Origin of the sequence: Halalkalicoccus paucihalophilus, assembly GCF_001593955.1 — an archaeon.
GTDB lineage: Archaea > Halobacteriota > Halobacteria > Halobacteriales > Halalkalicoccaceae > Halalkalicoccus > Halalkalicoccus paucihalophilus.
The window spans coordinates 162,929-269,767 of record NZ_LTAZ01000005.1; the positions used below are offsets into that span (position 1 = coordinate 162,929).

Below are 106,839 nucleotides of genomic sequence, written 5' to 3' on the forward strand. Positions count from 1 at the left end.
TCTCCCTTCCGTCCGCGGTAGGCCGTCGGCCGTCCCATAAGAGCGGTGACAGCCGACGGCATCGTGCTGGGGATGGTCGTGGTGTGTCACGCCAACGCAGTTTGTCTATGGCCTCAAACCTGCGATCTCCCAGCATTCATATCAGGTCACTCCGGGGGAGTAAGTCTTGTGATATTTGATAGTTGGCGAACACCTATCGGAACCGGCCGAACGGACGGTAGTCCTCGTGGGGATCGTATTCGCGAAATGCGAAGCTGGTGGTCATCATCGAGACCGAGGAGACGGCCATCGCAAGCCCCGCGAGCGCGGGGTTGAGAAGCCCCAGCGAGGCGATCGGGATCGGCGTCGCGTTGTAGACGAGCGCCCGGAAGAGGGTCTGGTGGACTCTCTCGATTGGTGCCTCCGAGAGCCGGATCACCGGAAGTGTCCTCGATGATGTCCGAACAGGTCGCACACGACAGCTCCGAGATCCCTACCCGTGCCCTCACGGTGTCACCTTGCCCCTAGAAAGGGGTCCCAGATTCAGGGACGTGTTCTTGTGATTCGAATGTCGATCCCGCACTCAACCGTTGACTCCGAAGTCAATCGGCGTCGGAGGCGAGTTCCTCGTACTGTTCGACGTAGAGCTGCTCACAGGAGGGACAACAGAACTGTTTCAGGTCGCCGTCGATCCGCCGCGAGACCCCGTCGGGGCCGACCTCGTTGTCGCACAGGACGCAAGACAACGAGAAGGCGGCCTCGCCGCCGATCCGGGCGGTCCAGTCCGTCCCCGTCAAGAGGTCTACTTCGATCTCCCGGACGGTCTCCGGATCGACGCGCTCGAACAGCCACGACTGGACGTCCGGCCTCGGCGCGTGGGCGTTGACCACCACTCGACCCCCTGCCGTGGCGAAGACGTGTTCGACGCCGTCGAACCCCGAGAGCGCGTCGCGAATCCCGTCGGTCGCGCCGGGCACGACCGAGAGCGTCACCAGTACGGGCGTCCCTTCGCGCAGTTGCGAACGGTCCAGATCCAGCGTGAACCGACGGATAATGCCGTGGTCCTGCAGTTTCGAGACGCGATCTGAGACCGCCGGTGGCGAGAGGTCGACGCGCTCGCCGATCTCGCTGTAGGGTCGCCGGGCGTCCTCCGTGAGGAGTCGAAGGATCCGCAGGTCGATTTCATCGAGCATATCATCCCTTCTCCCCTCGTTATCAAATCCGTTTCGTCGACGTACTTTCGATTCGGAGCCTATCAGCCCCGATCATTTTTCATTCGAACGAGTAACTCCGAAAAAGGAGCGGGGCCTACGATTCGATATGGTACGAACGCTGGCCGTGAACGACATGAATTGTACGGGCTGTGAGCAGAACGTCGTCGACGCGCTTTCGGGACTCGACGGAGTCGAGAACGCCAGTGCCGACCACGAGTCCGACACGGTCGCCGTCGAGGGCGACGCGGACGAGGACGACCTCCGGGAAGCCATCGAGGAGGCGGGCTACACCGTCGAGGCCTAGTGCGCTATCGAGTGGACCGCCTCGTTAGGATGCCCGTGGGCTGAGTGAGCAGTGTTCGAGACGAAGCCCGCTGTGGGAACGAAACGGCGTCCTACAGCCAGCCGCGCCGACTCAACACGACGAGAACGCTGTACCCGACCGCGCCGACGGCGAAGATCGCGACGGGGATGAGAAACGGCCCGAGCAGTTCGATGATCGATTCGAGAGCCATCGGGCTCACTTCGACGGCGAGGTCCCTAACGCTGCTGATCGTGCGGGGAGTGATAGAGTAATGTATTCGAGACGCCAACCACCGGTATGCACACGCCGGGTCACGTCGGCACCGCGTTGCTGGTGTACTCGCCGATCGGTCTCGCCCTCCTGCTTGGGGGTCTCGACGAACTCGCCGTCCTCGGCGGCGTCGGCATGGTCGCGCTCGCGACGCTACCGGACTGCGATCACCGATTGCCGCTGATCGCCCACCGGGGTCCGACCCACTCGCTTCTGTTCGCGCTGGCCCTCGGAACGGTCCTCGGGGCCGCCGGGTTCGTCTTCGGGGAGACCTTCGTGGGCGTTTCGGCACCGATCATGGCGGCGTTCGCGTTCGCCATCGGAATACTCGCGGTCCTCTCGCACCTCGCCGCCGATTCGATCACGCCGATGGGGATCAGCCCGCTGTGGCCCCTCTCGGGGTGGCACTACTCGGCGAACGTCGTTCGCGCGAAGAACCCGATCGCGAACTTCCTCTTACTCGCCGTCGGCGTCGCCGCCGCGACCGGCGCGCTGGCGCTCGCGACCATGCTCTAGAGGATCGAACCGATCTCGGCGATCGAATCCAGCACGTAGTCGGGGTCGATCTCGGAATCGGCGAGCGCCCGATCGTCGGTGACGCCCGTCCGCACCAGCGCGGTCGTCATCCCCGCGCGCTCGCCCATCGCGATGTCGGTGTCCAACCGATCCCCGACGACGAGACAGTCCTTCGGGGCGGCCCCGAGCGTCCGCTCGATCGCCTCGACCGCGCTCGGGGCGGGTTTCCCCATGATCGCGTCGGGCTCCCTGCCCGTGACTCCCGCGATCGCGTTGATGATCGCGCCCGACCCGGGGACCTCGCGGTCCTCGGTTGGGATCGTCCGATCGGGGTCGGTGCCGATGAAGAGGGTCCCATCGGCGAGCGCCCACAGCGCGTGTTTCAGGTCGTCATACGAGAACTCCCGGTCGATCGAGGCGACGAGGGCGTCCGCCCGGTCGTACTCGTCGGTCAGCGAGAGCCCCGCCTCCCCGAGTTGGGCTTCGAGGCCCTCCTCGCCGATCACGTACAACTCGTCGGTGGCGTGCTCGCGCGCGAGGTACTCGGCGGTGATCGTCCCCGCGGTGATCAGTTCCTCGGACGCGAGCGAGAAGCCGTGACGGACGAGGCGCTCGGCGTAGGCTTTTCGGGTCCGGATCGGGTTGTTCGAGACGAACGCGACCGGAAGCCCGCGCTCGCGTATCGTCTCGACGGCCCCGATCGCCCCTGCGATGGGCTCGCTGCCCCGGATCAGCGTCCCGTCGACGTCGAGGACGACTCCCTCAGGGGCCATTCACTCGGCGACCGGCGGCTCGTTCCACGGCGCGCTCTCGGGATCGATCAGGCGTTTTTCCTGCTCGAGCCCGTTGATCTTGGCCATGTCGCTCTCCGAGAGGTCGTCGACGATATCGAGCGCGCGGTAGTTTTCCTCGATGTGTGCGCCGCTCGCCTTCGGGGTCGGGTGGATCCCTCGGTTGATCAGCCAGGCCAGCGCGACCTGGGTGGCCGTGGCGTTGTGCTTGCCCGCGATGTCGTTGATCTCGGGGATCCCAGTCACCTCGCCGCGGGCGATCGGCGAGTACGCCACGAGGTGGTGGTCGTTGTCCTCGGCGAACCCCGCGAGGCGCTCCTGTGGGAGCAGGGGATGGCACTCGACTTGGTGAGCGAAGATCGGCGCCTCGAGGATCGCTTGGGCCTCCTCCAACTGGTCGACCCGGAAGTTGCTCAGTCCGATCCGGTCGATCGTGCCGTTCTGCACGAGGTCGTCGAACGCCCCTAAGGTGTCCTCGGCGTCGTACTCGCCGATCGGCCAGTGGACGTACAGCAGATCGATGGTGTCGACGCCGAGTTTCTCCCGACTCACCTCGACCGATTCGAGGACGTCCTCGTAGGCGAGGTTCTCGGTGTCGATCTTCGTCGCGAGGAAGATATCCTCCCGGGGAACGTCGCTTTCGGCGATCGCGTCGCCGACGTACTCCTCGTTCTCGTAGACCTGTGCGGTGTCGACGTGTCGATAGCCGGCGTCGAGTGCGCGTTTGACGTTCTCGACGCAGTCCTCGGGGTCTTCGAGCTTGTACGTCCCGAAACCGAGTGTGGGGAGCGATCGTGACATATCCCGAAGTCCACGCGCCACTCGTAAATTGGCTATGGTTGCGAGGGCCGGTGGAGCACGGAAGCAGTCAGTCCACGCGTGCGAGCACCCAGACCGAAAACAGGACCGCGCCGATCGTTTCGGGGATCGCGAGGCCCGGTCCCACCCGGAGGCCGGCGGCCCACGCGAGCCACTGGAGGAGGTGTAGGTTCGCGAGCCAGATCGCCGCGAGCCCGAACCGGGGCTCGCCGGCCAGCACGCCCGCAGTGCCGTCGAGCCACAGCGTGAGGGTGACGAGCAGGTAGAAGCCGGCGGCGACCGACAGGTGGTACGGATGGCCGGTCGGGAAGAGGCCGACGCCCGCGAGCAACACGAGCGCGCCGGCGAGCACACCGGCAACGAGCCAGTCGAGGCGGTGGCGGGCACTCGCGGCGAGGGCCGCCGCAAACGGGAGTCCGATGACGCCGGCGAGTATCAGTCCACCGTTGAAGGGCCACGCGGTCGGCGCGTCGGGCGCGCCGAGATCCGAGAGCGCGTCGCCGGCCCACGAGAACTCCGGGGCCAGCAGTATCGAACCGAAAATGGTGACGGCCGCGATCAGGGGGGCGAGGAACGCCGACAGTCGGCCGATTCCAACGAGCCGGTTCATGCGTCCTCGAACCGCGGGAGTGCCCGGTCGACCCGCCGTTGACGACGTTCGTGGGTGGCCTCGCGCGTTCGCTTCTGCAGTGCGGTCTGGAGCCGGTCGGCGACCGTCTCGCGCAGGTCCGTCGCGTCCTCCTCGTCGAGGTCGATCGCGTGGGCGTCGCCGCCGACGAGGCTACCGGTACCGGCGGTGTCGATCACTACGGAGGCCAGTCGCCAGCGTCGCTGGAGGATCGTCTGAGTGTGAATGGCGTTCTGGACGCGGTAGTAGGGGACCACTCGCGTGGTGCGGTTCCAAAAGCCCGTCCGGGTAACGACGTGGTCCTCGCCGACGAAATACCCGCGGGATTTCCACTTGTAGTGGGCGGCGACCGGAGCGAGGGGCACGCCGATCAGGAGGGCGTACCAGTACATCTCGAAGCCGAGCGCGAGGGTCCCGGCGTAGACCAGTCCCGCGAGAACCCCGAGCGCGAGCAGGTAGCGAAAGGCGTAGCGTCTGCGCGCGCGTTTTGGCGGGCGAACGATCTCGATCCCCTCGAACGGCTCGATCCGGCGGGCGATCGACCACGTGGTCTCCCGGTCGGCGATCGGGACGGCGGACTCGGAGCCGACGCTCCCGTCCTGTCCGGGGGCGTAGCCGGCGGTCTCGACGGCGAGGCTGGCATACCCCAGTAGACGCTTGAGGAGGTTCTCGCGGAGAGCGAGCAACTGGACCTTATCGAGCGGGATCGAGCCGTCGAAGCGCTGGACCAATCCGCGCTCGTAGCGCAGTTCATCCCCCGAGCGGGTGAGTCGAAAACCGTAGGTACTGAGAAACGCACTCGCGCCGCTCAGAAGCGCCGAGACGACCACCACGAGGACGATCACCGCCCCCACGACGAGAAACGGGCTGATCGGGAGGTCCGTCAGCAGTTCGAGCAACACAGGTGGCCCGGCAAACGAGAGCAACACCGAGAGAAACGAGGCCAGCCGAAGGTCGAAGGAGGCGACCGCCAGCACCGCGAGGTCCTCGGGCGTGATCGCATAGAGGAGTTCGTCCTTGTCGGCCGGGGATCCCTCACTGGTAGCTGTCGTGGATTCGGCGCGTTTCCGTCGTCTGAGTTCGTTCTGCAGGCGTTTGGCCTCCTCGTAGCCGACGTATCTGAGGATCGCTTCTGTCTCGCCGCCACCCGCGGTCTCGATCCGGAGTTCCGCGATCCCGAGCGCGCGCTGGACGACGTTGCGCGAGATGTCGACGTTCTGGACCCGCCGATACGGGATCTCCCGGTTGCGCCGGGAAACGACCCCCGAGTGGATATCGAACGTATCGGGGGTCGTCTCGTACTCGAATCGCTTGTAGTAGGCGAGCTGCCAGGCGACGGCCGCCACGAAACCGACGAGGATCGCGAGCGCGGCGAGGGCGATCCCGATCCCCCCGAACGCCGGCCCCGAGGCGATCGCGGCGAAAAAGACCAACGGGACGTAGCCGAGTACCGCCTGAGTGACCCGATAGGGGATCGAAAGCGGGTGCAGACGGGTCATACGGCGTCGTCACCCTCGGCGTCGATCGCGAGGGCCTTCAACCGACGCTGGAGGTCGTCGGCCCCCTCGGGGGTAAGACCCGGAACGGTGACGTCCGCACCCCGCGAGCCCGCCGTGTAGACGACGGTGCTCGCGAGTCCCGTCGCGCGTTCGAGCGGGCTGCGCCGGGAGTCGACGTGCTGGATCCGGACGAACGGAACGACCGTCTTTACCCGGGTGAAGACGCCACGTTCGAGGTACAGCGCGTCATCGCGGACCTCGTAGCGCCAGACCCGGTAGCGAAGCAGGCTGTGGGCACCGAACAGGACGAACAGGCCGGCGAAGACGGCGACGGGAAGCCAGAGCCCGAGGTCAAGGAAGAAGACTCCGACGGCGCCGACGATCGCCGCGAGAATCGCCGCCGAGAGAGCGGCCTGAAGCACCCAGACGACGCAGATGCGAGGGTGGAGCGAGCGCATTACCTGCCGTTCGGACCCGGGGGAAATGAAGGGTCTGGATTAGGCCTCGGGCGAGAGTATCTCGACGATCAGTCCCCGATCGCGGGCGTCCGCGGCGAACGCCTCAGCGTCCGCTTCGAGCGCCTCGAACGTGTCGTAGTGGACCGGCACCACCAGCTCCGCACCGATCCGCTCGGCGAGGTCCACGATCGCGTCGGGCGACATCGTGAAGGCGTCGTCGATGGGCGCGAGGAATACGTCGACAGTGAGTCCCCTATACTCGGGAATCACATCGCTGTCGCCGGGGTAGAAGACCGTCGTCCCGTCGAAGTCGAGTCGGTAGCCCACGCCCTCGCCCACCGGGTGGTAGGGCGTGCCGTCCTCGCGGGTGTGGCCGTCGGGCGTATTGTAGGCGCTGATCGCCTCAATCCCGATCCCATCGATCTCGAAGGTGTCGCCGATCCCGACGCGGCGGATCTCGTAGTCCAGCTCCGAGACGGGACGCGACTCTCGGTCGATCTCCTCGCTACGGATCCCCTCGAAGACGCCGACGACGGCATCGTCCGCCGCAACGCGCTCGATCCCGTCGGGGTCGTAGTGGTCGTCGTGGGTCACGAGCACCAGATCGCCGTCCCGGGCGTCGGAGTCGTCCAGAACGCCGTAGCGGCCCGGGTCGATGTAGACGACCCGTTCTCCGTCGGTGATCCGTGAGGTCGCATAGCCGAGCCAGTCGATTGTCAGATCGCCGTACGTAGTGGACACGGGTTCGACTACGTCGAGGAGGGGCAAAAAGCCACGAGAAGCGATTACTACGGCGATAAACGCTCGGCTGCGATACGAAATAGTGATTCGAGGCGAAAACGGCCCGGAACCGGTTCAGTTCTCGCCGGTGACGATTCCGGCGACGCGCTCGCGGTCGAACAACTGCTCCTCGGCGGGGATCTCCGGGTAGGGTTCGCCCTCGGCGTACTCGGGCCACTCGCCGAACTGGTCGGGATAGAGCTGTTTGGCGCCCATCTCCAGTTGGAAGAGGTTCATGATCGGACCCTGATAGCGCATCCCCGCGGGATACACGCGGTCGTTCTCGACCGCCGAGAGCTGGCCCCCGACCGGGTGGGACGCGAGGTCATCACGGACCTGTCCCATGTCGTAGTCCGGGCCGAGTCCCCAGAGGTGAAGGATCACGTCGGGGTCGGCTTCGAGCATCGCCTCGTAGCCGACGGTCCCCCACAGCGCCGACCAGTCCTCCTCGGCGAAGGCGTCGACCGCGCCCAGCGGCCGGGTATCGGCGAGCCAGTAGCCCGGCTTGTTGAGGTGATAGGTGAAAAACTCCTCGCCGCTTTGGGTGACGCGCACGGCCGTGGGGCGCTCCCCCTCGGGCGGAAGTCCCTCCTCGATGGTCGCGAGTAGGTCCTCGTGGACCGATGCGAGGGCCTCGTAACGCTCCTCTTCCCTGAATACCTGCGCGACCGTGCCGAACAGCTCCCAGAGCGTGTAGTACTGGTACTCGCCGTCGTACTCGCCCGTCGGTTCGGCGTGGGTACCGCTGTAGAAATTGCCGAAGAAGGGGGCGAGGCTGTCGCTGATCTCGTCGATGTCCGACTGCGACCAGTTCTCGAGGCTCGTAACGTACGTCGGGTCCACGAGATGGACGTCGCTGTCGAGTTCGTACAGTCGCTCCTTGGGGAGCCCGTTCTGCCAGGGGTTCGCGAGGCCCTCCCACTCGAAGGACACGCCCGAAAGGCGCTCGTAGTAGTGGTTCATGATCGTCCCGGCCATCTCCGTCGAGAACATCGAGTTGACAGCCTCCCCGTGGCCGAGCGCGACCGCCATGTCCGCGTACTGCGGGAAAACGGTGAAGACGCTCTCGGGGACGGCCTCGAACTCGACCTCACCGACCGGCGAGAGTTCGACGGTGACGGCCCCGTCCCCGTTCGAACCAGTCGAGTTCGGATCGCCCGAGTCGCCGCCCCCGCCGAGACAGCCCGCGATCCCTCCGGCGATGACGACCCCGCCGATTCCTTTCACGTAGTTCCGTCGCGTCGGCGTCCCGCTAACCCTGTCGTTCGCCATGTTTTTAGGCTAGCCTAATAACTGATAAGCCCTCCGAAGTAGCGACATGACCCTATCGAGTCAGGAGGCGTTGGAATTTTCGACAGTTCGGACGTCGTTCGCACCACACTCCGGACACGCGAGTTCGCCCTTCGTCTCCGTAACGGCCTCGCTTCGGGGAAACGTCGCGCCACAGGAGCCACATCGCGCGCTCTCGCGCTGGGTGAGCGTGGTGTGTTGTGCGGGGATTCCGCGGACGATCCCACAGCCACACGCCGGGCACGCGAGTTCGTTTTCTGTGTCGGTCGTCGCCTCCTCTCGCGGAAACGTCGCCCCGCAGGCCGTACAGCGGGCGTTGATCGGGTTCGGCATGATCATGATATCAAGTGGCATGATCATAGTTCGTCCGGTGGGTCGGGACATCGTTTTCCGCCTCGATAACGAGCGATGGACATGGAATTCGACGTGATTCAGGGCGATATCGCTCGACAGGAGGCCGATGCGCTGGTCAACGCAGCGGGGACGAGCCTGCGGATGGGCTCCGGCGTCGCCGGGGCGTTGCGCCGCGGCGCCGACGGGCCGATAAACGAGGCGGCGATGGAGAAGGGACCCGTCGATCTGGGCGGGGTCGCGGTAACCGACGCCTACGATCTGGACGCAGAATACGTGATCCACGCCGCGGCGATGCCCCATTACGGGGACGGCCGGGCCACCGCCGAAAGCATCCGCGAGGCGACTCGAAACACCCTCGAGCGGGCCGATGAACTGGGCTGTGCGTCGCTCGTGATCCCCGCGCTCGGCTGTGGGGCCGCCGGGTTCGACCTCCGGACGGGTGTACGGTTCGTCGCCGAGGCCATCGACGCCCACGAGCCCGATTCGATCGCGGATGTACGATTCATCGCCTACAGCGACGGGGAACACGAAGTGGTCCGGGAGGTCGCCGACGACGTGCGCTCGTGAGCGCTCAGCTGTGTCCCGACACGCGCACGGGTTCGTAGGGTTCTTCGAGGTACTCGATGTCGCTGTCGGAAAGCGAGATCTCCAGCGCCTCGACGGCCTGTTCTAGGTGTTCGACGCTCGTGGTGCCGACGATGGGGGCGTCGACCCAATCCTTGTGGAGCAGCCACGAGAGCGCGATCTGGGCCATCGTGACGCCGTTCTCCTCGGCGAGTTCCTCCACGCGGGCGTTGATCTCGCGGCCGCCGCCCTCGCGGTACGGGTGGGCGTACATGTGTTCTTCCGTCTCCCCGCGCGTGGTCGCGTCGATTTCCTCTGCGGGCCGCGTGAGATAGCCACGAGCGAGCGGGCTCCAGGGCATGACGCCGATCCCCTCTTTCGCACAGAGGGGCAGCATTTCTCGCTCTTCCTCGCGGTAGACGAGGTTGTAGTGGTTCTGCATGGTGACGAATCGGTCGAGGTTCAGGGAGTCGCTGGTGTGCATCGCCTCGGCGAACTGGTGGGCCCACATCGAGGATCCCCCGACGTACCGGACCTGGCCGCGGCGCACCGCGTCGTCGAGCGCGCACAGCGTCTCCTCGATGGGCGTCTCGTCGTCCCAGCGGTGGGTCTGATAGAGGTCGATCGTCTCCATGCCCAGCCTGCCAAGGCTGTTCTCCAGCTCCTGTTCGATCGCCTTTCGGGAGAGCCCGCGAGCGTTGGGATTTCCGTCGTCCATCGGGTTGTAGACCTTCGTGGCGACGACGGGCCAGTCCCGATCGTAGCCCGAAAGCGCGTTCCCGAGGATGCGCTCGCTTTCGCCGCGCGAGTACATGTTCGCGGTGTCGAAGAAGTTGATCCCCAGGTCGATCGCCCGCTCGATGATCTCTTGGCTCGCGTCCTCCTCGAGAACCCACTCGCGCCAGTCGGGATCCCCGAAACTCATACAGCCGAGACAGAGTCGACTGACGCGCATTCCGGTCGATCCTAACGTAGTGTACTCCATGTCGCGACTGTGCGGGGTGTGACCAAAAACGTAGGTGTTGCGGCCAAGGTTAAGGTGGGTCGCCGCCCAAGAGCGGCTATGGACACGCTTCGACTGCTCAAACTCGCGGGCTACGTCGTCGTGGCGATCGTCGCGCTGGCGGTCATCAGCGCGCTCGCGAGCCTCCTGTTGTCGTTGCTCGGTCTCGTCGTGGGGATCGCGATCGTCGCCGGACTCGCCTACCTCGCGTACAAACTCTACAGCATGACGGGCGGCGCGGACGACGAGTTCGAGGTCGACTCGACGGTGGCGGACATCGAACGGGAGCTCGAGCGCTGACGCGGCGGTCGACAGCGCCGAACGGGCGAGCGCTTAGGTGACTGGCGAGCGAACGGTCGGTATGGGATTCTCGAAACTGCTCGGAGCGATCGGCGTCCTCGGAATCGTGGTTCTCACGGTCGCGGCGTACGTCGGCTACAGACTGTATAGCGCGTTCGACCGACACGGCGAGTTCGAGTTCGGGTGGGCGGTCAGCGACCCCGAGCCCGATTCCTAGAACGGGATCGCCGTCGGCACCGAGAGCAGGCCGGCGTCGAGGAAGAGGAGCACGCCGACGAGCGAGGCCGCGAGGAAGTAGGGTCGGGCCTCGCGGGCGGGCTGTCGGACCTTTCGGTCCGCAAAGCCACCCACCAGTCGTTTCGAGCCGAGTTCCACCAGGAGCGCGAGCAGGAACCACAGCGCGAGCATCGTGAGCACGAGGTAGCCCGGCGCGCTCCCCGTCAGCGAATCGACCGTGTAGCGCGTCCCCGCGAGGTGACCGCCGCTTGCGAAGAGGGCGAGTGCACTGATCCGCGAGATCCACTGCAGTCGTGACGTAACGGTTTCGAGCGGGGCGGCGTCGAACGCGCCGTCGCGTGCGAGCGGGAGGACGGCGACAGTCAGGAAGACCACGCTGCCGACCCAGAGCCCGGCGAAGCCGAGGTGAATCGCGTTCATCGAGGCGTCGAGAAGCGACATAAGAGGCGGTTCGAAACCGCCGGAGACAGTCCTTGCGGTTTCAGGCCACTCCGACATGTACGGGTTCGGACGGATGGTCGTCCGTTCGCTTTCGCCAGGAGAGCCGAAACCGGAACACTGGTGGGAGGATGTGGGTTACGAGGACCGCTACTCGGACGACGGCGAGACCCGATCGGACGACTTCCAGTGCCGTTTAGTAAACATATATTTATCTATGCCGCTGGGATATACAGCCCGTATGCGTTCAATAGATCGGCGGACGGTTCTCGAAGGAGTCGGCCTCGCGGGCATCACCGGGCTCGCGGGTTGTATCACGAGCGATGATGGCGGCAACGGCGGAAATGGCGGTAACGGCGGCGGGGGCGGTGGCGGTACCCAGCTCACCTGGGACGCCGGTGGGCAGGGCGGAACGTACTACCCGTTGTCGAACCAGTTCAAGCAGATAGTCGACTCGAACACCGACTACTCGCTGCAGGTCCGTTCGACGGGCGCGAGCGTCGAGAACATCGGCAACCTCGCGAGCGGCAACTCGGATTTCGCGCTAGTCCAGAACGACACCGCCTTCTTCGCCTACGAGGGAACGGGCATCGAGGACTTCGAGGGGAACGCCGTGCCCTCGCTTCGCGGGGTCGCGACGTTGTATCCCGAGACGATCCACGTCGTCGCCCGGGCCGACAGCGGCATCTCCTCGATTCAGGACCTCTCGGGGGCGACGATCAACACCGGTGATCTCGGGAGTGGCACGCAGGTCGACGCCCTCCAGATCCTCGAAGCCGTCGGGATCACCGACTACACCGAGCAGAACACGGGCTTCTCGCAGGCGGCCGAACAGCTCCAGAACGGCGACATCGACGCCGCGTTCATCGTCGGCGGCTGGCCGGTCGGCGCGGTCGAGAACCTCGCGACGAGCACGGACATCACGATCGTCTCAATCGAAGGCGACGCCCGCCAGCAGGTCCTCGATTCGGGCGACTACTTCGCCGAGGACGAGATCCCGGCGGGAACCTACCAGGGGATCGACGAGGCCGTCCCGACCGTGGCCGTCCAGGCGATGATCGCCACCACCGAGGACCAGGACGAGGCGATCGTCGAGGACATCCTGACGACGATCTTCGACAACGTGAGCGAACTCAGCATCAAACAGGACTTCATCAGCCGCGACACCGCCCAGGACGGGATGTCCATTCCGCTGCACCCCGGCGCCGAGTCGTACTTCGGGTCGGGCGGCGAGGGCGGTAACGGGAACGCGAGCGGTGAAAACGCCAGTGACGAGAACGCTACCGGCGGCAACGACACCAACAGCTCGAACTGATCCGATGGCCGGCGTCCCTGATCCGAACCGCGGACCCGCGCGCGCGCCGCTCGGTCCGTCCGCAGGGTCGTCCCGGCGACCCGCCACGGGCGCGGGGACGCCATGAGGGGCCGAAAGCGCGTCCTCGCGATCGCCGCGGCCGTCTGCCTCGTGGTGACCCTCGCCGGCGCCGGCGCCGCGGTCACCCCCGCCGATAGGGTCCTCGTGGTCGAGGACGCCGCCACGGGCGAGCGCCTCATCGAGACGCCCGTCGAGAACGGCACCGTCGTCGCGATCGAGTACACCCACAGCGTCGAGAAGACGCGGGTGCTCGACGCCTTCACCGTCCGGGGCGACCGACTCGTCATGACGCGCATGGAGTTCGAGTCCTACGGCTGGGGGCTTCCCGCGAACGCCGAGGTCACCCGCGAGAACGGCACGTTCTCGTTCGATCCGGACTACGCGAGCGAGGAGCTGGTGGTCAAGCCCGGCCGGACCGCCGGCCACCAGCTCCATGTCGGATCCCGGACCTACGACCTCGTCGAGCGCTCGGACGCGAGAGCCGTCCGGATTTCAGTCGATCGCCGGTCGGTTCTGGACGCCGCACTCGACCGGAGCGCACGGTATATAGGGGCTGGGACGTGACCTACGTGCCATGAGCGTACAACCGGGTGAGAAACCGGAGGAAGCCGACGAACTCTCCGAGGAGGAACAACAGGAGCTGATCGACGAGCTCGAACGTCGACGGGACCCACGTGGAATCGCCGCGGTGCTCGTCGCCGTCATCGGGATCGCCTTCTCGGTGTTTCAGGTCTGGATCGCCGCCCACGGCTTCGAGTTCGGGCTTACCCTACCGGTCGTCGGCGAGGTCCAACTCGCCGCGCTTCAGTTGTTGCAGGTCAACGCCGTCCACGTCGTCTTCGCGCTGGTGTTGGCCTTCCTCCTGTATCCGCCGACGACCGGCGATGGCCCCCTCGCCCGCCGTCTCGCCCGGATCGTCCCGGCGGTTTCGGATCGCTTCGGCGCCGACAGCCCCGTGACCCGCGGGGCCCGCGGCGTTCGCGGTGCGATCCGTTGGGCGTTCGTCGACGCACGCCGAGAGCGGGTGACGCCCGCCGACGTCGTCTGTATCGTCGTCGCGGTGCTCGCGGCACTCTACATGCTGACTTCCTTCTCGGAAGTCCAGCGAATGCGCGTGTTCGGGCTCGGCGCGGGCCGTACCCTCGGCGAGTTCGTGCCCGCGCTCGAACCGTTCATCGGTGTGATCTCGGCGCTCGGAATCCCGCTGGATTCGACCTCGGTCGCCTTCCTGTTGGGTGTCGCGGGCGTGATCCTCGTCCTCGAGGCGACACGACGCTCGCTCGGGATCTACCTCACGCTGATCGTCGCCGCTTTCGTCGTCTACGCCCGCTATGGATACCTCATCCCGGCCGACGGGATCGTCTCGACACCCTTCGGGTTCGGGATCGGCCTGCCCTACATCGAGATCTTCTCGATCCCGCCGGGCGACTGGGCGACCATCATCCAGAACTTCTGGTACAACACCGAAAACGGCGTCTTCGGCATCCCCGTCACCGTATCTGTTCAGTTCATCTATATCTTCATCCTCTTCGGTGCGATCCTCGAGATGTCGGGCGCCGGCCAGTGGTTCATCGACCTAGCCTACGCGATCACCGGCCACCGCAAGGGCGGCCCGGCAAAGGCCAGCGTCCTCGCCTCGGGATTCATGGGGACGATCTCGGGCTCCTCGATCGCCAACACCGTCACGACGGGGGCCTTTACCATCCCGCTGATGAAGCGTTCGGGCTACCGCTCGGAGTTCGCGGGCGCGGTCGAGGCGTCTGCCTCCTCGGGCGGGCAGATCCTCCCGCCGGTGATGGGCGCCGCGGCGTTCCTGATCGTCGAGTACACCGCCACGCCCTACTCCGACGTCATCATTGCCGCCGCCGTGCCCGCGGTGGCCTTTTTCTTCGGCGTCTGGGTGATGGTTCATCTCGAAGCCTCGCGAGCGAACATACAGCGTATCGACAAGGCCGACACCATCTCGGTCACTCCCCACCTCCGGCGGGGATGGTTCTACCTCCTGCCGATCGCCCTGTTGTTGTACTACCTCGTTATCGCCCGGCTGTCGGTCGCCCGGTCGGCGTGGTTCTCGATTCTCGCCATTATCGCGACGATCGCGGTCGTCGCGGCCTATAACGAGCGCACACGGGTCCCGTTGTTCGGCGCGATCGCCGGCCTGTTCGCCCTCGAGACGTTCGCGTATCTGTTCACGGGCACCGGCCTGCTCGGAGTTCTGACCGGCGGCGGTACCGGGGGCTTGGGAGTCGAGGCCGCGCTCTCTGCGGCGGCCGGGAACCTCGTCTGGATCGTCCTCCTCACGAGCGTGGCGGTCATGCTCGCCCGTCCCGGCCTCGACGCGCCGTTTTTGGACTACGACTCCTCGGTCGACGAGGCCGCGGAAACCACTGCTGGCGCGCTGGGGCGGCCGTCGCTGACCCGCAGCGCCCCCTTCGGGTTCGGGGCGTTCGTGCTCCGTTCGATGGAGGCCGGCGCGCGGACGGCGACGCCGATCGTCGTCGCGGTCGCCGCGGTCGGTATCATCCCGGGTGTCCTGAGTGCGACCGGGCTCGCCCCGAACCTCACGACCTTTATCACGTCGCTGGCGGGCGGGTCGACCGCCCTGTTGTTGCTCATCACGGCGATCGCGGCGATCATCCTCGGGATGGGGGTGCCGACGACGGCGACCTACATCCTGCTGGCGTCGGTGCTCGCGCCGGCGATCGTCCAGAGCGGCGAGATCCCGGTGCTGGCCGCCCACCTGTTCATCCTGTATTTCGGCGTGATCGCCGACATCACGCCGCCGGTGGCCGTCGCCGCCTACGCCGCGGCCGGCGTCGCCAAATCCGACCCGTTCCCGACCGGCGTCGAGGCCTTTACGCTCTCGCTCAACAAGGCGATCGTCCCCTTCGCCTTCGCCTTTACCCCCGGAATCGTTCTGCTTCGCGCGACCGGCGACGGCACCGCCCGCGTCATCACCGCCGCTGACGTCCTCGACATCGGCTTTTTCGTCCCCGAGGTGGTCGTCCCGATCGCTGGGACGTTCCTCGGGGTGGTTGCGCTCGGTCCGACGATCATCGGCTACCTCTACACTACCGTCCCGCGGAGCGAACGGGCGCTGTTTGCGGTCTCGGCGGTGTTGCTGATGACGCCGCTGACACTGTTTACCACGACCGCCGACCTGATGGCACTGGTCAGCCCCTACACCTTGGCCGCGCCGCCACTGGTCGGCCCGGCGCTGCGCGGGCTCGGCGTGATCCTGTTCGGCGCGCTCGCGCTGAAAAACCGGCGTGCCGGGGAGAACAAGCCCGGAACGACCACCACCGCCGAACCGGCGACCGACTAGCGGTTGGCGGACCGTACCGGTTTGTAAGCAGGTCACCGTCGACGCCCCGAAGGTCCTCTGTCGGACAGGGAGGGATGAATTCCGGCTCTATTCGAGTCTATCTGTTAAATTGCTATGAAAATAAAAGAGAACTGAGTTGCTGATCTGACCGTTGCGGTGATTACTCCTCGTCCAGTCCGACTGCGAGCCCATCACGGGTCTGGTCGGCCGCTCCCTCGTAGCCGTCGTCGGCCCTGAGCATGTTGACGTTGCCGATCGGTCCGGACTCGTCGCTCCACTCGTTGCCGAGCACCGCCGCTTCCTCTCTGGCCGCTTCGGGGATACTCTCCTCCCAGAGCGTGATCGCGGGCGATTCGGGCGCGTAGATGCTCGGCTCGTCGATGGCGTCGGCGAGCGAGAGCCCGTACTCGAGGTGGTGGAGGATCGTCTGCGCGACCGAGGTGATGATCGTCGGACCGCCGGGCGAGCCGACGGTCAGGAACGGTTCGCCGTCCCGGGCCATGATCGTCGGACTCATACTGGAGAGGGGCCGTTTGTTCGGTTCGACCCCGTTCGCACCGCCGGGTTCGGCGTCGAAGTCGGTGAGTTCGTTGTTGAGCATGAACCCGTACTCGGGGACCATGATCCCCGAGCCGAACAGCTGTTCGATCGTGGTGGTGTACGAGATGAGGTTGCCCTCCGCATCGGCGACCGTGAAGTGGGTCGTATGCCCGAGCGCGCGGGGCGTCTCCTGAGTCATCGAGGCCGCGTCCCCGGACTGGTAGGCCCACGGATCGCCGGGTTGGGGGTCTCCGTTGAGCGCGTCGGGACCGATCAGCTCCCGGCGCTCGGCGACGTAGGCCGGGTCGAGCAGCCCTTCCATCGGGACGTCGACGAACTCGGGATCACCCATGTACTCGCCGCGATCCGCGTACGCCAGTCGCATCGCTTCGGCGAGCAGGTGGTACTTGGTTCCTGATCGGACGTCGTAGGTCTCGCCCAGATCGAAGCCCGCAAGCAGGTTGAGGATCTGGATGACCGTCAGCCCCCCCGAACTCGGCGGGGGCATCGAGTAGACCTCCGCACCGCGATAGCAGCCCTGTACGGGCTCGTTGATGGTGGCCTTGTACCGACAGAGGTCCTCGGTCGTCATGCTGCCACCCGCGTCCTGAACCGTTTCGGCGAGCGCCTCGGCGATCTCGCCCTCGTAAAGCTCACGGATCCCCCGGTCACGCAGGAGTCGGAGGGTGTCGGCGAGGTCCGGCTGTTCGAGGGTCTCGCCCTCGGCAAGCGCCTCGCCGTCACGGAGGAACACCTCGCGGGCGGCGTCGTTGAGCTTCCACTCGTTTTTCTCGATCTCCTCGGCGAGGACGCGGTCGACCTCAGTCCCCTCGGCGAGATCGATCGCGGGATCGATCAGCTCATCGAGGGGCCGTGATCCGTAGCGCGCACTCGCACGCCGGAGCCCGCTCGCGGTGCCGGGAACGCCGACCGCGTTCCCGTGGGTATGGCGCTCGTCGAACGGGATCGGGTCGCCGTCCTCGAGGAACATGTCGGGGGTTGCGCCGGCGGGTGCGCGTTCGCGGCTGTTGACGATCTCGACGCTGTCCTCGGCGGCGTCGTAGTACAGCATGAACCCGCCGCCACCGATCCCCGAGGAGTGAGGCTGGGTGACGTTGAGCGCGAACTGAACTGCGATCGCGGCATCGACGGCGTTGCCGCCGTCGCGAAGGACCTGTGCGCCGACCTCGCTTGCGGCGGGGCTAACCGAGACGACCATTCCATTCGATCCTTCGGCGACCGCTCCACAGTCGACGCCGGCGGCCTCACAGACCTCGCCCTGTCCGAGTGCGGGCTGGGCCGCCAGCGGCAGCGCCGCCGTCGCTGCTGTCCCGGCTAAGAACCGCCGTCGGCTCAGATTTCGTCCATCTTCTTGATTATCGTTATCTCTCATTCGATCTTGAATGCTGAGGGAGACAACCTATCTCTAACTCTTCATTTCTTACAAAAATTAAGTGATAATATATTATGAGCCAGCAGATTGAAGCCCCTCGCGGCCGTTCACGCCGTATGAGCGGTGATCCGTCCTTCGAGATCCCCGTCCACCCCGAGTGCGAGTACAACGGCGGCGCGATCACGCGAACGGGTGGGACGGTCTTCTCCCTGATCCCGACGGACGGGGCGGTCGAGGGGTGCCTCGGACGCGTACTCGCGCGCGAGCGCTACACGGCGGGCGACTGGTTCGACCTTCCCTCGCCAGTGTATCTGGTTCACGACCGCGAGCTGGGGACCGTCTTTCGAGTCGTTGGCTACGACGACCGGGTCGAGTTACACGTCACGACGACCACCGAATCGAGCGGGCTGCGTGCGTTTTACGACGCGCTCGGGGAGGAGAGCGAAACCGACTGGCGCGTCGAGTGCGAGGCCATCGAGGGTTAGTGCGACCGGCGCGGGTTGTCCGAGCTACCGAGGAGGATTCGATAGACAACGTAGCCGATCAGCAGCGCGAACGCGGCGATCGAGAGGGTCTCGACGAGGAGAACGACCGAGTAAAAGAGGCGAGTAAGGAGGCGGATCGCGACGAACCCGCCGAGGATCAGGACGGCGAACGCGAGGCCGCCCGCCGCCGCACCGAGTCGCTCCATACTCCGATCTGTCGATGGGGCTACTAACGCTCGTCGATATCGCGTTCTATCGGCCTGATTCGGGCGACCGAGAGGACGGCGACGACGAACAGGACGACGAGCACGAGGAGGGCACTCACCCCGACGGGAGCGGAGAGGAGCGCGGCGGTACGGTCCCCGAGGAAGAGTCGGGTCGAGCCGCGGATCACGAACGTGAGGAGCACGAGGCCGAACGCGAGCAGGCCGTACTTCACGAATGTCGACTGCTTCATAGGACCGTTGGGAACGCCCCGCGTCTGACTCTTTCGGTCGGCTTATCCCTCGGTCGGGGCTACCGGAGGTATGCAACCGACGACGAGCGGGACGTTCAGGGTGCTTTCCGATCCCCGGGGGGAGTGGTTGCTCGTCGACCGCGAGACGACCGAACAGATCGCCGTCACGGGCGGAGACCTCGAACCGGGCAACCTGATCGAAGCGACCGTACAGTGGGACGACGGCGACGCCCGCCTCGTCGAGGCCGAGGTCCTCGCGGGGACCCGCTTTCACTTCGTGCGGGACGTGACCGGCCTGTTCGAGGTCGCGCGCGACCTCTGTCGAGACGCCCGGATGAAGGGAGAGGGGATGCTCGGTGAGACGACCTACAGTACGGACAACCGACCCAACGGCGCGGTCTACGTCTTCGCCGAGCAGTCGGGCGCACGCGACATCTGGAACGAGATCCGGACGGGGGCGATACCCCTCGAACCGCTGATCGACCGCCTCCGCGAGTTCGATTCCGAACCCCACGAGATATTCGTCCTCGACCCCGTCGAGGAGCCGTTCGTCGTCGTCTATCTCGTCCCCGACCCCGATTCGATGCTCGCCGAGACGGTCAGGGACACCTACCTCTGATCGTCCGACTGCCCCGACCGCAAGGGGTTTGTCCCCGCGCACCCGGGATCGGGTATGCTCGAACCCGGCAGTGACGCCCCGACGTTCAGCCTCGAGAACCAGCACGGCGAGACCGTGAGCCTCGCCGAGTTCGACGGTCCCGTAGTCGTCTACTTCTACCCGCGCGCCGACACCCCCGGCTGTACGACCGAGGCCTGTGGCTTTCGTGACTCGTGGGACGCCTTCGAGGAGCGCGAGGTCGCCGTCCTCGGAATCAGCGACGACCCCGTTTCCGATCTCGACGAGTTCGCCGAGAAGTACGACCTGCCGTTCGACCTCCTGAGCGACCCCGACGGCGAGGTCGCTGATACCTACGATTCGTACGGCGAGAAGGACATGTTCGGCAACACCTTCGACGGGGTCTTCAGGAACACCTACGTCATCGAGGACGGCCGGATAGTCGCGGCCTACGAGGGCGTCTCCCCCGAGGGGCACGCCGAGGGGATCCTCGCGGACCTCGAGTGATCACTCCTCGAGGGTGTCCAGTACGCGCCCTGAGAACTCGACTTCCGAGAGGTCGCCGTTTTCGAGCTCGTACAACCACTGTTCGTCCATCCGCCACGTCCCCCTGAGATCGCCGTCGGTGTCGACGGCGGTCGCCTCGATCGTCACCGGTTCCCAGCCCTCCTCGATCGCGTCGCGAAAGACGGTGATCACGCGACCGATCTGACGGTGGGGGACGCCCTCACCGGGTGCGACCGTCTCGTATTCGATCTCGATACGGTCCTCGGACCGTTCGACCGACTCGAAGTACACTCCCTGTCCCATCAACCGGTAGCCGACCTGTTCGACGACCTCGTCGTTCGTCTCGAAGGACATACACCCCGTACGGGGCGACGGCGTATAATCAGTGGCGCTCGCGGAACCGTTCGAGGCCGAACGCGAGCATGTCCGCACTCACGGGCTGGAACTCCTCGCGTTCGGCCTCTGGGAAGTGGTCCCTGACCCCGTCCCACGACTCGCGGGCGTAGCGCGCGTCGAGTAGGACGCGCACGCCGACTTCCTCGGGCCCGCGGATCACCCGTCCGATGGCCTGTCTGGCCTTTCGGACCGCCGGAACCGTGAGCGCGTACTCGAACCCGTCCCCGAAGGCGCGGTCGTAGGCAGTTCTGACGGCCTTCGTCCGCGGGCTCGCGGTGTTGATGATCGGAACGCCACAGACCACGGCCGCAGAGAGCCGATCGCCGCTGTAGTCGACGCCTTCCGTCAGAGTGCCCCGCAGACTCGTCACGAGTACCTTTCCCTCGCCCACGAAAAAGGCGTGTTTGAGCTCCTCGGTCTCGCCGTCGCCGGAACTCTCGTCGAGCAACACCGGCTTTTCGAGCCGTGATTCGAGCGCTCCCGCGGCCCATGTCGCCTCGGCGTAGTTCGGCATCCCCACCAGGACGTTTCCGGGGGTCCGTGCAACCTCCGCGAGAAGGTCACCGTAGAGCCGGCGGATAGCGTTTTCCTCGTCCGGGTGGCCGCGATTCCCGTAGGTAAACTTCGGGGCATCCACTGCAAAACTCGCGCGGTTCTCGGCGGGGAATTCGAGCGGAAAGGTCCGCTCAACGACCGGTCGTCCGTCACTTGCGAGGCGATCGAGTCCCGTGACCTCCCGAAACACCTCGATGGGTTCGAGGGTTGCACTCATCAGGACGCCACCGCCGAACGCCGCGAGTCGCTCGCCGATCGCGCCGCTTGGCACGCAGTTGAAAAGCGCCAGCCGGGCGCTGTAGGCCCGCCGCCACGATCCCTCGGGTTCGAGTTCGTTCCACGTTCGCTCCAACTCGATCTCCCGAAAGTACGTCTCGTGGTCGGCCCGGTACCAGCGTCCGAGCAGTCGGCCGACGGCGGGTGTCGCCCGGGAGTGTTCCTCGTCCTCCGCGGTATCGAGGATCCGCTCGACGATCGCGCCGACCGACTCGGCACGCACCCACGTCCCGCCGTCGTAGCCCTCCACTTCGGCCCACTCGGAGATCGCGTCCTCTCCCGGCGTTTCGGGGTCGCGAAGCGGGATCTCCTCGTCGGAAAGCGAGGTGAGATCGGCCTTCCAGCCCGGCCGGTCGTGGTCGAGATGGTTCTCGATCCGCCGGTCGAGTTCCTCGCGGAGGTCGGCGACGAACGCCCGCAACTCTTTGCACTCTTCGAGCGTCACGTCGCTGTCTTCGAGTTCCTCGCGGACGAGCCTGGCGTCCGCGGTACTGCTCCCTGTGGCATCCGTACCGTCCATCTCTGCGGTCTGGATCACCCGCGTGAGTTCGTTCTCGGCGTCCCGAAGGGTCGAGTCAGCGACGCCGTCGCTGACCAGGTCCCGGACGCGCGGTTCGAGCATGTGCGCCTCGTCGCAGATCAGGAAGGTCGACTCGTCGAGCAGCGCGCCGGTGAATGAACTCGTCGTGAGGGGGTCGAACGCGTGGTAGTAGTTACCGACCACGACCTCGACTTCGGGGATGAGCGCCCCCATCATCGAGTGCGGGCAGGTCCCGTGGGAGGCCGACAGGGAGACCAGATTCTCGGGCGTCAGGTGGCCCTGTTCGGTGAGGTCGAACGGGACCGCCTCGATCGCGTCGCCGTCCTCCGGCAGGTCGTCGAGGTACTGGGCGTAAAACGGGCAGAACTCGACGTCCTCGTGTTCGGGCATTTCGGGGGGATAGGGTGTCGGTTCGCCCGCCGTTTCGAGGAACCGTCCCTCGGAGCGATCGGCGTCTCCTAACCCGATCTGCTGGCTCCGCGCTTGGGCCGTAAGCGAGCTTGCGCTCGTCTGTCCGCCGTCGCCGACGAGCGTCCGGGTCCTCTCACGGAGCGTCTCACACCGGTCGTAGACGTTATCATCGCTGACACCGCCCGCATTCTCCCGGCTATACGGACAGACGTCGGCCTTCCCGACGAGCGTCAATCCGGACACCGGGTTCCAGTCGGCGGGCAGGTTCGCGTTGATCGTTTCGAGGTCCGTCTCGAACTGCCGGAGTTGCTGTTTGACGCTCGTGAGGACGAGGACCCGTTCGTAGTCGCTGTCGGGATCGCGCACCCGGTCGATCCCGGCGGTGAGCGCGAGCATCGTCTTCCCGGTACCGCAGGCCCCTTCGATAACGGTGAATCCCCGTTCGTCGGCGGTCCGGATCGCGGTTTCGATACCCGTCGCTTGGCTGTCGTACGACTCGGCGTGACCGAAGATCGTCTGCCAAGCGGGCATGGAGGATACTCCCCGTGGGCGCTGCATAGGTGTGTCGAAGGCTGGTGCCGTGCTCGTATATGAACTCTCGGTCGAACTCGCATCCGACAACTAGGCACCGGGAAGGGCGACCGATTGTACGATCATCCGAAACCCTGGATATGACGGAGGAATTAGAGTGGACTCGCCGGGATTTGAACCCGGGGCCTCTCCCATGCCAAGGGAGTGATCTACCACTGATCTACGAGCCCTCGCACTTGCCGGTACCCGCGGTGGAATGATAAACGCTTCGAACCCTCTTTCGAGTGTCGCGTGGGAGTCGCAACCCTTTAGCCTGCGGGCGGACGAATTCGGATGGGAACAGCACGGCCGCAAATCCGACTCGCCGTACGGCTCGCGGACTCCGTCTGCTTGCCGTTCCGAGGTGGCTTCTTCGCGCGGTAGAACCGCGCGAATGATCCGTGGGACTCCGTTCCGCGCTATCGCCACCTTGCGCGGCTTGGGATTGCGGTAGTGCACGAAAAGTGCCGTCTGCGGTCTGTGCGGTTCCTATCCTCAACAATGGCACGAATGCATACACGCCGTCGCGGCTCGTCCGGTTCGGACCGGCCGACGGCAGACGAACCACCGGAGTGGAGCGACGTCGACACCGACGAGATCGAATCGCGCGTCGTCGAACTGGCACAGCAGGGTCACGATCCCAGCCAGATCGGCATGAAACTGCGCGACGAGGGCGTCAAGGGCACTCCCGTCCCGAACGTCAAACTCGCCACCGGCAAGAAGCTCGGCGAAATTCTGGAGGAGAACGACGCCTCGCCCGACGTTCCGGAGGACCTCCGGAACCTGATGGAGCGGGCGATCCGCCTGCGCGAGCACATGCAGGACAACCAGCAGGACGCCCAGAACAAGCGCGCCCTGCAGAACACGGAAGCGAAGGTCCGCCGGCTCGTCAACTACTACCGCGGCGACGAGCTACCCGCGGACTTCCGCTACTCCTATCAGAACGCTCAGGAACTCCTCGAGTAATGTCGACCACGGGTCGATCGGTCGCCGATACCGATCTCGCCGCGACGCTCGCCGAGGCCCGGTTCGTCCGGGTAGCCCCGCGTGCGGAGGGCGATGCGATCGCCGCCGCCGGGATTCTCTTGCGGGCGCTCGCGGCCCGATCGACCCCGTTTCAGGCCCGCGTCGTCCCGCCGACTGAAGACCCGCCCGCGGACGCGACCGTCCCGATCGGGTTTCCCGACGGAATCGGCGCGGACGAACGACCGGCGAGCGCGACCGCGGCGGATCTCGTTCGCGAACTCGGCTCCGAACCGGCTCCCGAACTCGCGTTCGCCGGCTGTCTGCTCGGGGGCGATCCCGAGGCGGCCGAAGTCGACCTCGAGAGACGGGGTGGCGTGGGGATCCCGACGGCCGATCTGGCCGACGGGCTCGCCCACTCGACGCTGTTTCACGCGGGCTTCTCGGGCGACGAGACGGCTATCGGCGCGGAACTCGCCGGACTCGTCGACGACGACCGGACGGTGGCCTCGCTGGCCGCGCTTGAAGCCGTCGGGTCCGAGGCGGCGAGCGAGCACGCCGGGACCGCGATCGAGCGGGCGCTTCGCCCGCACACCACCCCGGAGGGACCGTTCGAGACCGCAGAGGGGTTCGCGGACGTACTCGACTGTCTCGCGCGCGACGCGCCGGGGATCGCCCTCGCGCTCGCGATGGGCCACGACGTACGGACGAACGCGCTCGAAGCCTGGAGAACGCACTCGACGGCGACCCACGAAGCGATCCGGACCGCCGAGACGGGTCGGTATGACGGCCTGTTCGTCGCCCGTATCGAGGAGGGGCCGGTCGAGACGGTCGCGCGCCTCCTCAGGGACTTCCGCTCGCCCGAACCCGTCGTCCTCGTCGTTTCCGACGGCGAGGCGGGGGCGGCGAGTCTGACGGATAGGGTCGACGAACCGATGGAGACGGCCGCCGCGGCCGTCGACGGGGTCGGCGGCGGCACCCCTTTCCAGGGTATCGCCCGCTTCGGGTGTCCGCCCGAGGCGTTTCTCGAAGCCTTCAGGGAGGCGATGGCATGAAACACATCGAAATCCGGACGACCCACGACGATCCCGAACTCGTCGCACGAGCGGTCTCTCCGGACAACACCCCGGAAATCGAGACGCGGACCGACGGCCGGCAGGTCGTGACGACGATCGCCCGCGAGTCGACGGGCGGCCTGTCGACGACCGCGGACGACTACGTCGTGAACCTCACGGTCGCCACGCAGGTAGCACAGCTTTCAGACCAGATCACAGAGACCAATCATGAGTGAACGATCAGTTTCCCGACAGCAGCAGCAGAAACGGTGGTACACCGTCCTCGCGCCCGAGCAATTCGACCGGGCGGAGCTCGGCCAATCACCCGCAAACGAACCGAACCAGCTCTTAGAGCGCAACCTCGAGACGACGCTCGGCGAGCTGACGAACAACGCCAGCGAGAACAACATCAAACTCACGTTCAAGATAAACGACGTGGGCAGCGACACCGCCTACACGGAGTTCATCAAACACGAGCTCACGCGCGATTACCTGCGCAGTCTCGTGCGCCGTGGCGCCTCGAAGATCGGTGCCTACGTGACGGTGCGCACGACCGACGACTACCGCGTTCAGATCCAGCCGGTCGCCTTCACCACCAAGAAGGCCGACCACAGCCAGGAACACGCCATTCGAAAGCAGATGATCGAGATGATCGAGGAGGCAGGTGAGGACCGGACCTTCGAGGAACTCGTCGACAGCGTCGTCGAGGGGCGTCTCTCCTCGGCGATCTACGGCGAGGCGAAGACGATCTACCCCCTTCGACGGGTCGAGATCCAGAAGTGCACCCTCGAAGCCCGGCCCGAGGAGATCGCGGAGGAGGAGGAGGCCGCCGTCGACGTCGACGAGACGGACGTCGCCGTCGAAGACGAGGCCTGATCCCGCGACCGAATCGGCGCGCTATTCTTCGACGACGATCCGTGCGACCATCCCGCCGCGTTCGTGTGGGATGCAGAAGTAGTGGTGTTGCCCCGGCACCTCGAAGGTGCGTTCGAACCGCTCGCCGGTGTAGATCGAACCCGTCCGATTGTCGCGCCACGCCTTCCGGGCCGCGGTCTCGCTCTCGAACTCGCCAGTCGAGAAGAACGCCGCGCCCTCGGGTTGGCCGCCGTCGTAGGCGGTGATCGTGTGGGCGCGCGAGCCGGTGTTCTCCCAGACCACTGTGTCGCCGACCTCGACGGTGTAGGAATCGGGGAGGAACTCGTGGGCGCTCATCCCGATGTCGTGGCTCTCGGTCAGGCTCGTGATGGCGGTACAGCCCCCCAAGACGGCGAGTGAGCCGCCCCCGACGGCAGCGAGAAACGCACGCCGTTGCATACTACCGATTCGGTTCCGGCGAGCCTATAGGCTGTCGGTCGGCTCCCGCTCCGACGGGACGCCAACCCCCCCACGACCGTCACGTCATCCGATCGACGCCGCGAGGATCCACAACCGATAAAGGGGCGGTGTGCGAGCGGGAGATATGGAGTTGGCGCCCCGTTTCGTCGGCCGGTTGGGGGTTGCAGACGCGGTCACTGTCGGCAACGCCGCACTCGGCTTTCTGGCGGCGGCGGTCGCGGCGGTCGACGTGGCGGTCGCGGCGCAGTTCGTCCTGCTCGCGGCGGTTCTCGATGGAGTCGACGGCGTGCTCGCCCGGCGCTACGGCGGCACCCGGGCGGGCCCGTATCTCGACTCGTTGGCCGATGTCGCCTCCTTCGGGGTCGCCCCCGCGATGCTGGTGATCGCGCTCGCCGAAGACGCGGTAGTGGGCGGTCTCGGTGCGGTCGTCGCCTTCGGGGTCCCCGCGCTGTTCGTCGCGATGGCGGTCGTCCGGTTGGGGCTGTATACGGCCTACGACGCGACCCGCACGACGACGCTTGGCACGCCGAGCACCCTCGCGGCGACCACGCTCGGGGCGGCGGTTCTCGCGGGTATCGAGTCACCGGTTGCGGTGCTCGCGATCACCGGGATGTTCTGTTACCTGATGGTCTCGCCAATCGAGTACCCCGACCTGCTCGCACGCGACGCCCTGTTGATGGGGGTCGTCCACGTATTGGCCGTTCTGATCCCTGACTTTCAGGGCGGGATGTTCCCCGTTGCGCTGTTGACTCTGTCGCTCGCGTACCTCCTTTTGGGACCGTGGATCTATTGGGGGGAGGCCGAGCGCGAAGGGGAAGGGAAACGCTCATAGGCCGTTCGACCGGACTTCTCGGTATGAGCGAGGACGAGGCTCCGTCCGACGAGAGCGAGGCGGTTTCCCCCGACGACGCCGAGGAAACGGCATCGGACGGCGAGGCACCGGGAGAACAGGTCAACGACGAACCGGTCGAAGGCGACGAAGCCGAAGGAAACGACGAGGGTGAGGCGAGCGAGGAACCCGAGGAAGACGACGAGAGCACCACATCCGATGACGGAAACGAGGGCGAGGAGCAGGCAGAAGAGACCGACGAAGCGGGCGGCAAGGACGAATCGGAGGCGGACGACGAGGGAGACGCCGACGAGGAGGAGTCGACCGAACTGGCCGAGCCGCTGACCGAGGAGACGCTCTCCGAGCGCCTCGACGGCGCGGAGGCCGCCTTAGAGGAGGCCGAGACCGAATCGGACCTCGACGGCGTTTCCGCGACCCTCGTCTCGATCGGTAACGATCTCGAGGAGGCCGACCTGCCCGAACCCGACGAGGACGCAGACGACCCCCAGGAGGCACTCGAATCGCGCCTCTCAGACCTGCAGGACGACCTCGAGTCCCAGCGCGGACCCTACAGCGAGGACGTCATCGAGGGAATCGAGGAGGCCGGCACGACCATCGAGGAGACCCGGTGGACCGAGACGGGCGAGGGCGAACTCGTCTCGCCTGTAGAGGGGTTCGTCGAGGCCGAAAACGAGATCCTCGGGACCGACCTCACTCTCGAAGGCGATGAACCCGCGAGCCTCGTCGCGACGCTCGAAACCGCCGCGGCGGCGGTCGGCGACGCCTCGCTCGATCCCGACGAGGACGCCGAAACCATCGCCGCGCTGCTCGAGGCGGTCGAGGAACTCCAGTCGGGCATCGACGCCGCCGAGGCGTGGGACGACCTGAGTACACGCGAGAAGCTCGCTGCCCACGGTTTTTACGACGTGCTCGATCACCGAAAGGACTACCCACCCGAGTGGCACGCGATCAAGGTCTACGAGAAGCGCGGCGAGGCCGAACCGATCCTGCTCGCGCTCGACCAACTCGGCTCGGAGTTCATGGAACGCCACTGCGTCGAGTCGCTCACGCGGATGGGCTCGGTCGAAGCCCTCGACGTCATGACCCAGCGCGCACAGAAACGCAACAAGCCCGCGGTCACGGCCCTCGGGAAGATCGGGAGCGAGGAGTCGGTCGAGATGCTCGCCGAGTACGCCGAGGCCGACGGCAATCCGAAACTCCAACTCGTGACGCTCAAGGCACTCGGCGAGATCGGAAGCGAGGACGCCACCCAAGCCGTCGCGGATCGGCTCACCTCGGAGAACGATGAGGTCAGAAGCGCCGCCGCCCGGTCGCTGGGACTGATCGGCGATACCCGTGCGATCTCACCGCTGTCGGACGTCCTCGAGAACGACGACTCCGATACGGTGCGTGCGAGCGCCGCGTGGGCGCTCAACCAGATCGGAACCCGAGAAGCGCTCGACGCGGTCGAACCCTACGCGGACGACCGGGCCTTCCTCGTACAGGCCGAAGCCCAGAAGGTCGTCTGAGGAACGTTTTTATACGGTGACGGGACCAGTCGGCGCGTGTCCCGGGCGCGCCCCCTCCTCGTCTGTCTGCTCGTCGTTTCGTGTTTCGGCGTCGCGAGTGCCGCCGCCGCGCCGGCCGCGCCGACCATCGTCGAGGTGTATCCTAACACCGTTCACGCGGACAACGCGGGCGAGTACGTCGTCGTCGAGTTCGCTCCCGGGAGCGACCTCTCAGCGTTTTCGTTGACCGATGGTAAGACGACGACGCCGCTCGGCAACGGGACCGTCTCGGGATCCGTGGCGTTCAGTCGCGCCCCCGAGATAACCCGCGAGAAGGTTTCGGCTCCCGTCTACGAACTGCCCGAGCACTTCGCGATGGCCCAGACCGGCGAGACGATCCGGCTCGTCCGCAGAGGTGAACCCGTCGACGAGACGACCTACGAGCGCGCACCGGAGGGCGAGCGGTGGCTTCTGGCCGATGGTGGTTGGGAGTGGCGGCACCGAGGTGCGACGGATTTCGAAGCGCGTGACCTCCCCGCGGAGCGTGCGACGGCGTTCGTCCTGCCCGACTTGCCCGAGGTCCCGACACCCTCCGAGCGGCCGACGAGCGCCTCTACCTCGCGGGGTACTCCTTTCACTCCGAGCGCGCGACCGAGGCGCTCCTTGCGGCCCACGAACGGGGCGTCGAGGTGCGCGTGCTGGTCGACGGCACACCCGTCGGCGGACAGACCGAGGCCGAGGCGCGGGCGCTCGATTGGCTCTTCGCGAGTGGGATCGAGGTTCGGATCTTCGACGGCCCGTCGACCCGGTACCGGTTTCACCACCCGAAATACGCGGTCGTCGACGACCGCGCACTCGTGATGACGGAGAACTGGAAACCGTCCGGAACCGGCGGCGGTGCGAGCCGTGGCTGGGGGGTCGTCGTCGAGAGCGGGTCGGTCGCCGAGGAACTCGCGACCGTCTTCGAGGCCGACGCTGGCTGGGAGGACACCGCGACGTGGGACCGCTCGCTCGCCGGCGAACTCGTCGCCGAGGAGCCCCCAGAGGGGACGTTCCCGAGCGAGTTCGACCCCGCCACGAGCGAGGTCGAGTCGGTCCGGGTCGTCACGGCACCGGACAACGCAGACGAGGAGACGACCGCGCTCATACGGAGCGCCGAGGAGTCGACCGGATCAAGCAGGCGACGATCGCTCACGATCACGCCTTCCTCAGGGAGGCGGTCGCGGCCGCAGAGCGCGGTGTCGAGGTGCGGATCCTGCTCGATTCGTCGTGGTACGTCGAAGAGGAAAACCGCGAACTCGTCCGCTGGATCGAGGATCAGGCCGAGAACGGAAATTTACCCATCGAAGCGCGACTGGCCGAGTCGGACGCGTTCGCGAAGGTCCACGCCAAGGGCGTGGTCGTCGACGACCGAACGGCGATGGTCGGAAGCATCAACTGGAACGAAAATTCGGTCGAGAACAACCGCGAGGTGGCGTTGATCGTCGAGAGCCGAGGGATCTCGCGTCACTTCACGGCGGTGTTCGACGCCGACTGGGAAGGTGAGACGAAGCCCTCCATACCCGTCGGAATCGGCCTCGGAGTCGCGTTCGCGGTCGGTAGCGCCGTCCTGATCGGCTCGCGACTGCTCCGGTTCGAGGGTCAGTGATCCGTGGCTGTTTCGGCGCTCGAGAGCGCCTCGTCGAGTTCGGCCTGGCTCATCTTCTCGACCAGCGCGTCCAGTACCTCCTCGCGCATCCCCTTGACGAACTTGATCGACCCGACCACGAGGTGACCGCCGCCCGAAACCCCGCCGCCGTCGATCTCTTCTACGAGCTCGTTCACCATCTGCGGGATGTCCAGACGCACGCCATCGGAGCGCAACACGGCGAAGTCGGGACCGTAGCCGATCGTGATCACGGGGTCGCCGGTCTCCTCGACGATCCGGTCGTGGATCTCGCCGGTCGTCGTTCCCGGTGCGGGGAACGTAAAGCGGTGGGCGTGGTTCTCGACGTCGATCCGACAAAGGTGTGCGCCGTTGTCCAGTCGGTCACGTTCGAGATGCGGCATGGCGGCATCGAGTTGCTCGTCGATGTCACGCTGTGCTCGCTCGGCGAGGAACTCGACGAGATCCGCGTGGTACTGGCCGTCGCTCAGGTCGAGGACGTCCGCGATGAGCGACCGGCCGGCGCTGTAGCGCAGCCAGTGGGCGGCGTAATCGAGCGCCTCGCTGATGTCCTCGAGATCGCCTTGGTCGTAGCCCTCCTCGCGGGCGAGTTCGAGGTACCGCTCCATAGCGTCTGCCTTCGAGCGGTCGGCGATGCCCGCGACCGCGGGGACGTGGCGCAGCTCGTCGGTGATCGTCGGGTCGATCATCCGCGCGAGTTCGACACAGAGCATGCCCGTCGTGATGCGGTAGTCATCGCCGTGGAGGTAGGGGTTGACGTGGGCCGCAAGCAGGTCCTCGACCGCTTCGGGGTCGGGGTGGTGGTGGTCGACGGCGGCGATCGGGATGTCGTAGTGGGCGAGCGTCTCGTAGGCAGGCACGTCCTCCTCGGTGCTGCCGTTGTCGAGCATGAGGAGGAGCGGAAGCTTCTGGCCGTGGCGCGCCCGGTCGCCAAGCGAGTAGTTGAGATCCCGGGTGGCGTCCTCCATCTCGTAGAAGGGGGCCTTGCTCGGCAGGCGTTTGAGCAGGTGCTGAGCGGCGTCGGGGTCCTCGTGGACCGCCTCGATGAAGCGCTCGATGGCGATCGCGACCGGCACCGCGGCGCACATCCCGTCGCCGTCGGCGTGGTGGCGCATCCGGATCGGGCGCCCCTCCAGAACCGTGCGCCGGATCAGTTCGGCGACCTCCTCGAGCCCCGGGAGGAGGGGGTCGAGCGCGGGCCACTCGATGAGAGGCTCGATCTCGTGAGGCGTCGCTCGCTCGTCGAGTGCTGCCTCGAGTCGCGCTCTCGCATCGGTTTCTCGTTCCCCGTCGAGGACGTCTAGCTCCTCGACTTCGACCTGTCGGCCGCCGTTTCGGCGCTCGACCTGTCCGGACACGTGGACGAGGTCGCCGACCTCGATGTCGGGGTACGCCCGGACGCCCGCACCCTCGAAGGCGGTACAGGGGACGACGCCGCTCCCGTCACGGACCTGAAAGACCGTCGGGCCGCCCGTCTGTTTGATCTGGACGACCTCGCCTTCGAGGTGGCTCGAATCGCCGGTATCGAGGTCGGCTGCGCGGGTGATCTCGTAGCTGTGTTCGAGCGTTTCGATCGTCGCCGACTCGGGGTCGATTCCGGCGGGGGAGAAGGCGACGTCGCCGTTGTCGCGGACCTGTTCGAGCGTGACGACCAATCGGTCGCCGACCGCGTAGTCGGACTCGAGGGACGATTCGTGGACGAGACCGGAGACTTCCTCGGAGAGGTCGACGAAGACGCCGTATTCGACGACGCCGTTTACCGTCGCCAGATACGCTCGGTCCGACTCGACCTCCTCGACCGTGCTCGCGGGATGTAACTCGTAGACGACGGTTTCACCGTCGATCCTGGGTTCTGCTGTCATTATGCCACCCTTTTGGGAGCGCCCCGTTTAACCGTTGTCAAGCGGACTCGCCCGGTCGGCTGGGGGTTCACGTATGAATTCGCCAGCATCTATCGACGAATCTGAGCACACAGTTGCAGCCGACCATCTTGACTTTCGCAACCGTTAGTACGCGCCGGGGGCGAGAATGGGGCATGGGACTGTTCCGGTCGCTGTTCCGATCCGGCGAGATCATCGGCATCGCGGCCGACACCCTCGATTTCGCCCTTTCAGCCTCCGAGGAGACCCATCCCGACGAGTACATGGGGATGCTCCGGGGCGAGGACGCCAGCAAACTCGGGCTGGATCGCGAGGGAACCGTCGTCACCGACGTCCTCGTGATTCCGGGTACCGAGTCGAACCCCGTGAGCGCGACCGTCAAGACGAACATGATCCCCAACGACGTTCGAGGGATCGGTTCGATCCACTCCCATCCGAACGGCGTGCTCGAACCGAGCGACGCCGACCTGGCGACGTTCGGCCGCGGCTCGGTCCACATCATCATCGGCGCGCCCTACCGGCGAAACTGCTGGAAAGCGTTCGATTCGAGGGGAGAGGTCCGTGATCTGGCCGTCCTCGACGTTTCGCTTCCCGAGGAACGGTTTTTCGACTTCGATCAGGAGGACATCGACCGCGAACTGAAAGAGGAGGGACGGCGACGATGGTGAGGGCGCTGGCACAGGGCACCTTCGACATCCTCCATCCGGGACACGTCCACTACCTCGAGGAGGCCGCCCGGATGGGCGAGGAGCTGTACGTCATCATCGCCCGGAGCGCAAACGTCACCCACAAGGATCCCCCGATCATCGACGGCCGCCAACGGCGCGATCTGGTCGCCGCCCTCGACGCCGTCGATCACGCTTTGTTGGGCCACGAATCCGACATCTTCGTCCCCATCGAGGAGATCGACCCCGACGTGATCGTCTTGGGCCACGACCAGCACCACGACGAGGAAGGGATCGAGCGCGCGCTCGACGAACGCGGGATCGACTGTTCCATCCGGCGCGCCTCGGGGCGCGAACCTGCCCACGAGGAGGAACTGCTCTCGACGGGTCGGATCATCGACCGGATCTGCGAGCGGCGCTGCTAGCGGGGCTTTTTCTCGTCGAGTTTCTCCGCGCGGTGATAAGCCGTGCTGTGAGAACCACTCTCCGCTCACCGCGGCTTTATCGCCGTTCTATGGTCCACAGGAGCCCTGCTCCCGCGCTACTCGAAAAATCCCTCCAAATATCCGGCGCGGCGGAGCCGCGCCGGTCCGCCGACCGGGTTTCGGCTGACCACAGGGTTTCGCGGTGATACGTTAAAGTGCTTGCCGCGCGTACTGATACCATGTTCCGCGCGATCCTTCCCGAAGGTGACTTCAACTGTGCGAGCTACGAACAGGTCGAAAACGGCGTCGAACTCTACACCGACGAGGACGAACTGATCGCGTTCGTCCCGTACGCGAACCTCGTCGCGATCCTCAACGAGGAGGTCGACTCGGTCGAGGACCGCTCGGTTTTCTAGAGCGAGAGTCCACGGATCGCGACGCCGCTCCCTTCCTCGACCCGGCCGATCACCCGGCCGTCCGTCTCGTCGGCTAGTGCCTCCGCATCCCCGGCATCGGGGATCGCCGCGACGAAGCCCGTCCCCATGTTGAAGGTGCGGTGCATCTCCTCGTCGGAGATTCCTGCGGACTGAACGAACTCGAAGACCGGCTGGGCCGGATGGGGGTCTTCGATTTCGTACCGGTGCTCGCCGAGGCGGTCGAGGTTCGTCCAACCGCCGCCGGTGATGTGGGCCGCGCCACGGGTTCCATGCGAGCGCATCGGTTCGAGCAGGTCGGTGTAGATCCGAGTAGGTTCCAACAACGCCTCGCCTACGGTATCGTAGCCCTCGTGGGGGAACTCGTCGTCGTAGTCGTCATCGCGGCTCGCGGCCTCGCGGGCGAGCGTCAGCCCGTTCGAGTGAATGCCCGAGGAGGCCCACCCGACGAGCGTATCGCCCGGCTCCGCACATCCCTCGAAAACGGCGTCCTTCGGCGCGAGGCCCGCACAGGTCCCCGCGAGGTCCAGTCCCCGAATCACGTCGGGCATCACCGCGGTCTCGCCGCCGACCAGCGCGAGACCTGCCGCCTCGGCTCCTGATGAGAGGCCTTCGCCGACCTGTTGTGCGATCCCCTCGTCGGGAGCCTCGACTGCGAGGTAGTCGACGAACGCGACCGGCTCGACCCCCGCCGCGACCAAGTCGTTCGCGTTCATTGCGATGCAGTCGATGCCGATCGTCGAGTAGTCCGAGAGGGCTTCAGCGACGAGCAGTTTCGTTCCCACTCCGTCGGTCGCCAGCGCCAGATACCGCTCGCCGATGTCGAGCAGGCCCGCGTAATCGCCCTCCGATTGGCCGACCGCGGAGACGAGCGCCGCCGTTGCCGCTTCGCTGTCGGCGATGTCGACGCCCGCGTCCGAATACGTGAGTTCCCCTGCGCCCTCGCCCTCGTCCTCGCTCATGGCAGAGCCGGTGTGCGGTGCGGGCAAAAGCCCACCGTTTCGGTTCTCGGGTCCGATACGCGTTTTGCGTCCGCTTCCCCTACATCACGTATGGGACGCCGCACGCTCGCCACCCTGCTCGGCCTCTCCGTAGTGGGAGGGTATCTCGGGGCCGCCTATCTGCTCTACCGCGGCCTGGCTATCGTCGTTGGTGCACTCGACCCGCTGGCCATCATCGCGGCGCTACTGGTCAGTACCCTGTTTTCGGGCTACCTGAGCTATCGCGTCGGCACGACGGGGTCACTCCGGAGCCTCGACGCCCGTCCGCTCGGCCCCGGCCGCGCCCCCCGGCTCCACCGGCAGATCGATGCGCTCGCCGGGTCGATGGACCTCGACCGGCCCGACCTGTTCGTGGCGTCGCTGGGGGCACCGAATGCCCTCGCGATGGGCAGTTCCAGACGGGGCGCACTCGTCCTCGACGTCGGGCTGTTCCGACTGCTCGACGCCGACGAACTGACCGCGATCGTCGCCCACGAACTCGCCCATCTCGAGAACGACGACGGGCTGGTCCGGGCGCTGGTCTCGTCGGCTGTCCAGACCGTGCTGGGCGTGGCCCTCGTCCTCGCGGCCCCGCTCGCCCTCGCGCTCACGGGAATCGGATACGGGCTCGCCCTGCTGACCGGCCGCCGGGACAACCCCGTTCTCCGGGTGCGGGCAGCGCTGGGTGCGGGGGTCGGCCTCGCGGTCTTCCTGATCACGGCGCTTGCCCGCGCCCGCTCGCGTCGGCGAGAGATCGCCGCTGACGACCGTGCCGCGGAGGTGACTGGCGATCCGCTCGCGCTCGCCCGGGCACTCCGGCGGATCGAACACGCCTCCCAGCCCCGTGTGGGCCCGTTCCGGCTCCCGATCGGACGCGAGGAGGGCCTGCTAGAGCGGGTATTCTCGACGCATCCTGCAACCGACGAGCGGGTCGAACGGCTGGCAGCGCGCGCCCGACAGCGGACGGAACGGTGTGTTCCGGTCGAATGAGTCCTGTGACCGGGTTCGTCGGTTACAGGAAAAAGAAGGCGGCCGTCCCGACGGCGAGTCCCACGCTCACGCCGAACGCGAGCAGGAAGGCGGGCAGGCTCCACGAGAGGACCGTTTTCCCGTCGAGCGGGCCGAACGGGATCATGTTGAACGCCGCCAGCAGGAGGTTGATCCCTACACCGTAGAGTCCCAACCGGAAGACGAACTCGACGGGGACGAGTAGTAAGGGGGCGAACAGCACGGCGAGCGCGAGGTTCGTCACGGGCCCGGCGACGGCGATCAGGCCATTTTCACGTTTGGTGATCCGCCCACGGTGGTAGACCGCGCCGGGGGCGGCGAAGATGAACCCGGCCATCGCGCTGAGGACCGCGAGCCCCAACATCCCGTAGTCGGCTCTGAACGCCGCCTGTTGGCCGAAATTAACGGCGACGACCTTGTGGGCGAGTTCGTGAAGCAGAAAGCCGACCCCGGCGGTGAGCATACTGATGAGCAAGAGCGGGAGGAACCCGCCGCGCTGGACGCCCGCCGCCCCGCCGGCGAAAAAGAGGGCGAACGCAACCCCAAGGGCGACCCACGCGATCAGCAAGTCCTTGATCTCCCGACTGCCGAAGCGAATCCCGGCGATCGCGCTCATGCGAACACTCCCCAGATCAGTTCGGCGCTGTTTCGTGCACCCTCGATCATCAGGTCGCCGATCGCGCCGACCCCGCCGATGTCGTTTGCGAGCCACGGCAACACGACCAGCGGAAACAACAGCGTCGCGATGATGCTTCCGATGTTCGTCGCGGCGACGACCGCGATCAGCCGAAAGAGGGGAACGTCGAGCATCCGCCCGAAGAGATCGCGGATCGGGCTCTCCTCGTCCGCGAGGATCTCGTTCAAGGTCCCGATGTCGGCGACGTTGACCCGCTGGTAGCGTAGTTCGACGTAGCCCGCGAACCAGCCCGGTGCCAAAAGCGGGTTGACGCTCGTCATCCACGCGATCGCGCCGCCGACGGTCGCGCTCGGCCAGTGTGCGCCCGCGAGTTTCGCGAGCGCGAAGGCGAAGACGCCGTTGAAGAGGAACCACGTCGCAAAGACCCGCAAGAGGAAGTCGTTCTGTGCGCCGGCCATCACGAGCAGGAAGAAAAAGACGAGAAAGCCGAGGGCGATCAGGTAGCCGACGGCCTTGTAGATCGAGAAGCGCCGCCCCTTCTGGGTACCGACGAGCGAGTCCATCGGCGGCAGGCTCTCGGGGTCCGCGAGATAGCGTTCAATCCCCTCGCGGTGGCCCGCCCCGACGACCGCGATCACGTCGTGGCCCGCGGTACGGAGCGCGAGCAGTTTGTGCGCGATGTAGGCGTCGCGTTCGTCGATCAGCGCCTCCGCGCCGCCCGGACTGAATCGACGAAACTCCGCCATCATCGCCGTCACCACGTCGGCGTCGGTCAGTTCTTCTACGTCGAGTTCCTCCTCGTCGGTACCGTAGCCGAACAGCCCCAGAAAGAGGCCGCCGACGAGTTTGAGCTTCTCGACGAGGGTCATTCGCGCCCAGAACCGCTGAATGGTCGTCTGGATCTCGCGGTCGACGAGCGCGACGCCCAGACCGAGGGATTCTGCGGTCTCGACGGCGGCGTGCATGTCCGCACCGGGTTCGATGTCGAAGCGCTCGCCGAGGCGCGTCTGAACGTATGAAAGCATCCAGTACGCGAGGAACTGAAAGACGGTGTTGCCCCGCAAAAGGTCGCCGGCATCGAGGTCGTCGGGGAGTTCGCCCTTCATCTGGCGGTAGCGCCCCTCGTCGAGTTCGACGGCGACCACGTCGGGACGTTCGCGTTCGATGGTCTCCTCGACCTCGGTGACGCTGTCCTTGGAGATGTGGGCGGTGCCCACGAGGCGGACCGAACCGCCCTCGGCCCCCCGTGGCACCTGCCGATCGGTCATCACCCTCCCTTGGACGTCCCCGCTTTTATACTGCCGGTTGTCAGACGAGGCGGTCGTCGCGGGGCCGGGCACCGGCCGTCAGTGTCGGCCAACCGGTCGGTCCGGGCGGGCGGACAGATACGTGGGTTCTATACGTATCGGTACGAAGCTACCGATACGACCATGGTTTCGCCAGGCGAGCTGCGAATGTTAACTGAGCTTTCGGATGGAGAGGGCGAGTTCACGCCCGAGACGGGACCCGGCGGATCGATCGACTACCCGACGGCCGAGCGGCTGCTCGACGATCGTGATCCCGCCGTCGTCGACGTCCTCGAACGCTTCGGGGCGCGCGGGGTTCTCGATGGGGAGTTCGTCTCGAAGGTCTACAGCTGTCCCGAGTGTTCCGCACAGGGCATGCAGTATACGACCGCGTGTCCGGCCTGTGAGTCGGCCCACGCCATCGAGACGACCGTCGTCGAACACCGGGCCTGCGGAGCGAGCGCCCCCGAATCGCACTTCGAGCGCGAGGACGGACACGTCTGTCCCGAGTGTGAGACGCGGGTTCGAGAGGACGACCTAGAGCGCACGGAGCGCTACGTCTGCAAGGAGTGCAATGAGGTCTTCGAGACGCCCGAACACCGCCTATGGTGTCGGGACTGTCTGTACATGTTCCCGCCCGAGGAGACCATCGAACGTGCGCTCTATCGCTACCGGATCACCGACGACGGGCGCGAGTGGGCCGAACGCCACCGTCTCGCCCGCGAGACCGCCGCCGACACCCTCGAGGAGAGGCGCTTCGAGGTGAGCGTCGATACGACCGTCGAGGGCGAGGGGACGACCTACCCGGTCCACGTCTTCGCCAAGGACCCGCTTCTGGGCGAACGACGCGTCGTCGCGATCGCGGAGCGTCCGACGGGCGAGAGCGTCGCGGCGTTCCGCGACCTCGCCCGCGAGGTCGATGCCCACCCGATCGTCGTCACCACGACCGGGGCCGTCTCCGAGGAGGTCGCGACGCTCGCGGAGTCCGCGGACCTGACGCTGCTTTCGGCCCGCCCCGACGGGAGCCTCGACAGCCAGTACGACGTGGCCGAGGGCACGCCCCGTGGCCAATCGCTCTTCCAGCGGCTCACCTCGGCGATGGACGTCCCGGCGTGGAAGGGCCAGTAGTCGTTAGCGCCCGCCGTTCTCGCCGGCGAGGGCCTCCTCGCGCAGCCGCTCGCCGCGCTCGCTCCCGACCGTGAGCTCGGGGACCGACGTCGGCGAGCGGTCCTCGTCGATCGCGACGTAGACGAAGTAGGACTCGGTGGTCTTCTCGGCGTTTCCGGTTCGGAGGTCCTCGCGGAACGTCTGGAGACGGACCTTCACGCTCGATTTCCCGGCCTCGTAGACGTAGGCCTCGATCAGCGCGACGTCGCCGACCTGAATCGGACGCTCGAAGTCGACCCCGTTGATGTGGGCGGTGACGCAGGACTCGCCGGCGAACCGCATCGCGCTCATCGCGCCGATCTCGTCCATCCACTTCAGGACGTTGCCCCCGTGGGCGGTCTGGAGGCTGTTGGCGTGATTGGGTTGGACCATCTCGCGGTTCTCGATGTAGGTCTCGAGCAGATCCATACGCCAGATTTCGTGGGCGGAATGATGAGCCTGCTGTCTCGAAGGCCGAGGAACCCGGGCTTCTCGGTTCCCGTCGTCCAAGAGGAATGTGGCCCGACCGAAGACGCTAGTCAGAGCTCTATGTGAACCGTCCTGAAATCGGGATAGGTCCCGAGATTACAACAGCAGTCGCCCCGATCCTCAGTGACGACGAAACTATCACCACGCCCGAGCGAGAGCTGATCGACCCGTTCGTCGCTCCAGAATCGCACGGCACGCGACCGGACCGCCGTATCGTCGATCCCTCCGCCGCCGGAGACGTCGATGGTGACGGGGATGTACTGGTCCGTATAGAACCGACACCACCGCCGACTGGTCGAGTCGTTGCTCGAAACGGTACACTCCGCACCTTCGAGATCCGTCGACAGACCGTTCGGCCGATAGATCTGCGTGACGACGTACTCTTCGGGCTGTGCGCCGGCGGTTCCAGCGAGGAGCGACAGCGTACCGATCCCGCCCCCGATCGCCGCCCCACTCTTCAGAATTCGCCGACGCGAAACCGTTCTTTCTCCCTCCATGAGCGCCGACAGTACTGACGCGTATGGGACACTTAGCTGTTATCTAATTTCACATGTCCTGTTCTTCGTACGGAACACGACCGTCAGTTGACTATCAGTTCGTATGAACGGGATCGACGTATCCGTAGCGCGAGACGTCCTCGGGAGTCAGTACCACGGCCGTTTTCCGTGAGCGGGGGTAACGGGCGATATGACCCTCGACGTAGCGACGCCCGATCCGCCGGAGTTGCAAGCGATCGATCCCGACGAGTACGACGACGTAGAGGTCGTCTCGGACACCGATTACCGTCGCGAGGAATTGGGGCAGTTCCTCCGGGACGGCGCGTGGGACCGGGCGTGGGGAGAATGGGCTGCCGACTCGGATCTCACCGAAGGCGAGTTCGAGATCGTCGACGAACTCGGACTGATCGACCGGTTCGACTTCTTCTGGGATTCGTTCGCCGACCGGGTCGGGTACCACGCGCCGGGCCTCCCCGAGGACTGGCGCGAGCGGGAGATCCACCCCGATCTCGACTCGTGGGGCACCGTCTCGTCGATCAACGCCGAACTGACCGAACTGGGTCAAACCGTCTGTGACGTGCTCAAAAACGACTACATCGAGTGGGAGTCGGACTACGAACCGCCGGACGACCTGCCCGATTTCTCGTAGGCGGTCCGAGAGGTCCCGTTCGATTCCCGCCGTCGGATCACTCGCGGGCGACCGCGAGGTTACACAGTACGCCGTCGCACTCGGGACAGGTGCCCGGGTGTTTCGCGCTTGTCGTGCGGTACTGGCACTCAACACGTTCGTAGTACGATTCGGCCGGACTGTACGGGTCGTGGTTGGACACGATCGACCGTATCGCGTGTGACCCGATAACGCTTGTCCTGATATATGGCTACAATATCGGGATCAAACTAAGGAGTACTAGCAACGAGAACGAACGTTTCCGGACGTTCGTTCGAAAATACGACCTCGAGCCCGAAATCATTGAACTGGTCCCGTACGCTCGTGAGGTCGTAGCGCTCATCGACCGAGGGTCCGTCCTCGCCCGTTCCGGCCGCCGACCAGTCGACGACGACGACCCGTCCACCCGGACGTACCACTCGCCGGACCTCCGCCAGTGCCGCCTCGCTGTAGAACTCGTGGTAGGTCATCGTCGTCACGGCGGCGTCACACTCCCCGTCCTCGAACGGGAGGTCGGCCACGTCGGCGGTCACGGGCGTGACGTTTTCGGGGAGGCCTTTCTCGCGATAGATCCCGTGCATCTCTTCTTGGAGGTCGACGGCGTAGACCCGTCCGGCGAAGGGAGCGATGTCGTCGGTGTAGAACCCGGTCCCACTTCCGAGGTCCACGACGGTTTCGGTGCCGTCGAGCGCGAGCGGACCCAGCAGCTCCTCGCGCGAGCAGAACCGGTAGCGCGATGGGTCCTCAAGCTCGGCGGCGCGCTCGATCGGGTAGGTGTGAAAGCCCATACCGATAGGGGGCCCCGTGAGGACTTAGCTTCCCGGTAGTTCGAGGTCGGTGCCCTGCCGACCGCCGAAACGGCTACCTGTCCGTGGGTGGTACCTGGTAGCATGAACGTTCGGGAAGCCGACGAAGGGGACATCGAGGGGATCCGCGGCGTGGCCCGTCGATCGTGGGAGCGGGACTCTCCCGAGATTCTGAGTCGGGAGACGATCGTCGAGACCGTCGAGGAGTGGTACGGGCCCGACCGCCTCGCGTTCGATATCGGGAGCGACGATGCACACGTGCTCGTCGCGAGCGGGAACGACGGCGTGATCGGCTTCGCACACGCCGTCGGCGAGTCGGGGACGGGCACGCTGTTGCGCCTCTACGTCGACCCCGAGTACCGGGATCGGGGCGTCGGAACGCGACTGCTCGAAGCGGTGTGCGGGGCGCTCGCCGATGGGGGCTGTACGGACGTCGAGGCGATGGTGCTCGAGGCGAACAAACCGGGAAACGCCTTCTATCGCGGGTTCGGCTTCGAGCCCGACCGCGAAAGCGAGACGACGATCGGGGGCGACGCGTACGACGAGGTCGTCTATACGCTCACGCTCTGAGTTCCCGCCCGAGGGATCTGAGAACCGCTCCGGGCCACACCCGTGCGGGCGCGACCCCAAGCGCGCGCGAGAGGGCGTTGGGCTCGACGTGCGGACCGATTCGGGCGATCACGATCCCGCGGACCTCGACGTCGGCCGAGAGGTCCGCCGCGACGAACCGGGTTCCGACGGGTTCGACCAGTTCCGAGAGCGTGCCGAGGCTCCGGAGGACGGCGATCGCTCCCCGGAGCGAGGACGTGGCGACCGTGAGGTGGGTTCCGGAGCCGCTGATCTCGACCGGATGGCCCTCGACGGTGAGTCGGAGGTCGGCCTCGACGGCGAGCGCCGTACCCATCAGTCGCGGTCCTTCGTCCTGATCCGCATCGTGCCGTCAACCCGCCAGTGGGCGTATTCGGCGTCCTCGCCCGTCTTGCTCGGGACGTCGACCTCCATGTCCTCGAACTCGTAGGTGATCTCCGCACCGCGGCCGGTCAGCCGGTCGTAGAGGCTGATCGCGAGTTCGGGCCACGTCTCGGTCTCCTCGGCACGCTCGGGTGAGTCGTCGCTGCTCATGATCGATCGGGACTACGGTCGGTAACCACCTTATAGTTCGCATCTCCTTCATTTATCGACACGACGGCGGGGTTTTTTCCCGCCGGTTCGCGAACGGGACGTGTGTACACACATCGCAGTATCGACGACGTCGGTCCACAGGAGATCGAAGGGATCGAACCGAGCCTGCGGGCGATCGGGTACGAACTCCGTCCCGCCGAGATGCGCCCAAGCGTCTGGGAGTACGCCGCGGGCGAGTCGAACAACCGCCACCGGCAGGGCGAACAGGAGGAGCTGTACGTCGTGCTCTCCGGGCGCTTCGAGATGGAGGTCGACGGGGAGACGATCGAGCTGGCCGAGGGCGACGCCGTCGTCGTCTCGCCCGACGCGTGGCGGCAACTGATCGCCCGCGAGGACTCCCGGCTGCTCGCGGTCGGCGCGCCGAACGTCGCCGACGACGGGATCGTCTACGAGGAGTGATCGAGCCGGACCGTCTCCTCGACGACCAGCGACGGCGAGGCCTCGAAGTCGACGAATTCCCGGGCGTCGGCCTGTACACGCTCGCCCTCGGGTGACTCGAAGGCCGCCGCGAGGTCCTCGGTCGACTCGAAGTAGAGTTCGACGATCCCGTCGTAGCCGGCCTTCTCGGGGTCCCGCGGAACCGAGGTCACGTACTTCTGCAGGTTCGGAAGCTGGGCCGCGATCTCGGCGTGCTCGCCCGTCCAGCGTGCTTTGAACTCCTCGTGGGTGATGTCGTCGTCGCGCAGGAGGAGCTGTACCATCTTGATCATACACGAACTCTCACGGGCCGTCCGTTTCGGCCTGTCGGTTTTCGCTACGGTTATGAGTGTGCGCTCCATTCACACGGATATGTTGGCACGTACCGAGCTCCGAACGCCACAACGGCGCGAGTGTGAGTGCTGTAATCGACACGAAGTATGGGACGCGAACGACAGCTGTTGGCGCATCGCCACCGAGGGCGGCGAGCGACTGGCCGGTCATCGACACTGTATTCACGAGTGGGACATCGACGGCACCTTCCGTCCCTACGAGTAGCGTTCGACAGGTCACCTGAGCGAGCGCAGTACCGACAGGACACCCGCCGAGTACTTTCCTTCGATAATCTCGTCTGCGGCCGCCCGCGCCGCCGCGTCCGCGTTCGCCACCGCAAACGACCGGCCGACGGCCTCGAACGTCGAGACGTCGTTTTCGGAGTCCCCGATCGCGACGAACTCCTCGACCGGGCGATCAAGCGCGTCACAGACCGCCCGGAGCCCCTTGCCCTTCGAGATCGTTGGGTCCTTGACGTGGTAGGCGTAGCCCGTATCGACCACTTCTAACCCGTACTCGGCGGCGAGCGCTTCGAGGGGAGCGAGCGGCGAGTTGCGGTTGACCGCGACTTCAGTTTCGCGCCAGCGGTTGACCAGATCGCTCTTTCCCCAACCGAGGTCGTAGCCCGCCTCACGGTACTCGCGGGCGACCTCGTGGGGTGCGCTCGCGTCACCTGTAATGCGGATCTCGTCGCCGGCGAGGACGACCCCGCCGTTTTCCGCGATCACCAGCGGGTCGATCCCGACGAACTGACAGAGGGCAACGGGGTAGGGAAAGGCCTTCCCGGTGGCGATCACGACCGGGGCGGGCCACTCGCGGAGTTCTTCGAAGGCGCGCGGATCGACGGCGCTCGACCCGTCACCGCGGGTGATGGTGCCGTCGATGTCGACGACGATCGGCGGAGTCATAGCTCCCCTTCGAACCCCGAGGGATAAACTGGCGGCGATCCGTCTCGGTTCCTATATCAACATCAACGGTTATGATCCCCCATTCTGTTGAGTGGGTAGATGGCACGAAACACGATCATGGCAGTTATCGGGACGTTATCGGTAGCGTTGCTGGTGGCGGCGGCGATGGGGACCTACAGGGTGTTCTCGTATCTCGGGGCGGTGTTCATCCTCACGACCCTCGCGTCGGCCTCCGTAGAGCGCGCCGACGGGGAGTTCGACCTCGCGCCGTACACCGGGCTGGTCGCCGGCCTCGGGGTACTGTTTCTGATCGGGCTGACCGGGATCTGGCTGATGTGGTCGCCCGGAACGACCGAGTTCACGTACTTATTGGGCCTCCCGACCTCGACGTTCTTCTACGTCCTCTTCCTCTGGGCGCTGCCGCTTCTGGGGGCGATTTACTACTCGGTGGTCTTCGATCGGATCGGGGGCGAAGCCGTCGTCGAAGCGATCATGAGCGACGCCCGGGCGGCCCAATCGGACGGGTCGTTCCCGCTGGTTCCCCGGCGGGTCCAGTCCCCGCCGGACCGAAGCGAGCGAGGTGAGCCCACCGATGACTGAGTTCCTCCCGATCCAAGCGGGGATCCCCGTCGCCGACGACCCCGTGATCCTCGCCTTCGGCGCGGTCTACCTGCTGGTGGTCGTCCTGATCGGCGTCTGGGGCTATCTCCGAACGAATACCACCGGCGACTTCCTCATCACCGGCAAGTCCGTCGGGACGTGGGTGCTCGCGATGACCGCTTTTTCGGTCATTCAGTCGGGCTTCGGTTTCGTCGGTGGCCCCGAACTCGTCTACGAGTTCGGCATGACCGGTATGTGGATCTTCTTCAGCGCGCCGCTTGGCTTCCTCATCACGTGGGTCCTGCTCGCGAAACGGATGCGGCTGCTGGCCGATATCCGAAACGTCCTCACCCTCGCCGATGGGATGTACGTCCGCTACGAGAGCGACGCCGTCCGCGGGCTGACCGGCCTCGCGGTGGCCGTCGGCGTGATCGCGTACCTCGCGACCAACCTCGCCGCGCTCCAGTACGTGATGCGGGCGATCTTCGGCGTCCCCGTCATCTGGGGGCTGCTCGGTGGGGCGGCGATCCTGCTGGCTTACAGCATGCTCGGCGGGATGATCGCGGGCGTCTGGACGGACTTCCTCCAAGCCATTACGATGATCGTCGGCGCGGGGTTCGTCCTCGCGTACGCCCTGTCCTTCGGCGGTGGCATGGAGGGGATCTCGCGGAACCTCGCGAGCGCGAACCCCGACCTGATCTCGCCCTTCGGCACGCTCGGCGGGGAGACGGCGGCGGTCTTCGCCGCGATCGCGTGGTGGGTGCTCTTTTCGGTCGGCGCGGCCGGCCAACCTCATCTGGTCACGAAGTTCTACATGAGCCGCAATCTGAAGATCCTCAAGTGGGGTGCGCCAATCGCCGCGATCTCGTATGCTATTTCCAGTATGATCGCCTTCTCGGCGGGCCTCTCGATGCGCGCACAGGTCGAGTCCGGGGCGATACAGGAGACATTCAGCGCCTCGGAGGTCGCGCCGGTCTTCGTCCTCGAGTACACCCCGAGCGTCGTTGCGGGGCTGATCCTCGCGGCGCTGCTGGCGGCGATCATGTCCACGAGCGACTCCTTTTTGAATATCGGTGCGGCGGCCATCTCGCGGGACATCCCACGAGCCCTCGGTCGGCCCATCGACGACGACAGGACCGAACTCCGGGTTACTCAAGGAGCGCTCGCCGGTCTCACGGTGCTTTCGACGGGCGTCGTCTACTTCTCGGACGCGCTCGTGGGTATCCTCGGTACCATCGGCTGGGGATTCTTCGCCGCCGCGTTCGTCCCGATGGTCGTCCTGGGGATGAACTGGAAGGGTGCGACCGCCGAGGGGGCGATCGTCGCGACGATCGCGGGGCTCGCGATCAACATCGTCTACAGTGCCGTCCCGATGGCGGCCGGTGTTGCCGGCCTCACGGGGCTGGCCGACGCCATCAACGCGGCCTACCCGTTCCCCGAGGCGTTCCCCGTCGGCACGGTCGCGATGCTCGTCGCGATCGCCCTGTTCGTTGGCGTCTCGCTCGCCACCCAGGAGCGCAGCTACGTCCCGGCGGACCTTCGGGCGCTCATCGAGCGATGAGCGAGACGCGCCTCGCACACCTCACCGAGTGGGCCAGAAAGCGGCTCAACTCGATCGAGTTCTGGGAGGTGTTCCTCACGACCGAGCGCGTCGTCTGCTGTTTCGCCGGCGAGTCCTTCTCCTCGGCACTGTTGCGCGCGGACATGGGCGAACGCGCCCGTGAGGAGCTCCCCGATCTCGCCCCCGAGGACCTCCTCGCTCACAACGAACGCAATGTCGAGTTCTCCCTCGCGGACCTCGAATCGATCACCCTCGTTCGGGGAACGCGCTTTCGTCGTGCCCGTCTGACCCTCGCGTGGGACGGCGGGGAACTGGCGCTCTATAACACGAAGGCCGGCGACGCACAAGAGCCGGTCCTCGAATCGCTCGCGGAAGACCCCCGCCTCGACGCCACAGTCGAGATCGCAGACCCCTCCTCAATCCTTGATAGATCATGACACGAACCGGCACCGACCCGTGGTACTGCGGACTCGAGTACGACAGCTACGAGCAGGCTCGAACGGAGTTCGAGTGGGACTTGCCTGATGGATACAACCTCGCATACGACCTGCTACGGAAACACCCCAATCCCGACTGGCCGGCCCTCTTTCAGGCCTCCCCCGACGGTCGCCGTGAGACCTACACCTTTCGCGATCTCGATCGCCTGTCGAACCGCGTCGCGAGCGCGCTCGAAGCCCGCGGGATCGGGCGTGGCGACCGGGTGGGCGTGGTCGTCCCGCAGAAACCCGAAAACGCCCTCACGCACCTCGCGTGCTGGAAATTCGGCGCGATCTCGCTTCCGCTCTCGGTCCTGTTCGGCCCCGAGGCGCTCGGCCACCGCCTGCGGGACAGCGGGGCGAAAGCGGTCGTCGCTGACGCCTCGGTACGGGAAACGGTCGGGGAAGTCGAGGAAACGTGTCCCGAACTCGAAGCCGTCGTCGTTGTGGACGGTGGAGGTGAGGGCAACGACGACTCGTTCGAGTCGCTTCTCGACGAGGGAGCAGAGGAGTGTGCGATCGCCGAGACGGACGCAGAGACCCCGGCGATCATCATCTACACGAGCGGGTCGACCGGTCCGCCGAAGGGCGTACTCCATTCGCATGGCGTCTGGGTGGGCCACTGTCCGGCCTTTGCGATGTACTTCGAACTCGATGTCGATGGAACGTACTGGACGCCCGCCGACTGGGCGTGGATCGGCGCGCTGGGCGATCTCCTCTTCCCGGCGTGGCACTACGGCCAACCGGTCGTGGGCTCCCCGTTGGGGAAGTTCAGCCCCGAGGAGGCGTTTTCGCTCATGGAGGAGTTCGACGTCACGGGAGCGTTCCTCCCGCCGACCGCGATCCGCATGATGATGGGCATCGATTCCAGTACGTATGACCTCTCGGTCGAGGCGATCTGCTCGGGCGGCGAGCCCCTGACCCCCGAGATCCTCGCGTGGGCCGACGAGGAACTCGATGGAACACCGGTCAACGAACTCTACGGCCAGACCGAGGCCAACCTGCTTGTGACCAACTGCCGGGAGTGGTTCCCCGCGCGGGCCGGGAGCATGGGGAAACTCGTCCCCGGCCACGACGTCCGGGTCGTCGATCCGGAAACGGGCGAGGAGCTACCCGTAGGAGAGGTCGGCGAGATCGCGGTCCGTCGGGAGGGCGATCCGGTCGTCTTCTCGGAGTACTGGAACCGGCCCGAGAAGACGGAGGCCACTCGAATAGGAGAGTGGCACCTCACGGGTGATCTCGGCTCCGGCGACGAGGAGGGCTACCTCTGGTTCAAGTCCCGCGACGACGACCTCATCATCACCAGCGGCTATCGGGTTGGCCCCCGCGAGGTCGAGGAGGTGCTGTTGGACCACGAGGCGGTCGCACAGGTCGGCGTGATCGGCGTCCCCGACGAAACCCGCGGCGAGATCGTCAAAGCGTTCGTCCAACCCGTGGGCGAGGGCTCCGAAACGCTCCGCGAGGAGCTACAGGACCTCGTGCGCGAGCGACTCGCGGCCTACGAGTATCCCCGTGAGATCGAGTTCCGCGACGAGCTCCCGCAGACGACCACTGGAAAGATCAGGCGAAAGGACCTGACCGACTGATTCAGCCGTTTCCGAGGGTGTTATCGAGCAGTTCGCGGATCTCCTGTATCTCGGCGGCGTCGAAGCCGAACTCGCCCCTCTCGGGGCCGACGAGGTAGTAGTCGAACGGTTCGTTTCCGGCCTCGGAACTCCTGATCCCCATCTCCCCGGAGTCGCCGACGAGGAGGTCGTCGTCTCGCGTGCTCATGGGTATCGTGTCGTTCCCCCTGCTCATCAACCTGCGGCCTGTAGAGACGGAGTCCGAGCGGCGAATTCGGGCGATTAGAGCCCGAGATACGCCGCGTTTGGCAATAGGCCGAGCAGATAGAGGACGCCGACGAGCAGCATCATGACCGTGATCGCCATCGCGGGCGGGTCGACATGCGTTCCCGAGTGGGCGTAGAAGACTCGCTGGGTGAACTCGCCGACGAGCGCGGTGACGACGCCGAAGAGGCCGGCAACCACCAGAACGACGGGTTCGCTGCCTACGACCGGGAGCGCGATCATCGCACCCGCCGATCCGAGCAGCGTCATGTGGTGGGTGACGGGGATCTTCTCGACACCGAGGTTCAAGAAGAGCAGGCTCGCCGCGGAGATCCCGTAGGCCATAAACATGCTCCCGGTCAGAAGCCAGGTCCACCCGCCGAGGATCCCGCCGACGAGACCGATCGTCGCGACGCCGGACCATTTGTACTGGTGAGGGAGCCACGGTTCGACCGCCAGCCGATCGCTCCCAGCGCGCGTCTCGCCGCGCTCGAACGGCGACATATCGAGGTAGCCGTCGCCCGCCGGCGATCCGAGCAGCGGGTAGCCGAACGCGACGCGGGCGATGACCGCCGTCAGGAACACCGACAGGGCGATCGTATCGACCGGAAGGCCGATCCCCGCGCCGATCTGGTTGAGCAACATCCCGAGAATGCCGAACAGCGCACCAACGAGGAGGATGTCGGGCTTGGTCCCGAAGGCGTAGGGGATGTCCTTTCCGAAGTGGTAGTCCCATCCCGCGGGCTCCATCTCCGGGTACCGTTTACCGGCGTAGGCGGTCGCCGCGACACCGCCCGCGAAGGCGATATGCGGGCCGACGACCGGCCCGAAGCCGATGGTGCCGGTGATGTCGAGCGCCAGCGGGCCGGCCCCGGCCTCGGCGAGTTCGGCCTGAAGCGTCCCGACGGCCTCTCCGAGGAGGACGACGAAGCCCGTAAAGATGAACGAGGGTAGCGCGCCGAGCGCCGCGCCGAACGCGCCGCCCGCGAAGGCGGCGATGAGCAGCGCGGCGAAGCGCTCGTACTCGAGTCCGAGGAGCGGCACCTGCAGTAGGATCTCTTGCATCCGTCACTCCTCCTGTGCCCAATCGAGCGAGCGCTTGACAGCGTCGCTCCAGCGTCCGTACGTGCGGTCGGCCTCCTCGCGATCCATCTCTACCTCGAACTCCCGATCGATCTGCCAGTTGTCTCGGAGTTCGTCGACGGTCTCCCAGTAGCCCACCGCGAGGCCCGCGGCGTACGCCGACCCCAGCGCGGTGGTCTCGTCGACTTCCGGACGCACAATCTCGGTCCCGAGGATGTCGGCCTGAAGCTGACAGAGGAAATCGTTTTTCACCGCGCCGCCGTCGACGCGAAGCGACCCCATCTCGATGCCCGAGTCGGCCTCCATCGCCTCGGCGACGTCCCGGGTCTGATACGCGATCGCTTCGAGGGTCGCCCGGACGATGTGCTCTCTCTTGGTGCCGCGGGTCATTCCGACGATCGTTCCCCTCGCTCTGCCGTCCCAGTGGGGCGCGCCCAATCCGGTGAGCGCGGGGACGAAGTAGACCCCATCGGTGGAGTCGACCCGGCTTGCGAGTTCGGCGGTCTGGGCCGCGCTCTTGATCAGCCCGATGTCCTCTAAGAACTCGACGGCCGCGCCGGTGATGAAGATCGACCCCTCCAGCGCGTAGTTGATCGGCTCGCCCGAGCGTTGGAACGCGACGGTCGTGAGCAGGCCGTGATCGCTCTCAACCGCTTCCTCGCCGGTGTTCATCAGGAAAAACGAGCCCGTGCCGTAGGTGTTCTTCGCGTCGCCGGGATCGAAGCAGGTCTGGCCGAACAGCGCGGCCTGCTGGTCGCCCAGCGCCCCCGCGACGGGCACCTCGGCTCCCAGAAAGCCGTCGGGGTCGGTGTGGCCGTAGTAGTCGTCGTCCGACGAGGGGCGTACCTCGGGAAGCGAAGCCTCGGGGATCCCAAACTCCTCGAGGAGTTCCTCGTCCCAGTCGGCGTCGTGGATGTTGTACAGCATCGTCCGCGAGGCGTTGGTGACGTCCGTGATGTGGTTGCCTGTGAGCTTCTGTATCAGCCAGGTGTCGATCGTGCCGAAGCGGACCTCGCCCTCCTCGGCGCGGTCGCGCACGCTCTGTTGCTGGGCGCGTTCGAGCTTCATCGGGTCGGCGTTCTCGAGGATCCACTCGGCCTTCGTCGCCGAGAAGTACGCGTCGACCTCCAAGCCGGTCTTCTCGCGGATGGTCCCGGCCATCCCCGCGTCCTGAAGCTCCTCTACTCTGTCCGTTGTCCGGCGGTCCTGCCAGACCAGCGCGTTGTGGACCGGTGTGCCCGAGTCGCGGTCCCACAGCACTGTCGTCTCGCGCTGGTTCGTGACGCCGATGGCCGCCAACTGGTCAGCGTCGATCCCCGCCTCCGAGAGCGCGCCCGTCATCACCGACTGGGTGTTCTCCCAGATCTCGACGGGGTCGTGTTCGACCCAGCCGGGCTGAGGGTAGATCTGCTCGTGTTTCTCGTACGCGTTGGCGGCGACCTGTCCCGCGTGGTCGAACACCATAAAGCGCGTGCCGGTCGTCCCCTGGTCGATCGCACCGACGAATTGTTCGCTTGTCATGGTTAGTGTCGTTCCCGGAACGCCCCGGTCCGACGGTACCGTATTCTTTATCGATGGTACCGTACTACCGATAACCAATACTGACGTTCATGATAAATCTTTCCTACCGCCCGTAGGTGGCGTCGAACACCTGCCGGAAGACGAGCGTGGGGAATCGCGGCTCGACGCGGCTCGGTGGCCGCCCGAGGCTGTCGGTCCGTTCGGCGCGCGTTCGGTGCAGAACGCCCGTTTCGGCCAGTTCGTAGAGGAAGCGTTTGACCGTCGCCGCCGAGAGATCGAGCGAGTCCTCGCGGATGATCGTCTCGGCCGTCGCCCCGATCGATCGGTCCGTGGTATCGAGGTCGAGCAGTCGCCTGAGAACGCGCTGTCTGTTCTCAGGAAGCGCGAGGACCCGACCGATGGCGACGCTCGGTCGGGGAACCGCCTCCATTCCGGCGTCGACAGTCGCGGCCTCGACCGTCCGTTCGCCCGCCTCGCTCGCCCGTACCGCCGCGCCGAACAGGGCGGCCAGCGCGTCGTGGGCGTCCCCCTCGGCCCAGGTGGCGATCCGGCGGAGCTCCTCGTGTGAGACGGCCTGATGGGCGAGCCCCCGGGAGGCCCGACTCGTCAGGATGTCCACGAGGGCGTAGCGCTGATAGACCGGCAGGTGGACGGTCGTTTCGATCCCCACGTCGTACTCCTCGGGTGGATCGCGCCCGATCGCGAGCCACGCAACCGAGTCGGGAACGCGACCGAGAAACGACTCGACGGTAGCGAGGGGGAACGTCTCGCGTTCGCCGAGGTGATCGACCGCCACGACCGCCGTTCGGCCCGTTCGCGCGAGCCGTTCGTTCAGTAGCCCGACGAGGTGGTCGCTTCCGACCCCCTGTTTCGGGACGCGCTCGTCCAGCACCGCGTCGAGCAGCGCGTGCTGGAGGCCGAACTCGCTGCGGGTGTCCCTCGCGTCGACGTACGCGAACTCCGCCATTCCGGCGTCCTCGACGCGGGTACTCGTATGGATACTCGAACGGGTGTCACGACCGACCCGATCGAGTTCGGAAAACAACGCCGTCACGAGTGCCGATTTCCCCGATCCCTTCGGCCCCCAGACGTAGGCGTTCGGCGGGAGAGCACCGCCGAACGCCGGTTCGAGGTGATCGAGCAACTGCTCCAGTCGGGATCCCCGACCGTCCGGGTCCCGGACGTGGGCAGCCGGACTGAGCGCGTCGTAGCTCCTGATCAGCCGCGGGCCGTCGTCGGATCGTCGCCGCCTCGCGACGCGTTCTTCGATGTTCATCATATCACGGATCGAGGGCCGAGACCGGCCGTCCGACCGCCCGAGACACGCCAGCTTGGCGTCCTCGATTGAGGGAGTTGCCCGCAGGTTGCGAACACGAAGGAAAAAACCCGTGGATTCGACCGACTCTCACGAATCGGTAGTCGTGACGCCGCCGGTTCGACGGGAAATCGGTTCGGAACGGCCACTACTACCCTAACAATCAGTCGTGTGAGAAATAGTTTACTCATGATCCGCGATGAGGGGTAAAGTAAAGTGGACGGCCACGAACCACAGTACGATGGCAGATCCAGTCGACGTACTCGTCGTCGGCGGTGGCTCTACGGGCTGTGGCATCGCCCGCGATCTGGCGATGCGCGGGCTCTCGGTCACCCTCGTCGAGCAGGGCAACCTCACCCACGGGACGACGGGGCGCATGCACGGCCTGCTCCACAGCGGCGGGCGCTATGCGGTCTCCGATCAGGCCAGCGCCCGCGAGTGTATCGAGGAGAACCGGGTGTTACGCGATATCGCCGGCCACTGTGTGGAGACCACCGGCGGGCTGTTCGTCCAACTCGAGGACGACCCCGACGAGTACTTCGAGCAGAAACTCGAGGGGTGTCGGGAGTGCGACATCCCGGCGGAGGTCCTGACCGCCGAGGAGGCCCGCGAGCGCGAACCGTACCTCACCCGCGAGGTCAAACGCGCGATCGCGGTGCCCGACGGGGCGGTCGATCCCTTCCGGCTCTGTGTCGCGAACGCCGCCGACGCGGTCGAACACGGCGCGCGCGTCGAGACCCATGCGCCGGTGACCGACGTCCTCGTGGAGGGTGGCGAGGTTATCGGCGTCGAGGTCGAACACGAGTCGGGCCCGGGAAAGCGCGTTCACACGAAGCCGGGAACGACCGAGGAGATCCGCGCGGATCACGTGATCAACGCGACGGGCGCGTGGGCCGGGCGAGTAGGAGAAATGGCCGGCGTCGACGTCGAGGTCCGCCCCTCGAAGGGCGTGATGATGATCATGAACGTCCGCCAGGTCGACACCGTCGTGAACCGCTGTCGGCCGAAGGGCGACGCCGACATCGTCGTCCCCCACGAGACGACGGCGATTCTGGGGACCACGGACGTGGAAGTCGAGGACCCCGAGGACTACCCCGAGGAGCGCTGGGAGGTCGACCTGATGATCGAGACGCTCTCACAGCTCGTGCCGATCCTCAGCGAGGCCCGGACCATTCGCTCCTTCTGGGGCGTTCGCCCTCTCTACGAGCCGCCAGGGACCGGCACGACCGATCCCACGGATATCACACGGGACTTCTTCTTGCTGGATCACGAGGACCGGGACTCGCTGCCAGGGATGACCAGCATCGTCGGCGGGAAGTTCACCACCTACCGGCTGATGGCCGAGAAGATTTCTGACCATGTGTGTGAGAAACTCGGCGTTTCGGCGGCGTGTCGAACCGCCGAGGAGCCCCTGCCCGGCAGCGAGGACTTCTCCGTACTGCGCGAGTACATGGACGAGTTCGGCCTTCGCTCCCCGATCGGGCGCCGGAGCGTCCAGCGACTGGGCTCGCGGGCCGACGAGGTCCTGAAGACCGCCGAGCCGAACCCGGTGGTTTGTGACTGCGAGGCGGTCACGCGCGCGGAGATCCGAGACGCCATCGAGGGCGCTGGCTCGGATCTCAACGCCGTGCGGATCCGCACGCGCGCGTCGATGGGCAACTGTCAGGGCGGTTTTTGCTGTCACCGGATGGCGAGCGAACTGCATCCCGAATACGACGAGGAGACCGTCAGTGCGGCGTGGGACGAACTGGTCCAGGAGCGCTGGAAGGGCGAGCGCCACGCGCTGTGGGGCGAGGGGCTCTCGCAGGCCGCCCTGAACTACCAGCTGCACGGAACGACCATGAGTCTGGATCGCGAGCCCGCAGTGGCCGACTTCGCGGCGTTCGATTCCGGTACCGAGACTGCGACTGACGGGGGCAAGAGCGATGGCGATTGAGTCGGACGTGCTGGTGATCGGGGGCGGGCTCGCGGGCGCGAGTGCGGCCATCGAGGCCGCCCGCGGCGGGGCGAGCGCTCGGCTCGTCACGCACAAGGAGAACACGCTGCGCAACGCCAGCGGGCTGATCGACGTGCTGGGATATCACGGGAGCGACGAGCCGATCGTCGAGCCGTTCGAGGCGATCCCCGACCTTCCCGATCACCATCCCTACCGGAAAGTCGGTGTCGACGCGGTGCGGGAGTCGCTGGCGTTGTTCGACGAGATCACTGAAGGTCTCTACGAAGGGGGCCACACCGAAACGAACGCGCTCTCACCGACCTACGGTGGGCGGGTCAAGCCCACCAGTCGGTATCCGAAGAGTGCGGCGGCGGGGCTGGCGAGTCGAGCCGAGGACACCCTGTTAGTGGGCTTCGAAACGGTCACGACCTTCGACGCGCCGCTTTCGGCCGAGCGTCTCGATTCCTCAGTACCCTTCGAGGTACGCGGCGTGACGATCCCGTTCCCCGGCGAGTTCCGCGCGGACGCCCGGATCACCCGGTTGGCCCGCGCGCTTGACGCGGACGAACTGCTCGATCGCGAAAACCGGACCGGTACCCGCGAGGCGCTCGCCGAACGGGTAAGCGAGCACCTCGGCGATGCGAAACGTATCGGATTCCCCGCAATACTGGGCGACGAGGAGCACCGCGAGGTACGCGAGACCCTCGAAGACGAACTCGGCGTACCGGTCTTCGAGGTGCCGATGGGGCCGCCGAGCCTGCCGGGGATGCGCCTCGAAGACCGTCTCTACGAGGCGCTGGAGACGGAAGGCGTCCGCGTCGAGTCGGGCAACCCTGTCGTGGGCTACACGGCGGATGAGGGCCGGATCACGGCCGTTTCGGTCGACCGGGGCCGCCGGGAGATCCCATACCACGCAGACCAGTTCGTGCTCGCGACCGGCGGGCTGGTCGGCAAGGGGATCGATTCCACTCGCGAGGGCGTGTTCGAACCCGTCTTCGACTGTCACGTCCCCCAGCCCGAGGAACGCTACGAGTGGTTTCACGACGAAGCCTTCGACGACCAGCCCTACGCCCGGTTCGGCGTCGCGGTCGACGACGACCTCCGGCCGCTCGATCCCGAAGGAGATCCGGAGTTTTCGAACTTGCGGGCGGCGGGGGCGGTGCTCGGCGGCTACGACATGGCTCGCGAGAAATCGGCAAGCGGCGTCTCGCTTTCGACCGGGCAGGTGGCGGGCAGAAACGCGAACGAGGACCTACAATGAGTGACGCAGAATCCACTGACGAGTTCGAACCGGTACAGGTGTTCCCCGAATCCGAGGAGATGGACCTCCGACCGGGGGCCGACGACTGCTACAAGTGTTCGACCTGCGACAGCGAGTGTCCGGTCGCCGCGGTCGACGACGAGTTTCCGGGCCCGAAGTTCCAGGGGCCCGAACAGTGGCGGCTCAAACGGAAGGACGACACCGAGACCGACGACTCGGTGATGAGCTGTTCGAACTGTATGCGCTGTGACTCGGCGTGTCCCTCCGGCGTTCCGCTGAGCCAGATGCACAACACCGCGCGCGGTAGTTTCGTCGAAAACCAGATGGACAAACTCTCGCGGGAGTACATCAGGAATAGAATCCTTTCGAATTACGGGACGCTCGCGTGGTTCGGTTCGAAGGTCCCCCGACTGGCCAACGCCGTGATGAGTAGTTCAGTAGTCCAGACGGTCAACGAGAAGGTGATGGGGATCACCGCCGAACGGGAGTTCCCCGAGTTCGCAGAGCAGACCTTCCGGGAGTGGTGGTCCGAGAGGGACGGAGCCACCGTACAGAGCGACGAGAAGCGCGTCGCGTACTTCCACGGCTGCTACTCGAACTACAACACGCCCGAGGTCGGCAAGGCGATGGTGCGGGTCTTCGAGTCTTTCGGCTACGAGGTCATGGTACCTCCGCAAAAGTGTTCGGGCACCCCGATGTTCGCGAACGGGATGCTTCCGGACGCCCGGCGCGCCGCTGAAACGAACGTCGCGGAACTCTCGGCGGCCATCGAGGACGGGGCCGATATCATCGCCTCGTGTACCTCCTGTTCGCTCTCGCTTCGCCAAGAGTACCCTGAGCTGTTCGATCTCGAGGGCATCGAAGACGTTTCGGCGCACACCTACGAGGCCCTCGAATACCTGCGCATCCACGAGGACCTCTCGGGCGCGCTCGAAGAAAGCGAGGTCGATCCTCGAAAATTCGCGTACCACGCGCCGTGTCACGCGCGCAATCAGGGGCTGGCCGGCCAGGCCATCGAGTTGCTCGACGGTGTCGAGGGCGCGGAAGCCGAGGACGTTGGCGATTCGTGTTCGGGGATATCGGGGACTTACGGCTGGAAGGAAGAGAAGTACGACACCTCGATGAAGATCGGCGCGGAGATGTTCCACCACATGGAAGAGGCCGAGCCCGACGCGGGGATGACCGAATGTCCGACCTGCGCGATGCAGATGGAACACGGGACGGGCTACGAGATCCGCCACCCACTCGAAGTCATCGCCGAGGCGCTGGTCGAGTGATCGAGTAGCTCACTCGCGGTCGTCCCACCAGTCGAGCCACGCAAAGAGCGGGCCCGAAAGCCCCTCGGAGCTGATCCTGACGGTCCCGTTGAGCCGGACCCTCGCCGGCGGGCTCTCGCCGAACTCCGTGGGAACGTCGATAGCGAGGTCCTCGGCGGTGAACTCGATGGTCTCGTCGCGCGCGAGGTTCCGGTCGATCACCGAATCCGCGGTGTCGAGCCACGTCGTCGGTTTTCGCCGTTCGGTGGGTTCGGCGTCGCTCATACACGAGGTACCGAACCGAAGGCTCCTGTAGTTTCCTGTCGATCAAACCGTCGTCTCCTCGGTGTAATCGAGCGAGTCGGTGTAGTAGTCGAGTCCGAGGACGACCGCCGCACCGAGGACGACCGCGAGCACGATTGCGGCGATCAGACCCGTTGTCCAGACGTCGGTTTCGGCGGCGGCCTCCTCGACGGGCAGGCGAAGCGCACCGATCATCAGCCCGACGAGGAAGCCGAGCGTCGCCATCCGGTTTCGGTCGAAGGCACGCTTGACGAGGCGGGCCATCGTCAGCAGGCCCAACAGTGCACCCATCATGAACACGACGACGACGACTCCCGGCTCGACGGCCACCGCCACCGACCCGCCGCCCAGCAGTCCGACCAGCGCGTCGACGAACGCGGTGAGCGAGCCGAGCATGTACTCGTACTGGCCGAGGATGTAGAGGAAGGCTGCCCCCGAGATACCGGGAAGCACCATCGCGGAGATGGCGATCGCCCCGGCGAGGAAGACGAGCAGGAGGCTCGCTTGCCCGTCGGATTCCGCTGCACCACTGACGACGAACGCGAGTATCGCACCGACGAGAAGCGCGCCGATCCGGCCGGGCGTGTTCACGTCGGTCACCCGGTAGATCACCACGGCCGAGGCGGCGATCAGCCCGAAGAAAAAGCCGTTCAAGACTGCTGGATAGGCCTCGAAGGCGGCGTGGATCAGCCGCGACATCAGGAGGACGGCCGTTCCGATCCCCGCCCCGAGGACGAGCAGGAAGGGGACGTCCATCTCGAAGAGGTCCTCGCGAAAGCGGGTACGGCCCTCCGTGCTCGCGAGCCCGGGTATCGTCGCGAGGATCCGGGGATCCAGCGCGGCGATGGCGGCGATCAACCGGTCGTAGATCCCCGCGATGAGCGCGATCGTTCCCCCGGAGACGCCGGGGACGATGTCGGCCGCACCCATACAGACGCCTTTCAGATAGATCGAGAGCCACTCGCGCATTGTCGTTCGTTCTCCACAGGGGGACAAAACCGCACCGATCACTCGCCGTCAACCGATTCGCCCTCGTCGGGTGTCCCGCTCTCGACCGCGACCGTCTCGCCCGCGTAGATCGCCTCCTCGGGCACCGCGACGGTGGCGGTCTCTCCGCCGGTGGAGACCGTATAATCGCCCTCGCTGGTCACGGCGCTGTCGGTGTAGCCCGTCGCGGGGCCGGAGCCGTCGGTGGTCGCATACGGTACCGTCATCTCGTAGTTCCCCTCGTCGTCGGCGGTCGTCTCCTGGGTGTAAGTGAACGTCCGGTCCGAGGACTCGACGGTGAGTTCGATCTGTGCAGTGACCGTTTCACCCGGCTGGGCCTCGCCCGTCAGGGTCGCGCCCTCGACGCGCTCGTAGGTCTTGACGGCGTGGCTCTCGCGCTGGTCGTAGACCTGTACGTCGACGTTGGGGCTCTGTTGAAGTTGGGCGATGCGGAACTGCAGGGAGGGGGTGTACTCCTGATTAATCACGAGCGGTCGCCACTGGCCGTCGTCGACCCGGTAGGCCACGCTCACGAACTGAGTGGTCTCGGGGCTCTCGTGGACCAGCCGGTAGTGTTCCATGCCCGCCGCGTCGCCGTAGTACAGCCGCGAGAGGGCGGTCTCGTCGTAGCTCTCGCCGAGCCCCTGGACGGTCGCGGTTCCGTCGTCGGTCTGGATCGTCCTCGGTTCGAGATACGACCCGTAGCCCGGGCCGGCCCACGTCGCGATCGCCGAGAACTTCCCGCCGGCCATCTCGTCGTCGATCATCACGTAGCGGATCCCCGCGCCGTCGTCCTCGGATCCGTCGGCGATCGCCTCGAGTTCCGCCGTCGAACGGTCGTCGAGCGTCCCGTTCGGGGCGGCGGGGATCGCCCCCGCGACCGCCTCGGCGCGCTCCTCGGAGCCGGCCGTCAGGAACGCCGCCGCGCTCTTTGCGTTCTGCTGGAAGGGGTTCGCGTGGGGGATCCGCTCGCCCTGGACGGTGATCAGGTGGCCGTAGTCCCACCACGACAGCACCCCGTAGCTCCCCTCGGGGTACGCGAAGTCACCGTCTGCCGGGCGCTCGTAGGTGCCGTAGTACGCGAGGTCCTCGTCCGCACCGTCGTAGTGGCCCTCCTCGGGGGTGTTGTTCGCGAGCCAGTCGTTCGATCCCGCCCACGTCGCAGCGTCCCCGCTGGGGGCCGCGCTCGCGCCGACCCCGACGGCCGTCGCGCCTACTGCGGGGACCACCAGCGGGACGAACAACAGCAGCGCCACGGCGACACCGATCAGGATCTGATAGCTCTGCAGGCCGCCGAGTCGGAGGCCGTCACCGGAGCCGGCGGACCCGGCGGAACCGAACCAGTCGACGAGCGTCCCGATCAGTGCCGCGTTACAGACGGCCACGGCGACCGCGAGGTAGTAGTTGAAGCGGATCTGCGTAAAGGCCATGCTCGTCACGAACAGCGCCCAGACCGCCACCAGCAGGTACTCGTCGCGGTAGGTCCGGTCGAACAGCGGTCGGGCGAGAAGGCTGAGGAAGCCCAGTGCGCCCGTATAGAAGGCAAATCGGTACTCGGAGAAGGCCTTCCCGAGCGGGTTCTCGGGGGGCTGGGCCTCGACGATCGTCAGGGTCGTGCTCGTCTGACCGAACAGGAGGCGCTGGCGGACGTTGCTCGCGATCGTCCCGAACACGTCGGGGAGGACGAGGGCGGTGATCGCCGTGAGCAGCGCGATCAGCCCGAGGACTGCCAGCGGATAGCCCTGCCTCGGAAAGCCGCGGGCGTCCCACTGGCGCGCGAGCCACGCCATGAACAGACAGCCCGCGGCGACCCCGAACGCCAGAAGCGGCTGGAGGTAGCCGAACGTCGTCGCGCTCGCGGACCACCGGTCGATGACCGCCGCGGTGAGGATCCCCGTGACCGCGAGCGCGAGCGCGCCGACGAACGTGGCGTGGTCGGGGCTCATACCCCGCCAGTAGTCGACGCTCAGCGAGATCGCGAAGAAGACGCCGAAGATCCCGATCAGGATGACGCCCGGGGGCCACGTCCAGACGTACAGCGCGAGCGCGACGCCCGCGAGCGCGCCGTACCCCAGCGGTCGTTTGAGCCCCGCGAAGTCACGATCGGCGAGCTGTTCGTAGACCGGGCGCTCGCGGTGGGCCACCCGGAGCGCGGCCATCATTGCGAAGACGGCGGTCGCCATGAACAGCACCTCGGCGACGTGGTGATCGAGCGTCCCGACCGTGCTACGGCGCAGGAAGGTCCCGGGAAACAGCGCGAGCAACGCCACCCCGAGGAGCCCGCCGAGTCGTCCGCCCAATCGCGCCCCGATCGCGTAGGTCGGAAGCGCGACCAGCGCGCCCATCACCGGCACCGAGAGCAGCGCGACCCGGTAGATGGTCGCCTGGGAGGGATCGCCGAGGCCGACGACCAGCGCCGCGGTGGCGATGAGCTGGTCGAACAGGGTGCCGAACTGGCCGACGTACGCGCCAGAGGGGTAGCCCGTCCAGACGTCGTAGGACAGCGCCGACGGCCAGTTCTCGACCGAGTAGACGATCGTGCGCCAGTGATACCACGGGTCGACTGCGCTGAACGCGAGCCCGCGACCGGTGAAGGTACCGTAGGCCCGGACCCGCACCCACAGCATGAACGCAACGAGAGCGCCCAGTACCGGAACGTGATACCACCGCCGCAGTCCGCCGATCGCCGCGTTCGTATCGGGGTTCTCGTACGCCCGTTCCGTGCGCTCTCCCATCGTGCTACGGAGCGCCCAACGCGCGCATAAACCTTGTGTTCCCACTGTCGGTGTCCGAACACAAATGACTTATCGTCGCGCTCGATAGGTGAGGGCGATGAAGGGGCCATGAGACGGAGCAGGTCTCTCGCCGGCGCCGCGGGACTGCTCTCGCTGACCGGGCTGCCGTATCTCGCCTACCTCGGGGCCTACGCGCTGAAACGACCACACGGCTCGCCGGCCGCAAAACGCCCCGCAGAACCCACCGTCAGTATCGTCCTGCCCACCTACAACGAACAGCGGATCGTCGAGAGCAAACTCGAAGAGGTCGTTGCCCTCGGCTACCCCCTCGAAAAGGTCGAGGTCGTCGTCGTCGACTCCAGCGACGACCGCACCCCCGAACTCGTCGAGGAGTTCTTCGACGGTCGGGAGGCGCCCGCTCTCACGCTGATCCGCGAGGACGAACGGCGAGGGCTGGCCCACGCGCTCAACGAGGCGTACGCCGCGGCGAGCGGCGAGATGGTCGTCAAGACCGACTGTGATTCGCGGATCGCCGCCGCCGCGCTCCGGGAGGCGGCTGCCAACCTCGCGGACCCGGCGGTCGGCGCGGTCACGGGCCGCAACGCCGAGGTGCTCGGCGGAAGCGGCGTCGAGCGGGGCTATCGCGACGTTCAGGCGGTCGTCCAGACGCTCGAATCGCACCTCGACTCGACGCTGATCTTCCACGGTCCGTTCTGTGCGTTCGAGCGCGAGGCGATCGTGCCCATCGACGAGGACTCGATGGCCGACGACTCGGAGTTGGCGTTGAAGATCCGAAAGGGAGGAAAACGCGCGGTGTTCGATCCCGACATCGAGTACAAGGAGGCGGCCCACTCGGGCTTCAGAAAGCGGCGCAAACAGAAGGACCGTCGCGCGATGGGACTGGTGCGCCTGCTGTGGCGCCAGCGGGACATGCTCGGGGGCTACGGCGCCTACGGTCGGGCGGTCTTGCCGTTCAACTGGTGGTTCATGGTCGTCTCGCCGTGGCTCACGGTCGCGATCCTCGGACTGCTCCTCGTCGGCGGCCTCCTCGCTGGCGTCCTGCCGGGACTTGTCGTCCTCGCCGGCGGCCTCCTGACGGTGCTGCTCGGCTCACGGGACGCGCTCGGCCCGCTCCAACCGCTCTACGCGGTCTTCGACACGCAGGTGTCGCTGTTCCGGGCGTGCCTCCGACTCCTCGGCGGCGAGGGCGACGGGACCTGGGAGGTCGACCTCGAACTCAGGGAGGTCTACGATGAGTGAGGACCGCGACGAGGGTGCGGGAACGAACCCCGGCTCGCCCCGGGTGGCGATCCTCCACGACCGATTTCCGGGGATCGGCGGCGGAGAGGCCTTCGCGATCGAGGCCGCCCGCGTCCTCGACGCTCCGATCTACACGGCCTACGTCGCAGAGGGAACCGAGATCCCCGAGGACGTCACCGTGATCCCCTTCAGACAGTCGAAGTACACCGCCCTCCCGTTCGGGCCGTTTCTGGAGTGGAAGAACGAGGGCATGAACCCCTTCGAAACGCTCAACGTCGCCCTCGACATGACCGACGCCCACCCGGAACTGGGCGAGTACGACGTGATCCTCGAGAGCGCCCCGCTTTCGAAGTACTACGTCCCGGACGTAGATCAGCGGATCGTCCACTACCCCCACAGCCCGCCGCGGTGGCTCTACGACCTCTACCGGGACCGGCTGGCGTCGTTTCGCCGGCCCGGCGTGGAGGCAGTTATCAAGGGGTATGCTAAACTGTGGCGCGCGCTCGATAAGGAGGCCAACGACTACGTCGATCGGTTCGTCGCCAACAGCGAACTGGTACGCGATCGCATTCGCCGGTACTACGACGAGGACGCTACAGTGGTGTATCCGCCGGTGACCGGCGACTGGCGCAACGAGGGCGACGAGGGCTACTTCCTCACGTGGTCGCGTCTGGCCCCCGAAAAGCGGATCGACCTGATCGCCAAGGCCTTCACGAGACTCGACGAACGGCTCGTGATCGCGGGCGACGGCCAGCAGCGCGAGGCGATCGAACGGATCGCGGCGGGTCACGACAACATCGAAGTGAGGGGCTACGTCGAGGACATCGAGACGCTGGTCGCGCGCTGTCGGGCGGTCGTCTACGCACCGAAGCAGGAGGACTTCGGGCTCGTCGGGGCCGAAGCCATGTCGGCGGGCAAGCCCCTGGTCGGTGTGAACGAGGGGTTTACGACGTATCAGGTCGAGCCCGGAGTGACGGGCCTGCGATTCGAGCCGACGGTCGGATCTCTCCGGGAGACGGTTCGGGCGTTCGATTCCAGGGACTTCGATTCACGCGAAATCCGAGAGGTCGCCGAACGCTACAGGTATGAGCGATTTGAACGCGATCTCCGGGAAGTCGTCGAGGAAGCTAATACCGCGAACGAAGGTGAGAACGGATGAGCGTTCAGCGTCCGATAACGGCGCCGTCGCCCGAGATCTCGGTCGTCATCCCCACGCTTCCATCGAACGACACCGCCACGGTCGTCGAATACCTCGAACGCCAGACGTTCAATGGTTTCGAGGTGATCGTCGTCAACGACGCCGATCTCGACATCTGTGAGGCTCGAAACGAGGGAATCAAGGTATCTAATGGTGCCGTCGTCGCTCTGACCGATGACGACTGTCAGCCCGGACCGGACTGGCTCTCGACGATCCGGAACGCATTCCAGAGCGAGACGGATCTCGTCTGCCTCGAAGGCTCGGTCCATGGTGGACGGACCTACGAGGGGACTCGGCGATACGTCGGCTGCAATTTGGCGTTCGACCGCGAGGCAGCCCGCACGGTCGGCGGGTTCAGGAGTGACTACGCGGGATGGCGCGACGACACCGAGTTCGGCTGGCGAATGGAACGGGACGCCAGTGGTCAATGTGGGTATTCCGGTCGGGTACGGATGCACCACCCACCCGTGCCGCGAGCGAAAATCGATGAGGACATCGAGGCCCGCCTCCGATCGGAGTACCCCGATCGGTACGAGGAAATCATCGTTCCGAATTCCGCTCTCGCGCGGATCAACGACTGGCTGTGGCGACGGGGCATCTGGGACGCAATCGACCGGATACGATACAGAGGTGACTACCAATGACGAACATCGCTTTGGTTGTACTCGATACGCTGCGCAAGGACTCCTTCGACGAACACTTCGACTGGCTTCCCGGCACTCGCTTCGAGAACGCCTGGAGTACGAGCCACTGGACGGTGCCGGCACACGCGTCGCTGTTCACCGGGAAGTACGCGAGCGAGGTGGGGGTGTATTCGGGAGCCGAATCATTGGACTACCCTGGACCCGTTCTGCCGGAGCTCTTCAGTGATTCGGGGTTCGAAACGCGGGCGTTCAGCGCGAACGTCAATATCTCGAAGAAATTCGACTGGCACCGCGGGTTCGACTGGTTCGAGGGGAGCTGGCGGCTCCGAGCGCTCGACGAGAACGTCTTCGACTGGGACGAGTTCATCACGAACAACCGAGACCGCGGTCCGGAGCGGTACCTCTCCGCTCTCCGACAGTGCGTACTGGGCGACTGTGATACCGTACCCTCGCTGAAACGGGGTGCGTTGATGAAGATGCGTGATCTCGGCATCGGTGACGAGACTCGCGACGACGGTGCGACTCGTGCCTTGGACCTCGTTCGAGAGTGGGAGTTCGGGGACGAGGAGTTCCTGTTCGTCAACCTGATGGAAGCTCACAGCCCGTATGCGCCACCTGAGGAGTATCGAGACGTGGAGCCGCCGGAGATTGATAGCCTCGAAGCGACGTATCGAAGCGAGGACGTCGACTTCGAACACATCCGGCGTGCGTACGACGGGAGCGTCCGCTATCTCTCCGATATGTACCGGCGCATCTTCGACGAACTCAGGACCGACTTCGACATCGTCGTCACCATGGGCGACCACGGGGAGTTACTCGGCGAGCACGACGCCTGTGGCCACCTCTATGGCATCTATCCGGAGCTCACTCACGTTCCGCTTTCGGTCTGGACCGGCGGGAGCGAAACGACCGTCCGAGACGAGGGCGTGAGTCTTCTCGACGTGCACGCAACGGTTCTCGAAGCGGGCGGCCTCGATTCGAAGCGGAGCCGCGGTCGTGACCTCCGCGAGAAACGGGCGGATTCGGACTGGCTCACGGAGTACCACGGCATTGCCGACCGCCACTCCCAGTCCCTAGCGAACAAGGGTATCACCGACATTGACGAACTGAAACGGGAACTCTCGGGGTTCGCTCGCGGAAAGCATTACTTCTACGAGACATTCGACGGCTACGACGGAGCGATGCCGCCGTACGACGATCCAACCGATCGGCTCGCCACCCTCCTCGCCGACCGACGGAGGCGCCACGTCGAGGAAGACGGAGAGATCGACGACGCCGTGCTGACGCAATTGGAGGACTTAGGCTATGCGTGAGGAAGCGGACTCGTCGGGAACGCTGGTGGTCATCGCCCTAGATGCGGCCGACTACCGTCTCGCACGGCGGTGGGACTGTGGGAATATCCTGCTCGATAACCACGGTCGCATCGAGACGTTCGCGTACTCGAAGGACGAACCCATCACGCTCGAAGTATGGACCTCGGTCGCAACGGGCGTCCATCCGGAAGAACATGGCATGTCCTCGACCGGCGAGCAACAGGAGTGGGAGAGTCCGCTGCTTCGAGCCGCGGGCACCGTCGCCCCGTACGTTCTTTCGAAGGACCTTCGGGTTCGGCTCGGAACTGCTCTCCGTGGTGACGAAGACGCGGCGGGAATGACGTTCGGCCGGACCAAGGTCGATCACGTGTTCCCCGAGGGCGGTGTCTACGGGTGGCCGGGAATCTCTTCTGCGACCCACCTCTCACAGACCTGGCACTGGCTGAATCTCGCCCAGCGCGGCGAGATAACCGACGTGGAGCTCTGGCGACGCCTGTATGCGAATGCGGGCAAGGAACTCGGATGGGCGATAGGCATGGCCCGAACCGACCTCTCCCTCGTCGGCGTCCACATGCACATCCTGGATGCGGCGGGCCACGCGTACGCGAACCGCGAGGAGAAGCTGCGCGCAGTCTATGAGCACGTCGACGACATGCTCGGGGCCCTCCGCGAGCGGGTCGGGACGCTTGTCGTACTCTCGGATCATGGGATGCAGGTGTCGACGATCCCAGGGGACGACAGACCGGGCGATCACAGTTGGCGGGCGACGTTCGCGACGACGGCCGACGGTGACCGGCCCGAGAGCGTCTTCGAGGTCCGTGAATGGCTCGAAGCCCGCATCGACACCGAACGCGAACAGTCTCGAACGGAAGCCGCCTCGCTCGATACGACCCGCGAGCAACTCGAAGACCTCGGATACCTATGAACGCACTCATCCAAACCGAGTTTCGAACGACCGTTTCCGAGGGGGATCACCCATGAACACCCTGTTGCTCACCGTCGACTCCCTCCGGCACGACCACTTCCAACACATGCCCGCGACGCAGGCGTTCCTCGATCGGACCCACGACCGTGCCTTTGCGACCAGCACCGCGACGATGGGGAGTTTCCCCGCCATCGTCGGTGGCGAGTACGCCACGGGGACCGGCCTTGAGGGCGAGTCGGTCGCCAGTACATTTGAGAACTATAGCGTCGGGATCACGACCAACCACCTGCTCTCCGAGTCGTACGGCTACGACGTCGGTTTCGACGCGTTCACGTCGCCGAAGGGCGGCGGCGAGACGATCAAGGACAAGGGTGCGATCCACCTCACGAGGGGGACGATTCCCTACGAGATCGTAAGATGGGGATGGGGTCGCTACCAGCAACTACAGGGTTTCATCGGTGATGTCGAGAAGTCGTTCCGGCCGGCCGAGGACGTGATCGAGGAGTTTCTGAGCGAAACCGAGCCCCACGAGGAGTGGTTCGGCTGGCTGCACTTCATGGAGCCCCACCACCCCTACGATCCCGACGGCGCGTCGGTGAGCCGGGCGGAGGCCCAGCGCGTCACGCGAAAGGTCCTCGCGGGGAAGAGCTCGGAGGACGACGAGGAGCTGGTCCGCGAACTCTACGCGCGGGAAATCCGGGAACTCGACGAGAAACTCGAAGCGCTCTGGGAGGCGATCCCCGCCGAGACGCGGGTCGTCTTCTGTGCGGACCACGGGGAACTGCTCGGCGAGGGCGGACTGTGGGGTCATCCCGGCAAGATGCGCCCCGATCTCCTCCGGGTGCCCTTCGCGACGAAAAACGCGCCCGAACTCGGCGAGGTCGTCTCGCTGATTGACGTGCCCACGATCCTCCGGGGCGAGAACCACGGGCTGGGAACGCTCGGCCGAGAGGTCGCCTTCGCGGCCTACGGCGACCGGAAGGCCGCGATGAACGCCGAACACATCGCTACGGCGGAGGGAACCTGCCGGCTGACCGACGGCGAGCGGACGAGCGATCCGGATCTGGAACGCGCCCACGACCGGTTCGACCCCGAGTACGTCGTCAAGGAGGACGCGCTCCGGGAGGACCTGGAGGATCTGGGATACGTATGACGCTGGTCGTCCTCGCGCTCGACGCGCTGGATGCCGGGCTGGTCGAGCACTTCGACATCGAGGCGTTCCGATTGAACTCGGGTGGCGGAATCGAGACGTTCGCCCACACCCAGGACACCCCCTACACCCCCGAGGTCTGGGCGACCGTCGCGACCGGCCTCCCGCCCGAGGACCACGGCGTCACGGGAGCGGGAACCAGCGAGTGGGACAGCGCCGTTCTCTCGGCACTCTCGCGGGTCAGCGGGCGGTTCAGCGAGTCCACCCGCGGGACGCTCGGCGGGTTCGTCCGCCGACACACGGGCGAGCGCGAACGAATCGGGGAGACCGACGCCGACTCGGTGTTCGACCGCGACGGCGCGGTGGTTCACAACTGGCCCGGCATCCACGACGGAAGCTACCTCCAGCGCGCCTGGGACCTGATGAACGCGGCCTCGGAGGGGGCCCCCCGCCACGAGTTCGAGCGCGACCTCTTCGGGCTCTGTGCCGGGCAGTTCGGCTGGGCCCGGGAGATGCTGAACCACCCTGTCTCGCTGGCCGGCGTCCACGTCCACACGCTCGACGCCGCGGGCCACGCCTACGCTGACGACGAGGCAGCCCTCCGGCGGGTCTACGGGCGCGTCGGGGCGTTCGTCGCGGGGATCGAGGCGGCCCTCGGCCCCGACGACGACCTCCTGCTTCTGAGCGACCACGGGATGCGAACGGCCTTCTATCCGGGCGACGAGGGCGAGGATCCCGCGGGTCACTCGTGGCGGGCCTATGCGAGCACGACGGCTGACGACCATCCGACGTCGGTCTTCGAGGTCCGGGAGTGGATCGAGGCGCGGGTCACCGATACACGCGTCGAACGCGAGGAACTCGACATGCCGACCGAGCGGTTGCGGGAACTGGGCTATCTCGAATGACCGGGACCGACGCCTCGAGCGTCAGCCTCGGCGGTGAAACGGTAAAGGCGACGGTCGCGAAGTTCACGATGGCGGCCATCGGGTTCGTCGGGACGATCGTCTTCGCCCGCGTTCTGGGCCCGACTGGCTTCGGCGGGTTCTACCTCCTGTTCTCGCTGGTCAAACTCGCCGACCGGGCCGTCTCCGGGTGGGGGTCGGCGACAAAGAAACGTTACTCCGAGGCCACGGCGAACGGAAACGAGATCCTCGGCGGTCTGCTCGCCTTTACCGTCGTCTGGGTCGCCCTGGCGGGGATCGCCCTCCTGATCGGCTCGGAGTGGCTGATCGACTATACGGGGCTTCCGGCGGCGCCGGTCATGTTCGCGCTGTTGTTGGTCGCGGTCACGCTGTACGAACCGGTCGAGCAGGTGGTCCAGGCCCGGGGACTCGTCGGCGCGGCGACGTGGATCGACACCGTCAGGTCCGCGCTCACGTTTCCCTTGCAGGTAGCGTTCGTCCTCTTGGGGTTCGGGGCCGCCGGGATGGCCTACGGGCTGGCGGCCGCGACCCTGCTTGTGATTCCCCTCCTCTGGCGGTTCGTCGACGGACGACCGACGCGCCCCTCCCGCGGGACCCTCCGGAGCCTGTGGTCCTATGCCAGATACAGCATTCCCAACTCGTTTCTCGGGCAGGCCTACGACCGCTTCGACGTCCTGCTGTTGGGATTCCTCCTGACGCCGGCGGTCGCGGGCTACTACGAGGTCGCGTTCAAACTCACCCTCCCCGCGGCGTTCGTCATGATGACCGCCGCGAGCGGACTGATGGCCCGCGTGAGTCACAAACACAGCCGGGACGAGCCCTTCGCCGAGGACGTCTCGAACACGCTTGCGTTCTCGAGCGTGCTGGCCGTCCCCATGGTCTTCGGCGCGTTCGCCCTCTCTCGACCGCTCGTCGTCACCCTGTACGGCCCCGAGTACGCCCCCGCGGACACCTTCCTGATCGGACTGGCCGTCTACCAACTGCTGACGACCCAGCGGGGCCCGCTCTCGCGGACGATCGACGCCATCGACCGGCCCGACGTCAACACCGTCCTCTCGGTGCTGACCCTCGGGATCAACGTCGTCCTCGGGATCGCTCTCGTCCTCGAGATCGGCGCGATCGGGGTCGTCGTCGCGACCGTGATCGCCGAATCGCTCCGCTACGCCGTCTCGGCGGCGTACGTCCGCCGGACGCTCCCAGATGTCGACCTCCTCCCCCGAACGCTCCTCGAACAGGTCGGGGCCGCAACGGTGATGGTCGGCGTCGTCGTCCTCTTCCGCGGGACGATCCCGATTCAGCGATGGTACCACCTGCTCGCCGTCGTCGCCGTCGGGGCGCTCGTCTACGGCGTCGTCCTCCTGATCGGGAGTCCGAAACTCCGAGTAACCATCGAGGGCGTCGTTCGTGAGTCGCGTCTCGGGCGGTAAAAAAAGGCTTTTACTCGGGGTCGCCGTGCCCTTCGACGATGGACGACGGCGACGTCTGTGTGCTGTTGCCGACCCTGGATGAGGCCGAAACCATCGGCGACGTGGTCCGGGGGTTTCGCGAGCAGGGGCTCTCGAACGTCCTCGTGGTCGATGGCGACTCGAGCGACGGGACCCGGGAGATCGCCGCCGAGGCCGGCGCGCGCGTCATCACGCAATCAGGTACGGGTAAAGGACAGGCGGTTCGGGAGGCCCTCTCGCACATCGAGACCCCCTACGTGCTGATGGCCGACGGCGACGGCACCTACTCGCCGGAGGACGCGGGCGCGATGCTCGAACCGCTCCGCTCCGGCGATTACGAACACGTCATCGGGGACCGGTTCGCCGATATGGCCGACGGCGCGATGGGGCGGCTGAACCGTGCGGGCAACGGCCTGATCAACCGCGCCTTCGCCTACATCCACGGGCGGGACCTGGGCGACATCCTGAGCGGCTATCGGGCATTTACCCGCGAATCGGCCGAGCGCATGGCCCTCGCGGAGGACGGGTTCGGCATCGAGACCGAACTCGCAGTCGAGTGTATGCGCCGGAACGTCCCGACCGCGGTGGTGCCGATCCGCTACGAGCCGCGCCCCGACGCCTCGGACACCAACCTTCGGCCGTTTCGCGACGGGAGCGTCATCGTGCTGACTCTGTATCGGCTGGCGCGCACCCATAACCCGCTGTTCTACTTCGGCAGCGTCGGGTTCGCCTCGATGCTCGTCGGCGTGACGGTCGCCTGCTGGGTCGCCTACGAGTGGTTCGTCCGGTCGATCCCCCACGAGGTGCTCGCGCTGTTTGCCGCCTCCTCGTTCCTCTTCGGGATGCAACTGATCATGTTCGGCCTGCTCTCGGACCTGATCGTCACGCTGCATCGCGAACAGATGCGCCGGCTCGACCGGGAGCGATAACGGCTTTGGGCCTCGGCCGTAAGCCCGAGAACGTGACCGAGTATACCACCGTCTCGATCCCGAAGGACCTCGCCGAGCGCGTCGAGGAGACCATCGAGGGCACGAGCTTCCAGTCCACCAGCGATCTCGTGCGATTTCTCCTCAGGAGTATCGTCATCCAACACCAGAAGCGAGGCGAACTCACCGAGGCGGAGTTCGAGGAGATCGCGGATCAACTCAGGGATCTGGGCTACCTCAAGTGATCTACAGCGTCTCCATCGGCGGCTCGGCCTCGATCAGATCGAGCGGTTGGCGGTCGCCCCGCCTGCCGAAAACCGCGAGTTCGTCGAACCCCCACGGCGGTACCGCGACGAACATCGTCGCGTGGAGGTCGTCGGTGAGTTCGACCTTCAACTCGCCCTGTGGGTGCGAGACGAACCGTCCGTGCGTCCGACCGGCCGGGGTGGAAAAATCCATCCCGAAGACCGCGCTCACCGACCCGCCCGCGTCGGGGTGATAGAAGTGCGTGAAGACCGGCGTTTCGGGGGGACAGTCGAGGGCGACCTCGAACTCGCCTGCGGGCGTCGTTCCGAGGCCGGCGCTGAAGGGCTCGGGTTCGGCCTCCTCGGCGAATTCGAGCAGGGCCGTCGCCAATCCGCGCGTGATGTGGGCCACTCGCGTTCCCTACTCGCTCCACAAACATAACTATTCTGCCAGTTACAGTGGGAGGAACGTCTTCAGACTCTTCGCGTAGAGCCGCGGCGAGTTGCGCCGCGAGCCCGCGAGTGCCTCCCGAAGCGCCGCCGGTGCCTCGTCCGTGATCGGCTCGCCGTGGCCGACGAGGATCCGCTCGGGGACGAAGCCGCGAAGCGCCGTCGGCGGGAACAGCCGCCGGGCGGGATGGACCCCGAGGCGCTCGCCCGGCGCACGGAAGAACTCGGCGGTACCGACGCTCTCGGCGACCACCAGAGTACCGGTCTCGTCGTTGTACAGCCCCGCCTCCGTCCAGACGGGCGTGTCGAGAACGGTGAAGACGCGATAATCGGTCCCGGGAAGCGTCTTCGAGAACGTCTCGACGGGCGCGTCGATCTTCCGTCGGGCGTCGGCAAGCGCCTCCGGGAGGTACACCGATACCCCGTGGCGGTTCGCGACCTCGGCGGCGTCGCGCGTGTGGCGATCGAGTAGCAGAACGACGCCCGCGAGGTCGCCCGCCTCGGCGATCCAGTCGTCCAGATCGGGTGCGTCGACCGGGTCGACCAGCCAGACGTCCCCGTCGGAGACGAGCGCGTGGCTCGCCCGTTGCATCTCCTCGTCGGGATAGGCGATCCAGGCGAACCCGCCGTCGAACTTGAGGACCTTGTGTGCGTCGCGCGCCTCGCCGCCCTGTTTCATCGGCATGGGCGAGGGTAGGTCTCCCAACCGGATAAAACCCGCCTCAGAAGGGGTACTCGCGTTCCTCGCGCTGGATCGAGATCCACTTGGTCGTCGTCAGTTCGTCCTTGATCGCGTCGCCGTTGTACCGGCCGATCCCCGAGGCCCCGACCCCGCCGAAGGGGATGTGGGGCTCGTCGTTGACCGGCTGGTCGTTGATGTGGATCATTCCCGTCTCCATCCGGTCTGCGACCCGCTCTGCGCGCTCGCGGTCGCCCGAGTGTACCGAGCCCGAGAGGCCGTACTCGGTGGCATTGGCCAGTTCGATCGCCTCTTCGTCGTCCGAGAACGGGATCACCGGTGCGATGGGACCGAAGTGCTCGTTGCATGCGGCGGCCATGTCGTTTTCGACCCCCGAAAGCACCGTCGGCTCCAGCACCAGCTCATCGACCTCGCCGCCGGCTTCGAGGGTCGCACCCTGCTCGATAGTTTCCTCGATGTACTCGATCATCTGGTCGCGCTGGCTCTCGTTGATGATCGGCCCGACGATCGTCTCTTCGTCTTTCGGGTCGCCCGTCGGGAGCGACTCCGCCTTGTCTGCGAGCACCGCGACGTAGTCGTCGTATAGCGACTCGTGGACTAGGTGGCGGTTGATCGAGATACAGACCTGGCCCTGGTGGACGAAGCTGCCGAAGGCACCGGCGTCGACCGCTTGGTCGAGGTCTGCGTCCGAAAGGACGATGTGGGCGTTGTTGCCACCGAGTTCCATCGCGGGTTCCGAGAGGGCTTCTGCGGCCCGGCTCGCGACCCCGCGCCCGACCGGCGTCGAGCCGGTAAAGGCGATGACGCGGGGGATCTCGTGGCCCGCGACGCGGTCGCCGATCTCCGAACCCCGGCCGGGGACGACGTTGAGAAGCCCCTCAGGTAAGCCGGCCTCCTCGAAGATCCGCGCGATCGCCAGCCCGCCCGTGATCGGGGTGTCCGAGGCCGGCTTCAAGACCACTGCGTTGCCGAGCGCCAGCGCCGGCGCGACCGCGCGCGCATCGAGAGGTGGAACGGGAAGTTCCACGGCGAGATCACGCCCACGACGCCGACGGGCTCGCGCTTGACGATGTTCTCCTTGCCTGGGGTGACTGAGCGGTCGTGCTGGCCCGGCGAATCGAGTGGGAAGCTCGCTGCGAGCTCCATCATCCCCGTCGCCGTGTCGAGTTCGACCTCGGCCTTTAAACGGGTGCCCCCAGCCTCGCGGGCCAACAGCTCGACCAGTTCCTCGTGGCGCTCCTCGATGACTTCAAGCGCGTTCTGGATCACCGCGGCACGCTCCTGTGGCGGGGCTTCCTCCCATTCGGTCTGGGCCTCCGCCGCGACCTCATAGGCCTCGTCGACGGTTTCCTCGCTTGCCGCCGAAACCGAGACGAGTTCCTCGCGCTCGTAGGGGTCCTCGACAGCGAGGCGGTCCTCGCGCGTCTCCCACTCCCCGTCGAGGTAGAGCAATTCCCACCCGTCGCCGCCCAGTCGCGGTAGTTCGCGCATAGGAGGAAGCAGGGCCGCGAGGTTCAAGAGTTCCCGGCCGCTCCCTCGGGATTGCCGCCTCACGACTTATGATGGTCCGTGAGAATTCCCGTCCATGCTCGACTCCCTACGGTGGCTTGCCCTCGAGGTCACGTATCTCGACCGGGCCCGCGAGTTCTACACGACGCGTCTCGACCTGCCCGTCGAACGGGAGAACGACACCGAGGTCGTCCTCCGGGCGGGCGAGACGGAGGTGATACTGCGCCGCCCGAAACGCGTTCCGCGTGGCGGTCTCCACACCCACTACGCCTTCTCCGCGCCGGCCGAAGAGTACGACGAGTGGTGGGAACGCTTGGAGGATCTCGATCCCGACGAACACACCTTCGGATCCGCGCGCTCGCTGTACGTCGACGATCCCGATGGCCACTGCGTCGAGATCGGGGAGGTGGGTGACGAAAGCGAGGGCGAGGGGATCACCGGGATCTTCGAGGTGGTCCTGGAGGTGGCAGATCTCGGTCGCGCCGAGGACTTCTACACCGATCTCGGCTTCGAGGTCACGGATCGAGGGAGCGAGCGCCGTCGGATCCGGCTGGCGGGCCCGATGGATCTGGAACTCTGGGAGCCCCAACTGGGACTGGCGGACGCCCGCGGCGGCGTCCACGTCGATCTGGGCTTCGGAAGCGACGATCCACAACCGCTCGTCGATCGGGTCAGAGACCGCGCCTGCGCGGTCGAGTCGCTCGACGGTGGGGTTCGCGCTCTCGACCCCGATGGCCACTATCTGACGTTCGAGTAGCTACGTTTCGAAACGGCTATGCCGGGCCCCTCGCGAGAGCCGATGTGGACGACGACTCCCTCCAGTTTCTCACGCTCTACACCACGCGATTCGCCGAGGGCTTTGGCTTCATCACGCTGATCACGCTGCTGCCGTACTACATCAACACGCTCGATCCCTCCGGGACGACCGTCCTCGGCGTGACCGTCGGCGCCGGGTTCGTCATCGGGATGTACACCTCCGGTTTCACGCTCGCCCAGACCGTCGCCGTGATACCGATCGCGTGGGCCGGCGACCGGTTCGACAAACGGCTGGTCCTGCTGGTCTCGCTCGGGATCGGAATCGTCGCCTACGCCCTGTTCCCGCTGGTCGATTCGAGCGCCTCGTTCGTCCTGGCACGCGGGCTTCAGGGGGTCGCCGTGACCGGCGCGGCGTTGATGAGCCTCTCGCTGGTCGGGCAGATCGCCGACGCCGGCACCCGGGCGAACTACATCGGGAAGGCAAACGCCGCGAGTTTCGCCGCCTCGATCCTCGGAAGCCTCTCGGCGGGCGCGCTCTACGAGGCGTTCGGTTTCACCCCCGTCTTCGCCGTCATCGTCGTCCTCACCACGGCGGCGTGGACCGGCGGGTTTCGCTACCTGAACCCCGACGAGACCCGCATTCCGGGCTTTCCTTTCACCGACCTCGCACTCAATCGGCGGATCCTCACCGTGACCTCCTTCCGGGTGCAGTACGCCTTCGCCGTGACACTCGTCCGAACCTGGGTACCGATCTACGCCGGCGTGGCTGCCGCCCAGGGTGGGCTTGCCTACGGTGCGCTCGCGGTCAGCCTCACCGTCGTCGCCGAGAAGTTCACCAATATGCTCTGTCAGCCCTTCACCGGCCGGCTCTCGGACTCGTATGGCCGGGCCGCGTTCGTCTTCGTCGGCGGCGGTCTGTACGGGATAATCGCCCTCGTGGTGCCCTTCTCGCCCGCGATCGGAGCGGCCGCCGGGTTGCCCGCGAGCTACCCGGTCTTCGGTGCGCTCTCGCCGGCGTTCGTCCCGCTGATCGTGCTCTCGGGGCTGCTGGGGGGTCGTCGACAGCCTCCGCGAGCCCGCGAGCATGGCGCTCTTCGCCGACGAGGGCACTGCGGACGGTGGCGTGGCCTCCAGTTTCGGGATCCGCGAGCTCGTCTGGCGGCCCGGTAGCGTGATCGCACCGCTTCTCGGTGGGTGGCTGATGACGGCCGTGAGTATGGCCTCGGTGTTCTACGTCGGCGGCACGTTCGCCATCACGGGCGTGCTGACCTTCCTCGTCATTCTCGTACGCGATCACGGGACGAGCGCGCTCGCCGAGTGGTAGGGATCGGGATCGACGGCAGGCGACCTTGTCACGCCCCCGATCCGCCCGCGATCGTGGATGAGCGTGTCGGTCCGGAGTCCGGGTCGTGAGTCGGATCCTCCCGGGCGCCTCAGAGACGGTCGGTATCGACGGTCACGTCCACGGGAGTGACGATCAAAAAGTCCCGGAAGTGAACGAGTTCGCCGCCCGATTCGCTGATCTGGCGGGCGAACCCGCTTGCGAGTTCGTTCAGGTCGCCGTCGACCGCCAGCACGAGCACCTCGCCGCGCTCGGACGCGTCGATCCACTCCTCGGGAGGGGTGGTCCCGTCGAGCACGCCGAGCGTGATCTTCGCGTCCTCCTCGCCCTCCTCGTCGTCGATGTGCTCCTCGACGGATCTGAGGTCGAGATTGAAGTCAGCCATACGCGGGGGTGGTCCCGGTCCGCAAAAAACCTAGCGTCGTCGCCGGCTCGTACGGACGGTCGTCGTCTCTCGTCGTCGATCGCCCGTGCGGTCGAGATGTCCGCGGTCGGATGCGAGCGACCGTCTCAGTCCTTGTACTCTCGGCGGAAGCCGCGGAACTCCGCGCGGTGGGCTTCCTCGTCGCTCAGCAGTTCGACCGCCAGATCCTCGGTGACGGGGTCGTTTGCCTCCTCGGCGGCGTCTATCAGCGAGCGGTACGTCGAGATGGCGTCGTCCTCGGCCGCGATGACGCCGTCGATCACGCTGAGGATGTCCGTGCTGTCCTCGGGGGGCTGGAGTCCCTCCTGGGCCGCCTCGAAGTCGAAGGAGGCCGGCGGGCGGGCGTCGAGCTGTTTCAGTCGCTGGCCCAACATCCGGGCGTGGTTCAGCTCCTCGTCGACGTCGAGATCCAGACTCTCCTTGATCCCCTCGGCGTGGACCCCATCGAGGACGATGGAGTTCGTCAAGTAGTTCATCACCGTCTCGAGTTCGTCGTTGTACGCCTCCTGCAGGAGGTCGATGACCTGATCGCTCGTCATACGGTTCCCCTTCGAGTGCCAGCCTCTTCAGTGTGTCCGGTGGCTCGGATCCCATCGGAACGATGAGGGGATACCGAACGGTCGGTTTCGGAGCGCGCGCCACCGATGGGATTATACATTTCATTAAAATATACTCGTAATTTATTCTATCGTCGGCAGTGTATCGGTATCGACTGCGATACCGTTTCCAGACGACTAATGAGATTAAGGTCATTATATGTCGCCTCCCTCTTGCGGTTTTCCGACAGATGACCGTGTAGCGAACTGGAGGGTCAGCCAGGGGTGACCGTCACAACGGAGGGTTTATATAGTGGGGAGGTGCTGGAACCGAGTACCATGTCTAATAACAACATGGACGCCTCCGACACCAGTCGGGGGGGTCGAGTTCTTCCAGGGCACGTTAGCTTCCAGTGACGAGATCGAGACGGTACGGATTTTCGATACCACACTACGTGACGGAGAGCAGACGCCGCGGACGTCGTTCAGCTACGACGACAAGCGCGAGATAGCAGCGGTGCTGGACGAGATGGGGACTCACGTCATCGAGGCCGGGTTCCCCGTCAACTCGGAGGCGGAGTTCGAGGCGGTCAGCGACATCGCCGCCTCGACCACCTCGACGGTCTGCGGGCTGGCCCGCGTCGTCGAGAAGGACGTCGAGAGCGCCATCGACTCGGGCGTGGGGATGATCCACGTCTTCGTCTCGACGAGCGACGTCCAGATCGAGGACTCGATGCACGCCACCCGTGAGGACGTAAAGCGGCGGGCGGTCGAGTCCATCGAGCGAGTAAACGACGCGGGCGTCGAGGTGATGTTCTCGCCAATGGACGCCACGCGCACGGACAGCGAGTTCCTGATCGAGATCCTCGAGGCCGTCGACGAAGTCGGCGTCGACTGGGTCAACATCCCCGACACCTGCGGGGTCGCGACCCCCAGTCGGATGAGCGCGCTAGTGAAGCTCGTCCGCGAGCACACCGACGCACGGGTCGACGTCCACGCCCACGACGACTTCGGGATGGCGAGTGCGAACGCCATCGCCGGCTTCGAAGCCGGCGCCGAGCAGGCTCAGGTCAGCGTCAACGGGATCGGCGAGCGCGCGGGCAACGCCGCCTACGAGGAGGTCGTGATGGCCGCGGAATCCATCTACGGGGTGGATACCGGCATCGACACGACCCGGATCACCGAGCTGTCGCGCCTGATCGAGGACAAAAGCGACGTCCCGGTGCCGGCGAACAAGCCGATCGTCGGGGCCAACGCCTTCAGCCACGAGAGCGGGATCCACGCCGCGGGCGTGATCGAGAACTCCGATACATTTGAACCGGGGATCATGACCCCCGAGATGGTCGGCGCGAAGCGCGAACTCGTCTTGGGCAAACACACTGGGACCCACTCGGTGCGGGAGTTCCTGACCGAGGCGGGCTTCGACCCGACCGAAAGCGAGGTCAGGGAGATCACCCGCCGAGTCAAGGACTACGGCGCGGAGAAGAACCGCGTCACACGCTCCGACGTCGAGCGGTTCGCCCGCGAGATCGACGTCGCGCGCCACGAGGAGGTCAGAGCGTAAGATGCCCCCTCGGACGCCCGCCGTCCAGCGACGCCGCGGCAACGATTGTTCGACTCGCAAGGGTTATTATCCCCGGCTGCCGACCCGTGAGGTAGATGCAGACGACCACCGCTTTCGAGGGAGCCCCCTCCGACAGCGACGCGGTCGTGGCGCGCGGACTCATTATTGTAGGGGTCTAGCCCCTACACCACCCACCTTTCCTGATCCGTTCGAATCGCTTTCGAGACCCACAGCACGCGCGCTCCCAATGTACCATCCACGACCCACCCGCTGTCGACCGTCGTATCGCCCGCAAACCACAGCCGAACCGGCAGGAACATGAGCGAGCAACCACCCGCCACGATCGAGGGAACGGAGGACGAACCGCTTGATGGGGACGACCCGATCCCGACGCCGGTTTCGACCGGTGCAGGGTCGGTGATCCGCGCGCTCGAAGTCGCGGGCGTCGAGACCTGTTTCGGGGTTCAGGGCGGGGCGATCATGCCCGTCTACGACGCGCTGTACGACTCCGAGATCCGCCACGTCACGATGGCCCACGAGCAGGGCGCGGCCCACGCCGCCGACGCCTTCGGGATCGTCGCCGGCGAGCCCGGCGTCTGTCTGGCGACCTCGGGACCCGGCGCGACGAACCTCGTGACCGGGATCGCCGACGCCTCGATGGACTCGGACCCGGTGGTCGCGCTCACCGGGCAGGTGCCGACGGCGTTCGTCGGCAACGACGCCTTTCAGGAGACCGATACGACCGGTCTAACCGCGCCCATCACGAAGACGAACTACTTCGCGACCGATTCGGACTCGGTGGGAGATACCGTTGGCGAGGCGTTTGCGGTCTCGGGATCGGGGCGACCCGGTCCCACGGTCGTCGACCTGCCGAAGGACGTGACGAACGGCCCCACTGAAAAGGAACCGGGCGAACCCCGAACGCCGAGCACGTACGACCCGCAGACCGAGGCCGACGACGAGGCCGTCGAGCGGGCGGCCCGGACCATAGAACGTGCCGAAAAGCCCGTCATCTTGGCGGGCGGCGGCGTGATCAAGGGCGAGGCCAGCGCGGAACTGCGAAAGTTCGCCACCGAGTACGGAATCCCCGTCGTGACGACGATGCCGGCCCTCGGAGCCTTTCCCGAGGACCACGAACTCGCGATGGAGATGGCCGGGATGCACGGCACCGGCTACGCCAACATGGCGATTACCCACTGTGACGTGATGCTCGCGGTCGGCTGTCGGTTCGACGACCGTCTGACCGGTGGCGTCGAGACGTTCGCACCCGACGCACAGATCCTCCACGTCGACATCGATCCCGCCGAAATCTCGAAGAACGTCGAGGCCGACGTCCCGTTGATCGGCGACGCCGGGACGGTGCTCGAACAGTTGGCCGCGGAGATGGCACGCGCGCCCGACGTTCCCGAGTGGCGTGAACAGTGTCAGACGTGGAAAGACGAGTACCCGATGGACTACGCCGCGCCCGAGGACCGGCCGCTGCGCCCGGAGTTCGTCGTCGAGGCCCTCGACGAAGCCACGCCCGAGGACGCGATCGTCACCACGGGCGTCGGTCAACACCAGATGTGGGCGTGTCAGTACTGGACCTATCGCCACCCCCGGACGTGGGTCTCTTCTCACGGGTTGGGGACGATGGGCTACGGGCTGCCCGCCGCGATCGGCGCGAAGGTGGCCGAACCCGACAGGCAGGTCGTCTGCTTCGAGGGCGATGGCTCCTTTTTGATGACGTGTCAGGAACTGGCCGTCGCGGTGCGGGAGAACCTCGACATCACCGTCGCGGTGCTCAACAACGCCGCGGTCGGGATGGTCCGCCAGTGGCAGGACGCCTTCTTCGAGGGTCGGCACTCCGCGTCGCAGTACCCGTGGGTGCCCGCGTTCGACAAGCTCGCCGAGGCGTTCGGCGCGCAGGGCTTTGCGGTCCACGAATACGATGAGGTCGCAGAAACCATCGAGGCGGCCGTCGCCTACGACGGGCCATCCGTGATCGACTTCCACATCGACCCCGGCGCGAACGTCTACCCGATGGTTCCCAGCGGCGGGGACAACGGGCAGTTCGCCCTCTCGGAGGACCAGCTATGAGCGAGCAAGGACCACAACAGGTCAATGGGCTACAGGGGCCCGCACCCGAGGAACGCCCCCGACCGACGGGACGGCGAAACAGTCAGGGGATACGGATCGATCCCGAGGTCGAGGCCGAACCCGAGCCCCGTCGGACGGTCATCTCGGCGCTGGTCGAGAACGAACCCGGCGTGCTCGCCAAAGCGTCGGGGCTCGTCTCCCGGCGCCAGTTCAACATCGAGAGTCTCACGGTGGGAACGACCACGAATCCGGAGACCTCCCGTATCACGCTCGTCATCGAGGAGCCCGAGCCGGGGATCCGGCAGGTCGAAAAGCAACTGGAGAAACTGATCCCCGTGATCTCGGTTCAGGAGCTGAGCGCGGACGCGATCCGGCGCGAACTCGTGGTGCTGAAGGTCCACGGCGACGAGCCCGATAAGGTCCAGGCGGTCACGGAGATGTACGACGGGACCGTGCTGGACGCCGGTCCGCGAACGATCTCGATCGAGATCACCGGCGACGAGGGGAAGATCGACGACGCGATCGACGCCTTCCAGCAGTTCGGTATCCGCGAACTCGCCCGAACGGGCCAGACCGCGATGGCTCGGGGCGACGTCTGGACGACCGACATCGAGGAGGAACGGTACGAACGAATGCACGAAGATTGGCGGAAACACGACCAACAATGACAGACGACGCATCCATCTACTACGACGAGGACGCACAGCGCAGCCAGATCGAGGACAAGACCGTCGCCGTACTCGGCTACGGCAGTCAGGGCCACGCCCACGCACAGAACCTCGCCGACAGCGGAATCGACGTCCGGGTCGGGCTGAAGGAGGGGTCGTCCTCCCGCGAGGCCGCCCGCGAGGACGGACTGGAGGTCGGAACCCCCAAAGAAGTCGCGGCGGGCGCGGACATCGTGAGCGTGCTGGTGCCCGATACGATCCAGCCCGCCGTCTACGAGCAGATCGAGGAGGAACTCGAACCGGGCAATACCCTGCAGTTCGCCCACGGCTTCAACATCCACTACAACCAGATCAAGCCCCCCGAGGACGTCGACGTGACGATGATTGCGCCCAAGACGCCCGGCCACCTCCTCCGGAGGAACTACGAGAACGACGAGGGCACACCGGCGCTGCTCGCGGTCTATCAGGACGCGACCGGCGAGGCCAAAGAGGAGGCGCTCGCGTACGGCCAGGCGATCGGCTGTACCCGCGCGGGGGTCGTCGAGACCACCTTCAGGGAGGAAACCGAGACGGACCTCTTCGGCGAGCAGGCGGTGCTCTGTGGCGGGATCGCGAGCCTGATCAAGCAGGGCTACGAGACGCTGGTCGACGCGGGCTACAGCCCGCAGATGGCCTACTTCGAGTGTCTCAACGAGATGAAGCTGATCGTCGACCTGATGTACGAGGACGGGCTCGGCGGAATGTGGGACTCGGTCTCCGATACTGCCGAGTACGGCGGCCTGACGCAGGGTGACGTGGTTATCGACGACCACGCCCGCGAGAACATGGAGCAGGTACTCGAAGCCGTTCAGGACGGCACCTTCGCCCGCGAATGGATCGCGGAAAACCAGGCCGGCCGGCCGAGCTACACCCAGCTTCGACAGGCCGAGAAGGACCACGAGATCGAGGCGGTCGGCGCGGAACTGCGGGCGCTGTTCGCGTGGGCCGAAGAGGAAACCGAGGACGAACAGGAGAAAGTGACCGCGGATGACTGACGACACCACTAACGCACAGCGGATGAAGGACATCGACCACACCCACCCCTACGATGACACGAGCGCGGGCGCGCTGTTCGCGCGCGGGCCGGTCGTGGTCGCTGATGGAGGGAGACGGGACGCCGAAACCAAAGACCGAATGAAGGACGTCGACCACACCCCGCCCCACGACGACGAGGGCGCCAAACGCGTCTTCGAGCGCGGCGAGGAGTACGACGAGGACGTGGAACTGGTAGTAGAGGAATGAGCGAAGGAACCCTCTACGATAAGGTCTGGGACAGACACGCGGTGACCGAACTGCCCACGGGCCAGACCCAGCTGTTCGTGGGGCTCCACCTCATCCACGAGGTGACTAGCCCACAGGCCTTTGGCATGCTCAAAGAGCGCGACCTCGAAGTCGCGTATCCCGAGCGCACCCACGCGACCGTAGATCACATCGTTCCCACCGCCGACCAGTCGCGGCCCTACGGCGACGACTCCGCAGAGGAAATGATGCGCGAACTCGAGGAGAACGTCCGCGAGGCGGGCATCGAGTTCGATAGTCCGGATACCGGCGATCAGGGGATCGTCCACGTCATCGGCCCCGAGCAGGGGATCACCCAGCCGGGAATGACGATCGTCTGTGGCGATTCACACACCAGTACGCACGGCGCGTTCGGCGCGCTCGCGTTCGGGATCGGCACCAGCCAGATCCGCGACGTGCTCGCGACCGGCACCGTCGCGATGGAGAAACAGAAAGTCAGGAAGATCCAGGTCACGGGCGAACTCGGGCCCGGCGTCACCGCCAAGGACATCGTCCTGACGATCATCCGCCGACTGGGGACCGAGGGCGGCGTCGGTTACGTCTACGAGTACGCCGGCGAGGCCATCGAGAGCCTCGGGATGGAAGGTCGTATGTCGATCTGTAACATGTCGATCGAGGGCGGCGCTCGCGCGGGCTACGTCAACCCCGACGAGACCACCTACGAGTGGCTCGCTGAGACGGACGCCTTCGAGGACGACCCCGAGCGCTTCGATCGGCTCAAACCGTACTGGGAGTTGGTTCGGAGCGACGAGGACGCCGAATACGACGACGTCGTCACCATTGACGGCAGCGAGATCGAACCCACCGTCACGTGGGGAACCACACCCGGGCAAGGGATCGGGATTTCCGAGCCGATCCCGAAGCCGGAGGAGCTTCCGGCGGACAAACAGGATACCGCCCGGCGCGCACAGGAACACATGCGCGTCTCGCCCGGCGAGACGATGGCGGGGTACGGGATCGACGTGGCCTTCCTGGGATCGTGTACGAACGCCCGACTGCCCGACCTCCGGGCGGCCGCGGAGATCGTACGGGGTCGGGAGGTCGACCCCGACGTGCGCGGGCTCGTCGTGCCCGGCAGCCAGCGCGTCCAGCAGGCGGCCGAGGAGGAGGGCCTCGCTGACGTCTTCCGCGAGGCCGGCTTCGAGTGGCGAAACGCCGGCTGTTCGATGTGTCTCGGGATGAACGAAGACCAGTTAGAAGGCGATCAGGCCTCCGCCTCCTCGTCGAACCGCAACTTCGTCGGCCGTCAGGGATCGAAGGACGGCCGGACGGTACTGATGAGCCCCGAGATGGTCGCGGCCGCCGCGATCACCGGAGAAGTGACTGACGTGCGAGAACTGGAGGAGGTGGTCTCGGCATGAGCGACGACGCACCGGTCGAGACGATCGAGTCCGTCTCGGGGACCGGCATCCCGGTCCGCGGCAACGACATCGACACCGACCAGATCATCCCCGCCCGGTTCATGAAGGTCGTCACCTTCGACGGCCTCGGTGAGTTCGCCTTCTTCGACCAGCGGTTCACCGGCGAGGACGAACCCAAGGACCACCCGTTCAACGAGGAGCGCTTCCAAGAGGCGAACGTGCTGGTCGTCAACGCCAACTTCGGCTGTGGCTCCTCGCGCGAACACGCCCCACAGGCGCTCCAGCGCTGGGGAATCGACGCCATCGTCGGGGAGTCGTTCGCGGAAATATTTGCGGGCAATTGCCTCGCGCTCGGGATCCCGACCGTGACCGCGAGCACCGAGGAGATTGGCGCGCTGCAGGCGTACGTCGAGGAGAACCCCGACGCCGAGATCGAGATCGACGTCGAGCGCGAACTCGTCACCTACGGGTCGGGCGACGAGGAGAAGGCCGTCAACGCCGACGTCGCATCCGCCCAGCACAAGGCGCTGGTCGAGGGAGTCTGGGACACCACGGCGCTCATGAAGGCAAACGAGACCGCCGTGCGCGAGACCGCGAACTCCCTGCCGTATATGGAAAGCGATGACTGAGGAGATCGCCGTCATCCCCGGCGACGGGATCGGCCAAGAGGTGACGCCCGCCGCGATCGAAGTGCTGGAAACAGTAGGAAAATTCGAGTTCGTCGAGGCCGAGGCGGGCGACCGCGTCAAAGACGAGACCGGCGAGGCCCTTCCCGAGGAGACCTACGAGTTGGCCGCGAGCGCGGACGCGACGCTGTTCGGGGCCGCGGGCGAGACGGCCGCGGACGTGATCCTTCCGCTGCGGGAGGCCGTCGGCTCCTTTGTCAACGTCCGGCCCGCCCGCGCCTATCCCGGCGTCGATGCGCTGCGTCCCGAAACCGACCTCGTCTTCCTTCGGGAGAACACCGAGGGCGTCTACTCGGGCCACGAGAACAGGTTGAGCGAGGACCTCTCGACGCTGACCCGCGTGGTGACGAGTTCGGCCTCCGAACGCCTCGCGGAGTTCGCCTGCGAGTACGTTTCCGACGGTGAGTACGACGGTTTTACCGTCGCCCACAAGGCCAACGTGATGCGCGAGACCGACGGACGGTTCCGCGAGGACGTGCTGCGGGTCGCCGACGAGCGTGGCGTCCACGCCGACGAGGAGTTGATGGACGCCTTTGCGACCCACGTCTGTCTCGACCCCGAACAGTTCGAGGTGATCGTCTGTCCGAACCTCGCGGGCGACGTGCTGTCCGATCTCGCGGCGGGGCTGGTCGGCGGGCTCGGCCTGCTGCCCAGCGCGAACATCGGCGAGGATAACGCGCTGTTCGAGCCGGTCCACGGCACCGCCCCGGACATCGCGGGCGAGGGGGTCGCCAACCCGACCGCGGCGATCCTTTCTGCGGCGATGCTGCTCGACCATCTAGGCTATGCCGAGGAGAGCGCTCGTGTCGATGAGGCGATAACGAGCGTGCTCGAGGAGGGGCCGCGCACCGCCGATCTGGGCGGCGAGGCGAGCACCGAGGACGTCACGAGCGCGGTCGTCGAACGGCTGTAATCACAGCCGTTTCCCACCGAGATCGTCGGCGGCGACCATCGCGTCGCGGACGTCGTCCGCGGTCACGTCGAAGGCGTTGTGGATCGTCTCTCCGTCCGCGAGCGCCGCCTCCGCGACGCGATCGAGGTCGGCCGTCGAGGGGTCCTCGACGCCGAGTTCCGCGAGCGTCACGGGAAGCCCGAGTTCGACCGAGAAGTCGATCACGTCCTCGATGAAGGCATCGTCACGCCCTTCGAGCACCAACTGAGAGACGATCCCGAAGTTCACCTTCTCGCCGTGGGTCGCGTGGTGGGTCGCCTCGAGTTGGGTGAGGCCGTTGTGGACCGAGTGGGCCGCCGCGATGCCGCCGTTTTCGAACCCGAGCCCACTGAGAAGGGTGTTCGCCTCGGTGACGGCCTCGACGCTTTCGGTGACGATCCCCGCCTCGACCGCCTCGACCGCCGACGCGCCGTGCTCGCGCAGCAGTTCGTAACAGAGCTTCGAGAGGCGGTGGGCGGCACGGGTCGGGCCCTCGCCGAAGAAGTTGTCCCCGCTCGCTCTGTGGACGGCGTCAGCCTCGAACCACGTCGCCATCGCGTCGGCGATCCCCGACCGGAAGAAGCGTGCGGGCGCACCGGCGATCACCGCCGTATCGGCGAGCACGAGGTCCGGGTGGTCGTCGTAGAACCAGTAGCGTTCGAACTCCCCGTCCTCGCTGTAGATCACCGACAGGCTCGACGTCGGCGCGTCGGTCGAGGCGATCGTCGGCATCGAGACCATCGCCCCGCCCGCGTTCTCCCGGACGGCCTTCGCGGTGTCGAGCGCCTTCCCGCCGCCGGCGCCGATGACCGCCTCAGTACCGAGATCCTCGGCGAGCTCCGTGATCCGGTCGATCTCGACCTGGGAACTCTCGCGGCCGAACTCCTCGATGGTCGTATCGACCCCGTGTCCTTCGAGGTTCGATTCGGCATCGGCTCCGACGATTTCGAGGACGTCGCTGTCGCCGATCAACAGCGCCGAGTCCGCAAGCGGCGCCACTCGTTCGCCGAGCTGGTCAATCGCGTGCCGTCCCTGCACGTACTCCGCCGGCGATTCGAACGTCCGTATCATAGTCGTCGTAGTATCGCGTTCGATCCAGTTATAGCTATACTGTGACCGCCGACGCTGAAAAACCGTCTCACGTACTGCGTCGGAAGACGAACGCGAGGTACCACGAGCGCGGCTATCGAACGTCCCTATGGGTAGTAACCCATCTCGGACCGGCTCCGATTACCCGTCGAGCGGCTCGATCAGGTCGATCCGCTCGGTTTTGCCGTCCTTCCCGTTTTTCCCGCCCGTCTCGCCTCGCGTTCGGTCGAACTCGGCCTCGCGGTCGGGGAGCGGGCGGACCCGCCCGTCGAATTTCTCTAAGGCCTCCCGAACGCGCATGATCCCCCAGAGACCGCCCTCGAGGTAGTACTTGGTCTTTCGCTCCTGGTAGACGTAGTCACCGGTCCCGTTGGCGCCGCCCTCGAGCACGAACTCGCGGGCCGCGCCCGTCGAGAGGTCGGCCTGCATGCCGACCAGTCGCGCCTCGGGGACGTTGTTGCGCCGCCAGTAGTGGCCCGCACAGTGGAACGAGATCCCGTTGGCCCGATCCGCGGGCTGGCTCACGCGCAGGGTCACCGGGTCATCGGTGTAGGTCTCCAACACCGGCGTGTTCGGATCGCCGTGGACCTCCGAGCTGTAGACCTTGTACTGGCGCTCGTCGTTCGCAAAGCGCCGGGCGAACGGCTCCGAGCGGTAGTTGATCCCCTGGAAACCCTGATTCTCCTGCTCGCCGATCCGGTTACAGGGTTCGTCCCCGTCACCATCGGCCTCTTCCTCGAGTCCGACTCGCGGGATCGGACAGCTCCCGTCGTCGTTGACGATGTACATCCCTTCGGTGAATAGCAGGGCGAATTCCCGGTAGTCCTCGCCGTCGTGGCCCGTGATCATCGCCCGCGTGCCGTTCCGGACGGGCTCGCCCGTCTCGGGGTCGAGCCACTCCGATCCTTCGGGTTCGACGATCAGGTTGCCAAACGCGCCGTGGTGGCGGTTGCTGCGCACGTCCGCGAAATCCGAGAGAATCCCCGTGCCGAGCGATCGGGCCAGAGGGCCGTTGTCGTTCTCGGCGCCGTTGACCGGGGCTGGGTCCGCGAACCAGCGGTAGGTCTTCGTCTCGCCGGGCGCGACCGTCGAGTCGAAGTTGAACCCGACGGCCATGCCGGCCGAGCCCTGGTCGTCGAACAGCAGGTTCTGGGGCGACAGCGAGATGCGCTTCGAGCGGTCCCAGTCGGCGTCCGGCTGGATGTCGAACGTCGGGTGGGCGTGGTCGTCGTGGAGGTCGCCAAGCGCGTTGGTGAGGTTGATCTCGATGCAGTCGCCGACGTTCGCCCGGATCACGAGCGGCTCGGGGTTCATCTCGCCGTTTCGCACCGCCTCGGCGTCGTCCTCGAGGACGTAGACCTTCCCCTCGGGGTCGTGATCGCCGGCGTCATTATAAACGACCTCGGTCGGCAGCGCGACGATCGTGTACTCGCGGGTCTTGCCGATCACCTCGGGGTCGATCCCCTCCGGATCACATGGATCCTGATACGGTGCCCCCGAGACGATCTCGCCCTGACGAGTGAGTGCGGCTTCCTCCCCGGGCTCGTCCGCTTCACGACCGTTCCTTTCCGATCCCGGCGTCCGGGGGCGGACGAACGCGGTGACGGACCGGGCTCCCGCCACAGCGTCCGCTCCGGAGTCGGCGTCGTCGTAGCGAGCAGTCAGGGCGGCGAGATCAGGGTGGAACGGTCACTGGGAGGAGTCCAGTTCGTCCATCGCGTCCCCGCCGTTGGTCTCGATCCGAAACCGCAGGTCCTTGCCGCTGAGTGCGATCCGGAACCGTTCAAGCGAGGCATCGTCGAGAAGCAGGTCGTCCGAGAGCGTTCCGGAGCTGTTCGACCGGATCCGGGCTTCGAATCCGGTGGGACCGATCCGGAGCGTGATCTCGCGGCCCGTCGTCTCGAACCGTCGTTGCTGCTGGTTTCCCTCGGCCAGCGTCATCGATTCCTCGATGAGTCCGAGATCGATGAGTTCGTTGACCCGCCGGTAGATCGTCGTTCGAGACACCTCACAGGCGTCGAGGAGGTCGTCGATGGTGATCGGTTCCGTGGCCGCTTCCGTGAGGATCGTGCGCGCCGATCGGTTGCCGAGCGTATCGAGTAACGCCGAGCAATCCGTCGAGATCACGGCGTAGGTCTGCTGTTCGTCAGGTTCGTGTGTGCTGTCGTTCCCAATCATTGTCGTATTCGGTCCATCGGTCTGTCGAGCGTGGCTGTACTCCGCCGTTCGGGGCCGACTCGCCGAACGGCGTCCCGGTTCCGCTCCGTTCGTCGACGGAGGACCCGAGAGGTACCTTTTCAGGCGGCGTGGCACGGCGACACCCGACTATGACCCGCCTGCCGGGAAGTAATGCGGCGACTACTGCACCCTCCCGACGGGACGGTCGTGGCCCGCTCGCCGTAACCCGCCGTTTCACCCTTCCCTTGTGACTGGTTGGATAAATAACTATTCCGTCCCGGCGGGCGGGATCGTCCCCCGGTAAACCACTCGTTTATCGGCTACCTCTCCGATATCGGAGACGACGGATCGAGAATCCCGTCTATAACAATGGTCGCCGACGGCCGATCCTGCGCCCAGAGCTCTGATTACAGCGCATGACCATACCCGGTGTCGGATTCAACAGTAACACTCCTCGCTCGCGGCGGGTCGACCCGCCGATCCGAGCGGACGCGTCGAACCGTGCGACGGACAGCGATCGAGGCGGCGGCTGGACGAGGCTGTCGCCGGCTCGCCCACGGGAACGGAACGCGCGCTGCGGTTCGAGCGGGGTGCGTCGACGGCAGTGGCGGGGATTGCGGCGCTTCAAGGTGAACCGATGAGCATCGAGATCCGCGAGGCGAGCGATCCGGCGGCGTGGAACGGGTACGTCGAGCGCTCGCCGCAGGGAACGGTGTTCCACCGCGCGGAGTGTGTCTCGGCGCTTGCCGACCACGCCGACGGCCGGGCGCACCTGCTCGTCGGCTACAAGGGCCAGGAACCCGTGGGGATCTTCCCGGTGACGACACTCTCGAAGGCGAGGATCACGACGGCCTTTTCGCCACCGCCGGGGTTTCTGATCCCGTATCTCGGCCCGGCGCTCCTCTCGAACGGGAACCTGAAACAGCGCAAGGCCGAAAAGCGCCATCACCGGTTCGTCGAGGGCTGTCTTTCGTGGATCGAGGACCGCTACGCGCCCAAATACACGCACGTCCGGACCGCCTGTGGCTACGCGGACGTGCGCCCGCTCGCGTGGAACGGGTTCGACGTCACCCCACAACACACCTACGCGGTCGACCTCGGCGAGGACGAGGAGGAACTCCTGATGGGCTTCAGCAGCGACGCGCGGAGCAACGTCCGGAACGCCGACGACGACGCCTACGAGATCGACCTCGGCGGGCGCGAGGCGATCGAGCGGGTCGTCGACCAGCTCGACCGGCGCTACGACGAACAAAACGAGTCCTACCTCCTCGATGCGGGGTTCGTCACCGACCTGTACGACCGTCTCGGCCCCGAGTACGTCGAGCCGTACGTCTGTCGGGTCGGCGGTGAGTTCGTCGGCGGGATGATCGCGCTCGCGGACGACGAACGGGTGTATCGCTGGCAGGGCGGCGCGAAATCGACCGGCGACCTCCCGGTCAACGACCTGCTCGACTGGCGGATCATGCGCGATGCGATCTCGGCCGGCCGTCGGGAATACGACCTCGTCGGGGCAGACACCGAGCGTCTGAACGGCTACAAGGCGAAGTTCAACCCGTCGCTTCGGACCTACTACAGCACCGAGCGCGGGAGCCGCCCGATGCGGATGGTGGCCGGCATCTACAAACAGTTCCGCTGACCCGGAACCGATCGGTCATCCGTTGCTATCGCCCGTTATACCGGTTGTAGGCCGATCCTACGCCGGGTAGCTCGGTGCTACCCCTCGTACTCACGGCATAACAAGATGTAAACGAGATGTTGTGTGTGACGGAATGTCAGTTGAGTCACTCACACAGACCCGTTCGATCGGGGCGCGCGACCTCCTCGAGTGCGTTCCGGAACCCCTCCAGGCGCTCGTCCACACGGAACACCGACTGGAGAAAGAGGAGGTCTTCGATCTCCTCTACAACCCGCGCCGACGCGCCACGCTGCAGTTTCTGGCCCGGCGCGACCGACCCCGCTCGCTGACCGAACTCGTCGAGCTGATCGCCGCCGAGGAAAACGGCGTTCCGATCGGCGAGCTAGAGCGCCAGCAGCGACGGCGCGTCCACGTCTCGCTGTACCAGACGCACCTGCCGCTGCTCGACGACGTCGGCGCGATCGAGTACGACCGGGAGACCGGAGCGATCACACCCGGACCCTGTATGGACGAACTGCTCCCGTATCTCGACCTCCCCGGTGTGAGGCGGATCCCGTGGCGGTCGTACTACGGGCGCGTGCTGATGGGATATTGCTGTCTCGGGGCGGTCGTTCTCGGGGGCGTACTGAGTGCACTCTCGCTGCCGACGCTCGCGTTCGCGACGACGGTCCTGTTTCTCGGGCTCGCGCTGGTACAGGGGCGCTACTAGCACCGTGTACGGTGCCGTAAGCGACGGATAACAAGGCCGATTCTCGGCGAGAGCACGACAATGAGACGGGAGGGATACCGATGGCACTGACCGACCGCCCCGCCGATCGGCACCAGAAGACCGAAGTGACGCTCGCGATCGGCTATGCAGCGCTGGCCGTTGCGATCGTCCTCGCCCGTCTGAATCCGGCGACGGGCCACGAGGTATCGATCTACACGGCGACCCCGCCCGGCGTCTGGGTCGGGGTGGCGATCGCACTTTTGATCGCGCTGTTCGTGGCGCTGTACGCCGATTCGGGCCGGTTCAGGGCGCTCGCACTCGGCCTCGCCGGGCTGAGTGGCGTCGTCTTCGTCTCCCTGCCGGTGATCCGCGGGTACCGCTTTTACGGGCTGTACGACTCGCTGACCCATCTCGGCTGGGCCAACGACATCGCGAGCGGCGCGCTCGAACCGACCGGGCTGATATATCCCGGTATCCACCTCGTCTCGCTGTTCATCGCCACCGTCACGGGCTTTGCGACCTCGACGGCGATGTTGCTGATGGTCGTCTGCATGTTCACGGTCTTTTTGGTGTTCGTCCCGCTGTGTGTGTGGACGATCGTCCCGGGGCGAGACGCGCTGGTCGTCGGGACGTTCTCGGCGCTGTTGTTGTTGCCGATCACCCACATGAGCACCCACGTGAACCCCCACACGATGTCGCAGGCGATCCTCTTCTCGACGCTGCTCGTGTTCCTGCTTGTGCGCTTTCTCGCGACGCCGAACGACAGTCCGGCGCTTGCCCCGTTGTCGCTTCTCCTCGCGCTCGTCGCCGGGGTGGTCGTCGTCTTCCATCCCCAACTCTCCGTCCATCTGCTCGTGGCGTTCATCGGAATCTGTGCCTTCCAGTTGCTGTATCGGATCGTCGCGTCCAGCCGCGCGTTGCACATCTATCCGACCGTCTACGGCCACACCGTCTTCCTCACGGGCGTGTTCGTCCTCTGGTCGGCCAACCACGACCTCTTTTCGGGGATCGCCACGCAGGCGGCCTCCTCGGCGATCGCGTTCATCCTCGGGACGGGCACCCAGCAAGCCGGCGCGTCGATCGCCTCGCAGGGGTCGTCGCTGCTCGCAATCGGTGGAAGCCTCGGGGTCGTCTTCTTCAAGCTCTTCTTCGTGAGTCTGGTGTTCTGTGTTCTCAGTTTCGGGCTGTTTCTTGCGACGTTCAGTTCGTGGGGCAAGCGCGCCGGGTACACCTCGACGCAGATCCAGTACCTCTCTGCGGGCCTCGGGGCGCTCTTTCCGGTGTTCGTCTTCTACTACATCGGGACGCTCTCGGAGATGTACTTCCGGGTGTTCGGGCTGATGATGCTGTTCGTGACGATCCTCGGGGCGGTCGCGATCACGGTCGGTGCGAGAGGGCTCACGAACCGCTTCTCGCGGCGGTCGATCAAGCCGCTCGTGGCCGGCGTGTTCGTCGTCCTGCTCGCCCTTGCGCTCGTGGCCGCCTTCCCCTCGCCGTACGTCTACCAGCAGTCGCCCCACGTCACCCAACAGCAGATGCACGGCCACGCGCTGGCCTTCGAGAACCAAGAGGGTGACACCCGATTTGCCGGGGTACGACAGGGGCCCTACCGGTACGTCGACGCCATCGAGGGCGGCGGACGGACCAGCGAGCACAGCGAACAGGTCCCGGCCGAACGCATGCACGACGACTTACCGGCGTACTTCGAGGGTGATCGGTACGTGGTCGTCACGGAAGTCGACGAGCAACGCGAGGTCGAGGCGTATCACGAACTCCGGTACGCAGAGGAAGACTTCGCCGCCATCGAGGCTCAAGAGGGGGTCCACAACGTCCAGTCGAACGGGGAGTTCGACCTCTATATGGTCCCGGCCCAACGCGAGGCGAACGAGCCGCCCGCATGACGAACGACGACGGAGCAGGCCACGGGAACGGCGAACGGGCTGAACCCGCTTATACCCCGCCGCGACGAGCGGACACCGCTGAGATCGCGTTCGACCGATAGCGGGTGGCTAAGTGGACGTTACCACCTCGTTAGTAAGGCCCCTTCGACGCGATGAACCGTCCATGAACGTATCGACGACGGTTCAGCGAGACCTCCTGTACGTGATCGCCGGACACGAGGATCCCACCGAACGGACCCTCAAGCGAACGCTCGAGAGCTATTATCGAACGGAGATCCGTCCCGATCGCCTCGCGTCCAGTCTGGATGCCCTCTGCCAGCGGGGTCTCGTCGAGCGCGTCGACCGCGCTGAGACGAACTACTCGCTCACGAAACGGGGCCGTCACGAGATCGAGGCGCGCCGCGAGTGGGAATCGGGCTATTTCGATCCCAAACGGGAGAACAAGTGACCATCCCTGACGAGTGAGTTACGGTCGGCGGTCGTGCTGACCGTGGAGCTCACTGACACATTCCCTGCAGTAGGTGTAGACGGGGTCGTTCTCGGTTCGGCAGGCCCGACACCGCACCGCCGAGGGTGGGTCTTGCGCTCGATCCGAATCGGATGAGGGGTGTGTTCGGGTCCAACCGACCGGGGTCGGTGTCGTGTTCGACTCGTCGTCCGTCCCGCCTCGTCCCTGCCCGAGACAGTAGTTTCCCACCACGTAAAAGAACGTACAGGCGAACAGGACGACGAGCAGTTGGCCGGTGGGTGCCATACTCTATCGTGATGTATGTTATCACAGCGTATAGAAACCTTCGATTCGACCCCCTCTCGGGAGCCCCGATTCCGATCCACCCCGGACGAGCAGGGAACCGATCGTTCACGCGGTCGGCTCGACGTTCTGGTTCATCCGGAACAGGTTGGTCGGGTCGTACTCGTTCTTGCATTCGACCAGCCGGTCGTAGTTCTCACCGTAGGCGAGTTCCTCTTGGCCGCTCTCCTCGCTGATGAAGTTCACGTAGACGCCGCCGGTCGCGGACGGTGCCATGGCGTCGTAGAACTCCCGGGCCCACGCGATACACTTCTCGTCGTCCGCGGGGTCCTCCCACCGGGTGTGGACGTTCATCGCGTACTCGGCGTCACGGTGGGGATAGGCGGTCGCGTCGGCCGGAACCCGGGCCATCGCGCCGCCGATCTGCCCGAAGAAGATCTCCGAGAGCGGCGAGGGGAGTTCGGCCGCGTACTCGACGGCGGTGTCGATGGCCTCGTCCGGGAGTTCGTGGAAGTTGTGGGACTTCCAGTAGTTGCGGGCTCCCTCTGTGAGCAGCGGATCGAACGACTGCTGAAACGTCGCATACTCGTGGGGACTGACGGCGTCGGCGATCGGATCGCCGTACTCGCGGATCGGGGCCAGCACCTCTTCGCCCTCCTCAATGTCGCCCGCGTAGAACGCGACCACGATGGCGACGCCGACCCCGTGGACGTCCTCCGGGAGGAACGCAAGCGGCGGCGCCCCCCGAAGGACCGCCCAGACGGACGACTCGTCCGGCGCATGGGCGTTGAAATCCCGCAGGTTCCGCAGGACCTCGGGCGCGTCCTCACCCCGGTAGACGATCGGCCCACAGAGCACCTCGGGGCCGACCTCGTGGAGGTCGAACTCGAAGGAGGTGACGATACCGAAGTTCCCGCTTCCGCCGCGGATCGCCCAGAAGAGGTCGGGGTTCGTTTCCTCGCTCGCGTCGAGGAGGTCGCCCGCGGCGGTGACGACGTCGGCCGAGCGCAGGTTGTCGACCGTCATCCCGTACTTGCGGGTGAGCCACCCGAAGCCGCCCCCGAGCGTGAGCCCCGCGACGCCGGTCGTCGAGTTGATGCCCAGCGGCGTCGCGAGGCCGAACGCCTGGGCCTCGTGGTCGAAGTCGGCCAGCGTCGCGCCGGGTTCGACGCGGGCGGTCTTCGTCTCCGGATCGACCCGAACCGAATCCATCGCCGAGAGGTCGATCACGAGGCCGCCGTCACAGACCGCCTTGCCGGCGATGTTGTGGCCACCGCCCTTCACCGCGACCAGCAGGTCGTTCTCGCGGGCGAACTCCACGGCCCTCATCACGTCCGCGACACCCTGACACTGAGCGATGTAGTCGGGAGTCCTGTCGATCATGCCGTTCCAGATCGACCGGCCCTCGTCGTAGCCCGGATCGTCCGGTCCGAGCAGGGCCCCACGAAGCCGAGCGTCGAACTCGGTAGCGATGCTCCCCGTCACAGGTGTGTCTTCGGTAGCCATCCCGTCCCTATTTCGTTCCCCCTGTCCATGTAGTTTGTTGACATTCATCATACTCTACGACGAATAACCGTAACGAACGGTAATCCGGAGGGAGACTGATGGCAGAGCGGGTCGTCGCGACCGTCCTGTTGGCCACCGGGTCGCGTGGATCGGGCGTCGTCGGTACCTCCGGGAGGGCGTTCGAGATCCTTCGCCGGGGTGAGATCCGATCACCCCTGACCGATCATGCCTCCTCGCGGCCACCGATACTTTGATAACTATTCGTGTTATAAAGTAACATGGGTCAGCACACATACACCGTGATTCCTCTGGCTGGCCCGGGTCACGTGGTCGTCGACCCCGTCACCAGGGACGTGACCCGTCGCCGTTTTCCGCGTCCGATAGTCGGTGCTCGGGGCCATCCCGTTACTCGGGTGGGCCGAATCCGTACTCCGACTTCCGACACATGATATATTCGTAAGGAGAGAGATTGATAACGACTGCGAGCGTATAGCCGGTGTTATGCACGATCTGACTGGCTTCCAACGGGACCTCCTCTACATCATCGCCGGGTTGGACGAACCCCACGGTCTCGCGCTCAAGGCCGAACTCGAGGAGTACTACGACAAGGAGGTCCATCACGGACGGCTGTATCCCAACCTCGATACCCTCGTGGACAAGGGGCTCGTCGAGAAGAGCCACGCCGACAAACGGACGAACATCTACGCGCTCACCGACCGTGGGCGCCGGGAGATCGACGCCCGCCGGGATTGGGAACGACAGTACCTCCCGTCCGGACTCGCCGCTTGAGATCCCCGAGGTACCGATTCCATAGCGAAACGAGCCAAAAACACTATAACGATTGGCGATCGTAATCGAACCGTAGGAGGTGCCTCTGGCTGTGGAAACAGCGTACACTTCCTACGTGGATGAACTCGGAGACGGACTGAGCACCCGTCTTCTTTCTTGCGGGTACCGGAGTTCGGCGTTCGAAACGACCGACGATACCGTCGGATCGCACCTACTGGGATGGACACGCGATCCGTCCGCACGGACGTTCTCGCGGAAAACACAAAGGCTATGTGAACCTGCTCACTGCCACCGGTATGGACGGGTTCATCGAACTGCTGATCCACGGCCTCCTTCTGGTCGGATACGGTGTGCTGACCGTGGTCCTGACCGCCGTGAGTACGTTCGTCGAATACAACAGCTATCTGAGCCTGAGTACGGGTGAGAGTCTCCTCGGGGGCTGGATGGCACTCATCGGTCTGCTCGTGTTCGTATTCGCGTATTTCGTCCTCCGGGATAAGGTCGTCGCGGAATATCGGTACCTCGTCGGGTAATCCTCCCCGGGAGGGCGGTGGTCCACTACCGGGCAGATCTCCGTCTCATTCCGAATGCGCCCCCTCGAGGTCCGCGACCGATGGTTTCGGGATGACCCGTCGGACCAACTGCTGGCGTCGATCGTTCCGTGGCACGTATTCGCTCGCGTAGTGACCGGACCCGTCGAGATAGTCGCGTCGGAGATACGGTCCGTGAAGGGTCTCCGGACGACCGTCGGCACAGTCACAGCTCTCGCTGCCACATTCGATGAGCTGCCAGGAGAACGATCCGAGGAGGTCGCCGATCGCCTCGTTCGTCCGCTCGTTGGCCCCGAGGGTCGAAAGCACCGCTTGCCCCGTCGTTTCCGAGAGCACGACGCTCGGGAGGTCCACATCCGAACGCCGCCGACGCCTGTAGGCGATCACGTCGTCGATCCACTCCCGAAGGGCCTCGAGCGTTTCGACCTCCCGGTTCGGGAGTTCCTCGCACACGTCCGCCGAAAGCGCTTGTTCGGCTCGATCCGGTGGCAACGGCGGAGTATGTCGGTCCATACCGGCCGAGACGCCCTCCACTCCCATTGTAACTCGCTCCGAACACCGTGAAACTGTTTCGCACACAGTCGATCGAACGGGGCTCTCACGCGCGAGAGTCCTCGATATCGAAGGGTTCGGCGTGAAACGGTGTTCTACCCGGCGTTCGCGAGACGGGCCGCCGCACACGGCGCGACGATCGTTCGCGCGGTCACCGAACCGTCACGGCGACGCCGACCGACAAAATACGGGGTCGGACGGGACGGTAGGGTGCGACTGCAGACCTCCCGTATGGCGTATGTGTCGGATAACAATCACTCATGTAGTCGATAGTACCGGTCGACCCTCATGACTCAGAACCGACGCAGGTTTCTCGCCGCCGTCGCCGCCATCGGCGTCGCGGGATGTACTGACAGCACAAACGAACAGGCGGACGTCAATGGCGGTGACCCCACGGAATCCGATACCGACGCCGCATCGGAGTACGAGGTGGCCCGCGAGACCACTGAAGAGCCCCTGTTCGACTTCCGGGATATCGAGGAGTGGGACGCGGTGTCGGGAACCCTCGCTCCCGACGAGTCCGCGTTCGTCACCGGCGATCGTTCGGCCCGTCTCGATGGGGCGCACGCCCCGGTCCTCCGGATCGAACGGAGCGGTCTGGACCTCGACCTCACCAAGCGGCGGTTCTCGATCGTCAGCCGGCTTCACTCCACCGCCCCGTCGGAGGCGTTCGATATCGTCGCGACCGACGCGGACGGCAACGATATGCAGTTTCGAACCCGGTTCTTCAAGACCGCCGAGGACACCGAGTTCATGCCGCTCGATCTCGGGATCCACGAGTGGGACGAGACGGTCGACCTCGCCGCGATCGACACCCGCCGGATCCAGATCCGGTTCGGCGAGGAAACGAGCGGCACGCTCTGGGTGGATTCGATCCGTCTGGAACCGATACCGGAGACGCCGAAGCTCATGGTCCAGTGGGACGACGGCTTCGCCTCCCAGTACACGAAGGCGCTCCCGATCCAACACGAGTACGACATCCCGTCGACGACGTTCATCAACACCGCAAACCTCGGCGGGGACCGCCTGACGGTCGAGCAGCTCGACGACCTGCACGACCACGGCTGGGAGATCGGGAGCCACCTCATGACCCACGAGAACCTCCGGGAACTCCCCCAGCGAGAACAGGAGTCCCAGATACGGGGGGCAAAGGAGTGGCTCGTCGACAACGGGTTCGAGGAGAGCGCGGCGTTCCTCGCGTACCCATACGGCACGTACGACCAGTCGAGCTACGATCTGGCCGAGGAGCACCACACCTACGCGATGGTCGGCGGTAATCCCGGCTACGGACTGCCCCGGAGTCCGGCCCACCTCGGGCGGTCCTCCGAACGCACCCTGCCGGCGGCGCGGACGTACGTCGACACGCTGGTTCGGTGGGGTGGGACCGGCGGGCTGTTCTGGCACGAGATCCCCGCCGAGACGCCGGTCGCGGAGTTCGACGCGATCATGAGCTACATCGGCGACCGGTGTGACGCCGGCGAACTCGACGTGATCACGCTCTCGGAGCTGGCCGACCTCCAGGGACGGTAGCTCGAACCATCGGATCGTCGGGGGCGAAATCCGGACCATCCCGGTGAAAGGCGACGAATAACTATCGACGCTGTGCCCGTATCCTCCGGGTATGCGTTCGATCGAACTCCCCGTGAACTGCCCTCACTGTACCACGAGAGCCGTCGTCGACTGCGATCCGTCGCGGTTCGCTGCTGACCGCTCCGATCGGCTCAAAGGGACGGCTATCGACTGCCGTGGCTGTGAGAACGAATTCGATCTCTACTACTACTGACGCGCTCGGGTAGAATAGGCCGTGCCATCTCGATCCCGTATCATCGGCTTACGCCGTTCGCTCCCGGTCCACCCGATCGGTAGGCCACGATCTCGATCCGCTCGGCTGCTAACGTCCATATACTACTATGGCTGGCGCGTCATGGCGAGTTCATGCACGACCTGACGGGATTCCAACGTGACCTTCTGTACGTCGTCGCCGGCTACGACCACCCCAACGGGCTCGGGATTAAACGGGATCTCGAATCGTATTACGAACAGGAGATCCATCACAGCCGGCTGTATCCCAACCTCGACACGCTCGCCGACAAAGGACTCGTCGAGAAGGGCGAGCAGGACCGGCGAGCAAATTATTACTCGCTGACAAGACGCGGGTGGCGCGAGATCGAGGCGCGCCGCGAGTGGGAGTCCGAGCAGCTGCCCGATCGAGAAGAGGCGATCGATCAGTAGCCGTCCGATTCGGTCACGGCGCTCGTCTCCGTCGCCGGACCGAATCCGAAACGCAACGCATGGGGCGGGACGAACAGGTGTGGGTCAAACGAATCAGGGTGGGATCGTTCGGACCGTGTTCGGGTGCCGCCCCGTTCTCCCATCGGGTGGCCAGCACCACCAGTACTGTCGGCTTATCGTCGACGCGGGACCGATCCCCGAACGCGCAGATCGGTAAACACGCGGTATCACGAACGGGCGGCGAAACACCCGGCCGCACCGGTCACTCGGGGGACTCCGACTCCATCGCCACGGTCGAGCGGGCGATGGCGGAGTGACCGAGCAGAATCGCACCGAAGACGAGCAAAACGAGCAGGAACAACGCCACGTCCGGAACGGCGGAGAAGGGAAACACCGCGAGTTGATTCAGACCGAGGACGCTCACGCCGCCTGCACCCCCCAGCATGTAGAGTCGATGCCACAGCAACGTTCCGCCGTGGGAACGATTGAGATACCCCTCTATGTAACGGTAGTCCGGACCGAGCTCGACGGTCCCCCTCGGTTGGTTGTACTCGACGATGCCCGCCCGGTCGAGCTTCGGAAGGTGTGTCTGATACAGCGAGACGTACGCGCGCTTTCGGTCCCGGTGTGTGATATAGGCGTCCTCGTCCTCGCTCTCCCAGTTCGCGAGCTCTTCGGCGAGTTCGCTCAGTTCGACGACGCTCTCCTGGTCGCTCAGATACCCGAGTACGTACCGGCGACGGCGGTTCCGGAGGATGTCGAAGACGTCGTCCTTCGTGGGTTGCTCGCCGGACCGGGACGACCGGAGACGTGCCTGTAGCGACTCGTAGCCCGGAAGCTGTGTGATCCCTTCGAGTATCGTTTCGTCCGGCTCTGTCGGTTCGTTCGCGTTCGGTTCCTCGGTCGTGTCGGTGTAGGTCTCGTAGCTCATTTGAAGTGGTGTCTCATTGTCACCTTCCCTCGCTGAACTACCTACTCGCTAGGGGACAATAAACAGCGACTGTCATATTCAGTCGTTGTGAATCGTATGGGCGTTTCTCATGGATCGAAAACGCTAATATACAGTCGAGCAAGTGAGAAATCATCACGTCCTCGATCGGCGCCTACCGATCTACACGGTCTATCCCGGCCGAATACCCGCGTTAGAGTGGAGTTCCGATCCTGCCGAACCGACCGGCCGTTCCTGAGCCGATCCCGGAACCCGCCAATAACACCCCCCATACCGACAGCCGTACCCGCTTGATCGTTGACCGGTCGCTGATCCCGCTATGGGATCGACAGACGTGGCTTCCGGTAACATACACCTACTACCGCTAACGCGGGCATAACAAGCATCACCTAGCCACACCGTCCGTCATGGTCGGTCGTGTCGTCCGACACGCCGATCGAATACCATGACCGATGATCTCTCGGTGCTCGTCCTCGCGAACCACTCGGATGCGGGTCGGTTCGAGCGCCACTACGGGCCGTTAGCCGATGTAACGGGCGAGACGAAACTGCTCTGTCTGAACGACGGGGCGAACGTCGAGAACGCCGAGACGGTCGTCGTCCCGACGTTCGGCCATCACGTTCTCGGCCTTCTCGCGCTCTCGATCCGGGCGCTGTACGAGGGCCATCGCGGCGAGTACGACGCCGTCGTCTCCGTTTCGCTGTTTCCCTACGGCTGTCTCGCGCTGGCGCTGAAGGCGCTGTATGGCTATCCCGCCCACCTCGGGATCATCGGTATCGACCTCGATCACCACGCCGAGGCGTGGTACGGGGCGTTCCCGCGTCGGCTCCTTCACCGCTTCGATACGCTTTCCGTACCGGGTCCGACCCACGTCGAGAAGCTCCTTGAACTCGGGCACACGCGAAACCGCGTCTGCATACTGACGAACGCCGTCGATATCGAAACGTACGCACCGGCCGACGGCGAACCGACCTACGACTACGTTTGGGTCGGGCGTTTCAGCCCCGAGAAAGATCCCTTGCTGTTCGTGCGGGCACTCGCGGTGCTGGCACGGGACGGCGAGGAGTTCCGCGCGGCGATGCTCGGTTCGGGCCGCCTCGAAGGCGAACTCCGCGAGCGCATCGAGGCGGATGGCCTCGCCGAGGCGATCGATCTACCCGGCTGGGTCGAGTCGCCGATCGAGTACTACCACCGCTCGCGGGTGTTCGTCTCGACCTCGCGGCGGGACGCGCTCCCACTGACCCTGATCGAGGCGATGTCCTCGGGGCTGGCCTGCATCGCCCCGCCGGTCGGGTCGATTCCCGACGTCGTCGAGGACGGTCACAACGCGGTACTGCTTGCCGAGCGCGATCCCGAGACGATCGCCGCGACGCTGCGAGAACTCCGGGCGAATCCGAACCGAACCGACCGGCTCGGAAAACGGGCAACGGCGGTCCGCTCGGAGTTCTCCTACGCCAACGCCCGCGAGGACTGGCGGCGTATTCTCGACGTACTCGTCGAAAGGTGTTGAATAACCAACTGTTAATCGTCAGTTCTAGTCATATGTGATGTCGATAAACTAGCACTATATTTTTATTAAACTAGCGTTCTAAACGCGGAAACGGACGTTACGGCCGGTTCTCGACAGGATACCGTCTCCAAACTGAGAACAGTAGTATGTCTGTAAAAAATACTGTCTACTAGAGAACATTAACCGATATGGATACATTATCATTCCGTTCAAAAATAATGTCTGACGCCGGATGTGGGGTGCGTCTCTCGGTTCCCGTCCGTAGGGATAGGATAACAAGGCACGAGGACGCCGACCGAAACCGTATCGTCACGGGGTCTCAGGCCTCGGCGACGTCCCCTACACTATGTCCGATGTTCGCCTCACGACCGTTCCCGCCCGTCGATCCGCCGCCGTGGTCGCCCTCCCCATCCACGCCGAACCGTCCCGTTCCGATCGCGATCCCAGCGGGCCCGAGGGGGCAGACGAATGAGCCAGCAGCGGGTCGATCCCCGGACCGTCACCGACCGGTGTGAGACCGCACTCGCGTGGGCGCGGGAGAACGAGTATGCGGGGTGGGACCCCTACGACGGCCTCAGCTCGCCGATCCTGCCCGACAGCAACTGGCTGTTCCGGCTCTGTAGCCTGCACGCCGTCAGAATCGCACCGCTCAACCTCCGGCCGCTGGTCGGGATTCCGAAGGAACGAAACCCGAAGGGGATCGCCCTGTTCGTGCTCTCGTTTCTCGACCTCTACGAGGTGACCGGCGACGAGAGTCACCTCTCGGAGGCGACACGGCTCCTCGACTGGTTACTCCACAACACCTTCCCCGACTACGCCCAGCCGAGTTGGGGCTACAACTTTGACTGGCAGAACGGCCGGGAGTTCTTCTTGCCGGCGTATCACCCCTCGGTCGTCGTGAGCGTCTTCTGCGGGCGGGCCTTCCTCAGGTACTACGAGGTCACCGGCAACGAACGGGCGCTCGAGATCGCCGACGACGTCACCCGGTTCGTTCGGTGTGAGATCGGTCAGGAACGGGCCGACGGCCATCGGGTGTACGCCTACACGCCCTACGACTCGTTCGTGGTGGTGAACGTCAACGCGCTCGCGGCGAGTTTCTTCGCGGAGGTGGCGGCCCACACCGACGACGACGGACTCGGCCGCCGGGCGGACGAACTCATGGAGTTCGTCTGCGCCCAGCAGATCGAGAGCGGAGCGTGGTACTACTCGAGTCCCCCGGAGCGATCGCACATCTCCCACGACAACTTTCACACCGGCTTCGTGATCGAATCGCTCGACCGGTACATGGCGGCCCGCTCGCCGACCGAGGATGTCGAACGGGCCTATACCCGTGGACTGGAGTTCTATCGCGACGCCCTCTTCGAGTCGGACGGCGCACCCCGGTACGAACACGATACGCCCTACCCGCGCGACGTCCACGCCGCCGCCCAGGCGATCGTCACGTTCGCCCGCCCGCGCGCCGAGAGTCACGACCTCGCAGCGCGCGTCCTCGAGTGGACGCTCTCGAACCTCTATGACTCGCAGGGGTACTTCTATCGACACCGCGGTCGGCTGGTGACCGACCGGACGCCCTACATCCGCTGGAGTCAGGGCTGGATGTGTTTCGCGCTGGCGTCGTACCGCCGTCTGACGACGAAACCGTGGCAGTCGACCGCCGAGCAGCGGTAGGGCGCGGATAACAATGCGCGATTCCGGCGATTGTAGCGACCGTGAATATATCGTCTACTAAGACAACGGGGGAATCGGCACCCGCCACCGCAGGCGGGAGACGGGTCGCGTGGGTCGACCTCGTCAGCCCCTCGCATCCCTTCTTCTTCGAAGGGCTGCTCTCGGGGCTCTCGGGGCTCTCGGTCGAGCCGACGGTCCGAAAGAAGACCGAAACCGTCGCGCTGGGCCGGGCGGCGGGGTTCGACGGCCGGGTGATCGGCCGGGATTTCGGGACGCCAACGCTACGGAAGGCCGGGATCGGGATCCGTACGGCGGAACTCGCGCTCCGGATGCCCCCGTGTGATGTCTCGCTGTCGGCCCGCAACGCGATGTGCGTCCTGGCCTCCCACTGCCGGGGGGTGCCCTCGATCCACTTCACGGACAACGACATCACGGCCTACGCCGACGGGCTGGTCGCCGAACGCCTCTACAATCGGATCGAGGCGAGCGCGACCCACAGCGTCGTGCCCGAGGCGTTCCGGACCGAGGAACTGATCCGGTGGGGGATCGATCCCGATCGGGTCCACACCTACGACGGCTACAAAGAGGACGTCTCGGTCGCCTGCTTCGAGCCCGATCCGGCGTTCCCCGAGCGCCTGCCCATTGAGGACTACCTTGTCGTCAGACCCGAGGCACTGAGCGCGGCCTACGTCGACGAGAGCGAGGGGACGCTCGTGTTGGACCTGCTTGACGGGGCGCTCGCGCGGGGCTACGACGTCGTCTACCTCCCCCGGGACCGGGGTGACGCGCGCCTCGCTCGGGGCTATCCCGACGACCGGGTGTTCGTCCCCGACGGGACGGTTGACGGGCGCGATCTGGCGTGGCACGCCCGGTGTGTGCTGACCGGATCGGGCACGATGGCACGGGAGGCGGCATGTATGGACAAACCCGCTGTCTCCTTCTTCCCGGGGCCGCTGCTCTCGGTCGACCGCCGACTCCGCGAGGAGGGGCGCCTCGTCCACTCGCGTGACCCACGGGAGATCCTCGGGTATATCGACTCGCTCGACGGTCGCGACACGAGACCGGATCGGGACCGTTCGAGGGCGGTGCGGGCCGAGATCGCGGCCCTCACCGCGGAGCTGATCAACGACCTATGATCCTGCTTGACCGGATCCGACGGGCGATCAACGACCCGTCGTTGGTGTCGGCGTTCGTGAAATGGAAAATCAGTGAGATGACACTACTCGCACGCCAAGGACGCGTGGGCGCGCTCGCGAGCTATGCCGTCGCTGGGGTGACCGGCCGGCGTCCGTACGACTACTACCTGCGCCATCTGGTGCGCACAACCGAGGGACAGCCGGTGTGCTCCATTGAGGGCCTCGAGATGTCGCTCGATCTGACCGACGACGGGATCTCACGCGAGTTGTTCCTCTATCGCACCCGCGAGCAGACCACCGTCGAGTGTTTCCAGCGCGAACTCCGGGCGCTCCGGGCGGAGGTCGAGGGGCCGATCCACGTCCTCGAGATCGGGGCCAACATCGGCTACTTCGCGCTGATCGAGGCCCGCGCGCTCGGGGATCGCGCGGAGATCCACGCCTTCGAGCCCGACGCGCGGAACCTGCCGTTGCTCTGCGAGAACATCGCGCGAAACGGCTACGCGGAGCGGATTCACGTCAATCCGGCCGCGATCGGTCCGGTGAGCGGGCGCGCGCTCCTCCAGCGCTCCTCGCACTCGAACCGCAACCGGCTGGCCTCCGACGGCGGCGTGGCCTACGCCGAGGCGCTCTCGCTGACCGGCGAGACGCGACCCGTCGACGTCTGGTCGGTCGACGACTACCTCGCGGACAACGGGATCCCCTCCGAGTCGGTCAACGTCGTCCGGATGGACGTTGAGGGCTACGAGACCGAGATCGTTCGGGGGATGGAGTCGGTCCTGGCCGCCAGCGGGCCGCTCGTCCTGTTCGTCGAGATCCACCCCCACCTCCTGAGCGACGCGGAGTACCACCGGTTCGTCGCGACCCTCGACGCCGCCGGCTTCGAGGTGGTCGACGTAATCTCCGAGCGGATCACCGCCCGACCGTTCGACGGCAGCCTCGATGTCGAGCGGTTGCTCGACCTCCGCGACGTGAAACAGAGCGGGTACAAGCTCGTCGCCAAGCGATCGGCGTAACGACCGCTCGGTCGTGTCGTGATCGGCGGTCCGTTCGAACTGATAAAAAGCGGTCGAGCCCGAGGACCGTCACATCGGACGACGGTCGCCGTCGTGTGTCGCCCGACTGAACCGGCGATCCGCGGGAGTCGTTCGGTGAGCCATGTGGGTTCGAGAGCGATTCGATTTCGATGTCGGACAGACGTCCTCGCGCACGCGGGCATCGGGCGGCGCGAGGAGCGATTCGGGTACCGACTCGTGACCGTCAACCGTGGGTCCGATCCGTCCCACGGTACCTGTTGGGAGGTGCGTTGAGGAGGTTGTTATTGGCGTCGTACCTTGTTCGTCACTGCATACCACGAACGGTCGGCACCGTAACCGGAGGTTACGGGCGCTCCGCCTGTCTAATCGCCTCCCGAGTCGTGTTCCACAGATCTGCGAGGAACGGTCGCGGGTCGTCGAGCGAGCAGTAATCGAACTCGGGATGTGTGAGGACCGATCGCACCACGGCCGCGAGTTCCGAGCCGAGCGCCGGCCGTTCGCCGGGCGAACCGTCGTCCCGAAGGAGGCTCAGGAGGTAGACCAACTCGCCGCGGAGGACGTGGCTCGAAACGCCGACCTCGTAGGTCGGTGGGCGCTCGACGGGATCGCCCGCCGCGAGTCGGTAGTAGTGGTACGGGAAGTCGACGCCGGCGTGGATCGCGAGCGCGAGCGAGCCCCAAAATCGGGGGTTTACCTCCATGAGCGTGAGCGCTCCGGTACGGGGATCGCGCTTGAACTCGACCATCGCCGGGCCGTGCCACTCGAGCGCCTCGAGCACCGCCAGCCCCGCAGACCGGCTCTCGGGATCGTCGACGGCGACCCGGTAGACGCTCGCGCCGCCGGTGTAGTGGTAGCTTCGGACCCGCCGGTGTTGGAACGTTGCGAGCGGGGTTCCACGATCGAACAGGGCGAAAAAGCCGACCTCCTCCGTTCCGGGGACGTACTCCTGGACGAGCGGGGTGTGGTGCATCCCCTCGCGGAACGCGTCGCGGTCCGGTTCTGTCCCGCCGGGGAGGAGTCGGACCTCGGGACTGTCGGCCCGTCCGTCCACCTCGAGGACGGTGTAGCGGGGCTTGACCACCGTCGGGCCGTCCCATCTGTCGTACTCCGCAAGGGTCGTCGTCCGAGGGACGGTGAGGCCGGCGGCCCGAGCGACCTCGAACAGCCGGAGGCGGTCCTGTGCCGTTTCGACCGTCTCGGAATCGGGCCACAGGGTGGCGATGTGCGGGGAGAACTCCTCCCGGCGCGTCGCGAGGACGTAGACGTCCGCCTCCGTCAGCGGAACAATCGTCAAGACGTCCGGACGTCTCGAAAGTGATAGCAAGGCATCGCCGTAGCCCGCGAGATCCACCGCGGGCGCGGGGACGCCCACCCGCTGGTCACAGTATTTCGACGCACCCGCGGG

Annotated in this window: 118 protein-coding genes, 1 tRNA gene and 4 pseudogenes (1 of these 123 running past the window's edge); 70 read left to right on the forward strand and 53 right to left on the reverse strand. The window is 65.8% G+C overall.

The genetic code is table 11. The features are described 5' to 3' along the window. Nucleotides 1-193 precede the first annotated feature (193 nt). Both HAPAU_RS10280 and HAPAU_RS10285 read right to left on the reverse strand, forming a co-directional pair. A pseudogene (locus HAPAU_RS10280) lies at nt 194-424 on the reverse strand (hypothetical protein); the annotation flags it as partial. 157 nt (nt 425-581) lie between these two features. Continuing rightward, nucleotides 582-1,172, reverse strand: a complete 591-nt coding sequence (locus HAPAU_RS10285) for an Lrp/AsnC family transcriptional regulator (RefSeq protein ID WP_066382298.1) — start codon at nt 1,170-1,172, stop codon at nt 582-584. A gap of 127 nt (nt 1,173-1,299) precedes the next feature. Here HAPAU_RS10285 and HAPAU_RS10290 point away from each other — a divergent pair, with 127 nt between their 5' ends. Together HAPAU_RS10290 and HAPAU_RS10295 are read left to right on the forward strand one after the other, a co-directional pair. Continuing rightward, entirely contained in the window at nt 1,300-1,497 is a 198-nt protein-coding gene (locus HAPAU_RS10290; RefSeq protein ID WP_066382300.1) for a heavy-metal-associated domain-containing protein, read from the forward strand. Nucleotides 1,498-1,794: 297 nt separating this feature from the next. Continuing rightward, nucleotides 1,795-2,283, forward strand: coding sequence for a metal-dependent hydrolase (locus HAPAU_RS10295; protein ID WP_066382302.1), 489 nt, complete (start codon nt 1,795-1,797; stop codon nt 2,281-2,283). Here the strand turns inward: HAPAU_RS10295 and HAPAU_RS10300 are convergent. The 8 genes from HAPAU_RS10300 to HAPAU_RS10335 form a co-directional block, all read right to left on the reverse strand. Beyond that, entirely contained in the window at nt 2,280-3,056 is a 777-nt protein-coding gene (locus HAPAU_RS10300; protein WP_066382304.1) for an HAD-IIA family hydrolase, read from the reverse strand. The two genes, HAPAU_RS10295 and HAPAU_RS10300, sit on opposite strands and share 4 nt — an antisense overlap. Further along, entirely contained in the window at nt 3,057-3,875 is an 819-nt protein-coding gene (locus HAPAU_RS10305; RefSeq protein WP_066382305.1) for an aldo/keto reductase, read from the reverse strand. A gap of 67 nt (nt 3,876-3,942) precedes the next feature. Continuing rightward, on the reverse strand, nt 3,943-4,503 hold the full coding sequence (locus HAPAU_RS19680; protein ID WP_084383696.1) for a DUF998 domain-containing protein: 561 nt from the start codon (nt 4,501-4,503) through the stop codon (nt 3,943-3,945). Next, the gene (locus HAPAU_RS10315) at nt 4,500-6,020 is read right to left on the reverse strand and encodes a PH domain-containing protein (protein ID WP_066382307.1); all 1,521 of its coding nucleotides are present in this window, start codon (nt 6,018-6,020) and stop codon (nt 4,500-4,502) included. The genes HAPAU_RS19680 and HAPAU_RS10315 overlap by 4 nt, the downstream gene beginning before the upstream one ends. Beyond that, on the reverse strand, nt 6,017-6,478 hold the full coding sequence (locus HAPAU_RS10320; RefSeq protein WP_066382309.1) for a PH domain-containing protein: 462 nt from the start codon (nt 6,476-6,478) through the stop codon (nt 6,017-6,019). Before HAPAU_RS10320 ends, HAPAU_RS10315 begins: the two co-directional genes overlap by 4 nt. 39 nt (nt 6,479-6,517) lie before the next feature. Continuing rightward, nucleotides 6,518-7,219, reverse strand: a complete 702-nt coding sequence (locus tag HAPAU_RS10325) for an MBL fold metallo-hydrolase (RefSeq protein ID WP_066383190.1) — start codon at nt 7,217-7,219, stop codon at nt 6,518-6,520. A 114-nt stretch (nt 7,220-7,333) separates the two neighbouring features. Then, on the reverse strand, nt 7,334-8,530 hold the full coding sequence (locus tag HAPAU_RS10330; RefSeq protein ID WP_066382315.1) for an ABC transporter substrate-binding protein: 1,197 nt from the start codon (nt 8,528-8,530) through the stop codon (nt 7,334-7,336). A gap of 60 nt (nt 8,531-8,590) precedes the next feature. Beyond that, nucleotides 8,591-8,902 (reverse strand): hypothetical protein, encoded by a 312-nt coding sequence (locus tag HAPAU_RS10335; protein ID WP_245634073.1) that lies wholly within the window; start codon nt 8,900-8,902, stop codon nt 8,591-8,593. Between the two features lie 60 nt (nt 8,903-8,962). On the opposite strand from HAPAU_RS10335, the gene HAPAU_RS10340 reads away from it, so the two are divergent. Further along, nucleotides 8,963-9,469 carry a macro domain-containing protein gene (locus HAPAU_RS10340; protein ID WP_066383197.1) on the forward strand — a complete coding sequence of 169 codons (507 nt, stop codon included), beginning with the start codon at nt 8,963-8,965 and terminating at the stop codon, nt 9,467-9,469. 4 nt (nt 9,470-9,473) lie between these two features. Here HAPAU_RS10340 and HAPAU_RS10345 read toward each other — a convergent pair whose 3' ends face one another. Beyond that, the gene (locus HAPAU_RS10345) at nt 9,474-10,451 is read right to left on the reverse strand and encodes an aldo/keto reductase (RefSeq protein WP_066382317.1); all 978 of its coding nucleotides are present in this window, start codon (nt 10,449-10,451) and stop codon (nt 9,474-9,476) included. 78 nt (nt 10,452-10,529) lie between these two features. Here HAPAU_RS10345 and HAPAU_RS10350 point away from each other — a divergent pair, with 78 nt between their 5' ends. Next, nucleotides 10,530-10,769 carry a hypothetical protein gene (locus HAPAU_RS10350; protein ID WP_066382319.1) on the forward strand — a complete coding sequence of 80 codons (240 nt, stop codon included), beginning with the start codon at nt 10,530-10,532 and terminating at the stop codon, nt 10,767-10,769. A 61-nt stretch (nt 10,770-10,830) separates the two neighbouring features. Further along, nucleotides 10,831-10,986, forward strand: a complete 156-nt coding sequence (locus tag HAPAU_RS20925; RefSeq protein WP_157078449.1) for a hypothetical protein — start codon at nt 10,831-10,833, stop codon at nt 10,984-10,986. Here the strand turns inward: HAPAU_RS20925 and HAPAU_RS10355 are convergent. After that, nucleotides 10,983-11,447, reverse strand: coding sequence for a transporter (locus tag HAPAU_RS10355; protein ID WP_066382321.1), 465 nt, complete (start codon nt 11,445-11,447; stop codon nt 10,983-10,985). The two genes, HAPAU_RS20925 and HAPAU_RS10355, sit on opposite strands and share 4 nt — an antisense overlap. Nucleotides 11,448-11,685: 238 nt before the next feature. Here HAPAU_RS10355 and HAPAU_RS10360 point away from each other — a divergent pair, with 238 nt between their 5' ends. The 3 genes from HAPAU_RS10360 (at nt 11,686) to HAPAU_RS10370 (ending at nt 16,144) form a co-directional block, all read left to right on the forward strand. Then, a complete protein-coding gene (locus tag HAPAU_RS10360; RefSeq protein ID WP_066382326.1) occupies nt 11,686-12,759 on the forward strand; it encodes a TAXI family TRAP transporter solute-binding subunit in 1,074 nt (357 codons plus the stop codon). Nucleotides 12,760-12,861: 102 nt separating this feature from the next. Then, nucleotides 12,862-13,383, forward strand: coding sequence for a DUF1850 domain-containing protein (locus HAPAU_RS10365; protein ID WP_066382328.1), 522 nt, complete (start codon nt 12,862-12,864; stop codon nt 13,381-13,383). Between the two features lie 10 nt (nt 13,384-13,393). After that, complete coding sequence (locus tag HAPAU_RS10370; RefSeq protein ID WP_066382330.1) at nt 13,394-16,144, forward strand: TRAP transporter permease; 2,751 nt, start codon at nt 13,394-13,396, stop codon at nt 16,142-16,144. A gap of 160 nt (nt 16,145-16,304) precedes the next feature. Here the strand turns inward: HAPAU_RS10370 and ggt are convergent, their stop codons facing one another. After that, nucleotides 16,305-18,077 carry a gamma-glutamyltransferase gene (ggt, locus tag HAPAU_RS10375; RefSeq protein ID WP_066382336.1) on the reverse strand — a complete coding sequence of 591 codons (1,773 nt, stop codon included), beginning with the start codon at nt 18,075-18,077 and terminating at the stop codon, nt 16,305-16,307. Nucleotides 18,078-18,193: 116 nt separating this feature from the next. Between ggt and HAPAU_RS10380 the strand changes: the two genes are divergently transcribed. Then, nucleotides 18,194-18,562, forward strand: coding sequence for a hypothetical protein (locus HAPAU_RS10380; RefSeq protein ID WP_066382338.1), 369 nt, complete (start codon nt 18,194-18,196; stop codon nt 18,560-18,562). On the opposite strand, the gene HAPAU_RS10385 is transcribed toward HAPAU_RS10380, so the two are convergent. Together HAPAU_RS10385 and HAPAU_RS10390 are read right to left on the reverse strand one after the other, a co-directional pair. Beyond that, complete coding sequence (locus HAPAU_RS10385; protein WP_066382340.1) at nt 18,559-18,768, reverse strand: hypothetical protein; 210 nt, start codon at nt 18,766-18,768, stop codon at nt 18,559-18,561. The two genes, HAPAU_RS10380 and HAPAU_RS10385, sit on opposite strands and share 4 nt — an antisense overlap. A 23-nt stretch (nt 18,769-18,791) precedes the next feature. After that, nucleotides 18,792-19,019, reverse strand: coding sequence for a hypothetical protein (locus HAPAU_RS10390; protein WP_066382342.1), 228 nt, complete (start codon nt 19,017-19,019; stop codon nt 18,792-18,794). A 70-nt stretch (nt 19,020-19,089) separates the two neighbouring features. Between HAPAU_RS10390 and HAPAU_RS10395 the strand changes: the two genes are divergently transcribed. Continuing rightward, complete coding sequence (locus HAPAU_RS10395; RefSeq protein ID WP_066382344.1) at nt 19,090-19,638, forward strand: DUF6663 family protein; 549 nt, start codon at nt 19,090-19,092, stop codon at nt 19,636-19,638. 54 nt (nt 19,639-19,692) lie between these two features. Continuing rightward, the gene (bcp, locus tag HAPAU_RS10400; RefSeq protein WP_066382346.1) at nt 19,693-20,142 is read left to right on the forward strand and encodes a thioredoxin-dependent thiol peroxidase; all 450 of its coding nucleotides are present in this window, start codon (nt 19,693-19,695) and stop codon (nt 20,140-20,142) included. Here bcp and HAPAU_RS10405 read toward each other — a convergent pair whose 3' ends face one another. From HAPAU_RS10405 to HAPAU_RS10415, 3 genes are all read right to left on the reverse strand, one after another. Further along, nucleotides 20,143-20,496 carry a hypothetical protein gene (locus HAPAU_RS10405; RefSeq protein WP_066382348.1) on the reverse strand — a complete coding sequence of 118 codons (354 nt, stop codon included), beginning with the start codon at nt 20,494-20,496 and terminating at the stop codon, nt 20,143-20,145. Nucleotides 20,497-20,524: 28 nt separating this feature from the next. Beyond that, the gene (locus HAPAU_RS10410) at nt 20,525-22,852 is read right to left on the reverse strand and encodes an ATP-dependent DNA helicase (RefSeq protein WP_084383697.1); all 2,328 of its coding nucleotides are present in this window, start codon (nt 22,850-22,852) and stop codon (nt 20,525-20,527) included. 158 nt (nt 22,853-23,010) lie between these two features. After that, nucleotides 23,011-23,082 (reverse strand) — tRNA-Ala (locus tag HAPAU_RS10415). A gap of 310 nt (nt 23,083-23,392) precedes the next feature. Here HAPAU_RS10415 and HAPAU_RS10420 point away from each other — a divergent pair. The 4 genes from HAPAU_RS10420 to HAPAU_RS10435 are packed head-to-tail and all read left to right on the forward strand — an operon-like array spanning nt 23,393 to nt 25,785. After that, nucleotides 23,393-23,857, forward strand: a complete 465-nt coding sequence (locus HAPAU_RS10420; RefSeq protein ID WP_066382360.1) for a 30S ribosomal protein S15 — start codon at nt 23,393-23,395, stop codon at nt 23,855-23,857. Then, nucleotides 23,857-24,909: an exonuclease RecJ gene (locus HAPAU_RS10425; RefSeq protein ID WP_066382362.1), complete on the forward strand. Its 1,053-nt coding sequence runs from the start codon at nt 23,857-23,859 to the stop codon at nt 24,907-24,909. The genes HAPAU_RS10420 and HAPAU_RS10425 overlap by 1 nt, the downstream gene beginning before the upstream one ends. Next, nucleotides 24,906-25,145 (forward strand): KEOPS complex subunit Pcc1, encoded by a 240-nt coding sequence (locus HAPAU_RS10430; protein ID WP_066382364.1) that lies wholly within the window; start codon nt 24,906-24,908, stop codon nt 25,143-25,145. The genes HAPAU_RS10425 and HAPAU_RS10430 overlap by 4 nt, the downstream gene beginning before the upstream one ends. Next, entirely contained in the window at nt 25,138-25,785 is a 648-nt protein-coding gene (locus tag HAPAU_RS10435) for a 30S ribosomal protein S3ae (protein ID WP_066382365.1), read from the forward strand. The genes HAPAU_RS10430 and HAPAU_RS10435 overlap by 8 nt, the downstream gene beginning before the upstream one ends. A 21-nt stretch (nt 25,786-25,806) precedes the next feature. Here HAPAU_RS10435 and HAPAU_RS10440 read toward each other — a convergent pair whose 3' ends face one another. Continuing rightward, nucleotides 25,807-26,223, reverse strand: coding sequence for a cupredoxin domain-containing protein (locus HAPAU_RS10440; RefSeq protein ID WP_066382366.1), 417 nt, complete (start codon nt 26,221-26,223; stop codon nt 25,807-25,809). 151 nt (nt 26,224-26,374) lie between these two features. On the opposite strand from HAPAU_RS10440, the gene HAPAU_RS10445 reads away from it, so the two are divergent. From HAPAU_RS10445 to HAPAU_RS22260, 4 genes and pseudogenes are all read left to right on the forward strand, one after another. Further along, nucleotides 26,375-27,076, forward strand: coding sequence for a protein sorting system archaetidylserine synthase (locus HAPAU_RS10445; RefSeq protein WP_066383200.1), 702 nt, complete (start codon nt 26,375-26,377; stop codon nt 27,074-27,076). A gap of 23 nt (nt 27,077-27,099) precedes the next feature. Beyond that, nucleotides 27,100-28,602, forward strand: a complete 1,503-nt coding sequence (locus HAPAU_RS10450; RefSeq protein WP_084383698.1) for a HEAT repeat domain-containing protein — start codon at nt 27,100-27,102, stop codon at nt 28,600-28,602. Between the two features lie 626 nt (nt 28,603-29,228). Beyond that, a pseudogene (locus HAPAU_RS22255) lies at nt 29,229-29,495 on the forward strand (phospholipase D-like domain-containing protein); the annotation flags it as partial. A gap of 83 nt (nt 29,496-29,578) precedes the next feature. Next, nucleotides 29,579-30,229 carry a phospholipase D-like domain-containing protein gene (locus HAPAU_RS22260; protein WP_245634074.1) on the forward strand — a complete coding sequence of 217 codons (651 nt, stop codon included), beginning with the start codon at nt 29,579-29,581 and terminating at the stop codon, nt 30,227-30,229. Here HAPAU_RS22260 and HAPAU_RS10460 read toward each other — a convergent pair. Next, nucleotides 30,223-32,109, reverse strand: a complete 1,887-nt coding sequence (locus tag HAPAU_RS10460) for a DHH family phosphoesterase (RefSeq protein ID WP_066382368.1) — start codon at nt 32,107-32,109, stop codon at nt 30,223-30,225. The genes HAPAU_RS22260 and HAPAU_RS10460 overlap by 7 nt on opposite strands. Before the next feature lie 173 nt (nt 32,110-32,282). Between HAPAU_RS10460 and HAPAU_RS10465 the strand changes: the two genes are divergently transcribed. The 3 genes from HAPAU_RS10465 to HAPAU_RS21655 all read left to right on the forward strand — a co-directional run bounded on the left by HAPAU_RS10465 (nt 32,283) and on the right by HAPAU_RS21655 (nt 33,633). Next, nucleotides 32,283-32,795, forward strand: coding sequence for a Mov34/MPN/PAD-1 family protein (locus HAPAU_RS10465; protein ID WP_066382370.1), 513 nt, complete (start codon nt 32,283-32,285; stop codon nt 32,793-32,795). Beyond that, nucleotides 32,789-33,217, forward strand: coding sequence for an adenylyltransferase/cytidyltransferase family protein (locus tag HAPAU_RS10470; protein ID WP_066382372.1), 429 nt, complete (start codon nt 32,789-32,791; stop codon nt 33,215-33,217). Before HAPAU_RS10465 ends, HAPAU_RS10470 begins: the two co-directional genes overlap by 7 nt. A gap of 239 nt (nt 33,218-33,456) precedes the next feature. Further along, nucleotides 33,457-33,633 carry a hypothetical protein gene (locus HAPAU_RS21655; protein WP_169802642.1) on the forward strand — a complete coding sequence of 59 codons (177 nt, stop codon included), beginning with the start codon at nt 33,457-33,459 and terminating at the stop codon, nt 33,631-33,633. On the opposite strand, the gene purM is transcribed toward HAPAU_RS21655, so the two are convergent. Beyond that, on the reverse strand, nt 33,630-34,613 hold the full coding sequence (gene purM / locus HAPAU_RS10475) for a phosphoribosylformylglycinamidine cyclo-ligase (RefSeq protein WP_066382374.1): 984 nt from the start codon (nt 34,611-34,613) through the stop codon (nt 33,630-33,632). The two genes, HAPAU_RS21655 and purM, sit on opposite strands and share 4 nt — an antisense overlap. 90 nt (nt 34,614-34,703) lie before the next feature. Between purM and HAPAU_RS10480 the strand changes: the two genes are divergently transcribed. Then, a complete protein-coding gene (locus HAPAU_RS10480; protein WP_066382376.1) occupies nt 34,704-35,621 on the forward strand; it encodes a M48 family metallopeptidase in 918 nt (305 codons plus the stop codon). A 22-nt stretch (nt 35,622-35,643) separates the two neighbouring features. Here HAPAU_RS10480 and HAPAU_RS10485 read toward each other — a convergent pair whose 3' ends face one another. Both HAPAU_RS10485 and HAPAU_RS10490 read right to left on the reverse strand, forming a co-directional pair. Beyond that, nucleotides 35,644-36,255 (reverse strand): Zn-dependent protease, encoded by a 612-nt coding sequence (locus HAPAU_RS10485; protein ID WP_066382378.1) that lies wholly within the window; start codon nt 36,253-36,255, stop codon nt 35,644-35,646. Then, a complete protein-coding gene (locus HAPAU_RS10490) occupies nt 36,252-37,544 on the reverse strand; it encodes a TraB/GumN family protein (protein WP_066382380.1) in 1,293 nt (430 codons plus the stop codon). Before HAPAU_RS10490 ends, HAPAU_RS10485 begins: the two co-directional genes overlap by 4 nt. A gap of 186 nt (nt 37,545-37,730) precedes the next feature. Here HAPAU_RS10490 and HAPAU_RS10495 point away from each other — a divergent pair, with 186 nt between their 5' ends. Then, nucleotides 37,731-38,690, forward strand: coding sequence for a TackOD1 domain-containing metal-binding protein (locus HAPAU_RS10495; RefSeq protein ID WP_245634075.1), 960 nt, complete (start codon nt 37,731-37,733; stop codon nt 38,688-38,690). Between the two features lie 3 nt (nt 38,691-38,693). Here HAPAU_RS10495 and HAPAU_RS10500 read toward each other — a convergent pair whose 3' ends face one another. Together HAPAU_RS10500 and HAPAU_RS10505 are read right to left on the reverse strand one after the other, a co-directional pair. Next, nucleotides 38,694-39,137 carry an acyl-CoA thioesterase gene (locus HAPAU_RS10500; RefSeq protein ID WP_066382381.1) on the reverse strand — a complete coding sequence of 148 codons (444 nt, stop codon included), beginning with the start codon at nt 39,135-39,137 and terminating at the stop codon, nt 38,694-38,696. A gap of 110 nt (nt 39,138-39,247) precedes the next feature. Then, the gene (locus HAPAU_RS10505) at nt 39,248-39,694 is read right to left on the reverse strand and encodes a hypothetical protein (protein ID WP_066382382.1); all 447 of its coding nucleotides are present in this window, start codon (nt 39,692-39,694) and stop codon (nt 39,248-39,250) included. Between the two features lie 190 nt (nt 39,695-39,884). Between HAPAU_RS10505 and HAPAU_RS10510 the strand changes: the two genes are divergently transcribed. Continuing rightward, nucleotides 39,885-40,343, forward strand: a complete 459-nt coding sequence (locus tag HAPAU_RS10510) for a hypothetical protein (RefSeq protein ID WP_066382384.1) — start codon at nt 39,885-39,887, stop codon at nt 40,341-40,343. A gap of 37 nt (nt 40,344-40,380) precedes the next feature. On the opposite strand, the gene HAPAU_RS20930 is transcribed toward HAPAU_RS10510, so the two are convergent. Both HAPAU_RS20930 and HAPAU_RS10515 read right to left on the reverse strand, forming a co-directional pair. Further along, nucleotides 40,381-40,524 carry a rubrerythrin-like domain-containing protein gene (locus HAPAU_RS20930; protein ID WP_157078450.1) on the reverse strand — a complete coding sequence of 48 codons (144 nt, stop codon included), beginning with the start codon at nt 40,522-40,524 and terminating at the stop codon, nt 40,381-40,383. A 67-nt stretch (nt 40,525-40,591) separates the two neighbouring features. Continuing rightward, nucleotides 40,592-41,149, reverse strand: a complete 558-nt coding sequence (locus HAPAU_RS10515; RefSeq protein WP_066382386.1) for a class I SAM-dependent methyltransferase — start codon at nt 41,147-41,149, stop codon at nt 40,592-40,594. 102 nt (nt 41,150-41,251) lie between these two features. On the opposite strand from HAPAU_RS10515, the gene HAPAU_RS10520 reads away from it, so the two are divergent. Further along, nucleotides 41,252-41,737 carry a GNAT family N-acetyltransferase gene (locus tag HAPAU_RS10520; RefSeq protein WP_066382388.1) on the forward strand — a complete coding sequence of 162 codons (486 nt, stop codon included), beginning with the start codon at nt 41,252-41,254 and terminating at the stop codon, nt 41,735-41,737. On the opposite strand, the gene HAPAU_RS10525 is transcribed toward HAPAU_RS10520, so the two are convergent. Continuing rightward, on the reverse strand, nt 41,727-42,071 hold the full coding sequence (locus HAPAU_RS10525) for a hypothetical protein (protein ID WP_066382390.1): 345 nt from the start codon (nt 42,069-42,071) through the stop codon (nt 41,727-41,729). The two genes, HAPAU_RS10520 and HAPAU_RS10525, sit on opposite strands and share 11 nt — an antisense overlap. Beyond that, complete coding sequence (locus HAPAU_RS10530) at nt 42,071-42,289, reverse strand: hypothetical protein (RefSeq protein ID WP_066382392.1); 219 nt, start codon at nt 42,287-42,289, stop codon at nt 42,071-42,073. Before HAPAU_RS10530 ends, HAPAU_RS10525 begins: the two co-directional genes overlap by 1 nt. 102 nt (nt 42,290-42,391) lie before the next feature. Between HAPAU_RS10530 and HAPAU_RS10535 the strand changes: the two genes are divergently transcribed. Beyond that, nucleotides 42,392-42,748 carry a cupin domain-containing protein gene (locus tag HAPAU_RS10535; protein ID WP_066382397.1) on the forward strand — a complete coding sequence of 119 codons (357 nt, stop codon included), beginning with the start codon at nt 42,392-42,394 and terminating at the stop codon, nt 42,746-42,748. On the opposite strand, the gene HAPAU_RS10540 is transcribed toward HAPAU_RS10535, so the two are convergent. Continuing rightward, on the reverse strand, nt 42,736-43,059 hold the full coding sequence (locus HAPAU_RS10540; protein WP_066382399.1) for an EthD domain-containing protein: 324 nt from the start codon (nt 43,057-43,059) through the stop codon (nt 42,736-42,738). The genes HAPAU_RS10535 and HAPAU_RS10540 overlap by 13 nt on opposite strands. A gap of 79 nt (nt 43,060-43,138) precedes the next feature. Between HAPAU_RS10540 and HAPAU_RS10545 the strand changes: the two genes are divergently transcribed. Beyond that, nucleotides 43,139-43,324 (forward strand): HEWD family protein, encoded by a 186-nt coding sequence (locus HAPAU_RS10545; RefSeq protein ID WP_066382400.1) that lies wholly within the window; start codon nt 43,139-43,141, stop codon nt 43,322-43,324. An 11-nt stretch (nt 43,325-43,335) separates the two neighbouring features. On the opposite strand, the gene HAPAU_RS10550 is transcribed toward HAPAU_RS10545, so the two are convergent. Beyond that, nucleotides 43,336-44,007 (reverse strand): phosphoglycolate phosphatase, encoded by a 672-nt coding sequence (locus tag HAPAU_RS10550; protein ID WP_066382402.1) that lies wholly within the window; start codon nt 44,005-44,007, stop codon nt 43,336-43,338. A 99-nt stretch (nt 44,008-44,106) separates the two neighbouring features. Here HAPAU_RS10550 and HAPAU_RS10555 point away from each other — a divergent pair, with 99 nt between their 5' ends. The 4 genes from HAPAU_RS10555 to HAPAU_RS10570 are packed head-to-tail and all read left to right on the forward strand — an operon-like array spanning nt 44,107 to nt 48,230. After that, on the forward strand, nt 44,107-44,607 hold the full coding sequence (locus HAPAU_RS10555; RefSeq protein WP_066382404.1) for a hypothetical protein: 501 nt from the start codon (nt 44,107-44,109) through the stop codon (nt 44,605-44,607). After that, nucleotides 44,600-46,168: a sodium/proline symporter gene (locus tag HAPAU_RS10560; RefSeq protein ID WP_066382408.1), complete on the forward strand. Its 1,569-nt coding sequence runs from the start codon at nt 44,600-44,602 to the stop codon at nt 46,166-46,168. The genes HAPAU_RS10555 and HAPAU_RS10560 overlap by 8 nt, the downstream gene beginning before the upstream one ends. Beyond that, complete coding sequence (locus HAPAU_RS10565) at nt 46,165-46,605, forward strand: hypothetical protein (RefSeq protein WP_066382410.1); 441 nt, start codon at nt 46,165-46,167, stop codon at nt 46,603-46,605. The genes HAPAU_RS10560 and HAPAU_RS10565 overlap by 4 nt, the downstream gene beginning before the upstream one ends. After that, nucleotides 46,602-48,230, forward strand: a complete 1,629-nt coding sequence (locus HAPAU_RS10570) for an AMP-binding protein (RefSeq protein WP_066382412.1) — start codon at nt 46,602-46,604, stop codon at nt 48,228-48,230. Before HAPAU_RS10565 ends, HAPAU_RS10570 begins: the two co-directional genes overlap by 4 nt. Nucleotide 48,231: 1 nt before the next feature. Here the strand turns inward: HAPAU_RS10570 and HAPAU_RS10575 are convergent, their stop codons facing one another. The 4 genes from HAPAU_RS10575 to HAPAU_RS10590 form a co-directional block, all read right to left on the reverse strand. Next, on the reverse strand, nt 48,232-48,417 hold the full coding sequence (locus HAPAU_RS10575) for a hypothetical protein (protein WP_066382414.1): 186 nt from the start codon (nt 48,415-48,417) through the stop codon (nt 48,232-48,234). Nucleotides 48,418-48,491: 74 nt separating this feature from the next. Beyond that, on the reverse strand, nt 48,492-49,538 hold the full coding sequence (locus tag HAPAU_RS10580) for a hypothetical protein (RefSeq protein ID WP_066382417.1): 1,047 nt from the start codon (nt 49,536-49,538) through the stop codon (nt 48,492-48,494). A 3-nt stretch (nt 49,539-49,541) separates the two neighbouring features. Next, entirely contained in the window at nt 49,542-51,077 is a 1,536-nt protein-coding gene (gene glpK, locus HAPAU_RS10585; protein ID WP_066382418.1) for a glycerol kinase GlpK, read from the reverse strand. 103 nt (nt 51,078-51,180) lie between these two features. After that, complete coding sequence (locus HAPAU_RS10590; protein WP_066383211.1) at nt 51,181-52,353, reverse strand: Cdc6/Cdc18 family protein; 1,173 nt, start codon at nt 52,351-52,353, stop codon at nt 51,181-51,183. A 280-nt stretch (nt 52,354-52,633) separates the two neighbouring features. Here HAPAU_RS10590 and glpA point away from each other — a divergent pair, with 280 nt between their 5' ends. From glpA to HAPAU_RS10605, 3 genes are read left to right on the forward strand one after another with little or no spacing between them, the layout of a single operon-like run. Next, nucleotides 52,634-54,328: an anaerobic glycerol-3-phosphate dehydrogenase subunit GlpA gene (gene glpA, locus HAPAU_RS10595; RefSeq protein WP_066382420.1), complete on the forward strand. Its 1,695-nt coding sequence runs from the start codon at nt 52,634-52,636 to the stop codon at nt 54,326-54,328. After that, nucleotides 54,318-55,589 (forward strand): glycerol-3-phosphate dehydrogenase subunit GlpB, encoded by a 1,272-nt coding sequence (gene glpB, locus HAPAU_RS10600; RefSeq protein WP_066382423.1) that lies wholly within the window; start codon nt 54,318-54,320, stop codon nt 55,587-55,589. Before glpA ends, glpB begins: the two co-directional genes overlap by 11 nt. Continuing rightward, nucleotides 55,586-56,866 carry an anaerobic glycerol-3-phosphate dehydrogenase subunit C gene (locus HAPAU_RS10605; protein WP_066382426.1) on the forward strand — a complete coding sequence of 427 codons (1,281 nt, stop codon included), beginning with the start codon at nt 55,586-55,588 and terminating at the stop codon, nt 56,864-56,866. The genes glpB and HAPAU_RS10605 overlap by 4 nt, the downstream gene beginning before the upstream one ends. 9 nt (nt 56,867-56,875) lie before the next feature. Here the strand turns inward: HAPAU_RS10605 and HAPAU_RS10610 are convergent, their stop codons facing one another. Genes HAPAU_RS10610 through HAPAU_RS10620 form a run of 3 tightly spaced genes read right to left on the reverse strand, consistent with a single transcriptional unit; the run spans nt 56,876 to nt 60,870 of the window. Next, complete coding sequence (locus tag HAPAU_RS10610) at nt 56,876-57,130, reverse strand: hypothetical protein (RefSeq protein WP_066382428.1); 255 nt, start codon at nt 57,128-57,130, stop codon at nt 56,876-56,878. 42 nt (nt 57,131-57,172) lie between these two features. Next, the gene (locus HAPAU_RS10615; RefSeq protein ID WP_066382430.1) at nt 57,173-58,117 is read right to left on the reverse strand and encodes a DUF368 domain-containing protein; all 945 of its coding nucleotides are present in this window, start codon (nt 58,115-58,117) and stop codon (nt 57,173-57,175) included. Nucleotides 58,118-58,155: 38 nt separating this feature from the next. Further along, nucleotides 58,156-60,870, reverse strand: coding sequence for an oligosaccharyl transferase, archaeosortase A system-associated (locus HAPAU_RS10620; protein WP_066382433.1), 2,715 nt, complete (start codon nt 60,868-60,870; stop codon nt 58,156-58,158). A gap of 108 nt (nt 60,871-60,978) precedes the next feature. Between HAPAU_RS10620 and HAPAU_RS10625 the strand changes: the two genes are divergently transcribed. The 10 genes from HAPAU_RS10625 to HAPAU_RS10670 are packed head-to-tail and all read left to right on the forward strand — an operon-like array spanning nt 60,979 to nt 70,899. Beyond that, complete coding sequence (locus HAPAU_RS10625) at nt 60,979-62,130, forward strand: glycosyltransferase (protein WP_066382435.1); 1,152 nt, start codon at nt 60,979-60,981, stop codon at nt 62,128-62,130. Next, nucleotides 62,123-63,289 (forward strand): glycosyltransferase, encoded by a 1,167-nt coding sequence (locus tag HAPAU_RS10630; RefSeq protein WP_066382437.1) that lies wholly within the window; start codon nt 62,123-62,125, stop codon nt 63,287-63,289. The genes HAPAU_RS10625 and HAPAU_RS10630 overlap by 8 nt, the downstream gene beginning before the upstream one ends. Then, nucleotides 63,286-63,972, forward strand: coding sequence for a glycosyltransferase family 2 protein (locus tag HAPAU_RS10635; RefSeq protein ID WP_245634076.1), 687 nt, complete (start codon nt 63,286-63,288; stop codon nt 63,970-63,972). The genes HAPAU_RS10630 and HAPAU_RS10635 overlap by 4 nt, the downstream gene beginning before the upstream one ends. After that, a complete protein-coding gene (locus tag HAPAU_RS10640) occupies nt 63,969-65,285 on the forward strand; it encodes a sulfatase-like hydrolase/transferase (RefSeq protein WP_066382439.1) in 1,317 nt (438 codons plus the stop codon). Before HAPAU_RS10635 ends, HAPAU_RS10640 begins: the two co-directional genes overlap by 4 nt. Continuing rightward, on the forward strand, nt 65,278-66,210 hold the full coding sequence (locus tag HAPAU_RS10645) for an alkaline phosphatase family protein (RefSeq protein ID WP_066382441.1): 933 nt from the start codon (nt 65,278-65,280) through the stop codon (nt 66,208-66,210). The genes HAPAU_RS10640 and HAPAU_RS10645 overlap by 8 nt, the downstream gene beginning before the upstream one ends. A 52-nt stretch (nt 66,211-66,262) precedes the next feature. Then, complete coding sequence (locus tag HAPAU_RS10650) at nt 66,263-67,363, forward strand: sulfatase-like hydrolase/transferase (protein ID WP_066382443.1); 1,101 nt, start codon at nt 66,263-66,265, stop codon at nt 67,361-67,363. Then, nucleotides 67,360-68,265, forward strand: coding sequence for an alkaline phosphatase family protein (locus HAPAU_RS10655; RefSeq protein WP_066382445.1), 906 nt, complete (start codon nt 67,360-67,362; stop codon nt 68,263-68,265). Before HAPAU_RS10650 ends, HAPAU_RS10655 begins: the two co-directional genes overlap by 4 nt. Then, nucleotides 68,262-69,710 carry an oligosaccharide flippase family protein gene (locus HAPAU_RS10660; RefSeq protein WP_066382447.1) on the forward strand — a complete coding sequence of 483 codons (1,449 nt, stop codon included), beginning with the start codon at nt 68,262-68,264 and terminating at the stop codon, nt 69,708-69,710. The genes HAPAU_RS10655 and HAPAU_RS10660 overlap by 4 nt, the downstream gene beginning before the upstream one ends. 38 nt (nt 69,711-69,748) lie before the next feature. Then, nucleotides 69,749-70,657, forward strand: a complete 909-nt coding sequence (gene aglJ / locus HAPAU_RS10665) for an S-layer glycoprotein N-glycosyltransferase AglJ (RefSeq protein ID WP_066382449.1) — start codon at nt 69,749-69,751, stop codon at nt 70,655-70,657. A 32-nt stretch (nt 70,658-70,689) separates the two neighbouring features. Then, nucleotides 70,690-70,899 (forward strand): ribbon-helix-helix domain-containing protein, encoded by a 210-nt coding sequence (locus HAPAU_RS10670; RefSeq protein WP_066383217.1) that lies wholly within the window; start codon nt 70,690-70,692, stop codon nt 70,897-70,899. Between the two features lies 1 nt (nt 70,900). Here HAPAU_RS10670 and HAPAU_RS10675 read toward each other — a convergent pair whose 3' ends face one another. The 3 genes and pseudogenes from HAPAU_RS10675 to HAPAU_RS10685 form a co-directional block, all read right to left on the reverse strand. Then, on the reverse strand, nt 70,901-71,311 hold the full coding sequence (locus tag HAPAU_RS10675; protein ID WP_066382450.1) for a hypothetical protein: 411 nt from the start codon (nt 71,309-71,311) through the stop codon (nt 70,901-70,903). Nucleotides 71,312-71,353: 42 nt separating this feature from the next. Further along, nucleotides 71,354-72,034, reverse strand: coding sequence for a hypothetical protein (locus HAPAU_RS10680; RefSeq protein WP_066382451.1), 681 nt, complete (start codon nt 72,032-72,034; stop codon nt 71,354-71,356). Nucleotides 72,035-72,071: 37 nt separating this feature from the next. Then, nucleotides 72,072-73,540, reverse strand: a pseudogene (locus tag HAPAU_RS10685) (aldehyde dehydrogenase family protein). A gap of 94 nt (nt 73,541-73,634) precedes the next feature. On the opposite strand from HAPAU_RS10685, the gene HAPAU_RS10690 reads away from it, so the two are divergent. Both HAPAU_RS10690 and HAPAU_RS10695 read left to right on the forward strand, forming a co-directional pair. Further along, nucleotides 73,635-74,315, forward strand: a complete 681-nt coding sequence (locus HAPAU_RS10690; RefSeq protein WP_066382452.1) for a VOC family protein — start codon at nt 73,635-73,637, stop codon at nt 74,313-74,315. Nucleotides 74,316-74,359: 44 nt separating this feature from the next. Further along, nucleotides 74,360-75,638 (forward strand): annotated as a pseudogene (locus tag HAPAU_RS10695) (MFS transporter). A 109-nt stretch (nt 75,639-75,747) separates the two neighbouring features. On the opposite strand, the gene HAPAU_RS10700 reads toward HAPAU_RS10695, so the two are convergent. After that, entirely contained in the window at nt 75,748-76,041 is a 294-nt protein-coding gene (locus HAPAU_RS10700) for a DUF5779 family protein (RefSeq protein WP_066382453.1), read from the reverse strand. A 125-nt stretch (nt 76,042-76,166) separates the two neighbouring features. Beyond that, a complete protein-coding gene (locus HAPAU_RS10705) occupies nt 76,167-76,619 on the reverse strand; it encodes a ferritin-like domain-containing protein (protein WP_066382454.1) in 453 nt (150 codons plus the stop codon). Nucleotides 76,620-76,962: 343 nt separating this feature from the next. On the opposite strand from HAPAU_RS10705, the gene HAPAU_RS10710 reads away from it, so the two are divergent. Further along, nucleotides 76,963-78,180: a LeuA family protein gene (locus HAPAU_RS10710; protein WP_245634096.1), complete on the forward strand. Its 1,218-nt coding sequence runs from the start codon at nt 76,963-76,965 to the stop codon at nt 78,178-78,180. Nucleotides 78,181-78,362: 182 nt separating this feature from the next. Here HAPAU_RS10710 and HAPAU_RS20935 read toward each other — a convergent pair whose 3' ends face one another. Then, the gene (locus HAPAU_RS20935) at nt 78,363-78,500 is read right to left on the reverse strand and encodes a hypothetical protein (protein WP_157078451.1); all 138 of its coding nucleotides are present in this window, start codon (nt 78,498-78,500) and stop codon (nt 78,363-78,365) included. Between HAPAU_RS20935 and ilvB the strand changes: the two genes are divergently transcribed. The 7 genes from ilvB to HAPAU_RS10745 are packed head-to-tail and all read left to right on the forward strand — an operon-like array spanning nt 78,499 to nt 85,225. Further along, nucleotides 78,499-80,259, forward strand: coding sequence for a biosynthetic-type acetolactate synthase large subunit (gene ilvB / locus HAPAU_RS10715; protein WP_066382456.1), 1,761 nt, complete (start codon nt 78,499-78,501; stop codon nt 80,257-80,259). The two genes, HAPAU_RS20935 and ilvB, sit on opposite strands and share 2 nt — an antisense overlap. Beyond that, complete coding sequence (gene ilvN / locus HAPAU_RS10720; RefSeq protein WP_066382457.1) at nt 80,256-80,927, forward strand: acetolactate synthase small subunit; 672 nt, start codon at nt 80,256-80,258, stop codon at nt 80,925-80,927. The genes ilvB and ilvN overlap by 4 nt, the downstream gene beginning before the upstream one ends. After that, nucleotides 80,924-81,961, forward strand: coding sequence for a ketol-acid reductoisomerase (gene ilvC, locus HAPAU_RS10725; RefSeq protein ID WP_066382459.1), 1,038 nt, complete (start codon nt 80,924-80,926; stop codon nt 81,959-81,961). The genes ilvN and ilvC overlap by 4 nt, the downstream gene beginning before the upstream one ends. Beyond that, a complete protein-coding gene (locus tag HAPAU_RS10730) occupies nt 81,954-82,208 on the forward strand; it encodes a hypothetical protein (RefSeq protein ID WP_066382461.1) in 255 nt (84 codons plus the stop codon). Before ilvC ends, HAPAU_RS10730 begins: the two co-directional genes overlap by 8 nt. Further along, a complete protein-coding gene (leuC, locus tag HAPAU_RS10735; RefSeq protein WP_066382463.1) occupies nt 82,205-83,626 on the forward strand; it encodes a 3-isopropylmalate dehydratase large subunit in 1,422 nt (473 codons plus the stop codon). The genes HAPAU_RS10730 and leuC overlap by 4 nt, the downstream gene beginning before the upstream one ends. Then, a complete protein-coding gene (gene leuD, locus HAPAU_RS10740) occupies nt 83,623-84,255 on the forward strand; it encodes a 3-isopropylmalate dehydratase small subunit (RefSeq protein ID WP_066382465.1) in 633 nt (210 codons plus the stop codon). The genes leuC and leuD overlap by 4 nt, the downstream gene beginning before the upstream one ends. After that, nucleotides 84,248-85,225 (forward strand): isocitrate/isopropylmalate dehydrogenase family protein, encoded by a 978-nt coding sequence (locus tag HAPAU_RS10745; RefSeq protein ID WP_066382467.1) that lies wholly within the window; start codon nt 84,248-84,250, stop codon nt 85,223-85,225. The genes leuD and HAPAU_RS10745 overlap by 8 nt, the downstream gene beginning before the upstream one ends. Here HAPAU_RS10745 and HAPAU_RS10750 read toward each other — a convergent pair whose 3' ends face one another. The 3 genes from HAPAU_RS10750 to HAPAU_RS10760 form a co-directional block, all read right to left on the reverse strand. Next, nucleotides 85,226-86,314 carry a glycerol dehydrogenase gene (locus tag HAPAU_RS10750; protein ID WP_066382468.1) on the reverse strand — a complete coding sequence of 363 codons (1,089 nt, stop codon included), beginning with the start codon at nt 86,312-86,314 and terminating at the stop codon, nt 85,226-85,228. A 159-nt stretch (nt 86,315-86,473) separates the two neighbouring features. Continuing rightward, entirely contained in the window at nt 86,474-87,955 is a 1,482-nt protein-coding gene (locus HAPAU_RS22265) for a hypothetical protein (RefSeq protein WP_245634077.1), read from the reverse strand. Nucleotides 87,956-88,021: 66 nt separating this feature from the next. Further along, on the reverse strand, nt 88,022-88,510 hold the full coding sequence (locus HAPAU_RS10760) for an HTH domain-containing protein (RefSeq protein WP_066382470.1): 489 nt from the start codon (nt 88,508-88,510) through the stop codon (nt 88,022-88,024). A gap of 637 nt (nt 88,511-89,147) precedes the next feature. On the opposite strand from HAPAU_RS10760, the gene HAPAU_RS10765 reads away from it, so the two are divergent. From HAPAU_RS10765 to HAPAU_RS10780, 4 genes are all read left to right on the forward strand, one after another. Then, nucleotides 89,148-90,146 (forward strand): lipid II:glycine glycyltransferase FemX, encoded by a 999-nt coding sequence (locus HAPAU_RS10765; protein WP_066382472.1) that lies wholly within the window; start codon nt 89,148-89,150, stop codon nt 90,144-90,146. Between the two features lie 133 nt (nt 90,147-90,279). Further along, complete coding sequence (locus HAPAU_RS10770; protein WP_245634078.1) at nt 90,280-90,855, forward strand: DUF7344 domain-containing protein; 576 nt, start codon at nt 90,280-90,282, stop codon at nt 90,853-90,855. An 80-nt stretch (nt 90,856-90,935) separates the two neighbouring features. Further along, complete coding sequence (locus HAPAU_RS10775) at nt 90,936-92,756, forward strand: hypothetical protein (RefSeq protein WP_066382475.1); 1,821 nt, start codon at nt 90,936-90,938, stop codon at nt 92,754-92,756. Between the two features lie 163 nt (nt 92,757-92,919). Beyond that, nucleotides 92,920-93,204 carry a hypothetical protein gene (locus tag HAPAU_RS10780; protein WP_066382477.1) on the forward strand — a complete coding sequence of 95 codons (285 nt, stop codon included), beginning with the start codon at nt 92,920-92,922 and terminating at the stop codon, nt 93,202-93,204. 18 nt (nt 93,205-93,222) lie between these two features. On the opposite strand, the gene HAPAU_RS10785 is transcribed toward HAPAU_RS10780, so the two are convergent. After that, entirely contained in the window at nt 93,223-93,510 is a 288-nt protein-coding gene (locus HAPAU_RS10785) for a DUF7577 domain-containing protein (protein WP_066382483.1), read from the reverse strand. A 105-nt stretch (nt 93,511-93,615) separates the two neighbouring features. Then, complete coding sequence (locus HAPAU_RS10790; RefSeq protein WP_066382485.1) at nt 93,616-95,013, reverse strand: FAD-binding oxidoreductase; 1,398 nt, start codon at nt 95,011-95,013, stop codon at nt 93,616-93,618. Nucleotides 95,014-95,111: 98 nt separating this feature from the next. Here HAPAU_RS10790 and HAPAU_RS20940 point away from each other — a divergent pair, with 98 nt between their 5' ends. The 3 genes from HAPAU_RS20940 (at nt 95,112) to HAPAU_RS10800 (ending at nt 96,335) form a co-directional block, all read left to right on the forward strand. Then, entirely contained in the window at nt 95,112-95,267 is a 156-nt protein-coding gene (locus HAPAU_RS20940) for a hypothetical protein (protein ID WP_157078452.1), read from the forward strand. 247 nt (nt 95,268-95,514) lie between these two features. Then, a complete protein-coding gene (locus tag HAPAU_RS10795; RefSeq protein WP_066382487.1) occupies nt 95,515-95,802 on the forward strand; it encodes a PadR family transcriptional regulator in 288 nt (95 codons plus the stop codon). A 296-nt stretch (nt 95,803-96,098) separates the two neighbouring features. After that, on the forward strand, nt 96,099-96,335 hold the full coding sequence (locus HAPAU_RS10800) for a hypothetical protein (RefSeq protein WP_066382489.1): 237 nt from the start codon (nt 96,099-96,101) through the stop codon (nt 96,333-96,335). A gap of 45 nt (nt 96,336-96,380) precedes the next feature. On the opposite strand, the gene HAPAU_RS10805 is transcribed toward HAPAU_RS10800, so the two are convergent. Continuing rightward, the gene (locus HAPAU_RS10805; RefSeq protein ID WP_157078453.1) at nt 96,381-96,866 is read right to left on the reverse strand and encodes a hypothetical protein; all 486 of its coding nucleotides are present in this window, start codon (nt 96,864-96,866) and stop codon (nt 96,381-96,383) included. Nucleotides 96,867-97,193: 327 nt separating this feature from the next. Here HAPAU_RS10805 and HAPAU_RS10810 point away from each other — a divergent pair, with 327 nt between their 5' ends. The 3 genes from HAPAU_RS10810 (at nt 97,194) to HAPAU_RS10815 (ending at nt 99,137) form a co-directional block, all read left to right on the forward strand. Next, nucleotides 97,194-98,435 carry a polysaccharide deacetylase family protein gene (locus HAPAU_RS10810; RefSeq protein WP_066382491.1) on the forward strand — a complete coding sequence of 414 codons (1,242 nt, stop codon included), beginning with the start codon at nt 97,194-97,196 and terminating at the stop codon, nt 98,433-98,435. 91 nt (nt 98,436-98,526) lie between these two features. Next, nucleotides 98,527-98,688: a hypothetical protein gene (locus HAPAU_RS21660; protein ID WP_169802643.1), complete on the forward strand. Its 162-nt coding sequence runs from the start codon at nt 98,527-98,529 to the stop codon at nt 98,686-98,688. A 152-nt stretch (nt 98,689-98,840) separates the two neighbouring features. Continuing rightward, nucleotides 98,841-99,137, forward strand: coding sequence for a PadR family transcriptional regulator (locus HAPAU_RS10815; RefSeq protein ID WP_066382492.1), 297 nt, complete (start codon nt 98,841-98,843; stop codon nt 99,135-99,137). A 262-nt stretch (nt 99,138-99,399) separates the two neighbouring features. Here HAPAU_RS10815 and HAPAU_RS10820 read toward each other — a convergent pair whose 3' ends face one another. After that, on the reverse strand, nt 99,400-100,068 hold the full coding sequence (locus tag HAPAU_RS10820; RefSeq protein ID WP_066382494.1) for a DUF7344 domain-containing protein: 669 nt from the start codon (nt 100,066-100,068) through the stop codon (nt 99,400-99,402). Between the two features lie 463 nt (nt 100,069-100,531). Here HAPAU_RS10820 and HAPAU_RS10825 point away from each other — a divergent pair, with 463 nt between their 5' ends. The 5 genes from HAPAU_RS10825 (at nt 100,532) to HAPAU_RS10840 (ending at nt 105,413) form a co-directional block, all read left to right on the forward strand. After that, nucleotides 100,532-101,596 (forward strand): glycosyltransferase family 4 protein, encoded by a 1,065-nt coding sequence (locus HAPAU_RS10825; RefSeq protein ID WP_066382500.1) that lies wholly within the window; start codon nt 100,532-100,534, stop codon nt 101,594-101,596. A gap of 346 nt (nt 101,597-101,942) precedes the next feature. After that, nucleotides 101,943-102,068, forward strand: coding sequence for a hypothetical protein (locus HAPAU_RS22790; RefSeq protein ID WP_281177882.1), 126 nt, complete (start codon nt 101,943-101,945; stop codon nt 102,066-102,068). Then, complete coding sequence (locus tag HAPAU_RS10830) at nt 102,065-103,264, forward strand: hypothetical protein (protein ID WP_066382502.1); 1,200 nt, start codon at nt 102,065-102,067, stop codon at nt 103,262-103,264. The genes HAPAU_RS22790 and HAPAU_RS10830 overlap by 4 nt, the downstream gene beginning before the upstream one ends. 41 nt (nt 103,265-103,305) lie before the next feature. Further along, the gene (locus HAPAU_RS10835; protein WP_169802644.1) at nt 103,306-104,400 is read left to right on the forward strand and encodes a DUF354 domain-containing protein; all 1,095 of its coding nucleotides are present in this window, start codon (nt 103,306-103,308) and stop codon (nt 104,398-104,400) included. Beyond that, the gene (locus tag HAPAU_RS10840; protein ID WP_066382506.1) at nt 104,397-105,413 is read left to right on the forward strand and encodes an FkbM family methyltransferase; all 1,017 of its coding nucleotides are present in this window, start codon (nt 104,397-104,399) and stop codon (nt 105,411-105,413) included. The genes HAPAU_RS10835 and HAPAU_RS10840 overlap by 4 nt, the downstream gene beginning before the upstream one ends. A 69-nt stretch (nt 105,414-105,482) precedes the next feature. On the opposite strand, the gene HAPAU_RS10845 is transcribed toward HAPAU_RS10840, so the two are convergent. Further along, nucleotides 105,483-105,683 (reverse strand): hypothetical protein, encoded by a 201-nt coding sequence (locus tag HAPAU_RS10845; RefSeq protein ID WP_066382507.1) that lies wholly within the window; start codon nt 105,681-105,683, stop codon nt 105,483-105,485. Between the two features lie 94 nt (nt 105,684-105,777). Beyond that, nucleotides 105,778-106,839 carry the 3' portion of a carboxylate--amine ligase gene (locus HAPAU_RS10850; RefSeq protein WP_066382508.1) on the reverse strand. The gene runs 105 nt beyond the window's last position, so 1,062 of the gene's 1,167 nt are visible here — the last part of the coding sequence; the start codon falls outside the window, past its right edge; it ends in the stop codon at nt 105,778-105,780.

What these genes read in the sequence shown, in the direction of transcription:
- HAPAU_RS10780 (WP_066382477.1), top strand. Translation starts at nt 92,920, where the DNA reads ATGAACGTATCGACGACGGTTCAGCGAGACCTCCTGTACGTGATCGCC.
- HAPAU_RS10285 (WP_066382298.1), bottom strand. Translation starts at nt 1,172, where the DNA reads ATGCTCGATGAAATCGACCTGCGGATCCTTCGACTCCTCACGGAGGAC.
- HAPAU_RS10760 (WP_066382470.1), bottom strand. Translation starts at nt 88,510, where the DNA reads ATGATTGGGAACGACAGCACACACGAACCTGACGAACAGCAGACCTAC.
- HAPAU_RS10295 (WP_066382302.1), top strand. Translation starts at nt 1,795, where the DNA reads ATGCACACGCCGGGTCACGTCGGCACCGCGTTGCTGGTGTACTCGCCG.
- HAPAU_RS10420 (WP_066382360.1), top strand. Translation starts at nt 23,393, where the DNA reads ATGGCACGAATGCATACACGCCGTCGCGGCTCGTCCGGTTCGGACCGG.
- HAPAU_RS20940 (WP_157078452.1), top strand. Translation starts at nt 95,112, where the DNA reads ATGGCAGAGCGGGTCGTCGCGACCGTCCTGTTGGCCACCGGGTCGCGT.
- HAPAU_RS10630 (WP_066382437.1), top strand. Translation starts at nt 62,123, where the DNA reads ATGAGTGAGGACCGCGACGAGGGTGCGGGAACGAACCCCGGCTCGCCC.
- HAPAU_RS10790 (WP_066382485.1), bottom strand. Translation starts at nt 95,013, where the DNA reads ATGGCTACCGAAGACACACCTGTGACGGGGAGCATCGCTACCGAGTTC.
- HAPAU_RS10805 (WP_157078453.1), bottom strand. Translation starts at nt 96,866, where the DNA reads ATGGACCGACATACTCCGCCGTTGCCACCGGATCGAGCCGAACAAGCG.
- HAPAU_RS10800 (WP_066382489.1), top strand. Translation starts at nt 96,099, where the DNA reads ATGGACGGGTTCATCGAACTGCTGATCCACGGCCTCCTTCTGGTCGGA.
- HAPAU_RS22790 (WP_281177882.1), top strand. Translation starts at nt 101,943, where the DNA reads ATGTCCGATGTTCGCCTCACGACCGTTCCCGCCCGTCGATCCGCCGCC.
- purM (WP_066382374.1), bottom strand. Translation starts at nt 34,613, where the DNA reads ATGAGCGAGGACGAGGGCGAGGGCGCAGGGGAACTCACGTATTCGGAC.
- HAPAU_RS10430 (WP_066382364.1), top strand. Translation starts at nt 24,906, where the DNA reads ATGAAACACATCGAAATCCGGACGACCCACGACGATCCCGAACTCGTC.
- ilvN (WP_066382457.1), top strand. Translation starts at nt 80,256, where the DNA reads ATGAGCGAGCAAGGACCACAACAGGTCAATGGGCTACAGGGGCCCGCA.
- HAPAU_RS10580 (WP_066382417.1), bottom strand. Translation starts at nt 49,538, where the DNA reads ATGCAAGAGATCCTACTGCAGGTGCCGCTCCTCGGACTCGAGTACGAG.
- HAPAU_RS10660 (WP_066382447.1), top strand. Translation starts at nt 68,262, where the DNA reads ATGACCGGGACCGACGCCTCGAGCGTCAGCCTCGGCGGTGAAACGGTA.
- HAPAU_RS10840 (WP_066382506.1), top strand. Translation starts at nt 104,397, where the DNA reads ATGATCCTGCTTGACCGGATCCGACGGGCGATCAACGACCCGTCGTTG.
- HAPAU_RS10505 (WP_066382382.1), bottom strand. Translation starts at nt 39,694, where the DNA reads ATGGAGGGAGAAAGAACGGTTTCGCGTCGGCGAATTCTGAAGAGTGGG.
- HAPAU_RS10485 (WP_066382378.1), bottom strand. Translation starts at nt 36,255, where the DNA reads ATGAGCGCGATCGCCGGGATTCGCTTCGGCAGTCGGGAGATCAAGGAC.
- HAPAU_RS10390 (WP_066382342.1), bottom strand. Translation starts at nt 19,019, where the DNA reads ATGAAGCAGTCGACATTCGTGAAGTACGGCCTGCTCGCGTTCGGCCTC.
- HAPAU_RS10545 (WP_066382400.1), top strand. Translation starts at nt 43,139, where the DNA reads ATGTTGGCACGTACCGAGCTCCGAACGCCACAACGGCGCGAGTGTGAG.
- HAPAU_RS10540 (WP_066382399.1), bottom strand. Translation starts at nt 43,059, where the DNA reads ATGATCAAGATGGTACAGCTCCTCCTGCGCGACGACGACATCACCCAC.
- HAPAU_RS10305 (WP_066382305.1), bottom strand. Translation starts at nt 3,875, where the DNA reads ATGTCACGATCGCTCCCCACACTCGGTTTCGGGACGTACAAGCTCGAA.
- HAPAU_RS10330 (WP_066382315.1), bottom strand. Translation starts at nt 8,530, where the DNA reads ATGGCGAACGACAGGGTTAGCGGGACGCCGACGCGACGGAACTACGTG.
- HAPAU_RS10370 (WP_066382330.1), top strand. Translation starts at nt 13,394, where the DNA reads ATGAGCGTACAACCGGGTGAGAAACCGGAGGAAGCCGACGAACTCTCC.
- HAPAU_RS10500 (WP_066382381.1), bottom strand. Translation starts at nt 39,137, where the DNA reads ATGGATCTGCTCGAGACCTACATCGAGAACCGCGAGATGGTCCAACCC.
- HAPAU_RS10525 (WP_066382390.1), bottom strand. Translation starts at nt 42,071, where the DNA reads ATGGGTACGGCGCTCGCCGTCGAGGCCGACCTCCGACTCACCGTCGAG.
- HAPAU_RS10315 (WP_066382307.1), bottom strand. Translation starts at nt 6,020, where the DNA reads ATGACCCGTCTGCACCCGCTTTCGATCCCCTATCGGGTCACTCAGGCG.
- HAPAU_RS20925 (WP_157078449.1), top strand. Translation starts at nt 10,831, where the DNA reads ATGGGATTCTCGAAACTGCTCGGAGCGATCGGCGTCCTCGGAATCGTG.
- HAPAU_RS10355 (WP_066382321.1), bottom strand. Translation starts at nt 11,447, where the DNA reads ATGTCGCTTCTCGACGCCTCGATGAACGCGATTCACCTCGGCTTCGCC.
- HAPAU_RS10465 (WP_066382370.1), top strand. Translation starts at nt 32,283, where the DNA reads ATGGGACTGTTCCGGTCGCTGTTCCGATCCGGCGAGATCATCGGCATC.
- HAPAU_RS10820 (WP_066382494.1), bottom strand. Translation starts at nt 100,068, where the DNA reads ATGAGCTACGAGACCTACACCGACACGACCGAGGAACCGAACGCGAAC.
- HAPAU_RS10590 (WP_066383211.1), bottom strand. Translation starts at nt 52,353, where the DNA reads ATGAACATCGAAGAACGCGTCGCGAGGCGGCGACGATCCGACGACGGC.
- HAPAU_RS10655 (WP_066382445.1), top strand. Translation starts at nt 67,360, where the DNA reads ATGACGCTGGTCGTCCTCGCGCTCGACGCGCTGGATGCCGGGCTGGTC.
- HAPAU_RS21660 (WP_169802643.1), top strand. Translation starts at nt 98,527, where the DNA reads ATGCGTTCGATCGAACTCCCCGTGAACTGCCCTCACTGTACCACGAGA.
- HAPAU_RS10700 (WP_066382453.1), bottom strand. Translation starts at nt 76,041, where the DNA reads ATGGCTGACTTCAATCTCGACCTCAGATCCGTCGAGGAGCACATCGAC.
- HAPAU_RS10620 (WP_066382433.1), bottom strand. Translation starts at nt 60,870, where the DNA reads ATGGGAGAGCGCACGGAACGGGCGTACGAGAACCCCGATACGAACGCG.
- HAPAU_RS10385 (WP_066382340.1), bottom strand. Translation starts at nt 18,768, where the DNA reads ATGGAGCGACTCGGTGCGGCGGCGGGCGGCCTCGCGTTCGCCGTCCTG.
- glpK (WP_066382418.1), bottom strand. Translation starts at nt 51,077, where the DNA reads ATGACAAGCGAACAATTCGTCGGTGCGATCGACCAGGGGACGACCGGC.
- HAPAU_RS10320 (WP_066382309.1), bottom strand. Translation starts at nt 6,478, where the DNA reads ATGCGCTCGCTCCACCCTCGCATCTGCGTCGTCTGGGTGCTTCAGGCC.
- HAPAU_RS10435 (WP_066382365.1), top strand. Translation starts at nt 25,138, where the DNA reads ATGAGTGAACGATCAGTTTCCCGACAGCAGCAGCAGAAACGGTGGTAC.
- HAPAU_RS10360 (WP_066382326.1), top strand. Translation starts at nt 11,686, where the DNA reads ATGCGTTCAATAGATCGGCGGACGGTTCTCGAAGGAGTCGGCCTCGCG.
- HAPAU_RS10690 (WP_066382452.1), top strand. Translation starts at nt 73,635, where the DNA reads ATGCTCGACTCCCTACGGTGGCTTGCCCTCGAGGTCACGTATCTCGAC.
- HAPAU_RS10335 (WP_245634073.1), bottom strand. Translation starts at nt 8,902, where the DNA reads ATGCCACTTGATATCATGATCATGCCGAACCCGATCAACGCCCGCTGT.
- HAPAU_RS10730 (WP_066382461.1), top strand. Translation starts at nt 81,954, where the DNA reads ATGACTGACGACACCACTAACGCACAGCGGATGAAGGACATCGACCAC.
- HAPAU_RS10470 (WP_066382372.1), top strand. Translation starts at nt 32,789, where the DNA reads ATGGTGAGGGCGCTGGCACAGGGCACCTTCGACATCCTCCATCCGGGA.
- leuD (WP_066382465.1), top strand. Translation starts at nt 83,623, where the DNA reads ATGAGCGACGACGCACCGGTCGAGACGATCGAGTCCGTCTCGGGGACC.
- HAPAU_RS10635 (WP_245634076.1), top strand. Translation starts at nt 63,286, where the DNA reads ATGAGCGTTCAGCGTCCGATAACGGCGCCGTCGCCCGAGATCTCGGTC.
- glpA (WP_066382420.1), top strand. Translation starts at nt 52,634, where the DNA reads ATGGCAGATCCAGTCGACGTACTCGTCGTCGGCGGTGGCTCTACGGGC.
- HAPAU_RS10300 (WP_066382304.1), bottom strand. Translation starts at nt 3,056, where the DNA reads ATGGCCCCTGAGGGAGTCGTCCTCGACGTCGACGGGACGCTGATCCGG.
- HAPAU_RS10705 (WP_066382454.1), bottom strand. Translation starts at nt 76,619, where the DNA reads ATGACGAGCGATCAGGTCATCGACCTCCTGCAGGAGGCGTACAACGAC.
- HAPAU_RS10610 (WP_066382428.1), bottom strand. Translation starts at nt 57,130, where the DNA reads ATGAGCGACGCCGAACCCACCGAACGGCGAAAACCGACGACGTGGCTC.
- bcp (WP_066382346.1), top strand. Translation starts at nt 19,693, where the DNA reads ATGCTCGAACCCGGCAGTGACGCCCCGACGTTCAGCCTCGAGAACCAG.
- HAPAU_RS10290 (WP_066382300.1), top strand. Translation starts at nt 1,300, where the DNA reads ATGGTACGAACGCTGGCCGTGAACGACATGAATTGTACGGGCTGTGAG.
- HAPAU_RS10650 (WP_066382443.1), top strand. Translation starts at nt 66,263, where the DNA reads ATGAACACCCTGTTGCTCACCGTCGACTCCCTCCGGCACGACCACTTC.
- HAPAU_RS10605 (WP_066382426.1), top strand. Translation starts at nt 55,586, where the DNA reads ATGAGTGACGCAGAATCCACTGACGAGTTCGAACCGGTACAGGTGTTC.
- HAPAU_RS10490 (WP_066382380.1), bottom strand. Translation starts at nt 37,544, where the DNA reads ATGACCGATCGGCAGGTGCCACGGGGGGCCGAGGGCGGTTCGGTCCGC.
- ilvB (WP_066382456.1), top strand. Translation starts at nt 78,499, where the DNA reads ATGAGCGAGCAACCACCCGCCACGATCGAGGGAACGGAGGACGAACCG.
- HAPAU_RS10520 (WP_066382388.1), top strand. Translation starts at nt 41,252, where the DNA reads ATGAACGTTCGGGAAGCCGACGAAGGGGACATCGAGGGGATCCGCGGC.
- HAPAU_RS10425 (WP_066382362.1), top strand. Translation starts at nt 23,857, where the DNA reads ATGTCGACCACGGGTCGATCGGTCGCCGATACCGATCTCGCCGCGACG.
- HAPAU_RS10365 (WP_066382328.1), top strand. Translation starts at nt 12,862, where the DNA reads ATGAGGGGCCGAAAGCGCGTCCTCGCGATCGCCGCGGCCGTCTGCCTC.
- HAPAU_RS10515 (WP_066382386.1), bottom strand. Translation starts at nt 41,149, where the DNA reads ATGGGCTTTCACACCTACCCGATCGAGCGCGCCGCCGAGCTTGAGGAC.
- HAPAU_RS10775 (WP_066382475.1), top strand. Translation starts at nt 90,936, where the DNA reads ATGGCACTGACCGACCGCCCCGCCGATCGGCACCAGAAGACCGAAGTG.
- HAPAU_RS10640 (WP_066382439.1), top strand. Translation starts at nt 63,969, where the DNA reads ATGACGAACATCGCTTTGGTTGTACTCGATACGCTGCGCAAGGACTCC.
- ilvC (WP_066382459.1), top strand. Translation starts at nt 80,924, where the DNA reads ATGACAGACGACGCATCCATCTACTACGACGAGGACGCACAGCGCAGC.
- HAPAU_RS10770 (WP_245634078.1), top strand. Translation starts at nt 90,280, where the DNA reads ATGTCAGTTGAGTCACTCACACAGACCCGTTCGATCGGGGCGCGCGAC.
- HAPAU_RS10810 (WP_066382491.1), top strand. Translation starts at nt 97,194, where the DNA reads ATGACTCAGAACCGACGCAGGTTTCTCGCCGCCGTCGCCGCCATCGGC.
- HAPAU_RS10530 (WP_066382392.1), bottom strand. Translation starts at nt 42,289, where the DNA reads ATGAGCAGCGACGACTCACCCGAGCGTGCCGAGGAGACCGAGACGTGG.
- HAPAU_RS10625 (WP_066382435.1), top strand. Translation starts at nt 60,979, where the DNA reads ATGAGACGGAGCAGGTCTCTCGCCGGCGCCGCGGGACTGCTCTCGCTG.
- HAPAU_RS10680 (WP_066382451.1), bottom strand. Translation starts at nt 72,034, where the DNA reads ATGCCGATGAAACAGGGCGGCGAGGCGCGCGACGCACACAAGGTCCTC.
- glpB (WP_066382423.1), top strand. Translation starts at nt 54,318, where the DNA reads ATGGCGATTGAGTCGGACGTGCTGGTGATCGGGGGCGGGCTCGCGGGC.
- HAPAU_RS10750 (WP_066382468.1), bottom strand. Translation starts at nt 86,314, where the DNA reads ATGATACGGACGTTCGAATCGCCGGCGGAGTACGTGCAGGGACGGCAC.
- HAPAU_RS10570 (WP_066382412.1), top strand. Translation starts at nt 46,602, where the DNA reads ATGACACGAACCGGCACCGACCCGTGGTACTGCGGACTCGAGTACGAC.
- HAPAU_RS10830 (WP_066382502.1), top strand. Translation starts at nt 102,065, where the DNA reads ATGAGCCAGCAGCGGGTCGATCCCCGGACCGTCACCGACCGGTGTGAG.
- HAPAU_RS10795 (WP_066382487.1), top strand. Translation starts at nt 95,515, where the DNA reads ATGCACGATCTGACTGGCTTCCAACGGGACCTCCTCTACATCATCGCC.
- HAPAU_RS10615 (WP_066382430.1), bottom strand. Translation starts at nt 58,117, where the DNA reads ATGCGCGAGTGGCTCTCGATCTATCTGAAAGGCGTCTGTATGGGTGCG.
- HAPAU_RS10575 (WP_066382414.1), bottom strand. Translation starts at nt 48,417, where the DNA reads ATGAGCACGCGAGACGACGACCTCCTCGTCGGCGACTCCGGGGAGATG.
- HAPAU_RS10815 (WP_066382492.1), top strand. Translation starts at nt 98,841, where the DNA reads ATGCACGACCTGACGGGATTCCAACGTGACCTTCTGTACGTCGTCGCC.
- HAPAU_RS10550 (WP_066382402.1), bottom strand. Translation starts at nt 44,007, where the DNA reads ATGACTCCGCCGATCGTCGTCGACATCGACGGCACCATCACCCGCGGT.
- HAPAU_RS10645 (WP_066382441.1), top strand. Translation starts at nt 65,278, where the DNA reads ATGCGTGAGGAAGCGGACTCGTCGGGAACGCTGGTGGTCATCGCCCTA.
- HAPAU_RS10380 (WP_066382338.1), top strand. Translation starts at nt 18,194, where the DNA reads ATGAGCGGTGATCCGTCCTTCGAGATCCCCGTCCACCCCGAGTGCGAG.
- HAPAU_RS10480 (WP_066382376.1), top strand. Translation starts at nt 34,704, where the DNA reads ATGGGACGCCGCACGCTCGCCACCCTGCTCGGCCTCTCCGTAGTGGGA.
- leuC (WP_066382463.1), top strand. Translation starts at nt 82,205, where the DNA reads ATGAGCGAAGGAACCCTCTACGATAAGGTCTGGGACAGACACGCGGTG.
- HAPAU_RS10350 (WP_066382319.1), top strand. Translation starts at nt 10,530, where the DNA reads ATGGACACGCTTCGACTGCTCAAACTCGCGGGCTACGTCGTCGTGGCG.
- aglJ (WP_066382449.1), top strand. Translation starts at nt 69,749, where the DNA reads ATGGACGACGGCGACGTCTGTGTGCTGTTGCCGACCCTGGATGAGGCC.
- HAPAU_RS10340 (WP_066383197.1), top strand. Translation starts at nt 8,963, where the DNA reads ATGGAATTCGACGTGATTCAGGGCGATATCGCTCGACAGGAGGCCGAT.
- HAPAU_RS10785 (WP_066382483.1), bottom strand. Translation starts at nt 93,510, where the DNA reads ATGGCACCCACCGGCCAACTGCTCGTCGTCCTGTTCGCCTGTACGTTC.
- HAPAU_RS10510 (WP_066382384.1), top strand. Translation starts at nt 39,885, where the DNA reads ATGACCCTCGACGTAGCGACGCCCGATCCGCCGGAGTTGCAAGCGATC.
- HAPAU_RS10440 (WP_066382366.1), bottom strand. Translation starts at nt 26,223, where the DNA reads ATGCAACGGCGTGCGTTTCTCGCTGCCGTCGGGGGCGGCTCACTCGCC.
- HAPAU_RS10395 (WP_066382344.1), top strand. Translation starts at nt 19,090, where the DNA reads ATGCAACCGACGACGAGCGGGACGTTCAGGGTGCTTTCCGATCCCCGG.
- HAPAU_RS21655 (WP_169802642.1), top strand. Translation starts at nt 33,457, where the DNA reads ATGTTCCGCGCGATCCTTCCCGAAGGTGACTTCAACTGTGCGAGCTAC.
- HAPAU_RS10345 (WP_066382317.1), bottom strand. Translation starts at nt 10,451, where the DNA reads ATGGAGTACACTACGTTAGGATCGACCGGAATGCGCGTCAGTCGACTC.
- HAPAU_RS10825 (WP_066382500.1), top strand. Translation starts at nt 100,532, where the DNA reads ATGACCGATGATCTCTCGGTGCTCGTCCTCGCGAACCACTCGGATGCG.
- HAPAU_RS10565 (WP_066382410.1), top strand. Translation starts at nt 46,165, where the DNA reads ATGAGCGAGACGCGCCTCGCACACCTCACCGAGTGGGCCAGAAAGCGG.
- HAPAU_RS10745 (WP_066382467.1), top strand. Translation starts at nt 84,248, where the DNA reads ATGACTGAGGAGATCGCCGTCATCCCCGGCGACGGGATCGGCCAAGAG.
- ggt (WP_066382336.1), bottom strand. Translation starts at nt 18,077, where the DNA reads ATGAGAGATAACGATAATCAAGAAGATGGACGAAATCTGAGCCGACGG.
- HAPAU_RS10410 (WP_084383697.1), bottom strand. Translation starts at nt 22,852, where the DNA reads ATGCCCGCTTGGCAGACGATCTTCGGTCACGCCGAGTCGTACGACAGC.
- HAPAU_RS10460 (WP_066382368.1), bottom strand. Translation starts at nt 32,109, where the DNA reads ATGACAGCAGAACCCAGGATCGACGGTGAAACCGTCGTCTACGAGTTA.
- HAPAU_RS10495 (WP_245634075.1), top strand. Translation starts at nt 37,731, where the DNA reads ATGTTAACTGAGCTTTCGGATGGAGAGGGCGAGTTCACGCCCGAGACG.
- HAPAU_RS20935 (WP_157078451.1), bottom strand. Translation starts at nt 78,500, where the DNA reads ATGTTCCTGCCGGTTCGGCTGTGGTTTGCGGGCGATACGACGGTCGAC.
- HAPAU_RS10765 (WP_066382472.1), top strand. Translation starts at nt 89,148, where the DNA reads ATGAGCATCGAGATCCGCGAGGCGAGCGATCCGGCGGCGTGGAACGGG.
- HAPAU_RS10555 (WP_066382404.1), top strand. Translation starts at nt 44,107, where the DNA reads ATGGCACGAAACACGATCATGGCAGTTATCGGGACGTTATCGGTAGCG.
- HAPAU_RS10450 (WP_084383698.1), top strand. Translation starts at nt 27,100, where the DNA reads ATGAGCGAGGACGAGGCTCCGTCCGACGAGAGCGAGGCGGTTTCCCCC.
- HAPAU_RS19680 (WP_084383696.1), bottom strand. Translation starts at nt 4,503, where the DNA reads ATGAACCGGCTCGTTGGAATCGGCCGACTGTCGGCGTTCCTCGCCCCC.
- HAPAU_RS10560 (WP_066382408.1), top strand. Translation starts at nt 44,600, where the DNA reads ATGACTGAGTTCCTCCCGATCCAAGCGGGGATCCCCGTCGCCGACGAC.
- HAPAU_RS10405 (WP_066382348.1), bottom strand. Translation starts at nt 20,496, where the DNA reads ATGTCCTTCGAGACGAACGACGAGGTCGTCGAACAGGTCGGCTACCGG.